The sequence below is a fragment of the Rhodopseudomonas palustris genome (assembly GCF_003591005.1).
In the GTDB taxonomy this organism is placed as follows: domain Bacteria; phylum Pseudomonadota; class Alphaproteobacteria; order Rhizobiales; family Xanthobacteraceae; genus Rhodopseudomonas; species Rhodopseudomonas palustris_K.
Genome location: NZ_QYYD01000013.1, coordinates 1 through 115,343, shown reverse-complemented (window position 1 = coordinate 115,343; position 115,343 = coordinate 1). Strand labels below are relative to the sequence as shown.

100 protein-coding genes (1 of these 100 running past the window's edge) are annotated in these 115,343 nt (G+C 65.9%); 63 read left to right on the top strand and 37 right to left on the bottom strand.

The features are described 5' to 3' along the window. The 3 genes from D4Q52_RS14215 to D4Q52_RS14205 form a co-directional block, all read left to right on the top strand. A protein-coding gene (locus D4Q52_RS14215; protein ID WP_119857265.1) for an SDR family oxidoreductase crosses the window boundary here: on the top strand, window positions 1–436 show its 3' portion. Its footprint begins 425 nt before the window's first position; only the last 436 of its 861 coding nucleotides appear in the window; its start codon lies off the left edge, out of view; its stop codon occupies window positions 434–436. 309 nt (window positions 437–745) lie between these two features. Continuing rightward, window positions 746–1,525, top strand: coding sequence for a Crp/Fnr family transcriptional regulator (locus D4Q52_RS14210; protein WP_182915312.1), 780 nt, complete (start codon window positions 746–748; stop codon window positions 1,523–1,525). Window positions 1,526–1,627: 102 nt separating this feature from the next. Beyond that, window positions 1,628–1,813 carry a hypothetical protein gene (locus tag D4Q52_RS14205; RefSeq protein ID WP_119857222.1) on the top strand — a complete coding sequence of 62 codons (186 nt, stop codon included), beginning with the start codon at window positions 1,628–1,630 and terminating at the stop codon, window positions 1,811–1,813. A gap of 192 nt (window positions 1,814–2,005) precedes the next feature. On the opposite strand, the gene D4Q52_RS14195 is transcribed toward D4Q52_RS14205, so the two are convergent. The 7 genes from D4Q52_RS14195 to D4Q52_RS14165 are packed head-to-tail and all read right to left on the bottom strand — an operon-like array spanning window position 2,006 to window position 10,806. Further along, window positions 2,006–2,998, bottom strand: coding sequence for an FAD:protein FMN transferase (locus D4Q52_RS14195; RefSeq protein ID WP_119857220.1), 993 nt, complete (start codon window positions 2,996–2,998; stop codon window positions 2,006–2,008). Between the two features lie 9 nt (window positions 2,999–3,007). Continuing rightward, complete coding sequence (locus D4Q52_RS14190; protein WP_119857219.1) at window positions 3,008–3,556, bottom strand: nitrous oxide reductase accessory protein NosL; 549 nt, start codon at window positions 3,554–3,556, stop codon at window positions 3,008–3,010. Further along, window positions 3,553–4,380, bottom strand: a complete 828-nt coding sequence (locus D4Q52_RS14185) for an ABC transporter permease subunit (RefSeq protein WP_119857218.1) — start codon at window positions 4,378–4,380, stop codon at window positions 3,553–3,555. Before D4Q52_RS14185 ends, D4Q52_RS14190 begins: the two co-directional genes overlap by 4 nt. Next, window positions 4,377–5,282, bottom strand: coding sequence for an ABC transporter ATP-binding protein (locus D4Q52_RS14180; RefSeq protein WP_119857217.1), 906 nt, complete (start codon window positions 5,280–5,282; stop codon window positions 4,377–4,379). The genes D4Q52_RS14185 and D4Q52_RS14180 overlap by 4 nt, the downstream gene beginning before the upstream one ends. Then, window positions 5,279–6,637, bottom strand: a complete 1,359-nt coding sequence (locus tag D4Q52_RS14175) for a nitrous oxide reductase family maturation protein NosD (protein WP_182915311.1) — start codon at window positions 6,635–6,637, stop codon at window positions 5,279–5,281. Before D4Q52_RS14175 ends, D4Q52_RS14180 begins: the two co-directional genes overlap by 4 nt. An 8-nt stretch (window positions 6,638–6,645) precedes the next feature. Next, window positions 6,646–8,592 carry a TAT-dependent nitrous-oxide reductase gene (gene nosZ, locus D4Q52_RS14170; RefSeq protein WP_119857216.1) on the bottom strand — a complete coding sequence of 649 codons (1,947 nt, stop codon included), beginning with the start codon at window positions 8,590–8,592 and terminating at the stop codon, window positions 6,646–6,648. Window positions 8,593–8,601: 9 nt separating this feature from the next. After that, the gene (locus D4Q52_RS14165; protein WP_119857263.1) at window positions 8,602–10,806 is read right to left on the bottom strand and encodes a NosR/NirI family protein; all 2,205 of its coding nucleotides are present in this window, start codon (window positions 10,804–10,806) and stop codon (window positions 8,602–8,604) included. A 291-nt stretch (window positions 10,807–11,097) separates the two neighbouring features. On the opposite strand from D4Q52_RS14165, the gene D4Q52_RS14160 reads away from it, so the two are divergent. Beyond that, window positions 11,098–11,901, top strand: a complete 804-nt coding sequence (locus D4Q52_RS14160; protein ID WP_234831199.1) for a hypothetical protein — start codon at window positions 11,098–11,100, stop codon at window positions 11,899–11,901. Window positions 11,902–12,148: 247 nt separating this feature from the next. Beyond that, entirely contained in the window at window positions 12,149–12,619 is a 471-nt protein-coding gene (locus tag D4Q52_RS14155; protein WP_119857214.1) for a hypothetical protein, read from the top strand. Between the two features lie 12 nt (window positions 12,620–12,631). Here D4Q52_RS14155 and D4Q52_RS14150 read toward each other — a convergent pair whose 3' ends face one another. Further along, window positions 12,632–14,266: an MFS transporter gene (locus tag D4Q52_RS14150; protein WP_119857213.1), complete on the bottom strand. Its 1,635-nt coding sequence runs from the start codon at window positions 14,264–14,266 to the stop codon at window positions 12,632–12,634. Between the two features lie 245 nt (window positions 14,267–14,511). Between D4Q52_RS14150 and D4Q52_RS14145 the strand changes: the two genes are divergently transcribed. The 6 genes from D4Q52_RS14145 (at window position 14,512) to D4Q52_RS14120 (ending at window position 20,156) form a co-directional block, all read left to right on the top strand. Then, a complete protein-coding gene (locus D4Q52_RS14145; protein ID WP_119857212.1) occupies window positions 14,512–15,162 on the top strand; it encodes a hydrolase in 651 nt (216 codons plus the stop codon). Window positions 15,163–15,186: 24 nt separating this feature from the next. Next, on the top strand, window positions 15,187–15,477 hold the full coding sequence (locus D4Q52_RS14140; RefSeq protein WP_119857211.1) for a XapX domain-containing protein: 291 nt from the start codon (window positions 15,187–15,189) through the stop codon (window positions 15,475–15,477). Then, window positions 15,474–17,354, top strand: a complete 1,881-nt coding sequence (locus tag D4Q52_RS14135) for an amidohydrolase (protein ID WP_119857210.1) — start codon at window positions 15,474–15,476, stop codon at window positions 17,352–17,354. Before D4Q52_RS14140 ends, D4Q52_RS14135 begins: the two co-directional genes overlap by 4 nt. 1 nt (window position 17,355) lies before the next feature. Continuing rightward, window positions 17,356–17,781, top strand: a complete 426-nt coding sequence (locus D4Q52_RS14130) for a DoxX family protein (RefSeq protein ID WP_119857209.1) — start codon at window positions 17,356–17,358, stop codon at window positions 17,779–17,781. 19 nt (window positions 17,782–17,800) lie between these two features. Next, complete coding sequence (locus D4Q52_RS14125; protein WP_119857208.1) at window positions 17,801–18,709, top strand: VOC family protein; 909 nt, start codon at window positions 17,801–17,803, stop codon at window positions 18,707–18,709. A gap of 67 nt (window positions 18,710–18,776) precedes the next feature. Next, the gene (locus tag D4Q52_RS14120; RefSeq protein ID WP_425328487.1) at window positions 18,777–20,156 is read left to right on the top strand and encodes an alginate export family protein; all 1,380 of its coding nucleotides are present in this window, start codon (window positions 18,777–18,779) and stop codon (window positions 20,154–20,156) included. A gap of 196 nt (window positions 20,157–20,352) precedes the next feature. Here D4Q52_RS14120 and D4Q52_RS14115 read toward each other — a convergent pair whose 3' ends face one another. The 6 genes from D4Q52_RS14115 to D4Q52_RS14085 all read right to left on the bottom strand — a co-directional run bounded on the left by D4Q52_RS14115 (window position 20,353) and on the right by D4Q52_RS14085 (window position 31,882). Continuing rightward, window positions 20,353–21,195, bottom strand: a complete 843-nt coding sequence (locus tag D4Q52_RS14115; protein WP_119857206.1) for an alpha/beta fold hydrolase — start codon at window positions 21,193–21,195, stop codon at window positions 20,353–20,355. 44 nt (window positions 21,196–21,239) lie between these two features. Continuing rightward, the gene (locus tag D4Q52_RS14110; RefSeq protein WP_119857205.1) at window positions 21,240–21,950 is read right to left on the bottom strand and encodes an alpha/beta fold hydrolase; all 711 of its coding nucleotides are present in this window, start codon (window positions 21,948–21,950) and stop codon (window positions 21,240–21,242) included. Window positions 21,951–22,059: 109 nt separating this feature from the next. Beyond that, window positions 22,060–27,177: a trifunctional serine/threonine-protein kinase/ATP-binding protein/sensor histidine kinase gene (locus D4Q52_RS14105; RefSeq protein WP_119857204.1), complete on the bottom strand. Its 5,118-nt coding sequence runs from the start codon at window positions 27,175–27,177 to the stop codon at window positions 22,060–22,062. 239 nt (window positions 27,178–27,416) lie between these two features. After that, window positions 27,417–28,070: a response regulator transcription factor gene (locus tag D4Q52_RS14095; RefSeq protein WP_119857262.1), complete on the bottom strand. Its 654-nt coding sequence runs from the start codon at window positions 28,068–28,070 to the stop codon at window positions 27,417–27,419. 184 nt (window positions 28,071–28,254) lie between these two features. Beyond that, window positions 28,255–30,588, bottom strand: a complete 2,334-nt coding sequence (locus D4Q52_RS14090) for a Tex family protein (protein ID WP_119857202.1) — start codon at window positions 30,586–30,588, stop codon at window positions 28,255–28,257. A 157-nt stretch (window positions 30,589–30,745) separates the two neighbouring features. Further along, complete coding sequence (locus D4Q52_RS14085; protein ID WP_119857201.1) at window positions 30,746–31,882, bottom strand: acyltransferase family protein; 1,137 nt, start codon at window positions 31,880–31,882, stop codon at window positions 30,746–30,748. A 359-nt stretch (window positions 31,883–32,241) separates the two neighbouring features. On the opposite strand from D4Q52_RS14085, the gene D4Q52_RS14080 reads away from it, so the two are divergent. The 4 genes from D4Q52_RS14080 to D4Q52_RS14065 all read left to right on the top strand — a co-directional run bounded on the left by D4Q52_RS14080 (window position 32,242) and on the right by D4Q52_RS14065 (window position 36,016). Beyond that, window positions 32,242–33,105, top strand: coding sequence for a transporter (locus tag D4Q52_RS14080; protein WP_234831198.1), 864 nt, complete (start codon window positions 32,242–32,244; stop codon window positions 33,103–33,105). Window positions 33,106–33,228: 123 nt separating this feature from the next. Continuing rightward, complete coding sequence (locus D4Q52_RS14075) at window positions 33,229–34,587, top strand: hypothetical protein (protein ID WP_119857200.1); 1,359 nt, start codon at window positions 33,229–33,231, stop codon at window positions 34,585–34,587. An 8-nt stretch (window positions 34,588–34,595) separates the two neighbouring features. Then, window positions 34,596–35,414 carry a hypothetical protein gene (locus D4Q52_RS14070; RefSeq protein ID WP_119857199.1) on the top strand — a complete coding sequence of 273 codons (819 nt, stop codon included), beginning with the start codon at window positions 34,596–34,598 and terminating at the stop codon, window positions 35,412–35,414. A 161-nt stretch (window positions 35,415–35,575) separates the two neighbouring features. Beyond that, complete coding sequence (locus D4Q52_RS14065; protein ID WP_119857198.1) at window positions 35,576–36,016, top strand: hypothetical protein; 441 nt, start codon at window positions 35,576–35,578, stop codon at window positions 36,014–36,016. Between the two features lie 90 nt (window positions 36,017–36,106). Here the strand turns inward: D4Q52_RS14065 and D4Q52_RS14060 are convergent, their stop codons facing one another. After that, window positions 36,107–38,227 (bottom strand): hybrid sensor histidine kinase/response regulator, encoded by a 2,121-nt coding sequence (locus D4Q52_RS14060; protein WP_119857197.1) that lies wholly within the window; start codon window positions 38,225–38,227, stop codon window positions 36,107–36,109. Between the two features lie 70 nt (window positions 38,228–38,297). Here D4Q52_RS14060 and D4Q52_RS14055 point away from each other — a divergent pair, with 70 nt between their 5' ends. The 11 genes from D4Q52_RS14055 (at window position 38,298) to D4Q52_RS14000 (ending at window position 52,343) form a co-directional block, all read left to right on the top strand. Next, complete coding sequence (locus tag D4Q52_RS14055; RefSeq protein WP_349627411.1) at window positions 38,298–38,726, top strand: cytochrome c; 429 nt, start codon at window positions 38,298–38,300, stop codon at window positions 38,724–38,726. Window positions 38,727–38,825: 99 nt separating this feature from the next. After that, entirely contained in the window at window positions 38,826–39,965 is a 1,140-nt protein-coding gene (locus D4Q52_RS14050; RefSeq protein WP_119857195.1) for an acyl-CoA dehydrogenase family protein, read from the top strand. A gap of 191 nt (window positions 39,966–40,156) precedes the next feature. Next, window positions 40,157–41,311, top strand: a complete 1,155-nt coding sequence (locus D4Q52_RS14045) for an acyl-CoA dehydrogenase family protein (protein WP_119857194.1) — start codon at window positions 40,157–40,159, stop codon at window positions 41,309–41,311. 214 nt (window positions 41,312–41,525) lie between these two features. After that, window positions 41,526–42,176, top strand: a complete 651-nt coding sequence (locus D4Q52_RS14040) for a glutathione S-transferase family protein (RefSeq protein ID WP_119857193.1) — start codon at window positions 41,526–41,528, stop codon at window positions 42,174–42,176. Window positions 42,177–42,307: 131 nt separating this feature from the next. After that, on the top strand, window positions 42,308–43,132 hold the full coding sequence (locus tag D4Q52_RS14035) for a helix-turn-helix domain-containing protein (RefSeq protein WP_119857192.1): 825 nt from the start codon (window positions 42,308–42,310) through the stop codon (window positions 43,130–43,132). A 127-nt stretch (window positions 43,133–43,259) separates the two neighbouring features. Then, window positions 43,260–44,126, top strand: a complete 867-nt coding sequence (locus D4Q52_RS14030; protein ID WP_119857191.1) for a 3-keto-5-aminohexanoate cleavage protein — start codon at window positions 43,260–43,262, stop codon at window positions 44,124–44,126. Window positions 44,127–44,294: 168 nt separating this feature from the next. Continuing rightward, window positions 44,295–45,899 (top strand): AMP-binding protein, encoded by a 1,605-nt coding sequence (locus D4Q52_RS14025; RefSeq protein ID WP_119857190.1) that lies wholly within the window; start codon window positions 44,295–44,297, stop codon window positions 45,897–45,899. Between the two features lie 184 nt (window positions 45,900–46,083). After that, complete coding sequence (locus D4Q52_RS14020; protein ID WP_119857189.1) at window positions 46,084–47,706, top strand: acyl-CoA carboxylase subunit beta; 1,623 nt, start codon at window positions 46,084–46,086, stop codon at window positions 47,704–47,706. An 11-nt stretch (window positions 47,707–47,717) separates the two neighbouring features. Beyond that, entirely contained in the window at window positions 47,718–49,685 is a 1,968-nt protein-coding gene (locus tag D4Q52_RS14015) for an acetyl/propionyl/methylcrotonyl-CoA carboxylase subunit alpha (protein WP_119857260.1), read from the top strand. 124 nt (window positions 49,686–49,809) lie between these two features. Next, complete coding sequence (locus tag D4Q52_RS14005) at window positions 49,810–50,589, top strand: enoyl-CoA hydratase/isomerase family protein (RefSeq protein ID WP_119857188.1); 780 nt, start codon at window positions 49,810–49,812, stop codon at window positions 50,587–50,589. A gap of 212 nt (window positions 50,590–50,801) precedes the next feature. Then, window positions 50,802–52,343 carry an AMP-binding protein gene (locus tag D4Q52_RS14000; RefSeq protein ID WP_119857187.1) on the top strand — a complete coding sequence of 514 codons (1,542 nt, stop codon included), beginning with the start codon at window positions 50,802–50,804 and terminating at the stop codon, window positions 52,341–52,343. Between the two features lie 235 nt (window positions 52,344–52,578). On the opposite strand, the gene D4Q52_RS13995 is transcribed toward D4Q52_RS14000, so the two are convergent. Further along, window positions 52,579–53,841: a serine hydrolase domain-containing protein gene (locus D4Q52_RS13995; protein WP_119857186.1), complete on the bottom strand. Its 1,263-nt coding sequence runs from the start codon at window positions 53,839–53,841 to the stop codon at window positions 52,579–52,581. A gap of 256 nt (window positions 53,842–54,097) precedes the next feature. Here D4Q52_RS13995 and D4Q52_RS13990 point away from each other — a divergent pair, with 256 nt between their 5' ends. The 3 genes from D4Q52_RS13990 to D4Q52_RS13980 all read left to right on the top strand — a co-directional run bounded on the left by D4Q52_RS13990 (window position 54,098) and on the right by D4Q52_RS13980 (window position 56,954). Next, entirely contained in the window at window positions 54,098–55,006 is a 909-nt protein-coding gene (locus D4Q52_RS13990) for an intradiol ring-cleavage dioxygenase (RefSeq protein ID WP_119857185.1), read from the top strand. A gap of 14 nt (window positions 55,007–55,020) precedes the next feature. Beyond that, entirely contained in the window at window positions 55,021–55,866 is an 846-nt protein-coding gene (locus D4Q52_RS13985) for an aldo/keto reductase (protein WP_119857184.1), read from the top strand. A 143-nt stretch (window positions 55,867–56,009) separates the two neighbouring features. Next, window positions 56,010–56,954, top strand: a complete 945-nt coding sequence (locus D4Q52_RS13980; protein ID WP_119857183.1) for a DMT family transporter — start codon at window positions 56,010–56,012, stop codon at window positions 56,952–56,954. A 98-nt stretch (window positions 56,955–57,052) separates the two neighbouring features. Here the strand turns inward: D4Q52_RS13980 and D4Q52_RS13975 are convergent, their stop codons facing one another. Beyond that, on the bottom strand, window positions 57,053–57,514 hold the full coding sequence (locus D4Q52_RS13975) for an Lrp/AsnC family transcriptional regulator (protein ID WP_119857259.1): 462 nt from the start codon (window positions 57,512–57,514) through the stop codon (window positions 57,053–57,055). Window positions 57,515–57,646: 132 nt separating this feature from the next. On the opposite strand from D4Q52_RS13975, the gene D4Q52_RS13970 reads away from it, so the two are divergent. The 3 genes from D4Q52_RS13970 to D4Q52_RS13955 all read left to right on the top strand — a co-directional run bounded on the left by D4Q52_RS13970 (window position 57,647) and on the right by D4Q52_RS13955 (window position 63,600). Continuing rightward, window positions 57,647–60,040 (top strand): transketolase, encoded by a 2,394-nt coding sequence (locus D4Q52_RS13970; RefSeq protein WP_119857258.1) that lies wholly within the window; start codon window positions 57,647–57,649, stop codon window positions 60,038–60,040. Between the two features lie 217 nt (window positions 60,041–60,257). Then, on the top strand, window positions 60,258–61,688 hold the full coding sequence (locus D4Q52_RS13965) for an aldehyde dehydrogenase family protein (RefSeq protein WP_119857182.1): 1,431 nt from the start codon (window positions 60,258–60,260) through the stop codon (window positions 61,686–61,688). Between the two features lie 202 nt (window positions 61,689–61,890). After that, window positions 61,891–63,600, top strand: coding sequence for an IlvD/Edd family dehydratase (locus D4Q52_RS13955; protein WP_119857180.1), 1,710 nt, complete (start codon window positions 61,891–61,893; stop codon window positions 63,598–63,600). A 22-nt stretch (window positions 63,601–63,622) separates the two neighbouring features. Here the strand turns inward: D4Q52_RS13955 and cowN are convergent, their stop codons facing one another. Then, window positions 63,623–63,901: a N(2)-fixation sustaining protein CowN gene (gene cowN, locus D4Q52_RS13950; RefSeq protein WP_119857179.1), complete on the bottom strand. Its 279-nt coding sequence runs from the start codon at window positions 63,899–63,901 to the stop codon at window positions 63,623–63,625. 140 nt (window positions 63,902–64,041) lie between these two features. Here cowN and D4Q52_RS13945 point away from each other — a divergent pair, with 140 nt between their 5' ends. From D4Q52_RS13945 to D4Q52_RS13935, 3 genes are all read left to right on the top strand, one after another. Beyond that, window positions 64,042–64,737: a DUF899 family protein gene (locus D4Q52_RS13945; protein ID WP_119857178.1), complete on the top strand. Its 696-nt coding sequence runs from the start codon at window positions 64,042–64,044 to the stop codon at window positions 64,735–64,737. Between the two features lie 348 nt (window positions 64,738–65,085). Next, entirely contained in the window at window positions 65,086–66,312 is a 1,227-nt protein-coding gene (locus D4Q52_RS13940; RefSeq protein ID WP_119857177.1) for a DUF2778 domain-containing protein, read from the top strand. Window positions 66,313–66,441: 129 nt separating this feature from the next. Further along, on the top strand, window positions 66,442–66,798 hold the full coding sequence (locus D4Q52_RS13935; RefSeq protein WP_119857176.1) for a hypothetical protein: 357 nt from the start codon (window positions 66,442–66,444) through the stop codon (window positions 66,796–66,798). 105 nt (window positions 66,799–66,903) lie between these two features. On the opposite strand, the gene D4Q52_RS13930 is transcribed toward D4Q52_RS13935, so the two are convergent. Then, window positions 66,904–67,155 (bottom strand): hypothetical protein, encoded by a 252-nt coding sequence (locus D4Q52_RS13930; RefSeq protein WP_119857175.1) that lies wholly within the window; start codon window positions 67,153–67,155, stop codon window positions 66,904–66,906. A 578-nt stretch (window positions 67,156–67,733) separates the two neighbouring features. After that, entirely contained in the window at window positions 67,734–68,483 is a 750-nt protein-coding gene (locus D4Q52_RS13925) for an SDR family NAD(P)-dependent oxidoreductase (RefSeq protein WP_119857174.1), read from the bottom strand. Window positions 68,484–68,584: 101 nt separating this feature from the next. Here D4Q52_RS13925 and D4Q52_RS13920 point away from each other — a divergent pair, with 101 nt between their 5' ends. Next, a complete protein-coding gene (locus tag D4Q52_RS13920; protein ID WP_119857173.1) occupies window positions 68,585–68,896 on the top strand; it encodes an ArsR/SmtB family transcription factor in 312 nt (103 codons plus the stop codon). A gap of 207 nt (window positions 68,897–69,103) precedes the next feature. On the opposite strand, the gene D4Q52_RS13910 is transcribed toward D4Q52_RS13920, so the two are convergent. From D4Q52_RS13910 to D4Q52_RS13900, 3 genes are all read right to left on the bottom strand, one after another. Beyond that, window positions 69,104–69,802: a UPF0149 family protein gene (locus tag D4Q52_RS13910; protein ID WP_119857172.1), complete on the bottom strand. Its 699-nt coding sequence runs from the start codon at window positions 69,800–69,802 to the stop codon at window positions 69,104–69,106. Between the two features lie 332 nt (window positions 69,803–70,134). Further along, window positions 70,135–71,775 (bottom strand): chaperonin GroEL, encoded by a 1,641-nt coding sequence (groL, locus tag D4Q52_RS13905; RefSeq protein ID WP_119857171.1) that lies wholly within the window; start codon window positions 71,773–71,775, stop codon window positions 70,135–70,137. Between the two features lie 165 nt (window positions 71,776–71,940). Then, a complete protein-coding gene (locus D4Q52_RS13900) occupies window positions 71,941–72,255 on the bottom strand; it encodes a co-chaperone GroES (protein WP_119857170.1) in 315 nt (104 codons plus the stop codon). A 434-nt stretch (window positions 72,256–72,689) separates the two neighbouring features. Between D4Q52_RS13900 and D4Q52_RS13895 the strand changes: the two genes are divergently transcribed. From D4Q52_RS13895 to D4Q52_RS13885, 3 genes are all read left to right on the top strand, one after another. Continuing rightward, the gene (locus D4Q52_RS13895) at window positions 72,690–72,974 is read left to right on the top strand and encodes an usg protein (protein ID WP_119857169.1); all 285 of its coding nucleotides are present in this window, start codon (window positions 72,690–72,692) and stop codon (window positions 72,972–72,974) included. Between the two features lie 83 nt (window positions 72,975–73,057). Next, window positions 73,058–73,297 (top strand): hypothetical protein, encoded by a 240-nt coding sequence (locus D4Q52_RS13890; protein ID WP_119857168.1) that lies wholly within the window; start codon window positions 73,058–73,060, stop codon window positions 73,295–73,297. Between the two features lie 18 nt (window positions 73,298–73,315). After that, a complete protein-coding gene (locus D4Q52_RS13885; protein WP_234831196.1) occupies window positions 73,316–73,999 on the top strand; it encodes a zeta toxin family protein in 684 nt (227 codons plus the stop codon). A 13-nt stretch (window positions 74,000–74,012) separates the two neighbouring features. Here the strand turns inward: D4Q52_RS13885 and D4Q52_RS13880 are convergent, their stop codons facing one another. After that, the gene (locus tag D4Q52_RS13880; protein ID WP_119857166.1) at window positions 74,013–75,263 is read right to left on the bottom strand and encodes a NupC/NupG family nucleoside CNT transporter; all 1,251 of its coding nucleotides are present in this window, start codon (window positions 75,261–75,263) and stop codon (window positions 74,013–74,015) included. Window positions 75,264–75,478: 215 nt separating this feature from the next. On the opposite strand from D4Q52_RS13880, the gene D4Q52_RS13875 reads away from it, so the two are divergent. The 3 genes from D4Q52_RS13875 (at window position 75,479) to D4Q52_RS13865 (ending at window position 78,496) form a co-directional block, all read left to right on the top strand. Beyond that, a complete protein-coding gene (locus D4Q52_RS13875) occupies window positions 75,479–76,696 on the top strand; it encodes an MFS transporter (RefSeq protein WP_119857165.1) in 1,218 nt (405 codons plus the stop codon). Window positions 76,697–76,908: 212 nt separating this feature from the next. Then, window positions 76,909–78,036, top strand: a complete 1,128-nt coding sequence (locus tag D4Q52_RS13870; protein WP_119857164.1) for a RuBisCO large subunit C-terminal-like domain-containing protein — start codon at window positions 76,909–76,911, stop codon at window positions 78,034–78,036. Then, window positions 78,002–78,496, top strand: coding sequence for a cupin domain-containing protein (locus D4Q52_RS13865; RefSeq protein WP_119857163.1), 495 nt, complete (start codon window positions 78,002–78,004; stop codon window positions 78,494–78,496). Before D4Q52_RS13870 ends, D4Q52_RS13865 begins: the two co-directional genes overlap by 35 nt. 115 nt (window positions 78,497–78,611) lie before the next feature. Here D4Q52_RS13865 and D4Q52_RS13860 read toward each other — a convergent pair whose 3' ends face one another. The 7 genes from D4Q52_RS13860 to D4Q52_RS13830 all read right to left on the bottom strand — a co-directional run bounded on the left by D4Q52_RS13860 (window position 78,612) and on the right by D4Q52_RS13830 (window position 86,033). Then, on the bottom strand, window positions 78,612–79,370 hold the full coding sequence (locus tag D4Q52_RS13860) for an SDR family oxidoreductase (RefSeq protein ID WP_119857162.1): 759 nt from the start codon (window positions 79,368–79,370) through the stop codon (window positions 78,612–78,614). Between the two features lie 111 nt (window positions 79,371–79,481). Beyond that, the gene (locus D4Q52_RS13855; RefSeq protein WP_119857161.1) at window positions 79,482–80,648 is read right to left on the bottom strand and encodes a GNAT family N-acetyltransferase; all 1,167 of its coding nucleotides are present in this window, start codon (window positions 80,646–80,648) and stop codon (window positions 79,482–79,484) included. A 201-nt stretch (window positions 80,649–80,849) separates the two neighbouring features. Next, complete coding sequence (locus D4Q52_RS13850; protein ID WP_234831195.1) at window positions 80,850–81,359, bottom strand: GNAT family N-acetyltransferase; 510 nt, start codon at window positions 81,357–81,359, stop codon at window positions 80,850–80,852. A gap of 242 nt (window positions 81,360–81,601) precedes the next feature. Beyond that, entirely contained in the window at window positions 81,602–82,348 is a 747-nt protein-coding gene (locus D4Q52_RS13845; protein ID WP_119857159.1) for a proteasome-type protease, read from the bottom strand. Between the two features lie 160 nt (window positions 82,349–82,508). Further along, window positions 82,509–83,360 (bottom strand): transglutaminase family protein, encoded by an 852-nt coding sequence (locus D4Q52_RS13840; protein ID WP_119857158.1) that lies wholly within the window; start codon window positions 83,358–83,360, stop codon window positions 82,509–82,511. A gap of 142 nt (window positions 83,361–83,502) precedes the next feature. After that, on the bottom strand, window positions 83,503–84,447 hold the full coding sequence (locus tag D4Q52_RS13835) for an alpha-E domain-containing protein (protein ID WP_119857157.1): 945 nt from the start codon (window positions 84,445–84,447) through the stop codon (window positions 83,503–83,505). A 167-nt stretch (window positions 84,448–84,614) separates the two neighbouring features. Further along, the gene (locus tag D4Q52_RS13830) at window positions 84,615–86,033 is read right to left on the bottom strand and encodes a circularly permuted type 2 ATP-grasp protein (RefSeq protein ID WP_119857156.1); all 1,419 of its coding nucleotides are present in this window, start codon (window positions 86,031–86,033) and stop codon (window positions 84,615–84,617) included. Window positions 86,034–86,244: 211 nt separating this feature from the next. Between D4Q52_RS13830 and D4Q52_RS13825 the strand changes: the two genes are divergently transcribed. From D4Q52_RS13825 to D4Q52_RS13815, 3 genes are all read left to right on the top strand, one after another. Then, window positions 86,245–86,988 carry a competence/damage-inducible protein A gene (locus D4Q52_RS13825; RefSeq protein ID WP_119857155.1) on the top strand — a complete coding sequence of 248 codons (744 nt, stop codon included), beginning with the start codon at window positions 86,245–86,247 and terminating at the stop codon, window positions 86,986–86,988. Window positions 86,989–87,099: 111 nt separating this feature from the next. Further along, window positions 87,100–87,606 carry a xanthine phosphoribosyltransferase gene (gene gpt, locus D4Q52_RS13820; protein ID WP_119857154.1) on the top strand — a complete coding sequence of 169 codons (507 nt, stop codon included), beginning with the start codon at window positions 87,100–87,102 and terminating at the stop codon, window positions 87,604–87,606. Between the two features lie 328 nt (window positions 87,607–87,934). Then, entirely contained in the window at window positions 87,935–88,567 is a 633-nt protein-coding gene (locus D4Q52_RS13815) for a hypothetical protein (RefSeq protein WP_119857153.1), read from the top strand. A 240-nt stretch (window positions 88,568–88,807) separates the two neighbouring features. On the opposite strand, the gene D4Q52_RS13810 is transcribed toward D4Q52_RS13815, so the two are convergent. Continuing rightward, the gene (locus tag D4Q52_RS13810; protein ID WP_119857152.1) at window positions 88,808–89,830 is read right to left on the bottom strand and encodes a methionine synthase; all 1,023 of its coding nucleotides are present in this window, start codon (window positions 89,828–89,830) and stop codon (window positions 88,808–88,810) included. A 138-nt stretch (window positions 89,831–89,968) separates the two neighbouring features. Between D4Q52_RS13810 and D4Q52_RS13805 the strand changes: the two genes are divergently transcribed. From D4Q52_RS13805 to D4Q52_RS13780, 6 genes are all read left to right on the top strand, one after another. Then, window positions 89,969–90,682 (top strand): glutathione S-transferase N-terminal domain-containing protein, encoded by a 714-nt coding sequence (locus tag D4Q52_RS13805; protein WP_119857151.1) that lies wholly within the window; start codon window positions 89,969–89,971, stop codon window positions 90,680–90,682. A gap of 241 nt (window positions 90,683–90,923) precedes the next feature. Continuing rightward, window positions 90,924–91,544, top strand: coding sequence for a 2-hydroxychromene-2-carboxylate isomerase (locus D4Q52_RS13800; protein WP_119857257.1), 621 nt, complete (start codon window positions 90,924–90,926; stop codon window positions 91,542–91,544). Next, a complete protein-coding gene (locus D4Q52_RS13795; protein ID WP_119857150.1) occupies window positions 91,544–92,518 on the top strand; it encodes an NADPH:quinone oxidoreductase family protein in 975 nt (324 codons plus the stop codon). Before D4Q52_RS13800 ends, D4Q52_RS13795 begins: the two co-directional genes overlap by 1 nt. A gap of 89 nt (window positions 92,519–92,607) precedes the next feature. Continuing rightward, a complete protein-coding gene (locus D4Q52_RS13790) occupies window positions 92,608–93,075 on the top strand; it encodes a MaoC family dehydratase (RefSeq protein WP_119857149.1) in 468 nt (155 codons plus the stop codon). A 17-nt stretch (window positions 93,076–93,092) separates the two neighbouring features. Next, window positions 93,093–94,010 carry an SDR family NAD(P)-dependent oxidoreductase gene (locus tag D4Q52_RS13785; RefSeq protein ID WP_119857148.1) on the top strand — a complete coding sequence of 306 codons (918 nt, stop codon included), beginning with the start codon at window positions 93,093–93,095 and terminating at the stop codon, window positions 94,008–94,010. A 228-nt stretch (window positions 94,011–94,238) separates the two neighbouring features. Further along, window positions 94,239–95,471, top strand: coding sequence for an NAD(P)/FAD-dependent oxidoreductase (locus D4Q52_RS13780; RefSeq protein ID WP_119857147.1), 1,233 nt, complete (start codon window positions 94,239–94,241; stop codon window positions 95,469–95,471). A 364-nt stretch (window positions 95,472–95,835) separates the two neighbouring features. Here the strand turns inward: D4Q52_RS13780 and D4Q52_RS13775 are convergent, their stop codons facing one another. The 3 genes from D4Q52_RS13775 to D4Q52_RS13760 form a co-directional block, all read right to left on the bottom strand. Beyond that, window positions 95,836–96,918, bottom strand: coding sequence for an alanine racemase (locus D4Q52_RS13775; protein WP_119857146.1), 1,083 nt, complete (start codon window positions 96,916–96,918; stop codon window positions 95,836–95,838). A gap of 184 nt (window positions 96,919–97,102) precedes the next feature. Then, on the bottom strand, window positions 97,103–98,911 hold the full coding sequence (locus D4Q52_RS13765) for an ABC-F family ATP-binding cassette domain-containing protein (protein WP_119857145.1): 1,809 nt from the start codon (window positions 98,909–98,911) through the stop codon (window positions 97,103–97,105). A 10-nt stretch (window positions 98,912–98,921) separates the two neighbouring features. Further along, on the bottom strand, window positions 98,922–99,398 hold the full coding sequence (locus tag D4Q52_RS13760) for a YaiI/YqxD family protein (RefSeq protein WP_119857144.1): 477 nt from the start codon (window positions 99,396–99,398) through the stop codon (window positions 98,922–98,924). Between the two features lie 105 nt (window positions 99,399–99,503). Between D4Q52_RS13760 and D4Q52_RS13755 the strand changes: the two genes are divergently transcribed. Next, window positions 99,504–100,304 (top strand): hypothetical protein, encoded by an 801-nt coding sequence (locus D4Q52_RS13755; RefSeq protein WP_119857143.1) that lies wholly within the window; start codon window positions 99,504–99,506, stop codon window positions 100,302–100,304. 188 nt (window positions 100,305–100,492) lie between these two features. Next, on the top strand, window positions 100,493–101,710 hold the full coding sequence (locus D4Q52_RS13750; RefSeq protein ID WP_119857142.1) for an ABC transporter substrate-binding protein: 1,218 nt from the start codon (window positions 100,493–100,495) through the stop codon (window positions 101,708–101,710). Window positions 101,711–101,926: 216 nt separating this feature from the next. On the opposite strand, the gene D4Q52_RS13745 is transcribed toward D4Q52_RS13750, so the two are convergent. Then, window positions 101,927–104,302, bottom strand: a complete 2,376-nt coding sequence (locus D4Q52_RS13745; protein ID WP_119857141.1) for a xanthine dehydrogenase family protein molybdopterin-binding subunit — start codon at window positions 104,300–104,302, stop codon at window positions 101,927–101,929. 228 nt (window positions 104,303–104,530) lie between these two features. Between D4Q52_RS13745 and D4Q52_RS13740 the strand changes: the two genes are divergently transcribed. From D4Q52_RS13740 to D4Q52_RS13725, 3 genes are all read left to right on the top strand, one after another. Beyond that, window positions 104,531–105,592, top strand: coding sequence for a Ppx/GppA phosphatase family protein (locus D4Q52_RS13740; RefSeq protein ID WP_119857140.1), 1,062 nt, complete (start codon window positions 104,531–104,533; stop codon window positions 105,590–105,592). 251 nt (window positions 105,593–105,843) lie between these two features. Next, window positions 105,844–106,539 (top strand): RlmE family RNA methyltransferase, encoded by a 696-nt coding sequence (locus D4Q52_RS13730; RefSeq protein ID WP_119857139.1) that lies wholly within the window; start codon window positions 105,844–105,846, stop codon window positions 106,537–106,539. A gap of 375 nt (window positions 106,540–106,914) precedes the next feature. Beyond that, complete coding sequence (locus D4Q52_RS13725) at window positions 106,915–107,094, top strand: hypothetical protein (RefSeq protein WP_119857138.1); 180 nt, start codon at window positions 106,915–106,917, stop codon at window positions 107,092–107,094. Window positions 107,095–107,097: 3 nt separating this feature from the next. Here D4Q52_RS13725 and D4Q52_RS13720 read toward each other — a convergent pair whose 3' ends face one another. Then, entirely contained in the window at window positions 107,098–108,585 is a 1,488-nt protein-coding gene (locus D4Q52_RS13720) for an MFS transporter (protein ID WP_119857137.1), read from the bottom strand. A gap of 149 nt (window positions 108,586–108,734) precedes the next feature. Between D4Q52_RS13720 and D4Q52_RS13715 the strand changes: the two genes are divergently transcribed. The 7 genes from D4Q52_RS13715 (at window position 108,735) to D4Q52_RS13685 (ending at window position 115,113) form a co-directional block, all read left to right on the top strand. Beyond that, entirely contained in the window at window positions 108,735–108,983 is a 249-nt protein-coding gene (locus D4Q52_RS13715) for a hypothetical protein (RefSeq protein WP_119857136.1), read from the top strand. 161 nt (window positions 108,984–109,144) lie between these two features. Beyond that, window positions 109,145–109,360: a hypothetical protein gene (locus tag D4Q52_RS13710; RefSeq protein WP_147407795.1), complete on the top strand. Its 216-nt coding sequence runs from the start codon at window positions 109,145–109,147 to the stop codon at window positions 109,358–109,360. A gap of 7 nt (window positions 109,361–109,367) precedes the next feature. Further along, window positions 109,368–110,009 carry a nucleotidyl transferase AbiEii/AbiGii toxin family protein gene (locus D4Q52_RS13705; RefSeq protein WP_210210140.1) on the top strand — a complete coding sequence of 214 codons (642 nt, stop codon included), beginning with the start codon at window positions 109,368–109,370 and terminating at the stop codon, window positions 110,007–110,009. A gap of 190 nt (window positions 110,010–110,199) precedes the next feature. Then, a complete protein-coding gene (gene guaB / locus D4Q52_RS13700) occupies window positions 110,200–111,696 on the top strand; it encodes an IMP dehydrogenase (protein WP_119857133.1) in 1,497 nt (498 codons plus the stop codon). A gap of 484 nt (window positions 111,697–112,180) precedes the next feature. Then, entirely contained in the window at window positions 112,181–113,206 is a 1,026-nt protein-coding gene (locus D4Q52_RS13695) for an NADP-dependent oxidoreductase (RefSeq protein WP_119857256.1), read from the top strand. Window positions 113,207–113,431: 225 nt separating this feature from the next. Continuing rightward, entirely contained in the window at window positions 113,432–113,788 is a 357-nt protein-coding gene (locus tag D4Q52_RS13690; protein WP_119857132.1) for an MAPEG family protein, read from the top strand. 23 nt (window positions 113,789–113,811) lie between these two features. Then, window positions 113,812–115,113, top strand: a complete 1,302-nt coding sequence (locus tag D4Q52_RS13685) for an RsmB/NOP family class I SAM-dependent RNA methyltransferase (protein ID WP_119857131.1) — start codon at window positions 113,812–113,814, stop codon at window positions 115,111–115,113. The last annotated feature ends 230 nt before the right edge of the window (window positions 115,114–115,343 follow it).

Sequence of the window (115,343 nt, the reverse complement as noted above, 5' to 3'; positions counted from 1 at the left end):
CGACGAGGAGTGGGAACTGACGTTCCGCGTCAACATCCACGCGATGTTCTATCTGACCAAGGCCGCGGTGCCGCACATGAAGCCGGGCAGCGCCATCGTCAACACCGCCTCTGTGAATTCCGATATGCCTAACCCGTCGCTGCTCGCCTATGCGACCACCAAGGGTGCGATCCAGAACTTCACCGCGGGGCTCGCGCAGATGTTGGCCGAGAAGGGCATCCGCGCCAACGCCGTCGCGCCGGGACCGATCTGGACGCCGCTGATCCCGTCCACCATGAAGGAGGACACAGTGTCGAACTTCGGCAAGAACACGCCGATGCAACGCGCCGGCCAGCCCGCCGAACTGGCGACGGCCTATGTCATGCTGGCGGATCCGCTGTCGAGCTACACGTCGGGCACGACGGTGGCGGTCACCGGCGGCCGACCGTTTATCTGAGGCCGCGGCGGCGGCGAATGAGATAGAGGATCGACCGAAGCTTCTCGGGAACCGGCACGCTGGTTTGACGTTTGTCGAGCATTGGGAGGCTTTCACCATGTTGCAGGCCCCGCCATGAACGACCACGCCGGTGAGCCGAGACGCGCCGCACGTGGCGAGAGACAGATGGGACATCATCGGGACGGCGCCGCGAAATCCTCGGCGCCGCAGCATTCGTCGGCCGGCTTCAGATCGACCGGTGCGTTTGGTGCCCCAGTCCACGCCACACAGGATCACCGCGGTCCTCCGCCGCATCGCTTTGCTCCCTTCATGGCCAAAGTGGCCACGCGGCTCGGCCTTGCCGGGACCGATCAGGCTGAGCTGCTCGCGATCGCGCGTGCGCCGCGGCAGTTCGCGAAGGGGGAGTTCATCACCCACGAGGGCAGCATGACGACTGCCTTGGTGTTTCTCTGCTCGGGCACAGCCTATGCGGCACGAACGCTGGAGGACGGCAGTCAGCAAATCGTCGCGGTGTTTCTTCCGGGCGATCTGCTCAACCCGGGCGACCTTGTGCTGCGCAGCGCACGAGCTTCGATCTACGTATCAGCGTCCGCGGTGGTGCTCGAAGTGCCGCATGCCGAGCTGCTGCCGCTGCTCGCGACCCGGCCCGCGATCATCCGTGCCTTATGGTGCGAGACTGCGCTGCACGCCGCGATCCAGCGCGAGTGGCTGATCTGGCTCGGGCGGCGCTCGGCGCAGGCGAGGCTCGCGCACTTCCTTTGCGAGGTCTCGTACCGGATGCAGCACTGGAGCGGATCGTCGCAGGAGACCGTGGCGTTTCCGTTCACTCAGCGCGAACTCGCCGATGCATTGGGACTGTCTTACGTTCACGTCAATCGGGTACTGCAGCATTTACGCAGCACCAAGCTGATCGAGCTGGTGCAGGGGCGGCTCACGATTCGCAGCCGCGAGTTTTATGCGATCGCGGAATTCGACCCCGGCTATCTGCAGACTGCCACTCTGGCTGATCCCTTGCCTGGAATGAGCAGCCGGTTCGCAGGCTCGGACATCCGCACGCCGCACGGACCGGAGGCCGACTTGCGAAATTGAGGCGGCGATCGGCGGTTCCGTCATCGCAGGTTAATGTGGTTGTCCGTCGGCTCAGCGATAGTTGAAACGCGCCGACCGGCGCCGGTGGGGACTGAGGTGACAATGGCGATTGATCGACGCAGCGCATGCCTGCACCAGGCGGCGCTCTGCAAGCAGCGTTCGGCCACCGAGCCGGCACGCCGCAACTACTGGCTCGCGGAAGCTCACAAGTGGTCGCAGCGCGCCGACGAAGAAGTCGGCGAGGTCGTGCTGGTCATCGACCGCAAACGGCCGGTGAAACGCGCGTAAGCGGCCTCATCATTTTCATCTCGCGCGTCGCGGCCTGCTCGAGAGCTGCGGCTACCGTCTGCTCGCACGTGGCGATCCGCAGCGCAGCGCGCCCGATGTTGGCTTCGAGGCCGTCCTGCAGCGCGACCTCGGGCTGCCGGCCAAGCGTCCGCATGGGCGACGTCGCGTCGTGGTGGGCGTCCGTCAATCCATCTACAAACGTGACGTGATTCCGTTGCGATCGACGAGATGAACGTCGACGCCGGTCCTGCTGTCCACGACATCGCGGATCGCGGCGGCCGGCATCAGGCTGAACGCCGTCGACAGCGCATCGGCTTCAGTTGCAGTGGGAGCGACGACGCTGACGCTGCGATATAGCAAGGGGCTGCGTCCGCTAAGTGGATCGAACAGATGCGTGAAGCGACCGTCGGGATCGAAGCGGAAGCCGGTCGCCGCGCTGGTTGCCACCGCGCGATCGACCAGCGGGATGGTCTCGCTGAGCTGTCCGGGTAGCTCGGGGTGTGCAATGCCGACCTGCCAGGGTGTGCCATGCGGGCCCGCACCGAGAGCGCGGATCTCGCCCATGTCGACCAGTGTCGTCGTCACGCCGGCGCGGCGGAACAGCTCGACCACATGGTCGGTCGCATAGCCCTGAGCAATACCGTTCAGCGTGATCGCGGCGCCGCGTCGACGCAACACAATACGATCGGCGCTGACACGCAAACGGGCGTGCCCGACCTTCGTCAGCGCCTCGGCGAGCCGCTCGGCGGAGGGGCCGGCGGGATCGGCGCGGTCGGCCGCGAAGTGCTCCTGATAGAGTCGCCACAGCGGCTGCACGGTCGGATCGAACGCGCCGCCGGTGAGTTCGGCGAACCGCAGCGACGCGCGCAGCAGCGCCACCATGTCGGGATCGGGCGCGACCAGCAGGCCCGCCAGGTTGAGTTCGCAAATGGCGGAAGACGGCTGATACAGGCTGAACAGACCTTCCAGCCGCCTAACCTCGGTGATCGCGCGCTCGATCAGCAGCTCGGCCTCGGCGCGGTCGGGATGAAACATCTCGATCGACACCTGCGCGCCGAGCGCCGAGCCGCGCCAACGCACCGACTCGGATGCGGGTCCGGCGTGCAGTCGTCCGGCAAGCAGCGATCCGGCTGCGGCCGCCGCGATCGTGATCATGCGGCGGCGGGTGAGGCGGTGGCTGTGCATGGTGACCTCTCAGTTCGTCCGCACGCTGGCAGCGTCGTGCTCGTCGGCCGCGGCCGGCGGTTCACCGCCAAGTACGTAGTCGGACGGAATCTCGTCGAAGCTGACGATGCGGCCGCCGTGGCTGGCGACGAACTGATCGGCAACGGCGCGGTCGCCGAACGGCACAGCCTCCGCTGCGCCCATGCCGCCTTGCCTGCGGCTGCCGATCACGAACACAGCCTTGCGCGCCTCGATCCAGTTGGTCTCGCCCGGCGCGTCCCAGCTCGGCGCGCGCGCCATGTCTGACACGTAGATCGCGCGGATATCGCGCGGCTGCTCGGGCATCCGCGTGAACGCCACGGTGTCGCGCACCGACGAGAACCAGAACGGATCGAGCCGGCTTGCGGTGATGATCTGGCCCTTCGGTCCGGGATGCTCCATCAGATTCATGCCGCAGAACACGCCCATAGCATCGGCGTTGAGCGCGACCGCCGGCGGCGGCTCGGCCGTCGCCGAGTTCGGCTTGCACCCGGCGAGCAGAAGGAGGGCGGCACAGGCCGCCAGCAGGCGCAGCATCATAATTCCCTCCGCGCGAATGAGAGCATCGACAGGGCGAGCGGCACCACGATCCACGCGCCGAGGCCGAGGAGCAAGGCGACGAGGCCGGGGTGCGTGCTGCCGGCGAGGCCGGCCATGCCGGAAAACTGGCTGACGTTGAAGCCGCTGAGATTGGTCAGCCGGTACAGATCAGTCGGGTTCAAGAACAATAGCGCGTTCAACGTTGCGCCCGAAATGGTGCGGCCCTGATCGACCACCAGCAGGCCGAGCAGCGCCATGTCGAACACCAGCACCATGATCAGCCAGACGCCGATCGACAGACCTGCCGCAGTGCCGCGGTCTCTTACCAGACTGGAGATCAGATAGCCGATCGCCACGAACACCGCGCCGAGCATGATCGAGGTGCCGAGCATCGCGCCGAATGCGAGCCAGCTCGCTGTGAGAGTTGCGGCGCCGGTCAGACTCAGCGCAACGCCGGCGGCGCCGTAGCCGATCAGCGTGGCGAAGGCGAGGATCAGCACGTGGCCGACGAACTTGCCGAGGATGACCTGACCGCGGCCGACCGGATAGCTCAGCAGCAGGATCATCGTGCCGCGCTCCATCTCGCCCACCACGGCGTCATGTGAGATCAGCAGCGCGATCAGCGGCAGCAGAAAGATCGACAGGCTCGACAGGCTGACGACGACGACGTCGAGCGCGCCGGCGCCGACATTTCCGGTCGGCGCGCTGCCAAGAAAGGTCAGCGACAGCGCCAGCGCGGCGAGCAGCAGCGTGGTCGCCAATACCCAGCGATTGCGCAGGCCTTCTTGGATCTCCTTGGCGGCGATAATGGCGATCGTTCTCATGCTGCGGCCTCCTGGCTTTGCAGGAAGTGTGCGTAGAGATCGTCCAGTGTCGGCGCAGCGATCTCGATGTTGCGCACGCGCGGATCGGCAGCGGCCTCACGCAGCAGCATCATCTTGTCCGCGTCGTTGCGGGCCAGCATCACAACGCCGCGCGTCGTCCGCGCCGCGTCGCCGAGCCATGGCGGCAGCGCGTCGGCGTTCGATGCCATGTCGATCGTGACGCGGATCGGCAGGCGCGAGATGTGACGCAGCTCGTCCATCGTGCCTTGCACGACCAGCAGGCCGCGGTTCATGATCAGCACGTGCTCGGCGCGGTCTTCGAGTTCGGTCAGTGCGTGCGAGGAAATCAGCACGGTGGCGCCGTCGCGGCGAAGTTCGTCGCAGATGTCGTAGAAGGTCTGCCGCAGTGCCGGGTCCAGCCCTGTGGTCGGCTCGTCGAGCAGCAGCACGCGCGGGCGACCGAGCAGCGCCTGCGCCAGTCCGAGCCGCTGCCGCATCCCCTTGGAGTAGGTGCCGACCTTGCGATCGGCCGCGTGGGCGAGGCCGACGCGGTCGAGCAATGGCCATGCGGCGGCCGGCGCGATGTGCTTAAGACGGGCGTAGAACGCCAGCGTCTCGCGGCCGGTGAGGCCGGTGTTGAAGGCCACGTTCTCGGGCAGATAGCCGAGCAGCCGCCGGCCTGCGAATTCGCCGGCGGCGGGATCTTCGCCGAGCACCCGGATGGCGCCGCTGGTGGCGCGGATCAGGCCGAGCATCAGCTTGATCAACGTCGTCTTGCCGGCGCCGTTGTGGCCGACCAGTGCGCTGAGCCGGCCCGGCTGGAGATCGAACGAGACGCCGCGCAACGCGCGGACGGCGCGGTAATGCTTTTCGACGTCGGTGACGGAGATGGTTGCGGTCATTGCACGCTCGTGGATTGGGGCCGCGGCGGCGGCGCGATCAGCGGCCGGCTGTCGATGACGCCGCCGGGATACAGCGCCGGAAACTGGTTCTGCGCCCAGCGCAGCACCTGTACGGCGGGGCTGTTGATCAGCACCTTGGCGGACGGCGCGGTCCACAGCACGCGATCGACCAGGTCGTTCGGCCGATAGGCGGTGTCGGCAACGCCGTCGCCGTCGAGGTCGAACGCCGGGTTGTCGCTCCAGTAATTGCCGCGGCCGCTCTTCGACCAGTCGAGATTGCGCGTGCCGACATACTTGACCTGATTGCGGTTTCCGATGAAGGCGTTGCCGGTGATTTCATTGCCTTCGGAGCCGGCCGTGAAGTGCACGCCGATGCCGCAATGCTCGAACCAGTTGTCGCGGAAGAAGCCCTTGTTGCTGTTGTAGATGAAGACGCACTTCTCCGGGCCGGTGGCGGCGCGAGTCGCGGGGGCCTCCGTCTTCGGCAGCATGGATTTCTCGTCGTCGGCGCCGTCGAAGTCGGCGCTGATGTCCGCCAGCTTGCCGCCGGCAACCAGGTTGCCCTCGATCGTCGCATAGTTGGCGTAGTTGAACAGCAGCCCGAAATCGCGGTCACGGTCAGAGACGTTGCTGCGGATGATCAGGCGCTTGGAATACATGATGGCGTAGCCGCCATGATTGCCGGTGGAGGTGTTGCCGCTGATTTCGCTGTCGTCGGTGTACATATAGTGCACGGCGAAGCGAACCTTCTCGAAGCGATTATTGATGAAGCGGTCCTTGGTGCTGGCGATCGAGAAGATGCCGTCGCGTCCGTAGCGAATGGTGTTGCCGTCGATCACCACATCCGGCGCGTTCCACACCCGCACGCCGTTGCCGGCTTCGTTCAGCCGGATGCCGCGCAGCCCCTCGATGGTGTTGCCGGCGACGCGCGCGCCGCGCGCGCTGTAGACGTTCACGCCGTACAGATTGTCATCGATCAAATTGCCTTCGATCAGGGCTCGCTCGGCCTTCTGGGTGAGAAAGACTCCGGAGTCCATCGCCTGCGGATTGCGGCCCGAGCCACGAATTGTGAGGCCGCGCACCGCGACGTCAGGGGCCGAGACCGTGATCACGCTGCCCTCGCCACGGCCGAGCACGATGACGCCGGGGCGACCAATCAGCTCAAGCTTGCGCTCGATCCTGATCGGGCCGTTGTAGGTGCCCGGCGCGAGCGCGACGATGTCGCCGTCGCTCGCGCCGTTCAGCACCGATTGCAGGTCCGAAGACGGCACAACTTCGAGCTGCGCGGCGAATGCCGCGCCGCAGCCGGCGGCCCCGAGCAGGGCCGCCACCAGTCGCGCAACGTATGCCGTCATCGTCACCGTCAGACGCTCTTCGGCTCGACCAGCATGCGGCCCTTCATCTCCATATGCATGGCGTGACAGAACCACGAGCAGTAGTACCAATAGACGCCGGCCTTGTCGGCTGAGAACGACACCGAGGCGGTGGCCTGCGGCGCGACCTCCATCTGGATGCCGTAGTTCACGATCGAGAAGCCGTGGGTGAGGTCTTCGATCGAGTCGATGTTGGTGACGTAGACGGTGACGTGATCGCCTTGTTTCACCTGAAATTCGCTCAGGCTGAAATTGGGCGCGCTCGAGGTGATGTAGACGCGGACCTTGTCGCCATCACGCACCACCTTGGAGTCGGCTTCGAGGTCGATGCCGTCGGCCTTGGCCTGCTTCACCGCGTCCGCGAACATCGGATCGGCGCGATCCCAGATCGACACTGGGTTGATCTTCGACCGATGCACGATGGTGGCGTCGTGTGGCTCGGCAAAGCTCGGACCGTCGTGCACCACCTTCATTTTGTCGCTGGAGATGTCGATCAGCTGATCGTTCTCCGGCTTGAGCGGTCCGACGTTCAGGAAGCGGTCCTTGGAAAACTTGTTGAGCGAGATCAGCCATTTTCCGTCTGCCTCTTTGGTCTGGCCCATCGAGGTGTGGTTGTGGCCGGGCTGATACTGAACGTCGACCTTGTCGAGGATGGGATTGACCTTGTCGCCCCTGTAGGCGCGACGCGCCAGATCGATGTTCCACTTGCAGACCTGGCTGTCGATGAACAGCGTGGTGTAGGCGTTGCCCTTGCCGTCATAGGCGGTGTGCAGTGGCCCGAGACCCAGCTCCGGCTCGGCAACGATCACATCACGCGGCTTGATCTTGTCGTCGAACAGCTGATCGAACAGCCGAACGTCCATCACCGTCACGGTCGGCGACAACTTGCCGTTGGCGACGATGTGGATGCCATCCGGGGCCGTGTTGATGCCGTGCGGGCTGTTGGCGACCGGCACATAACGGGTGTAGGGCGAGCCCTTGCGGCCGTCGATCACCGGCACACCGTTCGTCTCCTTGAAGTCGCCCTTCTTCACCGCCTCTTCGATGCGCTTCAGGTTGAAGATCACCAGCCAGTCCTGATCGTTGGCGGTCATCTCGGCGGCGGTGACCCCTTCTTCCGAATTGTAGCAGGTCGCGAACGCGTACTTGCCCTGGTAGTCGGCATCGACGTTGTCGAGGTTGCCGTCGACCATCACCTGCCAGGCCACCTTCATAGCGTCGCCGTCCACCGCGGTGAAGATCGCGTGGTAGTCCTTGGTGTTGGTCAGGTTCTTGCCGTCGTTGACCAGCGGCACGCGGTCTTCGCCGTTGCAGAACACGTAGCCGGTGCGGGGATATTTCTGCACGCGCAGGCCGTGCACGGTGTGCTGGTTCGGCAGCTGGATGATCTTGTCGCACTTCATCACGTCGAGCCGGACGCGGGCGACGCGGGTGTTGGCCTTGTCGTTCATGAAGACGTAGCGGCCGTCATAGGTGCCGTCGGTGAACGACAGATGCGGATGGTGAAGGTCGCCGTTCATGTAGGTGCCGCCGCGATTCTTCAGGAACTCGCGCGTTTCAGGGAGCAAACCTTCGGTCAGCACCTTGAGGCTTTCGTTGGTCTGGCCCCAGCCGGTGGCGCTGCAGCGGTTGAACACCGGCACGCGCATCAGCTCGCGCATCGAGGGCAGGCCGACGATACGCAGCTCGCCGGTCTGGCCGCTCGAGAAGAACACGTAGTACTCGTCGAGCTCGCCGGGCGCGACCTCGGCCTTCTGGATCGCGGGGCGCGCGGGCACGGAGGGCGCAGCCTTGGTTTGTGCTTCGGCTGCGGCGATCAGGTGCAGCCCGTCGCTGCCCAGCGAAACGCCGCCGGCGAGGCCGACGCCGGCCGCCGCCGCTGTGGTGCCGAGCAATGCTCGCCGGCTGACGCCTTTGTCCTTGGTGGTGTCGGTCATCGTCGTCTCCTAGGCTTGTGAGGTTGGGGAAGTCGGGTTGAGGCTGGGGATCGGACGCCCGCCGGCGGTGATCAGCGTGTCGGGCCGCTTGCCGCCACGCATTGCGGGAGACGACAGCGCATCGCGCTTCTCGCGCTTTAGCCGCACCTGAATCATGTGCGGGCAGCGCTGGTCGTCGAAGTACAGTTCCTGGCAGTGCATGCAGTAGATGCACTCGTTGACGTTGATGTGCCCTTCGGGATGGATCGCCTGCACCGGGCATTCCTTGGCGCAGCGCTGGCACGGCGAGCCGCATTCCTTCCAGCGACGCAGCCATTCGAACATGCGGAGGCGCCCGGGAATCGCCAGCGCAGCGCCGAGCGGGCAGAGATAGCGGCAGAAGAAGCGCTCGACGAACAGGCCGGCGACGAGCAGCGTCGCGGCGTACAGCACGTAGGGCCATTCGCGGACGAATTTCAGGATGATCGCGGTCTTGAACGGCTCAAGTTCAGCGAGGTGTTCGGCCAGCGCGGTCGAATAAAGCGAGGTGCCAAACAGCACGAGGAAGATGATGTATTTTACCGGCCACAGCCGCTCGTGCAGGCCCCAGGGCAGGCGGAGTTGCGGCACTTTCAGCGCTTGCGCGATGCCGTTGGTCAGCTCCTGCAGCGCGCCGAATGGGCACAGCCAGCCGCAGAACGGGCCGCGGCCCCAGAACAGCAGCCCGGCGGCGACCGATGCCCACAGCAGGAAGATCAACGGCGCCGACAGGAAGTACTCCCAGCTGAAGCCGGAGATCAGCGAGTTGGCGAAGGTGAGGACATTGACGACGGACAGCTGCGCGTTGGCGTACCAGCCCAGCCACACCAGAATGAACAGCAAGCATGCGCGGCGGACCCAGTTGTAGAACCGCGGCCGACGCACCAGCGCGTTCTGGAAAAAGAAGATCACGACCAACGTGCCGAGCGCGGCGACTGTGATGCCGATTTTGATCAGGTCACCCTGCCAGATCCGCATCCACAACGGCTGCTCGTTCGGTTCGACTGCAGGGATCGGGGAAGGCGCTGCGGTTGCTGGACCAGACGTCGTCGCAACTTTGGGCGTCTGCGCTGGCAGCGGCTGCTGCTTTGTCAGCGCATCGGGCAGCCGATAGCCTAGGTCGAACGTGAGCGCGGCCTTCTCCCGGACGTCGATGACGCGTTGCACCAGCAGCTGCAACGTCCATGGTTCGACCGGATCGAAGCCGAAGTCGATCGGGATAGAGAACAGAGCAATTTCCGGCAGCTCCGGAGCACCTGAGGCCACCACGCCGCCGAGCCGCGTATGATCGCGGTCGCGGAAGCGCATGCTGTTGCCGTCCTGGATCAGCTCGATCCGATCGAAGATGCCGCCGCGGACATAGCCGGAGCCCTTGAACGAGTAGCGCCCCGCGCCGGCGACGAGCAGCGCGTGTTGGCCCGGCTTCAGACGTGCCGCGAGACGCTGATAGCCGTCGTCGCCAAGCAGGCTGCGGCCGATGGTCGGCACCGCGACGTCGGCGGCATACAGATCGATGAAGGCGGCGTCGGGCTCGCCGTCCTCCGGATGCTCGGCCGCGGCGGCGTTGCCGGATTTGGCGAACGCCTGATTGATCTCCTCGACCGTCACCAACAGGCGTCGCACGGCGCCGTCGGCGAGCAGGCCCTGCCAGTCGCGGACTTCGCTGTTGTCCATGTCGACGATCTTGCTGACCGGCGCTGATGTCGTGGCCGCGATCGCGGCGCCGCCGAGCCGACCGCTGCGGATCAGCTTGGTGGCGGAACGCACGATGCTGTCGCCGATCACCAGCACAGTGACGGTGGCGCCGCTGACGATGTCGACCTGCGGCGATGCTGCGCCGCCTCGCACAACGTTCGCCATGTCGGTGCCGATCAGCTTGTTGACCGCGTCGAGAATGCGCTGGACCGGAATGCCGACCAGAACGATCGGCTCCTTATGGTCGACAAGTTTGAGGCCTTTGATGACGCCCGCCTGATCGATTCCGACCAGCATCTGAATGGGCTTGCCCGAATAGCCGGTGGCGTTGGCGAATTCCGAGGTGAGATAGGCAAAGCCCTGCAGCGTTTCGTTCTGATAAACCGGTGCGATCGCGGGTGTGCCCTGCAGCGGGCCGAACCGCGTCGCACCTGGTATCAACTCGCTCGGGGCTGCTTTGCCGATGTAGTCTGCAAGCGTCGCGGCGACGCTGCGTTGCATGCCGCCCAGCAGCAGCAACGCGGCGACGACGACGCATAGGAAGACAGAAGTGACTTGAATTGTGCGCAAGATCGTTCAACGTTCCGTCTGAGGTTCAGGGAAGGACGGAGGTCCATCCAAGATCGAGACATCGAGGTCTCGTAGCGGGCGGACGGCGTTGTCGCGCGTGCTGAATGTCTCGAATGGCGTAGGTAGTAAGTCAATCTCCGTAGGAATCCCGATGTGACCCGTCATCCGATTCTCACAATGGTTCCACCCGCTCCGGTGACGTCGCTGATCGCGCTGTATGCGGTGGCATTCGGCGTCGCACGCCACGCTCGTCAGCGTTACCAAGCCGCCGCGGCGCAGCTGGGCGATGATGCGTGGCCGCTGCGCTGCGTGTTCGAGACGTTGTCGGCCATCGAGGCGCGCCGCCTCGATCAGCTCGCGGCTGCCTGTTTGCAGTCGTTCGGCCGCCAGCCAGTCGCCGCCGACGTGCCTTGGCCGTTGCCGGAGCTGGTACCCGATCGGGAAGTTGCTGAGGTTCGGCATTCGGAGCTGGCGACGCCTTTCACCGCGTGGGCGATGGCGGTGGAGCATCGGCGGCGCGCCTTCGTGTTCTGGAGCTACGTGATCGCGGTGGCAACCGACGCTGCCGTGCAAGCTGCGGCCGAAGGCTTCGCGCATGATGCGTTGCGCGACGGCAATCTGCTGCGGCAGGAGCGCCGGCTGGCGTGGCGTGCGCTGCGCGACGCGGGGCGACCGCAATCCAGTGCGCCCGCCGAGCCGCAATCTGCCGCCTTGCTGGAGAGCCTGCTGCAGCAGGACGTGATGCTGTGGTCGCAGCTCGCGCCGCGTGACCGAGAATTGTTGCTGCGGGTCGGGGGGAGAGTGCCGGACGTTGCGCCCGGCGAAGCAATGCTTGAGCCGGCGCCGCTCGACACTGTCAAGCGCAGGGCCTTGCGGCGCGCCGAGCAGCTGTCGGAACTCTATCTTGACGATGCAGACCGCGCGACGGATCAGGTCAGCCTGGAATTCGCGCAGCAGCAAGCGGCGCAATCGATCACGCGCCTGGCGAGCTTGCGGCAGGCTGCCGCGTCGGCCGCTCTGGGCTGACGCGCATTGTTGCGGGTGGTGCGAGTGGTGGCGCATTGCCCGAACAGCTGTAGCGGCGCTGGCCGCCGCGAGTTTGCGCCCGCGCAAACTCTTCGCAGGTTCCGTGTCTATAGTTGGTGCGTCGACGTACCCGCCTGATTGAGCGGGCTACCCCGACCGCACGGCGCAGCAAGGCCGCGGATCTCTCCAGCAACAGGAACGATGACGATCGTCTGCGGAGGCTGCAGCGACGTCGACGTCGGAGCAAATGATCGATTGGCCCGCACTTGCCCGCGCAGTTCACGTCCTGTCGGTCGTTCACTGGATCGGCGGCCTTGCGTTCGTGACCTTCGTGATCCTGCCGAGCCTGCGCGAATTCGAGGCCGAGCGGCGGCTTGCGGTGTTCGATGCGCTGGAGCGGCGCTTCGCCTGGCAGGCGCGGATCTCGGTGTTGCTGGCGGGAATATCCGGCCTCTATTTGTTCGACGTGTTGGGCCACTGGGAGCGCATCGCCGATCCGGGCTTCTGGTGGCTGCACGCCATGATTGCGTTGTGGACGATCTTTGTGGTGATGCTGTTTGTCGCCGAGCCGCTGTTTCTGCACGCCTGGTTCGAAAGCCGGGCGCGCCAAGACCCCGATTGCGCGTTTCGCATCGCGCTGCGCGGCCACCGCGTGCTGAGCGCGCTGGCGCTGATCACCGTCGCCGGTGCCGTGGGCGGAGCCCACGGGCTGTTCTGAGGGCGCCTCCGGTCAGGAACGCGGCTTGGCGTTGCCTGGAAACGATGCCGCGATCAGATGCGTGACCTTGGGCTCGGCCGCGGCGTGAAAGCGCCGTACCGACTCCTGCACGATGCGGTCGGCATTGGTGACGCGTTGATGCTGACGCAGATGTTCGAGCCAGGACGCGACCTGAAATACTTCGAGGAAGCGGCCCTTGTCGGCGACATCCTCGAACACGTCCCAGGCATAGGCGCCGTCGCGCCGGCGCTGGTGGCTGAGCGTGTGTAGCGCGCGCAGGAAGTCGTCGCGCTCCTCCGCCGTGATCCGATACTCGATGGTGATCAGCACCGGGCCCTGATCCGGCTCGGCGTCTATCGCCAGCACCGGGGCCGGCCAGTGCATCGACGGTGCGAGGTCGCGCGTGGCGCCGCCGCGCAGCTTCCAGCGCCATGTCAGCACCACGCCGAGCACCGCGCCGGCCGCCGCCAGAAAATGCGCGATTGGCAGGCCGTAGGACGATGCGACCTGGCCCCACAGCGCGCTGCCGGCGGTCATCGCGCCGAAGAACACGGTGACGAACATGGCGAGGCCGCGGCCGCGCACCCAGTCGGGCAGCGACACCTGCACCGAGACGTTGAGATTGGCCAGCACCGCGATCCACGAGACGCCGGCCAGCATACAGGCGACGAAGCCGGGCTCGACGCGGGTGACACTGCCGAGCAGCACCAGGCTGATCGCGGTGCCGATGGTGCCGGCGGCAACCATCCGGTCCGGGCCGAGACGCTGCTTCAGCGAGGGCAGCAGGAAGGCGCCGAAGATGGCGCCGAGCCCGATCGCGCCGAGCAGGATGCCGTACAGCGCCGGGCCGCCAGCGATCTGTTTGCGCGCTACCAGCGGCAGCAGCGCCCAATAGGCGCTGGCGAAGAAAAAGAACGCCACGGCGCGGACCAGCGTCGCGCGCAGATCCGGATTGTAGCGCGCGTGACGAAAGCCGATCACGATCGCGCTCATCAGCCGCTCGGCCGGCAGATTGGCGGTGCGGGTCGACACCGGACGCCACCACATCAGCGCGCCGATCACCGCGAAATTGCTCAGCGCGTTGATCCAGAACGGCGCCGCCATGCCCATCACACCAATGACCACGCCGCCGAGCGCGGGACCGATGGCGCGGCTGATATTGATGCCGACGCCGTTGCTGGCGACCGCCGACGCGAGCGCCGGTTTCGGCACCAGGTCCGGCACGATCGCCTGCCAGGCCGGTGCGGCGAACGCCGCGCCGGCGCCGAGCAGGAAGGTGAACAGTAGCAGCAGCGTCGGGTTCATCAGCCCGAACCACACCAGCAGCGCGCTGGCGACGGCGAAGACGGTGAGCACGATTTCGATCAGGATCAGGAAGCGCCGCTTGTCGATGATGTCCGACAGCGCGCCGGCCGGGATCGCGAATAGAAACATCGGCAGGCTGGAGGCGACCTGTACCAGCGAGACGGTGAGGGGATCGGCCTCGAGGCTGGTCATCAACCATCCGGACGCGGCGTTGTACATCCAGGTGCCGACATTGGCGACGACGGTCGCAGTCCATACCACGGTGAACGCGGTGTGGCGAAATGCCACCCACGCCGAGCTACTCGCTTCCACGGAGGCGGGGCGTTCGCCGGCATGCTGCATGTCGTCCTCGCTCGGCCAAAGCCGCGGTTTGCGGCCGGGTCAGCCACATTGTCCAGCAGCGTAGCCGCGGCGCCCAGCGCGGACTTGCAGGCTTGTGCTGCGGTTTGAACGTTTGGGTGATCCACGCCCCATCGCGCGTTCGTGCAATCGGTGACGGGTTCGTCCAAGCCCTTGCCGGCGATCTCGCGCAAGCTGGTGCACGAACCTGACGCAGCCGCGTCGCTCATCCCACTCGGAGACCCGCAATGTCGAAACTGGAAATGCTGACGCCCGACAACAGCGCGATCGCGCTGATCGATTATCAGCCGGCGATGTATCAGGGCGTGCAGTCCCATGATCGTCTGGGCGTGTTCAACAACATCCAGATCCTCGCCAAGGCGGCCAAGCTGTTCAAGATCCCGACCGTGATCAGCACGGTGGCGAAGGATTCGTTCTCGGGCCCGTTCATGCCGGAGGTCACCGACCTGTTTCCGAACCACGACATCATCGATCGCACCTCGATGAATTCGTGGCTCGACCCCAATTTCCGCAAGGCGGTGGCCGCGACCGGCCGCAAGAAGTTCGTCATCACCGGCCTGTGGACCGAGGCCTGCGTGATGTTTCCGACGCTCGACATGCTGAAGGAAGGCTACGAGATCTACATCCCGGCCGACGCCTGCGGCGACCTGTCGATCGAAGCGCACAACCGCGCGATGGAGCGGGCGATCCAGGCCGGCGCCGTGCCGATCACCTCGTGCCAATACGCCTTCGAGCTGCAGCAGGACTGGGCGCGGTCGGAAACCTACGACGGCATGATGGACATCCTGCGCGCGCATTCGCCCTACGGCATCCAGGTTCGCTTCTCGAAATGGGCGCTCGGCGAGCACGCCTCCGAAGGCGGCACCAAGGCGGCCTGACGCCCACGACGGCGGGAGCGCGCGATGAAAGTGTACCTGCTGTCCCTCGGCGCCGGCCTGTTGGTCGGCGTCATCTACAGCCTGATCAACGTGCGCTCGCCGGCGCCGCCGCTGGTGGCGCTGGTCGGGCTGCTCGGCATCCTGCTCGGCGAGCAGATCGTCCCGGTCGCCCGCCATCTGATCGATGGCCACAGCCTCGCGGCGGCGTGGCGGCAGGCGAAATGCGCGCCGCACATGTTCGGCATGTTGCCCGGCCGAACTGCGCCGGCGCCCGACCAGGCCGCGCATCCCCATCCACCGGAGACAACTTCATGACCGACGCGCCCGATCTCATCCTGCATCGCGGGCTGTTTACGACGCTCGACCGCTCGAACCCGACCGCCAGCGCGGTGGCGATCAGCGGCGGCCGCTTCGTCGCGGTCGGGCACGATCGCGAGGTGCTGCCGCTGGCCGGGCCGTCGACCAAAGTGATCGACCTCAAGGGCCGGCGGGTACTGCCGGGGCTGATCGACAATCACCTCCACATCATCCGCGGCGGGCTGAACTTCAACATGGAACTGCGCTGGGACGGCGTGCGTTCGCTGGCCGACGCGATGAACATGCTGAAGCGCCAGGTCGCGATCACGCCGCCGCCGCAATGGGTGCGCGTGGTCGGCGGCTTCACCGAGCATCAGTTCGCCGAGAAACGCCTGCCGACGATCGACGAACTCAACGCGGTGGCGCCGGACACGCCGGTGTTCCTGCTGCATCTCTACGACCGCGCGCTGCTCAACGGCGCCGCGCTGCGCGCCGTCGGCTACACCAAGGATACACCCGAGCCGCCCGGCGGCGAGATCATGCGCGACGCCAACGGCAATCCGACCGGGCTGCTACTCGCCAAGCCGAACGCCGCCATCCTCTACGCGACGCTGGCCAAGGGGCCGAAGCTGCCGTTCGACTACCAGGTCAACTCGACCCGGCATTTCATGCGCGAGCTCAACCGGCTCGGCGTTACCGGTGCGATCGACGCCGGCGGAGGCTTCCAGAATTATCCCGACGACTATGCGGTGATCCAGAAGCTCGACGAGGATGGCCAACTGACGATCCGGCTTGCCTACAATCTGTTCACGCAGAAGCCGAAGGGCGAGAAAGACGACTTCCTGAACTGGACCAAGACGTCGAAATACAAGCAGGGCAACGACTACTTCCGCCACAACGGCGCCGGCGAGATGCTGGTGTTCTCGGCGGCCGATTTCGAGGATTTCCGCGTGCCGCGCCCGGACATGCCGCCGGAGATGGAGGGCGAGCTCGAGGAGGTAGTGCGCGTCCTGGTGCAGAACAAATGGCCGTGGCGGCTGCACGCGACCTATGACGAGACCATCTCGCGCGCGCTCGACGTGTTCGAGAAGGTCAATCAGGAGATGCCGCTGGACGGGCTGCACTGGTTCTTCGATCACGCCGAGACGATCTCGGATCAGTCGATCGACCGCATCGCCGCGCTCGGCGGCGGCATCGCCGTGCAGCATCGTATGGCGTATCAGGGCGAGTATTTTGTCGAGCGCTACGGCCTCGGCGCGGCGGAGGCGACGCCGCCGGTGAAGAAGATTCTCGATAAGGGCGTCAAGGTCTCGGCCGGCACCGACGCGACCCGGGTGGCGTCGTACAATCCGTGGGTGTCGCTGTCGTGGCTGGTGACCGGCCGCACCGTCGGCGGCCTGCGCATCACGCCGCAGCGCAACTGCCTCGATCGCGAGACCGCGCTGCGGATGTGGACCGAGAACGTCACCTGGTTCTCCAACGAGGAGGGCAACAAAGGCCGTATCGCTGTCGGACAGCTTGCCGATGTCGTGGTGCCGGACCGCGATTACTTTTCCTGCAGCGAGGCAGAGATCGCCGAAACTACATCGCTTCTGACCATGGTCGGCGGCAAGGTGGTGTACGGCGTCGGTGACTTCGCCAAGTTGGATGACGCGGCGCCGCCGCCGGCGATGCCCGACTGGTCGCCGGTGCGGCGGTTCGGCGGCTACGCGGCCTGGGCGGATGAGCCCCAAGCTGCCGATGTGGTGGCGCGGCAGGCGATCGCGTCCTGCGGCTGCGCCTGCTCCTGCGGCGTTCACGGCCACGATCACGCCACGGCGTGGTCGAGCAAGCTGCCGATAGCCGACCTCAAGAGCTTCTGGGGCGCGCTGGGTTGCGCCTGCTGGGCGGTGTGAGATGAGACCGGCGGGCGAGCCGCGATGGGTGGCGACGATGCTGTCGTCGCCGCTGCTGTGGCACGCCGCTAGGCTGGCATTGGTGTCGGCCTATCTGCTCGGCGGCGTCGTCAAGCTCGCCGATTTCGCCGGCGCCGTTGCCGAGCAGGAGGCGTTCGGGCTGCATCCCGGCTGGCTGTGGGCGACGCTTGCGATCGCCGTCGAGCTCGGCGGCTCGGCGCTGGTGATCGCCGATCGGCTGGTCTGGCTCGGCGCCGGCGCGCTTGGCGTGTTGACCTTCGTGGCGATGCTGACCGCGAATGCGTTCTGGGCAGCGCCGGCTGCCAGCCGCTGGATGCTGACCAACGCCTTCTTCGAGCATCTCGGACTGATCGCCGGCCTCGTATTGGTGGCGATCCTGTCGCCCCGAATGCGCCTGACTTCATGATTGCGATGAGGAGACTTCAATGAGCCGGCTCTCGAAACCGATTTTGCTGCTGGCAATCGCCACAGCGCTGAGTTCGCCGGTGGCGGCAAAGCCAGCCAGGCCGGCCGTCGCCGTCGCGCCGCAATACGACACCACGCATGTCTATGTGGCGCCCGATGACGTCGACAAGTTCGCCGCGAGCTTTCTCGCCACCTTCGGCGGCAAGAGCACCAAGCAGGTCGTCGCGACCGTAACGCCGACCCCGAGCAGCACCACGTCGCAACTGTTGCAGACCCCGGTCGGCACGGTGTCGCTGTTCGGCTTCAAGACGCCGATCCCGTATCCGTTCGGCGCCGAGCGCAACGGCTATCTGGTCAGCGACATCGACGTCGCGGTCAAGCAGGCGCGCGCGGCCGGCGCCTCGGTGCTGGTCTCGACCTTCCCGGATCCGATCGGGCGCGACGTCGTGGTGCAGTGGCCCGGCGGCGTCAACATGCAACTCTACTGGCACACGACCAAACCGAACTACGCGGCGTTCGAAACCGTTCCGGAAAACCGCGTCTATGTGCCGGCTGATCGAGCGGACGCCTTCGTGCGCAGCTTTGTGAGCTTCTCGCACGGCAGGATCGTTTCGGAGACCGACAAGGCGGCGGGCGCCGAGGTCGGCAAGCCGGGCGCGACGATCAAGCGTGTGCGGATCGAATCCGCATTCGGCAAGATGGCGGTGCTCGTTACCGACGGTTATCTGCCGTATCCCTATGGCCACGAGACCACCGGCTACGAAGTCGCCGACCTCGACGCGACGCTGAGCAAAGCCAAGGCGGCCGGCGTGACTGTTCTGGTCGAACCGACTAAGTTCGAGGACCGCACCGCCGCGATCGTGCAGTTTCCCGGCGGCTATGTGGCAGAGATCCATGCGGTGACGGCAAAGCACGCCGCCAACAAGTGACGACACAGCAAATGCTCAACACGAGGCCGCGGTGAGGGGATGGCCCCAGCTCAAGGCTGCGACCGCGTTGCCGCTGCTTGCCGCGCTGGCGGTGGCCGCGCCGGCGCGCGCTGACGACGCGGACGCCGCGCCGGCCAAGCGGCCCGCGATCCAGTCCAATCGCTGGGCCGAGGACTGGTCGGTGCTGGCCGATCCCAAGCTGCGCACCGAGCCGCTCGACGCGCTGAAATACATCCCGCTGTGGGCCAGCGATCCGAAGAGCTACGTCTCGCTCGGCGCGACTTTCCGGCAGCGCTTCGAGACCAATGACGCGGCCGGCTTCGGCACGGCGGGGACGCGCTCGGACAGCTACTTCATCCAGCGTCTGCAGGTCCACGCCGACGTGCATTTCGACGCGAACTGGCGCGCCTTCGTGCAACTCGAGGACGACCGCGCCTTCGACAAGCTGGTCGTTACCTCGGCCGATCAGGATCGCGCCGACCTCCGGCTCGCCTTCCTGGAATACACGCGGACGTTCGCCGATGGCACCTTGAAGGCACGGGTCGGCCGCCAGGACTTTTTGTTCGATCTGCAGCGCTTCGTCTCCTCGCGCGACGGCCCCAACGTGCGGCAATCGTTCGATGCGATCTGGGCGAATTGGGAAACCGGCGTCTGGCGTTTCATCGGCTTCGTCAGCCGGCCGGTGCAATATTTCGACGTGCGGCCGTTCGACGACCGCTCTGACGATCGCTTCCGTTTCAGCACGGTTCGCATCGAGCGCAAGGTGCTCGGCGACAATGAGCTGTCGGGCTACTACTCGCTGTATGAGCGGGCGGACGCCAAATATCTCACCGCCTTCGGCGACGAGCGGCGCCACGTGTTCGACATCCGCTTTGCCGGCAAGGCGCAGCAGATCGACTGGGACCTCGAGGCGATGGGGCAGCTCGGCGAGGTCGGCGCCAGCACCGCGCGGGCCTGGGCGGTCGGCGCCCGCGCCGGCTACACGCTGAACGCGACCTGGCAGCCGCGGCTCGGCATCCAGTTCGACGCGGCATCCGGCGACGACCGGCCGGGCGACGGCGTGCTCGGCACGTTCAATCCGCTGTTCCCGAACGGCTACTACTTCACGCTGGCCGGTTACACCGGCTATGCCAACCTGGTGCACCTCAAGCCGTCGATCACGGTCAGCCCGGCGGCGAGGCTCAAGCTGATGGCCGCGGCCGGCTTGCAGTGGCGAGCGACGACGGCCGATGCGGTCTACGTCCAGCCGAGCAATCCGGTGCCGGGCACGGCCGGCACCGGCAGCACGTGGACCGGCGCCTACGGCCAGCTCCGCGTCGACTACGCGTTCGACGCGCACCTCACCGGCGCGATCGAGGCCGTGCATTTCGAGATCGGCGACACCCTGCGCAACGCCGGCGGCCGCAGCAGCAGCTATCTCGGTGCGCAGCTGCAGTATGGATGGTGACGTCGCGGACGCGCGAATTGCGTGTCCAGACCTCACCACGCGTCATGCCCGGCCTTGTGCCGGGCATGACGCCGTGCTGAAGGAGATGCAGCAAAGGCGTGGATGGCCGGGACGAGCCCGGCCATGACGAAGCGGTGAGCGATGGGCGAAAGAAGGACAAGCCGGAGTGGGCGCTCCTGCTCCGGCGCTGAGTTGCTTATTCTTTGACGAACGCCAGCAGGTCGGCGTTGAGGACGTCGGCGTGGGTGGTCAGCATGCCGTGGGGGTAGCCCGGGTAGGTCTTGAGCTTGCCGTTCTTCAGCAGCTTGACCGAAAGGCGGCCGGCATTGTCGATCGGCACGATCTGATCGTCCTCGCCGTGCAGCACCAGCGTCGGCACGCTGATCGCCTTGAGGTCGTCGGTCTGGTCGGTCTCGGAGAATGCCTTGATGCCGTCGTAGTGCGCGTTCGCCGCGCCCATCATGCCCTGTCGCCACCAGTTGTCGACGACGCCGGGCAGGGTCTTCGCGTCGGGGCGGTTGAAGCCGTAGAACGGGCCGGCCGGCAAATCGACAAAAAACTGCGCGCGGTTATCCGCGAGCGCCTTGCGGAGGCCATCGAACACCTCGATCGGCAGACCGCCAGGGTTGTTAGCGGTCTTGAGCATCAGCGGCGGCACTGCGGAGACCAGCACGGCCTTGGCGACGCGGCCCGCCGGCTCGCCAAACTTCGCGACGTAACGCGCGACCTCGCCACCGCCGGTCGAGTGACCGATATGCACGGCATTCTTCAGATCGAGATGCTCGGCGACCGCGAAGGCATCGGCCGCGTAGTGGTCCATGTCGTGGCCGGTGCCGACCTGCGACGAGCGGCCGTGGCCGCGGCGATCATGGGCGACGACGCGGTTGCCATGGGCCAGGAAGAACAGCATCTGCGCGTCCCAATCGTCGGACGACAGCGGCCAGCCATGATGAAACATGATCGGCTGCGCCGATTTGGGGCCCCAATCCTTGTAGTAGATGTCGACGCCGTCCTTGGTCTTGACATAGCCGCTGGTCATCGGGTGGTCTCCTGAATTGGGTGAACGGATGGGCGGGAGCCGGCCTACTGTGCCGACTTCGCAGCAGTGACGGCCGAGATGATAACATCGGCAACCGCCTGCGGCTGTGACAGAATGGAGAGATGGCTCGCTTTCAGCTCGCTGGTGGTCGCTTTCAGGCGTGACGCCAGCTCCCGCTGCAGGTCGACGCTGACGACACGGTCGTCGACCGAAACGATGTACCAGTTCGGCCGCGTCGCCCAGGCCGCCTCGGTGATCTTGTCGCCGAAGGTCGATTCCGGCAACGGCGGTTGGACCACGGCCAGCACGCGTGCATCCGCTTCCGGCAGATCCTGTGCGACGTCGTTGATCCAGCCCTCGGGGCTGAGCTTCAGCAGGCCAGGGCCGGCCTTGACAATCTGGCCGAGGCCGGGCGGCGGCGGGTGCGAACCGATCAAGTCGCCGACCGACTCGCCGGCCTTCGGCGGCAACGCCGCGACGAACACCAGCGCCTTGACCTTGGGATCGTTGCCGGCCTGCGCGATCACCGCGCCGCCCCAGCTGTGCCCGACCAGCACGATGGGACCTTCGATGGCGTCGAGCACGAGCTTGGTAGCCTCGACGTCGGCGGCGAGCGATGTCGTCGGGTTCTGCACTGCGACGACGGCGATTCCCTGCTGCATCAGATAGGGAACGACGAGCCGCCAGCTCGATCCGTCGGCCCAGGCGCCGTGAACCAGCACGACTGTGGGCAAGGTCGGTGAGGGGGTGGCCATGCGGACTGACTCCTGTTGGGCTTTTCGATCCCACCGTATCTAGGCCGAACGTGTCGCGGCCTCTTGTCTGTTCGCATGGCGCCTTGAAGATTCGCGCTTTCGCGGCCGGTCACGAATGCAGCAGTGGCAGCGAGAAATGAAACGCCGCGCCGCGCGGTTTGACCGAGGTCGCCCACAGCCGGCCGCCATGCGCCTCGACGATCGACTTGCTGATCGACAGCCCCATGCCCATGCCGTGTGGCTTGGTCGTTACCAGAGCATCGAAGAGCTGGTCGATGCGGTCCTCGTCGAAGCCGAGCCCGTTGTCGGTGACGCTGACCACAAGCGTATCATTGGCCGCGATGTCGGTGGCGACGTGCAACATCCGGCGGCCTTCGATGGCGGCGACGGACTCGATCGCATTCATCGTCAGATTGAGCAGAACCTGCTGCAGCTGCACCTTGTTGCCCAGAATCACGCTGGGCTGGTCCGTGAAGTGGGTTTCGAGGTGGACGGCGTGCTGGCGTAGCTCGCTCTGAATGATCGACAGCATCTCCGTCGCGACGCCGTTGACGTCGACCGGAGACATCTTCGGCGGAGACTTGACCGCCAAGCCGCGGATCGTCTGAACAACGTCCGCTGCGCGCCGGCCGTTTTCGATCACACGACGAGCCGCGCTCCTGGCCTCATCGGTCGAGGGTTTCTCGGTGTTGAGCCAGCGCACGCAAACTTCGGCGTTGGTGATGATGGCGGTCAGTGGTTGGTTGATCTCGTGCGCGATCGACACCACCAGCTCGCCGATCGCGGTCAGCCGCGACATGTGCATCAGCTCCGACTGCGACTTCTGCAGTGCTTCGACCAGCGCGTCCTTCTCCTCGAGCAGCGCGTTCTTCAACGACATCGCCGCCTGGGAGGCGAGTAGTTTGAGGATCGACAGCTTCGCCGGAGTGAAGATGCCGGCGGCCAGATTGTTCTCGAGAAAGATGATGCCGACAAGCTTGGTGCGCTTCACCAGTGGCAGACACAGGATCGATCGGCATTGTGCGGCGGCGACGTAGGCGTCGGCCACGAACGGACCTTCGACCCGCGCATCGTCGAGCACGACGGCGTCACCGCTCCCGGCCACGACGTCGATGATCGTCACCGGCAGTTCCAGCGGCGAAACGCCGTCGTTCCGCAGCGCGACGTGAACGCCTTCCTGACCGGTGCGGGCCTCCGCCCGCACCGTCAATTCGTCGCCGTCCGGGATGATCAACAGGCCGCGCTGCGCGCCGGCGTGTTCGATCACCAGCGTCATCAGCCTTTCCATCAGCCGGGACACGCCGGGCTCGTTGGCGACCGCTTCGTAACTTCTGACCACGGTGGCGAGATCGAAACTGTCGGCGAGCTCCGGCGGCACATGCGGCGCGGCCAGCATGCCCAGTCCGAGACCGGGGTGCAATCGTTCGATCTGGTTCACCTTTCCGACGGCTCCCCAGCGGTGATAGCAATTCCGCGCCCCGGCCAGATGTGTCTCGTATGCGGTTTGCAGGCCCTGCTGTTGATACAGGCGCGCGGCAGTCTCGTGCGCGATCGCTTCGACATGGACGAAACGGTGCCGGCGTGCGGAGCTGATCGCCTGTTCGTATTGCTGCAACGCCTCAAACGGCCGATTTTGGAGCCGGGCGATCTCAGCGGCCAGCAACGCCGCGCGGCACTGGTAGTTCTCGTGGCAATGCGCCTCCCAGATCGACATTTGCCGGTGCGCGTCGATCAACCCCTTCATCAATGTCTCGCGCAGCTCGCTCGGCGCCGAGTCGTAATAGGCAGCCTGAACGAGACCGCCGTAGAAATTGTAGACGACCAATTCGTAATGGCCGAATGTCGTCCACAGCATCGGCGTTGCCGCTTCCAGTGCCCGATAGGCGTCGGCATAGCAGCCGGCAAAGAAGCGGGCCTGCATTTTTCGGATCTGAAACCAACAGGCCGCGATGTCGAGGCTGCGATTGGACGCGAGTTGCTGTTCGAAGGCGGCCTCATCAAAGCCGCTATCGTTCAAGGAGCCGATCCCCACGGTCCGCCCCTGCAGCATGCGGACGAGCTGGCGCTGGGTGGTGATGATGTGGACGATCAGACCGAACTGGGCGCGCTGCATCAGTTGCAGGCGAGCGTCGGCCTCGGGCTCGATCTCGTCGAGCGGGTCGCCGGTGTCCAGCCGATTGGTGATCAGCGTGCAGGACGAAAAGCCCTGATAGGTGAGGTCGCCAGTCTCGCTCGCTTCATCGAAGGCGCGGCGCAGATAGGTTTGCGCCTCGGCCAGTGGCCGCGCCCACGGCAGCACGTGCGCGCCATAGGTCAAGTGCACGCGGGCCTCATATTTGTCGAGCCCGTGCGTTTCGACGAGCTGAAGCCCGAGATCGCCGAAGCTGAGGGCGGCGCGATAGTCGCCGAACGTCGGTCCGGCCACCATGCCGAGATAAGCGTAAGCCAGCGCGGAGGCGTCGCTGTTGCCGTGTTGCAGGCTCAAATTCGCCATCCGACACAGGATCAGGCAGACGAGGTTGAGGTCGGTGAAGAAGGCGGGCGCCAGCGACGCCGTCATCACGCCGAGCGCGGCGCAATGTCTGGGATCGTCGGCGTGCGGAAAGTTCAGGAGCGCTCCGAGCGATATGCCGTCGAGCCGCCGCGCCAATCGCCGATATTCGGTGCGCGCGTCGTCCTCGGTCGGCTTGATTGGCCACACGATACCGACCTCGGCCAGATAATCGAGGCAGCTCTGAACGGCATCGCAGCTGCGATCCATCGCGGTGTAGAGCGTGATCTGCAACGCCACCACCGCGGCCTTGTCGACCTCGTTCGCTACATCGGCCCGCAGCTGCATCAGCCGCGCCTCGGCCGCGGGCAGATGACCGGTCAAGAATTCGCATTCTGAGAGTTGATATTCGATCTGGAAGGCGAGGTCGCGGTGGCTCCGCCATTCCGGCGTGGTCAAGCGGGAACGCGCTGCAGTCAGGTAGATCAAGGCGGACTGGTGAGCGACGGCCTTGCGCGCCGCGCGGCCGGCTTCGAAGTTGTATTTCGCCATCGTCAGTCGTTCGGCGAGCGAGGAAACCAGTCCCGCGCCGGAGTTGTAGTGATTGACGATCTGGAACAGGACATCCGACGGCGGCGCAGGGCCGCCGGAGGCTGCGAGGTGGCGGGCGATGAACAGATGCTGAGACGCCAACTCGGCTGCCGGGATCAGACGGTACGCGGCCTCACGGACCCGGTCGTGCACGAAGCGATAATCCGAGCCGGTGCGAAGCAACAGTTCGGAAGACACCAGGTCCTGCAGGCCGGCGTGTACATCGGCCTCGGACAGCTCGCTCAGCCCACTGAGCGTCGCCGCGCTGGCGTACATGCCAAGACACGAGAACACCTTGACGATCTTCAGCGTGATCTTGGGCAACTGGTCCAGCCGCCGGGCCATCAGGTCGACGACGTTGTCGGTGAAGCCTTTGGCCTCGATCAGTTCGACGTCCCAAGTCCATTGATGCTGCGAGGCGTCGAAAGCCAGCAACTGTTCGTGCACCAAAGATGAAAAGAACTGAATGGCGAAGAACGGGTTGCCGCCGGTCTTGTGATGAATCAGAGCGGCCAGCGGCGCAATGCGCTCGAAGGGACTGCGCAGCACATTGGCGACCAGGCTCGTGACGTCGTCGAGCGAGAGCGGTTGCAGCCGAATTTCTTCGAGGTGAAGCGCCGAATTGCGGATCTCGGCGAGCACCTGCGTCAGCGGATGCGATCCGTCGACCTCGTTGTCGCGATAGGCGCAGATCATCAGCAGACAGCCGATGTCGGCTTCGCGGGCGAGCCGAAGCAGAAATTCAGACGTGGCGGTGTCGAACCATTGCAGGTCGTCGAGAAACAGCACGAGCGGGTGATCCGCCTGCGCAACTGCTGCCAGGAAGCGGCTGAGCACCGCTTGAAATCGGCCGCGGCTTTGCTGCGGCGGCAGATCCGAAACCGGCGGCTGAGGTCCGATCAGCAGCTTGAGCTCGGGGACCAGATTGACCACCAATTCGCCATGCGGGCCGAGCGCGTCGCACAGTCTCTCCCGCCACCGCGCCAACTCGGCATCGGTCTGTCCGAGGATCTGCCGCACCAGCGATTGAAACGCCTGGGCCAGCGTCGCGAATGGAATGTCGCGGTTGTACTGATCGAACTTGCCGGAGATGAACCAGCCGTTGGTCGGCGTCAGCGTCCTGCGCAGCTCGTTGACGACGGACGACTTTCCCGCGCCCGAATAGCCGGAGATGAAAACCCACTCGGCCGTCGCGGTCGACGCCACCCGGTGATAGGCCGAGAGCAGCTGATTGATTTCGGAATCGCGGCCGTACAGCTTCTCGCTCATCCGGATCACGCCGCAAGCATCCCGCGCGGTGATCCGGACCCCGGCGGTGCTGCCGTGCGTTTCCCAGGCCTCCAGGCACGAGCGCAGGTCACGCTCCACGCTGGCCGCGGTGGAATAACGATCGTCCGCCGATTTCGACAGCAGCCTAAAGATCAGTTGTTCAATTCCCGCCGTCTCGGGCCGCGTCCAGGGCAGCGGATTGGGCGTGCGGGCGATGTGATAGTGGATCCATTGCGTCGGGCTGGTCGCGAGGAACGGCAGGGCTCCCGAGGCGATCATCTGATACAGGATAATGCCGAGGACGTAGAGATCGCTCCGCGCATCGACCGAGCGGTTAACGCGGCCGGTCTGTTCCGGCGACATATAGATCGGCGAACCGAGCAGGGAGTCGTGACCCCCGAGATCCGGGTGCTCGCGATAAAATCGCGACGCGCCGGCGAGCCCGGTCAGCCGGGCATGGTCGGCATTGTCGATCCAGATGGTGTCCGGGCGCAAATTGCGATGGATTAGTCCGTGGACATGGACGTAGCTGAGAGCGTGCGCGATACCGATCGCGCGGCGCAGAAGGCGGACGACATCGACGGGCTCGTCCAGCAATTCGGATAGCGGCCGCGCACCGAGGTCGTCCGCGAGGAGTGCGGCACGTCCCTGCACGGAGACCAGCTCGCGCGGCCGCACGACCAACTCCGGGTCGAGGTCGCGAGTCGCGGCAAATTCCAGCTCGGCGCTTCGCGCGACTGATGGGCTGTCCGGTTCGGCCATCAGCAGCAGCGCGGCCGGGTTTGCGGAGTCCTGTACGCGATAGACCGAGTAGTCGCCGCTTCTGAACAGGAAGTGCCGTGGCGCCGATCCGTCCGTGCCGAAGGGCGGATGCATCAATCCTCCCCACGAAATGCCGCGAGGGTCCGATCGAGGCCGGTTGCGGGTGTCTGCGTGGGTCGCGGATCGGTCGCGGATCGGGCGCCCCACGCATCGCCGCATGTCCCGACGGGCATCCGGCCGTTCGCGGCGTCATCGATCGCTGCTATGATCTTGCCGATGGTCAAGGCTGCCATCCTCAAGGGGCGATCCAGTACGATCCGACAATCCGGAATCCTGAGGCAGCGCTGGCGGCCTTATAAGTCATACGATGGTTTTACGTCCGTTCCGCCTGCGCCCGGGCCGATCAGTTCGGCCATGCGCACCAGATCCGCCAACGAGCGTGCCTCCATCTTCCTCATCACGCGGCCACGGTGGATCTTGACGGTGATCTCACTGAGGCCGAGGTCGGCGGCGACGTTCTTGTTCATCGCACCAGACGCGACCATTTCGAAGATCTGCTTTTCGCGCGGAGTCAGTGCGCGGTGACGCTGCAGGATTTCGTCACGCCGGCCATCGGCCTCGCGGCGCTTGTGGTCCAGTTCGATCGCCGCAGCGACGGCGTCGAGCATCTCCTGATCCCGAAAGGGCTTGGTCAGGAAATCGACTGCTCCGGCCTTCATGCCGCGCACTGTCATCGGCACGTCCCCATAGCCGGTCATGAAGATGATCGGAATCCGGACGTTGAGGCGGGACAGAATATCCTGAAGGTCGAGCCCGCTGGTGCCCGGCAGGCGCACGTCGAGGACCATGCAGTTGGCGTCGGCGGGCACGCCGCTGGTCAGCAACTGCTGAGCGGAGGCGAACAGCGCAACGCGGATCCCCAAAGACAGGAATAAGCCGGCCAGAGCTTCTCTGATGTCGGCATCGTCATCGACAATGACGACGAGGGGGCCCAGCGCTGAAGACATGAATCCCGCTGCTAATCGAATTTCGCCCGGACTGTAGCGAAAGTCGCGGCGCAGCGCCAGTTCGCGTCGTATCGCGCCGCCGGCGCGGCCCATTCGGCAATTGCAACACTTATCAGGCAGCGTGACCTGAGGGGACTGGTCGGGCCGGCCTCACTTTTCGAGACCGGCCGTTGTCCTGCACGGGCTATTTCGACTTGTGCTTGCTGTTCTCGGCCGCCTTTGCCAGCGCCGCGGCAAAAGCCCCACCGCCGCCGCTGGTTTCAGCACGCGGCCGGTGGCGGTCGATCAGCTTGGCGCTCGCGCCAGCACCGCCCGACTGGCGTCGCTCGCCCGGTTTCGGGATGGGATCCGACATCCGTAGCGTCAGGCCGATGCGATTGCGCGGCACGTCGACTTCGAGCACCTTGACCTTGACGACCTGACCCGGCTTCACGACTTCGCGCGGATCGTTGATCCGCCGCTCCGACATCGCCGAGATGTGAATCAGGCCGTCCTGGTGCACGCCGATGTCGGCGAAGGCGCCGAACGCCGCGACGTTGGTGATGGTCGCTTCGAGGATCATGCCGGGCTTGAGGTCGGTGATCTTCTCGACGCCCTCCTGGAAGGTCGCGGTCTTGAACTCTGGACGGGGATCGCGGCCAGGCTTGTCGAGCTCCTTGATGATGTCGGTGACGGTCGGGATGCCGAACTTGTCGTCGGCGAATTCTGCCGGCCGCAGCGTCTGCAGCGTCTTGGTCTGGCCGATCAGCGCCTTGATGTCGCTCTTGGTCGCCGCCAGGATCTTCTTGACGATCGGATAGGCTTCCGGATGCACGCCGGAGGCGTCGAGCGGGTTCTCACCGTCGCGGATACGCAGGAAGCCGGCGCATTGCTCGAACGCCTTCGGGCCGAGCCGCGGCACTTCCTTGAGCTTGGCGCGGCTGGGGAACGGGCCGTTGGCGTCGCGATGCGCGACGATGTTCTGCGCCAGCGTTTCGCCGATGCCCGACACGCGCGCCAGCAGCGGCGCCGAAGCGGTGTTGAGATCGACGCCGACCGCGTTCACGCAGTCTTCGACGGTGGCATCGAGCGCCCGCGACAACGTGTACTGATTCAGGTCGTGCTGGTACTGGCCGACGCCGATCGACTGCGGCGGCACCTTCACCAGTTCGCCGAGCGGATCCTGCAGCCGCCGCGCGATCGACACCGCGCCGCGGATCGAGACGTCGAGAGCGGGGAACTCCTTCGAGGCGAACTCGGAGGCGGAGTACACCGACGCGCCGGCCTCGGAGACGATCGCCTTGGTGAGCTTGAGATCGGGCTTGGCCTTCATCAGGTCCGCGACCAGCTTCTCGGTCTCGCGCGACGCAGTGCCGTTGCCGATCGCCACCAGCTCGATCTTGTGTTTGACGCAGAGCTGCGCCAGTTCGAGCATGCTCTCGTTCCACTTCCGCGCCGGCTCGTGCGGATAGATCGTGGTGTGGTCGACGAACTTGCCGGTGCGGTCGATCACCGCGACCTTGACGCCGGTGCGGAAGCCGGGGTCGAGCCCGAGCGTGGCGCGGCCGCCGGCGGGGGCGGCGAGTAGTAAGTCGCGCAGATTGGCGGCAAACACCCGCACCGCTTCCTTCTCGGCCTGCTGCCACAGCCGCATCCGCACATCGAGCGCAAGCCCGGTCTTGATCCGAGTGCGCCACGCCCAGCGCACGCAGTCGGACAGGAAGCCGTCCGCCGGTCGGCCTTTGCGGGAGATGCCGAAAGTCGCGGCGATGCGGTTCTCGTACTGGGTCGGCTCCTTGGACGCGGAATCTTCGCCGTCGCCGAATTCGAGCGACAGAATCTCTTCCTTCTCGCCGCGCAGCAGCGCCAGAATGCGATGCGACGGCAGCTTCTCGTAGGGCTCCGAGAAATCGAAGTAATCGGCGAACTTGGCTCCCTCGGTCTTCTTGCCGTCGCGCACGCTGGCCTTGATCTGGCCGCGGCTCCACATGGCCTCGCGCAGGCTGCCGGTGAGGTCGGCGTGCTCCGAAAAGCGTTCGACCAGGATTGCGCGTGCGCCTTCCAGCGCGGCCTTTACGTCGGCGACCGGATGATCGCCCTCGGTCTTCACATAGGCCGCGGCTTCGGCCTGCGGGTCCTTGTCTGGGTTCTGCAGCAACAAATCGGCGAGCGGCTCCAGGCCTGACTCCCGGGCGATCTGCGCCTTGGTGCGGCGCTTTTCCTTGAACGGCAGATAGATGTCTTCGAGCCGTGCCTTGGTGTCGGCGGCGAGCAGCGCCTTCTCGATTTCGGGCGTCAGCTTGCCCTGTTCCTTGATGCTGTCGATGATGGCGATGCGCCGCGCGTCCATCTCGCGCAGATAAGTCAGACGTTCTTCCAGCGTGCGCAGCTGTGCGTCGTCGAGCATCCCCGTCGCTTCCTTGCGATAGCGCGCGATGAAGGGGACGGTCGAGCCGCCGTCGAGCAGGTCGATGGCAGCCTGGACCTGCTCTTCACGGACGGCGAGTTCGGTGGCGATGACGGACGCGATTTTCGGCACTGGGGTCTCTCGTAACGATGGCAAGGACGTTGATGCTTCGCCGCAAGGCGAGGCGAATCGAGGGCAACCTACGACATCCCGCCAGGGAGGGGGACGCCTCCGGGCGGGCGGCCCACAGCCTGATCGGAATTTTCCGCGACCGTTTGACGACCGCCGGTCAACCTGCCTCGGCGCTGCGGATTCGTGGCGCGAACAGGGCGCGGACCTGCCGGCCGAGCCGGATGCCGGGGAGTTCCACCCAAGTATAGGACACGTAAGCTAGCACCAGCGTCGCCGCGGTGCTGGCCACCAGGATCACGGCCGCGATCAGCAGACGCGGCACCCCGGCGGTGTCGACCAGCCAGACCACCACCTCCGGATGGCTCCATACCGGAAGGATCGTCAGAAAGTGAAACAGGTAGAAACTGAACGACAGTTTGCCGAGCCAGTGTGCGGCCGGATGGTCGAGCACGTTGAGCAGCGTCGCACGCGGCCCGTAAGATAAGAGATAGATCAGCAGCCACGCGCTCAGTCCGTTGACCACGAAGCGCCACGGTGATGCCGGGCCGAGCAGTGGACGCGCGGTAAAGAACAGCAGGATCGCGATCGCGGCGACGATATTGACCTGGGTCGGCGACAGCCGGGATGCCCAGCGCCCCGACGCAGCTGCGCAGAAACAACCGAAGGTGAAAGCGTAGTAGAGCTGCAGCGAAGGATGGCCGCCCAGGATCTTGTGGATCGATGGATCGAACGACATCACCACCAGCGCCAGGCAGATCACGATAGCCGCCGCGGTGGTCGCGGCGGTCCGGCGAAGTAGCAATAGATACATGATGTAGATTAGCGGAATCGCCATCAGTTCAAGCTGTAGCGACCACATTACGCCGTTCATGGACGTGTCGATCAGCGCCATGTTTTCGAGCATGGTCCGGGGCACAGGCGGCGCGCCAAACATGGTTCTGGCGAGCGCAAAAACGGCGACCGCGAAGATGACGGCAGGATAGAGGCGAAACAGCCGGGCGATCACGAAATCCGTCGCTTGCATCGCCGAGGGGCGCGGGTCCGCGAGCAGCGACCGGGTCAGCACGAAGCCGCTGAGGACGAAGAAGAAGATCACCGCCTGCAAGCCGTCCACCATGTGTACCACTGCGGCGTACAGCAGCCGGACGCCGTCATTGAGCCCAGCGCCCGGGTGCGTCAGCAGCCCGGTGTCCGGGCCGGTCGGGGACTGCACGATGTGCGACGCCGCAACAATCAGGGCGGCAATGCCGCGCATGGATTCGAGGCGCGGGATGAAAGCGGGTGTTCGGCTCATGGGCGCTACTGTGGTGGCATGGTCGTCGCTCGTTGGACGATAATTCGGTCAAAAGCCAGCGTCATCGACCCTTGATCGCTTTGCTTAAACCGTGCCGACGGGAGAGCGATTGCCACACAGCGCCTTTTAATGCTAATAATTCGCATGTGCATCTAGCCGGTGCTCGGGTGTGGGTTTAGCGAGCGGGGAGGACGAGCGTGGAACGAGCTGGGGGCGGGATTGCCGGTCAAAGAGGTCTATCGGCGCAGGCTGCGGCGTTCTGCCTCAGTCAAACCGTAAGGCCCCTGGTATCGGCAGCGCTTCTGTCCCTTGGCCTGCTGGGCGACCTTGCGCCGGCCTTTGCCGGTGACGAGCGTAAGTTGGGCGGAAAGCCGCAGAGCGGGCCAGCGGAGCGCACTGCGGCGCCGGGCCCCGGGGGCAGTCATCACGCAGAAGGCGCCGACACCGAGCACATCTTCGGCTTCACGATGGGCTCGGACATCGGTCAGGCAGGCGAGATCGAACTGGAAATGGAGAACGTCGCCGCCTTCGGCAAACGCGACGGCCGGTACAACACCTTGGCGACGCTCAATCAGGTCAAATACACCCTGTCCGATCGTTTCAGGATCGCGCCCGGCTTCGCGCTCGGAGCGCAGCGGATCGATGGGGTCGCGGGTTTCGACGATCGTCACCACGTCAGCTTTAACGGCGCGACGCTGGAGTTCCGCGCCAAGCTGATCGATCGCGCGTCGGCGCCATTCGGACTGACGTTGCACGCGCAGCCGGGGTGGAACCGCGTGGACGACGGCAGCGGCCTGCGCGTCGAGCAATACGGCGCCGAGTTCGCGGCGTTGTTCGATCGTGAGTTGGTCAAGGATCGCTGGTTCGCCGCTTTCAATATCTGGTACGGCACCGGCATGACTCGCGCGCATGCGACTGGGCTTACAGCACACGATTCCGAGTTCGCCCTGCACGGCGCACTGACCTATCAGGTGAAGCCGGGGCTGCTGATCGGCGTCGGCACGCGCTATCTGCGTAGCTATGATGGCGGCGGCCTCGATCGCCTATCGGGCGAGGCGGTGTATGTCGGACCGACGTTCTCCTACAGCCTCACCAGCACACTCGGCATCTCCGGCACCTGGCAATTTCAGGTCGCAGGCCATGCCGTTGGTGACGGCCGCCGGCTCGATCTCGACAATCACGAGCGCCAGCAAGCGATGCTGCGGATCAACGCTCACTTTTAGCGGAGCGGATGTCAGGGATGTGGCACCGACATATTCTGGTCCGAATCCTCAACTAATCGTTGCAACGCACGAGCCTGCGGGGGCGTCGGTCGTGCGTTAGTTGTCGCATCACTCGGATTTGCCATGCCCCCTGCCGTCGAGCCGGCCGCCGCTTCGTCCGTCCCCAATCTCCCCACCACCACGATTCCGGTTGCATTGCTGCTGTCCCGCGGCGTCGACAAGCTCGAGGTGATGCTGAAGCTCACCACCGCCATCCTTGCGTTGGGCGCCGGCGTCTACACCTATCTCGGCGTGCGCGAACTGCTCAACGGCAGCCCGACCACGGTGTTCTTCGCGGCGCTGATCTATTCCGTCGCGGTGTCGGTCGGCATCTACGCATTCTGGGTCTTCCTGATGCAGTTCATGCCGCACGTGGTCGATCGCACCGGCCGCGTGTTGATGTTCGGCTGCATGATTTTCGGCTCGTTGATGATCGTCGCGATGTCGTCCTGGTTGAACGCGTCGGCGCTGGCCGGCGCTGCCGCGATCCGGCAGCATCTCGCCATCACGGTGCAGGACTACACGCGCGACCTCGACGCGGCGAACAGCAACGCGATCGCCGCACAGGGCCTGTTGCCGGACATTCAGATCGCGGCGTCGCGCTTCGCCAAGCTCGCAGACGCCGAACGCGCCGGTTCGCTGACCGGTACCTCGGGATCCGGTACGGTGGTGCAGCTTCTCACGCAGATGTCCGGTCAGCTCGACAGCCTCGGCAAGGAAGTCGAAGCCTCCGGCAAACGCGTCGCCACGCTGTTTGAGGAGGGCGGCAAGCACCTCGCCAAGATGCGCGAACTGGTGTCGGATCGCGGCCCGATCAGCGAGCGCAGCGACGGCTTTGCCACCGAATCGCTGGCGCTGATGGGCGTGATCGCCAATCTGCAGCAGACCTCCGTCGCGCCCGCAGTGAAGCGTGCCGCGGCCTCATTGTCTTCGACCTTCATCGCACCCTCGGCCGGAGGTCGCAGCGTCGATCTCGCCGAACGCCAGACGGCGGTGGTCGGCAAGGTCGAAAGCGCGATTGCCGCGCAGGCGGCGTCGCTCGCCGGCGCGGCTGACAAGATTCTCGACATGCCGCGGATCGAACCGGCCCGGTTCCAGGCGATGTCGCCCGCCGAGGCCGTGCTGCGTTACGCCGGTGATTTCATTCCAAGTTGGGCGGGCGCGATCTCGATCGACCTGATGCCAGCGGTGCTGGTGCTGATCCTGTGCGTGGTCCACGCCGCGATCCGCCGGGAAGGTTTGCCGGTGGCGAGCGCTTCTTCCATGACGGCGGCCGAGATGATGGCCGCGTTGAAGATGGCGCGCGAGGTCGAGCAAGCCAGCCGTGCCGTGCACGAGACGTCAGAACCGCAGCGCGAAGTGGCCGAGCCGGTGAATGAGCCTGGGGGCGCTGCGACAGACGAGAACGTCACCGCCCTGTCCTCGGCGCGGCACGTCAAGTAAGCACGGTCATGAGCAACCTGATACAGCGCTTCCATCGCTGGCTGGCGGGAAATCCTGACGACGCCGTGCTCCGCTTGGTGTTTCGTGGGCTGGTGGCGGCGTCGATCGGAGCGCTTGCCTTTGACCTCGCCAGCTCCAATGGCTGGATCCCGCCGGAAGAGGGGGCTGCTTCTCCCGCTGTGCAGCGCGAAACAGTCCCCGGCGGCCTGCCTTCGCTGCCGGACATCCTGTCGCCTTGGCTGCCGGGACGCGATCGGCTCGCCCCGGTGCCGCAATCGGACGGTGCGCTCGGCAAGCCGATGACCTTCGATCTGGTGAGCGGCAACCGGCTGATGGCAGTCGGCACCATCACGCCCGGGACCGCGCAAACCTTCGCGGCTGCGATCGAACGCCACGGCGAATACATCAAGACAGTGGTGCTGAACTCGCCGGGTGGGTCAGTCAGCGATGCGTTGACGATGGGCCGTCTGATCCGGGAGCGGAAACTCGCAACGTCGGTGGAGGCCGGCAAATACTGTGCGTCATCATGTCCGCTGGTGTTCTTCGGCGGGTTGGAACGCCGCGCCGGCGATAAAGCAGCGATTGGCGTGCATCAGGTGTTCGCGGCCAAATCGGCGGAGGTTACCCCTGTTCCGCGCGACCAGATGAGCGATGCGCAGCGCATCTCCGCGCGCTGCCAGCGGTATCTGGCCGATATGGGCATCGATCTGCAGGTGTGGATCCACGCGATGGAAACTCCGAAGGATCGGCTGTTCGTGTTCAAGCCGGACGAGTTGACCAAGCTCAATATTGTGACCGCTCAACCTCCGGCCAGCTCGAAAACCTGAGCCACGCCTCCAACTCGATGCCGCTGTGCTCTCAGCCTCCGGCTTCGCGCGGCGCCGTACGCGAAAAACCGAGGCTTTCTGAAGTGTGAACGAGCGGTTCCGGCAACTTTTCAAATCAAACGCGGTTATGGACAAACTGCAACGTTGCAAAGGAATTCGACATGAAGAAGACAGCTCTGGTTCTCGGTGCAGCCGCGACCCTTGCGGTGGTCACCGCGGCAGCTCCGGCGCAGGCACAGCGCGGCTTTGCTCCGGCTCTCATCGGCGGTATCGCGGCAGGCGCGCTGATTGCGGGCGCTGCTTCCGGTGGCTACGGTTGGGGCCCGGGTTACGGGTACGGCGGCTATTATGGCGGTGGCCCGTACTACGGCTACGGTCCGAGCTACGTCGGGTACTACGGTGGCCCCGCTTATTATGGCGGCGGCTGGGGCTACGGCGGCCCGCGCTACTACGCCCGCCCGCGCGCGGTGTACTACGGCGGGGGCTATCGGCCGTATGGCGGCTATCGGTCCTCCTACGGCTATTATGGCCGCGGTCCTGTGATCCGCGCCGGCTATATCGGCGGGCCGCGCTACGGCTATCGCCACCACCGCCACTGGTAAGGCGACGCCTTCACGGTCCACTCAACGGGCTCCAACGGCAAGGCGGCAGCGCTCAGCGTTGCCGCCTTTCGCTTAGGGCGCGTAGCCGCGCTATTCTGCTGCCGATGACCGAGCTGTTTGGATCGCCTGCGCCAGCGCTTTGCGCAACGTATTCAGCGTGTACGGCTTCTGCAGCAAGGTGAAGCCTTCGGCCAGCGCGGAGGCGCTGCGATCGCTATAGCCCGAAGCCAGGACAACCGGCATTTCCGGATGATGATCGCGGATCAGCCGGGCCAGCTCGATGCCACTCATCCCCGGCATCACGATATCGCTGAACACCATGTCGATGTCCTTCCGGCGATTCAAAAGGTCGAGCGCAATTTCCGCAGACGCGGCCTTCACCACGGTGAAACCGCATTGCTCGGCGTAGTCGGCTGCCACCGCGGCGACGTCGGGATGGTCTTCGACCAGCAACAGCGTGTGCTTGCCGGTCAGCGCAGGCATTGCATCGGCGTCCTCGGCCTCTTCCACCGCGACGTCGGTCGAGCGGGGGAAGAACAGATCGAACCGGGTGCCGCGCCCGATCTCGCTCTCGAGCGTGATTGCGCCGTTGGATTGCTGGACGAAGCCGTAAATCTGGCTCAGCCCCAGCCCAGTGCCCCGGTCGACCGGCTTGGTGGTAAAGAAAGGCTCGAAGATCCGATCGCGGATCTCCATCGGGATGCCAACGCCGGTGTCGGCGAATCCTAGGATCGCGTACTCCCCGGTGAGCCGCCGCGGGCCGAAATTCTTCAACGTCTCGGTGCGGATCGAGACGGTGATCCGGCCGCCCTCCGGCATCGCGTCGCGTGCATTGAGCGCGAGGTTGAGCAGCGCGATCTCGAATTCGTTCGGGTCGATCTGCACCACGACCGGCTCAGGTGGCGGCTCGATCACGATCGTGGTGTCGCTGCGCACCGACTGGCGAAGCACGTCGGCAAACTTCGACACGGCGTCGCCGAGGTCGACGAGCTTGGCCGCAACGTTGTGGCGCCGCGAGAAGGACAGCAGTTGACGGGTCAACCCGGCGCCTTTCGCAACTGCCGAATCGATCATGTCGAACGTACGTCGATCCTGCAGATCGGTGTGACGTCGCCGCAGCTTTTGCACCGAGCCGCCGACCACCATCAGCAGATTGTTGAAGTCGTGCGCGACGCCGCCGGTTAGGCGTCCGAGCGATTCGAGCCGTTGCGATTGCTTCAGCGCCTTCTCGGCGACGGCACGGCGGCCAGCTTCCTCGTAGAGCCGGCGGGTCCTTGCGAGTGCCAGCACCACGATCGCGATCAGCGCGGCGGTGGCGGGCAGGCCGACCAGCAGATAGGCGCCGAGCTGCGACAGCCACATGTTGCGAATTGCGCGTGTCTCCAGGCCTGCATAGACGTACACCGGGAGCTTCGGCAGTTTTCGGTAGGCGACGCGTCGCTCGATGCCGTCCAGCGCCGACACGACGGTGACGGTGCCTTCTACGCTGCCAGCGGTCATCGCCCGGCCAATCAGGCCATCGGTCTTCACGGTGAGGTCGTTGCTATCGATTGCTGGATACCGCGCCAGAATAGCGCCGTCTTCGCGGACCAGCGCTGCGTAGCTGCCGCTGTCACGGCCGACCTTGGCGTAGAAGCCCTCGAAGTAATCTGGCAGCACCGAGGCATTGATGACGCCGACGAAGCTGCCGTCCGGGGCCGGGCGCCGCATGCTGACGCTGAAAAACGGTGCGCCGCCGAACGGCGGCCGCGGCTGCAGCGTGCGACCGACGAATACACCGACGTCGTGCTCCATCGGCCCCTTGAAGTAGTCGCGGTCGGCGAAACTTCCCGGCGGCGACGGGTACAGAATGCTGTTGACCAGGGCCTGCCCGTCCTTGTCGAAAATCCACATCGACTTGATCTGCTCGGACCCGTCGGACAGCCGCTTCAGGCGGTCGTGCAGCACCGACTGCTCGGCGCGGATCTGGTCGTCCGACATGCCGCGGATGATTTCCGCCGTCTCTGCGATCGACCGTTCAACCGATTCGAAGATTTTCAGCGCATGCTCGGTGACGATGTCGCGGGTCTTGTCGATCTGCCGCTCGGCACTGTCCTCGTTGGACCGATAAGCGAGCCAGGCCGCGTAGCTGAACAGGGCTGCAGGCAGGATCACCGAGGCAAGCAGGATCGCGCGCAGCAGTCGGAGCGAGTCGCGCTGGGCCGTCAGCATCGGCGTGAAAGGTCAGAGGTAGTCGCCATCGAGTAGCAATTAAGCATCTTTTCTCTTCGCGGGAAACATTTTGAGCGCTGTGGGCAGCGAGCGGTATCCTGAACAATTGGCCAGCTATCGTTTGTGGAACCGGTGCGCTAAACAGCGACGGGGCGGGCAAAAACGAGCCGCCCTGCACGAGAGGATCGAGATGCGCGCACTGTTCCTGACTTTGACGCTGCTCGCCGGCGCCCACGGTCCATCTTTGGCAGCCGACGCGGTCAACGGCGAGACGCTGGCGAAGCGTTGGTGCTCGAGCTGCCGTCTGGTCTCGGAGGATCAACGGAAGGGCACCGACCTGGTGCCGTCGTTTGCGTCGATTGCGGCGCGGCCGGGCTTCGACGAGGACAAGATCGCAACGTTCCTGCTCGACCCGCATCCGAAGATGGAGACGATGGCACTCAGCCGAATCGAGGCTCGAAATATTGCGGCATACATCGCCGAGCAGAGGCGGCGGTAATTCACCCCGGCCGAGCTGCGGCACCGTCAGCGTCTCGACGCAAGTGAGGCCGACGCTTTCCCGGCATCCTCGCCCCACGCGAGCTGCCCGGGTGCCGTTTTGACCGATTCCCTGTTCTACACCGCCGATCACATGGCCTTTCGCGACGTGGTGCGTCGCTTCGTCCAGAAGGAAATCGAGCCTTTCGCCACCGAATGGGACGAGGCGGGCGGCTTCCCTCGCGAACTGTATGAGAAGGCGGCTGCAATCGGGCTGCTTGGGCTCGGTTTTCCCGAGGAGTACGGCGGCACGCCGACTGACCAATTCATGTGGATCGTGGCGACGCAGGAACTGGCCCGGGCCGGCGCCGGCGGCGTCAGTGCCAGCCTCAACAGTCATTCGATCGGCGCACCGCCGATCGCGCGGGCCGGGTCGCCCGAGCTCAAGGCGCGTGTGCTGCCGGAAATTTTGTCCGGCAAGAAGATCTCGGCGCTCGCGATCACCGAACCGTCCGGCGGTTCGGACGTCGCCAATCTGCGTACCCGCGCGGTACGCGAGGGCGACCACTACCTGGTGACTGGCGAGAAGACGTTCATCACCTCCGGTATGCGGGCCGACCACATCACCACCGCGGTGCGCACCGGCGGCGACGGGCCGGGCGGTGTCAGCCTGCTACTGATCCCGGGCGACACGCCGGGCCTGACGCGGACGCCGCTGAAAAAGATGGGCTGGTGGGCGTCCGATACCGCAACGCTGCATTTCGACAATTGCCGCGTGCCGGCCGGCAACCTGCTGGGGCAGGAAGGCGCCGGCTTCATGATCATCATGCAGAACTTCAACAGCGAGCGCCTGACGATGGCGGCCGGCTGCATCGCGGCGTCGCGAGTCTGCCTGGACGAGGCGGTCGCCTACGCCAAGGAGCGCGTCACCTTCGGCAAGCCGCTGTCCAAGCACCAGGTGATCCGCCACAAGCTGGTCGACATGGCGCAGAAGATCGCCGCGTCGCAGGCGATGCTGGAGCTGCTCGCCTGGCGCGTCCAGCAGGGCGAAAGCCCGATCGCGGAAATCTGCATGCTGAAGAACCAGGCGACCCAGACCATGGCGTTCTGCGCCTCGGAAGCGGTGCAGATCTTCGGCGGCGCCGGCTACATGCGCGGCGTGAAGGTGGAGCGCATCTACCGCGACGTCAAGGTCAACGCCATCGGCGGCGGCACCGAGGAGATCATGAAGGACCTCGCCAGCCGGCAGATGGGATTGTGAACGTGATTTCCAAGTTCGTCATTCCGGATTGCGACCGAAGGGAGCAAGTCCGGAATCCATAACCACCGTCGGTGATTATGGATTCCGGGCTCGCGCTACGCGCGCCCCGGAATGACGACCGATAATAACAAACGAGATTCCGGGTTCGTCCGCCTGCGGCGGGCGCCCCGGAATGACGAGGGAAGAGACCAATGCTATTCAGCCAAGAACACGAAGAACCGCGCCGCGTCCTGCAGAAGTTCATCGCCAGCGACATCAATCCGCATGTCGAGGAGTGGGAGCGGGACGGCATCTTTCCGGCGCACGAGCTGTTCAAGAAGCTCGGCGACCTCGGCTTTCTCGGGCTCAACAAGCCGGTCGAATACGGCGGGCAGGGGCTCGACTACTCCTACGCGCTGATGATGGCCGAGGAGCTCGGCGCCATCAATTGCGGCGGCGTGCCGATGGCGATCGGCGTGCAGACCGACATGGCGACACCGGCCTTGGCGAAGTTCGGCTCCGACGAACTGCGCAAGGAATTCCTCGCTCCCTCCATCGCCGGCGACTACGTCGCCTGCATCGGCGTGTCCGAACCCAGCGCCGGCTCCGACGTCGCCGCGATCAAGACCACGGCGCGCTCGGATGGTGACGACTACGTCATCTCCGGCGGCAAGATGTGGATCACCAACGGCACGCAGGCCGACTGGATTTGCCTCTTGTGCAACACCGGCGACGGCCCGATCCATCGTAACAAATCGCTGATCTGCGTGCCGATGAAGACCAAGGGCGTGACCATCGCGCGTAAGCTCGACAAGATGGGGATGCGCTCGTCCGACACCGCGCAGATCCATTTCGACGAGGTCCGCGTGCCGAAGCGCAACCGCATCGGCGAAGAGGGCAAGGGCTTCGTCTACCAGATGGTGCAGTTCCAGGAGGAGCGGCTGTGGGGCGCGGCCGCCTGCATCAAGTCGCACGAAAAGACCATTCAGGACACTATCGACTACACCCGCAGCCGCAAGGCATTCGGCAAACCGCTGCTGGACAATCAGGTGATTCACTTCCGTCTTGCCGAGCTGCAGACCGAGGTCGAGCTGCTGCGCTCGCTGATCTACCGCGCTGCCGAACAGCTGGTGGCGGGCGAGGACGTCACCCAGCTCGCCACCATGGCCAAGCTGAAGGCGGGGCGGCTCGGCCGCGAACTGCCGGACGCCTGCCTGCAGTTCTGGGGCGGCATGGGCTTCATGAACGAGACGCTGGTGACGCGCTCCTATCGCGACAGCCGCCTGACCTCGATTGGCGGCGGCGCCGACGAGGTGATGCTCGGCATCCTCTGCAAGGCGATGGGCACGCTGCCCGCTCGGCAGTAAGGTCGCGCCGCGGATTCACCTCTCCCCGCGCGCGGGGAGAGGTCGGATTGCGCAGCAATCCGGGTGAGGGGGCGTCTCCGCACGGCCGAGAGTCAGTGCTCGCGTCGCCCCTCACCCCAACCCTCTCCCCGCAACGGCGGGGCGAGGGAGCGCACTTCGTCTGCGGCAGGCGACTTGCTCATAAGAAAATTGATGCCGAGAGGGAGGGAAATCGATGATCACTCTGTATCACTGCCACGGCGCACGGTCGTTTCGGCCGTTGTGGATGCTCGAGGAGATGGGGCTCGACTACGAGCTCAAGATGTTGCCGTTTCCGCCGCGGGCGCTTGCCAAGGAGTATCTGGCGATCAATCCGCTCGGCACCATTCCGTTCATGATCGACGGCGACACCAAGATGACGGAGTCGTCCGGCATCTGCCACTATCTCGGCACCAAGCACGGGCCGACGCCGCTGGTGGTCGACGTCAGCGAGAGTGACTACGGCGGCTATCTGAACTGGATGTTCTTCAGCGACGCGACGCTGACGTTTCCGCAGACGCTCGTGCTGCGCTACGGCACACTGGAGCCGAACGAACGGCGGCAGCCACAGGTGGTCGAGGACTACGCCAAATGGTTTCTCGGCCGGCTGCGGGCCGTCGAGGCCGCCACGGGGCAGACCGAATGGCTGTCGCAGAACCGCTTCACCGCCGCCGACGTGGTGATCGGCTACGCGTTGCGGCTGGCGGACAATCTCGGCCTGTCCAAGCAGTTCGGGCCGAACGTTGCTGCCTATTGGCAGCGCGTGCAGCAGCGCGACGGCTATCGCCGGGCAGTCGAGGCGGAAACCCGGGCCGGCGACGAGCATAAGGTGCCGCGTCGCGCCTGAGTTGAGCCGGGGGCTCGATTTCCGCGGCAATCACGCCCGGTGACAACGCCCCGCGATGCTGTATTCTGCGCCCGCCCCGCAAGAGGGCGCCGCACCTTGTGCGGAAACGGGTGCAGATCCCGGGAGGACCCATGAGTGACGAGGCATGTCCAGCGTCCGGACGCCTGATGCTGATCAGCCCTGAACGGGTGTTCTACGCCGGTCTGCTCGGCCGACCGCGCCGCCGCACCAGCGGCGCCTTCTCGATTTACGTTTCGCTGCACGGCGAGTTGCGGGTGACGATCGAGGACGGGCAGGCGCAAACCGGTGCCACGGCTTTCGTCCCGCCCTATGTCCCCCATAATGTCGAATCCGATAGCCGCAGCGTGATCTGTCTGGTGATCGAGCCAGAGACGGTGCTGCCTGCGCCGATGGCCGCGCTTGGCGCGCGGATCGTCGGCGCTAGCGACGGCGCGCTGGCTGAGCGGGTGCGGCAGGCGTATCGCTCGCTGGTGGCAACCGGACGGCGCGAAGGCTTCACCACGTCGGAATTTGACCGACTCTTCTTCGGCGAAGCGTTGCCGACGCGCCGGATCGATCGCCGCATCGCGGGCGCGCTTGCCCGGCTCAATGATATCTCAGGTGCGGCGGTGACAGCGGAAGATTGCGCGGTCGCGGCGAGTCTGTCGCAGTCGCGCTTCTTGCATCTGTTCAAGGATGAGACTGGCGTCTCGTTTCGCGCGCTGCGCGCCTGGAAGCGGGCGCGGCATCTGCTGCACTTCGTCAATGCCGAGATCAACCTCGCGCATCTGGCGCAGGATATCGGCTACCCGGATTCGACCCACTTCAGCCATTCGATCCGGCGCTTCTACGGGCTGCAGCCGCGTGCGATCTTTTCCGGCTCGCGCGATCTGGCGATCTGGCGCAGCGATCCGCACGGCGCCGGCATTGCGGAATTTCGCCAGGGACGCCCGTGAGCGAGGCCCCCGGCGCGTAGCAGCGCGTGCACGCAAGATGCACAACCGCGGCTTCCGCATCATCCTCGTCGACTGGTTTGCGCCCGCGTGTTCGCGCGCGCAGCATCACCGAAAGGGTCGATGAGGAATGAGCGACAAGGCCGTAATCACCTGCTCGCTGAACGGCGTGCTGACTGATCCGAAACAGCACCACGTGCCGGTGACGCCGGAGGAGATGGCGCGCGAGGCCAAGGCAGCGTTCAACGCCGGCGCCTCGATCATGCACATCCATCTGCGCGATCAGCGCCCCGACAAGGGCCATCTGCCGACTTGGGATATCGCGGTGTCGCGCGAGATCCAGCAGGCGATCCGTGAAGCCTGTCCCGGCGTTATCATCAATCACACCTCCGGCACGTCGGGCCCGCACTACGAAGGGCCGCTCGCCTGCATTCGCGAGACGAGGCCCGAGATCGCCGCCTGCAACGCCGGCTCGCTGAACTATCTCAAGGTCAAGGCCGATAACAGCTGGGCCTGGCCGCCGATGATGTTCGACAACTCGGTCGAGAAGATCCAGGATTTCCTTGGCGCCATGAAGGACGCCGGCACGATTCCGGAATTCGAATGCTTCGACGTCGGCATCGTCCGCTGCGTCGGCATGTATGTGCAGAACGGCATGTATGACGGGCCGCTCGAATACAACTTCGTGATGGGCGTCGCCTCCGGCATGCCGGCCGATCCCGATCTGCTGCCGATCATCCTGAAGCTGAAGCGCCCCGACGCGCATTGGCAGGTCACCGCGATCGGCCGCGCCGAGATCTGGCCGCTGCATCAGGCCTGCGCCGACCACGGCGGCCATCTGCGCACCGGGCTCGAGGATACGTTCTATCTCGCCAACGGCGAGAAAGTGACGTCGAATGGCCAACTGATCGAAGAAATCGCCGGCTGCGCCCGCCGCGCCGGCCGCGAGATCGCCAGCCCGGACGAGGCGCGGAAGATTTACGGCATCCTGCACTGAGGCGGCGTCATTCCGGGGCGCGCCGCGCAGCGGCGTGAACCCGGAATCCCGAGATGTTCTGCTCGTCCGAGGTTCCGGGTTCGCGCTACGCGCGCCCCGGAACGACAAACAAAAAAGCATCACCAACCCAAGCAGCCGCAAGAGCTGCCTCACATCCGAGGGAGTATCATGACCAATCTCGAAGCGACCGGCGGCGTGCCGGGGCCGGGGCGGATCGGCCGGGTGGCGATCGGCGACATCTTGCGCAAATCGGCGATCCGCTTCGCCAATCGGATCGCGCTGACCGATGGCGCGCGCCAGGTCAGCTACAAGGAGCTCGAACGTGACGCCAACCGCTTCGCCAACTATCTGGTCGCCCGTGGTCTGAAGCCAGGCGACAAGATCTCGACGATCTGCAACAACTCGGTCGAGTTCGTTAAAGCGCTGTTCGGCATTCACCGCGCCGGCCTGGTCTGGGTGCCGATCAACACCATGCTCGGCCCCGGCGACATGAGTTACATCCTCGACCATGCTGAAGTGAAATTCGCGCTGATTGACGACAATCTGCATGCCCAGCCCGAGCGCCGCACCGCGCTCGAGCAGCGCGGCATCGCGCTGATCGCGGTCGATCTCACCGGCAAGGCCGCAGACGCCGGGCTGCAGAGCTTTGGCGACCTGATCGAAGGCCAGTCCGACATCGAGCCGGAGATCGCATTCGACGATCGCGATCTGGCGATGATCATCTACACCTCCGGCACCACGTCGCGGCCGAAGGGCGCGATGCACTGCCATCTCGCGGTGGTGATGGCGGTGATGAGCAACGCGATCGAAATGCAGCTGTCGCGGAGCGACGGCATCACCGGACAGTTTCCGCTGTTCCACTGCGCCGCGCATGTCGTGCTGCTGTCCTATCTCGCGGTCGGCGGCAAGATGGCGTTGATGCGCGGCTTCGATCCGGTCGCTTGCATGGAGGCGATCCAGCGCGACAAGCTCACCGTGTTCATTGGCCTGCCGTTGATGTACCAGGTGATCCTCGACCATCCGCGGCGCGGCGAATTCGACCTGTCAACGCTGCGCTGCTGCATCACCACCATGGCGCCGATGCCGCGGCCGCTGCTGGAGCGCGCCATTGCCGAGCTGTGCCCGACCTTCGTGCAGCCGTCGGGCCAGACCGAGATGTATCCGGCGACGACGATGTCGCAGCCGGACCGCCAGCTCGCCCGCTTCGGCAATTACTGGGGCGAGTCGACCATGGTCAACGAGACCGCGATCATGGACGACAACGGCAATCTGCTGCCGGTCGGCGAGGTCGGTGAGATCGTGCACCGCGGGCCCAACGTGATGCTCGGCTACTACAAGGACCCCGAGGCCACCGAAGCGGCCCGAAAATTCGGCTGGCATCACACCGGCGATCTGGCGCTGATCGACGAGCACGGCGAGGTGCTGTTCCTCGACCGCAAGAAAGACATGATCAAGTCCGGCGGCGAGAACGTCGCCTCGGTCAAGATCGAGGAGACGCTGCTGGCGCATCCGGCGGTGATGAACGCTGCGGTGGTCGGCCTGCCGCATCCGCAATGGGGCGAAGCGGTGTCGGGCTTCGTCAAGCTCAAGCCGGGCGCGGCCGCGACGGACGCGGAGTTGATCGAGCATTGCCGCAAGACGCTCGGCGGCTTCCAGGTGCCAAAGCTGGTACAGATCGTCGACGACATGCCGATGACCGCGACCGGCAAGCTGCGCAAGGTCGAACTGCGCAACCAGCACGCCGATTACTTCATGCTGGGGCAGACAGCGTAAGGCAAAACAATGGAGTGTGTCATTCCGGGATGCGCCGCGCAGCGGCGCAGGCCCGGAATCCATACCCTGCAGTGATTATGGATTCCGGGCTCGCGCTTCGCGCGCCCCGGAATGACAAAAGAGAGCGGAGAGATTCCGGAGAGGTCTACGTTTCGAGGCGTTCGGAATAACAAGGACAAGCTGAATGGCAATTATCGAATCCACCGTCGCGCCGGGCAGTGAAGGGTTTCGCGCCAATCGCGACGGCATGCTGGCGCTGATCGAGCGGATGCGGATGCTGGAAGCGCGGGCGCGCACCGCCTCGGCGGCCTCCGCCGAGCGCTTCCACAAGCGCGGCCAGCTGCTGCCGCGCGAGCGGGTCGCGCTGGTGCTGGATCCGGGCACGCCGTTTCTCGAATTGTCGACGCTCGCCGGCTACATGTTCGACACCAACAACGCCGACAAGAGCACGCCGGGCGGCGGCGTGATCGGCGGCATCGGCTATGTCGCCGGGATTCGCTGCATGATCAGCGCCAATGATTCCGGCATCGACGCCGGTGCGCTGCAGCCTTTCGGGCTCGACAAGACGCTGCGTATCCAGGAGCTGGCGCTGGAGAACAAGTTGCCATTCGTGCAACTGGTCGAAAGCGCCGGCGCCAATCTGCTGCGCTACCGGGTCGAGGACTTTGTCCGCGGCGGCAACATCTTTCGGAATCTGGCCCGGATGTCGGCGGCGGGGCTGCCGGTCGTCACCGTAACGCACGGCTCGTCGACCGCCGGCGGCGCGTATCAGACCGGGCTGTCGGACTACATCGTGATGGTGCGCGGCCGGACGCGGGCGTTTCTCGCCGGGCCGCCGCTGCTGAAGGCGGCGACGGGGGAAATCGCCACCGAGGAAGAACTCGGCGGTGCCGAGATGCACACTTCGATTTCCGGGCTCGGCGATTACTTGGCCGAAGACGACCGCGACGCGCTGCGGATCGCGCGCGACATCATGGCCGGACTGCCGTGGGATCGCTCGGGGCCGGGGCCGGACCCTGCGGACTATCACCCGCCGCTGTACGACGCCGAAGAACTGCTCGGCATCATGCCGAGCGACCACAAGCGGCCGGTCGACATGCGCCAGGTGATCGCCCGCATCGTCGATGGCTCCGACTTCACCGAGATGGCGCCGAACTACGGCTCCGCCACGGTGTGTGGCCATGCCAAGATCGTCGGCCAGCCGATCGGCATCATCACCAATAACGGCCCGCTTGATCCCGCGGGCGCCAACAAGGCGACGCATTTCATCCAGGCGTGCTGCCAGTCGCGCACGCCGATCCTGTATCTCAACAACACCACCGGCTACATCGTCGGCAAGGCCTACGAAGAGGCCGGCATGATCAAGCACGGCTCGAAGATGATCCAGGCGGTGACCTCGGCCTCAGTGCCGCAGATCACGATCTATTGCGGCGCCTCGTTCGGCGCCGGAAATTACGGCATGTGCGGCCGCGGCTTCCATCCGCGGTTCTGCTTCTCCTGGCCGAACGCCAGGACCGCGGTGATGGGCGGTGAGCAGGCCGCCGAGACCATGGCGATCGTCGCCGAAGCGGGCGCGGCGCGCAAAGGCGTGCCGGTCGACCGCGACAAGCTCGATCAGATGAAGGCGGGGATCACCGCGGTGTTCAACGGCCAGATGGACGTGTTCGCGACGTCGGCGCGGATGCTCGACGACGGTGTAATCGATCCGCGCGATACCCGCGCGGTGCTCGCCGAGGTTTTGGCGATCTGCCGCGAGAGCGAGACCCGAAGCCCGCAACAGATGCAATTCGCGGTGTCGCGAGCATGACGATGGCACAGATGCTGAAACTCACGCCTTTCACCAAGATCCTGATCGCTAACCGTGGCGAGATCGCGCTGCGCGTCATGCGCACCGCGCGCCGCATGGGCTATGGCGTCGTCGCCGTGTATTCGACGGCCGACGCCGACTCCGCGCATGTCCGCGAGGCTGACGAGGCGGTGGCGATCGGCGGCGCGCAGCCGTCCGAGTCCTATCTCAACATTCCGGCCTTGATCGAAGCCGCAAAGATCGCCGGCGTCGACGCGGTGCATCCCGGCTACGGCTTTCTCGCCGAGAATGAGGACTTTGCCGCGGCGTGTCGCGACGCCGGGCTGGTGTTCATCGGGCCGTCGGCGGAACAGATCGCCGCGATGGGCAACAAGGCCGGCGCCAAGGAGATCATGCTGAAGGCAGGCGTGCCCTGCGTGCCCGGCTATCAGGGCGCCGACCAGAGCGACACGGCGATGATCGCCGAGGCCGGCAAGATAGGCTTCCCGGTGATGATCAAGGCGGTGGCCGGCGGCGGTGGCCGCGGCATGCGGCTGGTGCAGGACGCCGCGACGCTGCCGGACGCGCTGCGCAGCGCGCGGTCCGAGGCGCAGAGCGCGTTCGGTGATCCGACGGTGATCCTCGAGCGCGCGATCATCGAGCCGCGGCATATCGAAATTCAGGTGTTTGGCGATCGCTATGGCCACGCCATCCATCTCGGCGAGCGCGACTGTTCGGTGCAGCGCCGACATCAGAAGCTGATCGAGGAAGCGCCGTCGCCGGCGGTCTCTGAAGCGCTGCGCGAAGAGATGGGCGTAGTCGCGGTCAATGCGGTGAAGGCGATCGGCTACGAGGGCGCCGGCACGCTGGAGTTTCTGCTCGACGCGCAGGGCCAGTTCTACTTCATGGAGATGAACACGCGGCTGCAGGTCGAGCATCCGGTCACCGAGGCGATTACCGAGCTCGATCTGGTCGAATTGCAGCTCCGTATCGCAGCCGGTGAGCCACTGCCGCTGCGCCAGGATGACGTCAGCTTCAACGGCCACGCCATCGAAGTGCGGCTCTGTTCGGAAGATCCCGACAAGGACTTCATGCCGCAATCCGGCCGGATGGCGGTGTGGTGGATGCCTGCTGAGCTCCGCGTCGAACACGCGCTGCAGTCCGGCTCGGAAATCTCCCCCTATTACGACTCGATGATCGCCAAGATCATCGCGGTCGGCGCCAGCCGGGAGGAGGCGCGGCGCAAGCTGATCCACGGCCTCGACAACACGTTCGCGTTCGGCGTCACCATCAACCGCGGCTTCCTGGCGGCGTGCTTGCGCCACGAGGTATTCGCGCGCGGCGAGGCGACGACGGCGTTCATCGCGCAGAACCGCGAGGCGCTGACGCGCGCGATGCCGGAGGACGCGGTGCCGGCATGGGCGGTGGCGTCGCTGCTGCTCTATGTCAGCGACCCGCACGCCCAACCCCACCGCGCCGGTCGATCATTGGCGGCGACGTTCCCGACACTGCTGCGGTTCGAACTCGACGGCATCACGTATAGCAGCGAAGTGGTGCGCGAGCGTGATGGCGTTTACGTCGCGGTTCACGATGGCAGGCGGATCGGCTTCACGATCGAGGCGCTGAGCGCGAGCAGCGTTCGCTTCCAGGCCGAGAATTTCAGCGAGTCCGCGGTGTATCACCGGGACGGCGATCGGCTGTTTGTGCAGCGGCTCGGCGTCGCCAGCACCATCGTCGATCTGACCCGCGCAGCGCCGCAGCGCGCCGCGGCAGGCGGCGGCGACGGCAAGCTGCGCGCGGCGCTCAACGGCCGCGTCGTCGCGCTGCTGGTGAAAGCCGGCGACCGCGTCGAAGTTGGTCAGCCGGTGTTGACCCTGGAGGCGATGAAGATGGAGCACGTGCATCTCGCCCCAACCGCGGGCATCGTGGCGATCGACGTCGCCGAAGGCGAACAAGTCACCACCGGCCGCATCGTCGCGCAGATCGAAGCGGCGGCTTAGAGGTGTGGAGCACTGACTATTCCCGTCATTGCGAGCGAAGCGAAGCAATCCAGAGCCCCGTGCACTGAACTGGATTGCTTCGTCGCTTCGCTCCTCGCAATGACGGAGAGGGAGGAGGATTGACATGACCAACGGCGCCGTGATCATCGAACAGCGCGAGCAGGCGCTGTGGATCACCATCAACCGTCCCGACAAGCGCAACGCCATCAATGCCGGCGTGGTCGAGGGCATCACGCGCGGCTGGAAGCAGGCGCATGACGATCCGTCGGTGCGCGTGATCGTGCTGACCGGTGCCGGCGACAAGGCGTTCTGCGCCGGGGCCGATCTGCAGTCGACCGGCGCGGCGTTCGCGTTCGACTTCTCCAAGCCCAATGTCGACTACGCCGATCTGCTGCGGCTGGCGCAGAATGCCACCAAGCCGTCGATCGCCCGCGTCAACGGCACCTGCATGGCCGGCGGCATGGGCCTGTTGTGCATGACCGACATGGCGGTCGCCGCCGACAACGTCGTGTTCGGTCTGCCGGAAGTGAAGGTCGGCGTGTTCCCAATGCAGGTGATGAGCCTGCTGCAGGACATCGCGCCGCGTCGGCTGATCGCCGAATGGGCGCTGACCGGCGAGCCGTTCGATGCGCAGACGGCGCGCGAGGCTGGCCTGCTGAACTACGCGGTGCCGGCCGCCGAGCTCGACGCCAAGGTCGACTGGCTGGTGAAGCGCCTGACCGACAAATCGCCGACCGCGATCCGCCGCGGCAAATACGCAATGCGGGCGATCGCCGCGATGTCGTTCGACGAGAGCATCGCCTACACCGAAAGCCAGATCGCGCTGCTCGCGATGACCGAAGACGCCAAGGAAGGCCTCAAGGCGTTCGCCGAGAAACGCAAGCCGGTGTGGCCGGGGAAGTGAGAGCGCACGGCCTCTCCCTGAGAGACACGGCCTCTTCCCGAGTCATTCCGGGGCGGCCGCCGCAGGCGGACGAACCCGGAATCCCGGCCGTGCCCTGAACATCGGGATTCCGGGTTCGCGCTGCGCGCGCCCCGGAATGACTCGTGGAGAGATTGTCGCATAACAGCCATGCCGCTCAAGCGGCGGGCGGAAGACGAAAGGGAGGAACGGTGATGCTGGCATCCGAGATGATCAGGCGCGGGGCGGTGTATCACGGGCCGAAGACGGCGGTGATGTTCGGTGAGCAGCGCATGACCTTCACCGAGGTCGACCTGTTGTCGAACCGCATCGCCAACGTCTTCATCGAGACGTTCAAGCTCGAGGTCGGTCGCCGCGTCGGGATGCTCCTGAACAATTCGATTCACACGCTTCCGCTCGATTTCGGATTCGTCAAATCGCGGCTGTCGCGTGTGCCGCTGAACTCGCGGCTGTCGCTGGTCGAGCAGCAGCAGATGCTCGACGGCGCCGGCGTCGATACGCTGATCCACGGCACAGATCTGACCGACCGCGCCCGCGAGCTCGCAAGCGCGATGCAGGGCCTCAAACTGATCAGCATCGGCAACGCGGCCGATCCGAACGATCTCTTACAGCTCGCGCAGGCTGGCTCGGATGCGCCGCCGTCGCGGCGGCCCGAGCCGGACGACGTCGTGATCACTATCTTCACCTCGGGCACCACAGGCAAGCTCAAGGCGGTCGAGCACACCCAGGCGAGCTGGGGCGCGATGGCCACCAACGTGCTGATCAACATGGAGGTCGGCGAGGGCGACGTGATGCTGCACGCCGCGTCGATGATCCACGCCTCGGGCTGCTTCATCGTGCCGTATTGGCTGCGCGGCGGCGTCGCCGCGGTGCTGCCGGGATTCACGCCGGCGAGCTATCTCGACGCGGTGGAGCGCTGGAAGCCGACCGCGCTTAATCTGGTGCCGACCATGATCGGCATGTTGCTGGATCATCCCGGCATCGCGCAGGCGGATTTTTCCTCGGTGAAAAGCATCATCTACGGCGCTTCGCCGATGCCGCGCCCGGTGATGCTGCGCGCGCTGCAAGTGTGGGGGCCGCGTTTCGCGCAGTACTACGGCCAGTCGGAGGCGCCGATCTTCATCACCCATCTGACGCAGGCCGATCACGTCGGGCCGCATGCCGAGCAGCGGCTGGCGTCCTGCGGCCGGCCGTCGATCGATTGCGAGATCAAGCTGGTGAACGAAGACGGCGACGAGGTCGCGCCCGGCGAGGCCGGCGAGATCGCGCTGCGCACGCCGTTCGCGATGAAGGGCTACTACAACGCGCCCGAGCTCAATGCGCAGATGTTCCTGCCGGACGGCTGGCTGCGCACGCGTGACGTCGGTCGGTTCGACAACGATGGCTATTTGTATCTGGTCGACCGTACCTCCGACATGATCGTGTCGGGTGGCTACAACGTTTATCCGCGCGAGGTCGAAGACGCGCTGGCCGCGCATCCGGCGGTGCGCGAGGTCGTGGTGGTCGGCTTGCCGGACGACAAATGGGGCGAAAGCGTCGCGGCCTTCGTGGCGCTGCGCAAGGATACGTCGGCCGAGGAGGCCGAACTGATCGCCTTCGCGCGCGAACGGGTGGCGAGCTACAAGGTGCCCAAGCAGGTGCGGTTCATCGACGAGGTGCCGAAGAGCCCGGTCGGCAAACTGCTCCGCCGCGCGGTGCGCGATCCGTTCTGGCAGGGGCGCGAGCGGAAGATTTGACGAGACCAGCGGGCCTCGTTCAGCCTCTCTTTTGTCATTCCGGGGCGCGCTCTTGCGCGAACCCGGAATCCATACTCGCTGTGTCCAGCTGTGAGGCACTGCGTTCGCTGCGGCCGTGCTTCACACGATCACGGTTGCGTTCGCTGCGGCCGTGCTTCACACGATCACGGTGGTTATGGATTCCGGGCTCGCGCTGCGCGCGCCCCGGAATGACGAACGTTGGGCCGCCGTCTCATCAGACATTGCTCTCCGTCATCGCGCCGTACACCAGCGTGCGCAGTTCGCGGCGGATCGGGTAGGCGCTGGAGGGCAGGAGCTGGGTCATGAAGATGGTGATCAGCTCTTCGGCCGGGTCGATCCAGAACGCCGTCGAGGCAGCGCCGCCCCAGTAATATTCGCCGACGCTGCCGGGCAATAGCGTCTGGGCCGGGTTCATGTTGACCGCGAAGCCAAGGCCGAAGCCGATGCCGGCGTTGGTGGCTTCGCTGAACATCGAACGCGACAGCTCGGTGAGGTCGCGATTGCCGGGCAGATGATTGGTGGTCATCAACTTCAGCGTCTTCGGGCCGAGCAGGCGGACGCCGTTCAGCTCGCCGCCATTGAGCAGCGCCCGGCAGAAGGTGAGGTAATCGTCGGTGGTCGACACCAGGCCGCCGCCGCCGGAGATCAGATCAGGCGGCGCCAGGAAGCTCGAGGTCGCCGGATCGTCCGACAGCTGCATGCCGCCTTTGCCGTCGGCCGAGTAGCAGGCGGCGAGGCGATGCGCCTTTGCGGGCGGGACATGGAAGTCGGTGTCGACCATGCCGAGCGGATCGAGGATGCGCTGCTTGACGAACTGCTCGAACGGCATGCCGCTGATCTTCTGCACCAGGTAGCCGACCACGTCGGTGGAGACCGAGTAATTCCAGGCTTCGCCGGGCGAGAACTCAAGCGGAATGCGGGCAAGGTCGGCGATCCAGGACTCCAGCGTGCCGGCCTTCTCGAAAGCGCCGATGCCCTTGTCGCGGTAGGCGGCGTCGACATTGGTGCGATTCTGGAAGCCGTATGTCAGCCCCGAGGTGTGCCGCAGCAGGTCGACCACCTGCATCGGCCGCGTCGGCGGCCTGGTCAGGAACAGCGGCGCGATGCCGGCCTGAAACACGCCGAGATTGGCCCACTCCGGAATGTACTTGGCCACCGGGTCGTCGAGCTGAACGCGGCCTTCCTCGAACAGCATCATCAGCGCCACCGAGGTGATCGGCTTGGTCATCGAATAGATGCGGAAGATGGTGTCGTCCTTGATCGGGACGTTGCGTTCGCGGTCTGCATGGCCGAGCGAGGAGCGATACGCGATCCGGCCGCGGCGATAGACCAGCGTCTGTGTCCCAGCGAGTTTGCCCGGACCGAGATAGGCCCGCTGCAGGTGATCGTCGATCCGCCGAAGCGCGGTTTCGGAGAAGCCGGTGTCGGCGGCTGGCCCGGCGGCGGCAGGGCGGGAAAACTGGGGTTGGACCGGCATGGGGCACTCCGTGCTGACGACAGGCGAGGGGACTCTCGACGGTGGATGTTATTCGCCGGTTCCACAACTCTGGATAAGTCGAAACGCGCCATTCTCCTGTTATCTGTCATGGCGCAACATTGGATCTGTACGATTTTGAGCACATGGACGGCGTGGCCCGCAAGCAGCCCGCGCGCAGACCGGCCTGCAAGTCACGCGCTTATCACACAGCGAGGCTTGGTGTAGCGTCCGCCCATTGCCAAACCGGGAATGGAAGATGCCGCAATTCGACGAGACCGAGCTGACCGAGGCGGTCGTCGCAAGCTTCGACGAGACGCCGGATCCGAGATTGAAGCATTTGATGCGCGAACTCGTCCGATCGCTTCACGACTACGTCCGCCGCACCGGGCTGACCTTCGAGGAATGGCAGAAGGCGATCGATTTCCTCACCCGCACCGGGCAGAAATGCACGCCGAGCCGCCAGGAGTTCATCCTGTTGTCGGACGTGCTCGGCGTCTCGATGCTGGTCGATGCAGTCAATCACCGTGAGCGCGACGGCGCCACGCAGACGACGGTGCTCGGCCCGTTTTATGTCGGCGAGCACAAGCCGATGCCGAACGGCACCGACATTTCCGAAGGCGTCGAAGGCGAGCGGATGTATGTGCAGTGCCGCGTCGTCGATCTCGGCGGCCAGCCGCTCGCCGGCGTGCCCGTCGACGTGTGGCATGCCGACGACGACGGCTTCTACGATTCGCAGAAGCCGTCCTACGCCGAAGCCGGCCCCTCGCTGCGCGCGCAGTTCGTCACCGATGCGGAGGGCCGGTTCGCATTCCGCACGATCTTGCCGTGCAGTTACCCGATCCCGATCGATGGTCCGGTGGGTGAACTGATCCTCGCGGCGCAGCGGCATCCGATGCGGCCGGCGCACGTGCATTTTCTGGTGAACGCTCCCGGCTACGAGCCGTTGATCACCCACGTCTTCATCGAAGGCGACAAATATCTCGAAAGCGACGTCGTCTTCGGCGTCAAGGACGACCTGATATCCAGCATCGAGCTGCGTAACGACGCCGTGATGCCCGATGGTCGCGCGGCGCCGGGGGCGTGGCATTTGATGTCCTACGAATTCCGGCTGAAGCCGGGCAGAGGCGCCGCGCCGCGGCCAATGATGGCGGCCGCCGCGGAGTAACAACGGAGTTCAGCGTGCACGGGAACCTGCGCCCATTCGGCCCCACTGGCGTGCAATTGGCGCCGATCGGCCAAGGCACCTGGTACATCGACCGCAGCAACCGCGCAGCGGCGATCGCCGCGCTGCGCCGCGGCCTCGACCTCGGCATGACCCACATCGACACGGCGGAGATGTACGGCGACGCCGAACCGCTGGTCGCGGAGGCGATCGCGGGCCGACGCGACGAGGTGTTCCTGGTCTCCAAGGTGTTGCCGAGCAACGCGTCGAGGAGCGGCACAATCGTGGCGTGCGACCGTTCGCTGCAGCGGCTCAAGACCGACCGGCTGGATTGCTATCTGTTGCACTGGCGCGGCCAATACCGGCTGGCCGACACCGTCGCAGCGTTCGAACAGCTGGTCGCCGCCGGCAAGATTCTGTCCTGGGGCGTCAGCAATTTCGACGCGGGTGACCTGCGCGAGCTGCTCAAGGTCGCCGGCCCGGGCAAGATCGCCTGCAATCAGGTGCTGTATCATCTGCGCGAACGCGCGATCGAACATGCTGTGATTCCGTGGTGTGAGGCGCATGGCGTCGCCGTCACTGCCTATTCACCATTCGGCCACGACGAATTTCCCGCGCCGCGGAGTGCGGAGGGGCGGGTGTTGCAAAGCATCGCCGACCGTCACGGCGCGACGCCGCGTCAGGTCGCACTGGCGTTCTTGACGCGGCGGCCGTCGGTTTTCGCAATTCCCAAGGCGGCTGATCCGGTCCATGCGGCGGAAAATGCGGCGGCCGGCTCTTTGCGCCTCTCGGCTGATGATCTGGAGGCGATCGATCAGGCGTTCCCGCGCGGGCCGGAGCCGGCCAGTTTGCCTATGCTGTGACCGCCGGCCGCCGCGGCGCATAGCGCAATCCCGCTATCCGGGCTTGTGCGAGGGCTGCGAACATCGTTCTGTCGCCGTCTGAGTTGAAGGGCGCCGCTCGCGGCTTGGCCCGTCCCATCTGTTTTCATTGCACTGCCGGATACGTGACCGCCACCTCGCCCAACGCGCCCGATGCGGGCCGCCGCCTGACGCATCGCCACGCCGATCAGCCGCTGCGCGGCATCGCGCTGATCGTGCTGTCGACCGTGTTTCTCGCCTGCTCCGACACGCTGGCGAAATATCTCGGCCGAACCGTGCCGCCGATCGAGATCGGCTGGATCCGGTTCTTGGTGTTCGTGCTGATCATGATGCCTGTCGCGCTGATGTCGTCGGCGTCTTCGCTACGTTCGGCGCGGCCGAAACTGCAGGTGCTGCGCGGGCTGGCGCTGGTTGCCTCGTCGACGCTGTTCATCAGCGGCCTGCAGTTCCTGCCGATCGCGGAGGCCTCGGCGACTTCGTTCGTCGCGCCGCTGTTCGTCACCGCGCTGTCGATCGTCATGCTCGGCGAGAGCATCGGGATCCGCCGTTGGGCTGCCAGCGTGGTCGGCCTGATCGGCGTGCTGATCGTGATCCGGCCGGGATCGGCGGCATTCAATCCGGCGGTGATCTTTCCCATTCTGTCGGCGCTGACCTGGGCTGTGACGCTGATACTGACGCGGATGATCAGCGGCGCCGACCGTGCCATCGTCACCATGACGTTCTCGGCACTGGTCGGCTTCGTCGCGCTGAGTGTCATCGTGCCGTTCGTGTGGGTGACGCCGAGTTGGGAAGGCATCATGCTCGGCGTGCTGGTCGGGCTCGCATCGACCATGGGGCAATGGATCGTGGTGCTGGCCTATCGCTACGCCGACGCCTCGGTGCTGGCGCCGTTCACCTACAGCCAGCTCGTCTGGGTGACGTTCCTTGGCTTCGGTCTGTTCGGCGAAGTCCCGGATGTCTGGACCTTCGTCGGCGCCGCGGTGATCATCGCCAGCGGCCTTTACACCGCTCACCGCGAGCGCCTCCGCCGCAAACAGCCGGTGGCGGCGGAGCCTTATCCGAGTCCGTAAGCCGCGATCTCCGTCATTGCGGGCGCAGCGAAGCAATCCAGGACCAGTGCTCGGCGCTGGATTGCTTCGTCGCTCCGCTCCTCGCAATGACAGGGGCCTCACACCGGCAGCGCAATCGAATATTTCACCTGGCTGAGCGCGAAACTCGATTCGATCGAGGCGATGCCGTCGAGCCGGGTCAGCTTGGTCTTCAGGAAGGTTTCGTAGGCGGCGAGGTCGGCGGCGACCACGCGCAGCAGATAGTCGCGGTTCCCGGTCATCAGATAGCACTCCAGAACTTCGTTCCATTTCGAGATCGCCTTGGCGAAGCGCGCGAGGTCTTCCTCCTTCTGCCGCGTCAGCTTGATCGAGATGAAGACGCTGACGTGCAAGCCGATCGCCTTCTGATCGACCTGGGCGGTGTAGCGGCTGATCACGCCGCGGCTCTCCAGCAGCTTGACGCGCCGATGGCACGGCGACACCGACAGGCCGACCTGGTCGGCGAGCTCCTGCATCGTGATCCGGCCATCGGCCTGCAGCGCGGCCAAAATCTTGCGGTCGATCGCGTCGAGGTCAGCCATTGGAATAAACCGCTTGTTGAACTTCAGGAACGGCAAATTTATCCCACCTTTGAGGTCACTGTCGCCCAAAATTGAGAAGTCCTGAGGCCGCGTTCGTCGTAAAATGGCACGATCGCAGCACAGGTGATCGCCATGCCACAGTCCCCCGACCGTCTCGACCTGCTGAATGCGCTGACGCGCAAGGCGCTGTGGCTGTCGACCTGGATGATCCACCACGCTAATCACATCCGCCCGAACGCCGACGGCCTCAAAGTCGGCGGCCATCAGGCCTCGTCGGCGTCGCTCGCTACCATCATGTCGGCGTTGTATTTCTCGGTGCTGCGGCCGGAGGACCGCGTCGCGGTCAAGCCGCATGCCAGCCCGATCTTCCATGCCATCCAATATCTGTTCGGCCGGCAGAGCCGCGAGCGTCTGGAAAATTTCCGCGGCTTCAAGGGCGCGCAATCCTATCCGTCCCGCACCAAGGACGCCGACGACGTCGATTTCTCGACCGGCTCGGTCGGGCTCGGCGTCGCGCAGACGCTGTTCTCGTCGCTGGTGCAGGACTACGTCACCGCGCATGGCTGGATGAAGAACCGCCGCGAAGGCCGGATGATCGCGCTGGTCGGCGACGCCGAGATGGACGAGGGCAACATCTTCGAGGCGCTGCTCGAAGGCTGGAAGCACGGCCTCCGCAACACCTGGTGGGTGGTCGACTACAACCGCCAGAGCCTCGATGCGGTGGTGCGCGAGGGATTGTGGGAGAAGTTCGAGTCGATGTTCCGCAACTTCGGCTGGGACGTCGTCATCGTCAAATACGGCCGCCTGATGCAGCAGGCGTTTGCCGAGCCTGGCGGCGAAGCGCTACGGCGCTGGATCGACAATTGCCCGAACCAGATGTACGCGGCGCTGTGCTTCCAGGGCGGCGCGGCGTTCCGCAAGCGGCTCGAGGACGAAATCGGCGATCAGGGCGAGGTGTCGCGACTAATCGATGCGCGCAGCGACGACGAACTGCTGGCGCTGATGTCAAATCTTGGCGGTCACGACATGGCGAGCCTGCTGGAGGCGTTCGAGTCGATCGATCACGACCGGCCGGTGTGCTTCATCGCCTACACCATCAAGGGCGTCGGCCTGCCGTTTCAGGGCCATAAGGACAATCACGCCGGGTTGATGACGCCGGCGCAGATCGAAGCCTATCGTGCCGCTCAGAAGATTCGCCCCGGCCACGAATGGGATCGCTTCGAGGGACTGACGCAGGATGCAGCTGCGCTGGAGGCGGTGCTACGCAGTGCGCCGATCAACAGCGGTGGCGAGCGCCGGCTGCGCGCGCCGGTGATCGAAGTGCCCGAGCGTCTGGCGCTCAAGCCGGCAGCCGAGATGTCGACGCAGCAGGGGTTCGGCCTGATCCTCAACGAATTGGCGCGCGGCGACAGCGAGCTGGCGTCGCGTATCGTCACGGCGTCGCCGGACGTCACGGTGTCGACCAATCTTGGCGCCTTCGTCAATCGCCGCGGCCTGTTCGCGCGCGCCGAGAAGGCCGATCTGTTCCGCAGCGAGAAGATCCCGACCACCTTCAATTGGGAGTTCTCGCCGAAGGGCCAGCATATCGAGCTCGGCATCGCCGAGATGAATCTGTTCATTCTGATGTCGGCGCTCGGCCTGTCGCACAGCATCAACGGCGAGCGGCTGCTGCCGATCGCGACGCTATACGACCCCTTCATCCAGCGCGGCCTCGATGCACTGAACTACGCCTGCTATCAGGACGCGCGCTTCATGGTGGTGGCGACGCCGTCCGGCATCACGCTGGCGCCGGAAGGCGGCGCGCATCAGTCGATCGCGACGCCGCTGATCGGGATCGCGCAGGATGGGCTGGCGTCGTTCGAGCCGGCGTTCGTCGATGAACTCGCGGTGATGATGCGCTGGGGCTTTGCGCATATGCAGCGCGACGATGTCGACGGCGGCGCTGAGGATGGCATGCGCTCCGGCGGGTCGGTGTATCTGCGACTGTCGACGCGGACCATCGAGCAGCCGCAGCGCATGATGACGCCGGCGTTGCAGAAGGCGATCGTCGACGGCGCCTATTGGCTGCGCGAACCCGGGCCGAATTGCGAGCTGGTGATCGCCACCACCGGCGCGGTGGCGCCGGAAGCGATCGCTGCGGTCGGCCTGCTCGGCGACAGCCGCCGCGACGTCGGGCTCCTTGCGATCACCTCGGCCGATCGCCTGCACGCCGGCTGGACCGCGGCGCGCCGGCTGCGCCGCGCGCATCGCGGCTCGCGCCACACCAGCCACATCGAGAACCTTCTGGCGCTGCTGCCGCGCAGCTGCGGTATCGTCACCGTGCTCGACGGCCATCCGGCCACGCTGGATTGGATTGGCGCGGTCTGCGGCCATCGCATGGAAGCGCTCGGCGTAGAACATTTCGGCCAGACCGGCAGCATCGCCGATCTGTACCGGCACTACGGCATCGATACCAACGCGATCATCGATGCGGCGGAGAGTCTGGTCGGCGGTGCACCCGTGCTGCACCGCAAAATGGCGGTGTGACAGCTTCCACGTCGCGGAATGCGGGTCGAAGAAGCCGGCGTTCACACGCGCAATTGTGCGCGTGAGCCTTGCTCAGCACCCGTGTGTGTTTTTATATGCCGCTCCCGCAAATGGCGGATCGATCTTCGGCCCGCGGTGCAGGCGAGGATGCTCGCCACGCCGCCCGCACCCTGTTTTCACGCACACCGCGTCCCGCGACCAACATAAGAGGTTCACGATGGTCAACCGCATGCAATTTTACATCGACGGCGCCTGGGTCGATCCGGTCACGCCGAAGTCGACCCCGGTGGTCAACCCGGCCACCGAGGAGGCGATGTACGAAGTTGCGCTCGGCTCCAAGGCCGATGTCGACAAGGCGGTGGCGGCAGCCAAGCGGGCGTTCGAGACTTTCTCGCAGACCAGCCGTGAAGAGCGCATCGCGCTGCTCGAGAAGATCGTCGCGATCTACAAGGGCCGCATGAAGGAGATCGGCGGCGCCGTCTCCGACGAGATGGGCGCGCCGCTGCCGATGGCCGAGAAGATGCAGGCCGGCGCCGGCCTCGGCCACATCATGTCGACCCTCGACGTGCTGAAGAATTATCACTTCGAGGAGCCGATGGGCTCGGCGATGATCGTGCGCGAGCCGATCGGCGTCGTCGGCATGATCACGCCGTGGAACTGGCCGCTCAACCAGATCGCCTGCAAGGTCGCGCCTGCGCTCGCCGCAGGCTGCACCATGATCCTCAAGCCGAGCGAATTCACCCCGACCTCGGCGCTGATCTTCGCCGAGATCCTGCATGAAGCCGGCGTGCCGAAGGGCGTGTTCAACCTCATCAACGGCCTCGGCCCGGAGGTTGGTGCGGCGATGAGCGAGCATCCGGATATCGACATGATCTCGTTCACCGGGTCGACCCGCGCCGGCATCGACGTCGCCAAGCGCGCGGCGCCGACGGTGAAACGCGTCAGCCAGGAACTCGGCGGCAAGTCGCCGAACGTGATCCTGGAAGACGCCGACCTCACCAAGGCGGTGACCGGCGGCGTGATGCATATGTTCAACAACTCCGGCCAGTCGTGCAACGCGCCGAGCCGGATGATCGTGCCGCTGTCGAAGATGGCCGAGGTCGCCGCGATCGCCAAGGGCGTCGCCGAGAAGACCAAGGCTGGCGATCCGCGCGGCGACGGCACCACGATCGGTCCGGTGGTCAATCGCGGCCAGTGGGACAAGATCCAGGCGCTGATCAACAAGGGCATCGAGGAAGGCGCGACGCTGGTCGCCGGCGGCCCCGGTCTGCCGGAAGGCGTCAACAAGGGGTTCTACGTCCGTCCGACCGTGTTCGCCGACGTCACCGAGAACATGACCATCGCGCGCGAAGAAATCTTCGGCCCGGTGCTGGTGATCATGGGCGCCAAGGACGAGGACGAAGCGGTGCGGCTCGCCAACGACACGCCGTATGGCCTCGCCGGCTACGTCTCGGCCGGTTCGGTCGAGCGCGCCCGCAAGGTCGGCCGGCAGATCCGCGCCGGCAACGTCAACCTGCAGGGCGTGCCCAATGAACGCACCGCGCCGTTCGGCGGCTACAAGCAGTCCGGCAACGGCCGCGAGTGGGGCAAGTTCGGCGTCGAAGAATATCTCGAGGTCAAGGCGATCGCCGGCTTCAACGCGGCGTAGCTCGCGTCGGACACGCCCTTGCCGTCATTGCGAGGAGCGAAGCGACGAAGCAATCCAGCTCCGCATACGGAGCTTCTGGATTGCTTCGCTTCGCTCGCAATGACGGGGGTTCTCGTCGCGGCGCGAGATCGCTCGGGCGTGACGCTGGTTTTATGTGTTAGCGCCTCCTAACTGATGCGCAAACGTCCACAGGACGGCAACGATGACCGACGGCTTGCGCAAGGGACTGACGTCTTACGGCGACGCCGGCTTCTCGCTGTTCCTGCGCAAGGCGTTCATCAAGGCGATGGGCTATTCGGACGACGCGCTGGACCGGCCGATCGTCGGCATCACCAATACGCATAGCGACTACAATCCTTGCCACGGCAATGCGCCGCAGATCATCGAGGCGGTGAAGCGCGGCGTGATGCTGGCGGGCGCGCTGCCGATGGTGTTTCCGACCATCTCGATCGGCGAGAGCTTTGCGCATCCGACCTCGATGTATTTGCGCAATCTGATGGCGATGGACACCGAGGAGATGATCCGGGCCCAGCCGATGGATGCGGTGGTGGTGATCGGCGGCTGCGACAAGACGCTGCCGGCGCAGATCATGGCGGCGGTGTCGGCCGATCTGCCGACGGTGGTGATCCCGGTCGGGCCGATGGTGGTCGGCCATCACAAGGGTGAAGTGCTGGGAGCCTGCACCGACTGCCGGCGGCTGTGGGGCAAGCATCGCGCCGGCGAGATGGATGAAGCCGAGATCGAAGCCGTCAACGGCCGGCTGGCGCCGTCGGTCGGCACCTGCATGGTGATGGGCACCGCCTCGACGATGGCGTGTATCACCGAGGCGATGGGGCTGTCGCTGCCGATGAGTGCGACGATCCCGGCACCGCATGCCGAGCGGTTTTGCTCGGCCGAGGCGAGCGGCCGCGTCGCCGCGGCGATGGCCAAGGCAAAAGGGCCGAAGCCGAGCGAATTGCTGACACCAGCGGCTTTTCGCAACGCGCAAATCGTGCTGCAGGCGATCGGCGGCTCGACCAACGGGCTGATCCATCTCACTGCGATCGCCGGCCGCGTGCCGCTCGCCATCGATCTCGACGGCTTCGACGCACTCGGCCGCGACGTTCCGGTGCTGGTCGATCTCAAGCCGTCCGGCGCGCACTACATGGAGCATTTCCATCACGCCGGCGGCGTGCCGAAGCTGATGGCGCAGCTCGGCGAGCTGATCGATCTCGACGCCAGGACGATCACCGGCGCGGCGCTGCGCGACGTCGTGGCGAAGGCCGAGCACGTGCCGGGGCAGGACGTGATCCGCTCGCGCGACAATCCGATCCGCCGCGAAGGCGGCATCGCCTGTCTCACCGGCAATCTCGCGCCGCGCGGCGCGGTGATCAAGCACGCCGCCGCATCGCCCACGCTGATGCAGCACACCGGCCGCGCCGTGGTGTTCGACTCGGTCGAGGACATGACGCGGCGGATCGACGATCCCGAGCTCGACGTCACCGCCGACGACGTGCTGGTGCTGCGCAATGCCGGGCCGAAGGGCGCGCCGGGGATGCCGGAGGCCGGCTATCTGCCGATCCCGCTGAAGCTGGCGCGGGCAGGGGTCAAGGACATGGTGCGGATCTCGGACGCGCGGATGAGCGGCACGGCATTCGGCACCATCGTGCTGCACATCACCCCGGAGAGCGCCGACGGCGGGCCGCTGGCGCTGGTCCGATCCGGCGACCGTATCAAGCTTGACGTCGCGGCGCGCCGGATCGATCTGCTGGTGGAAGAGGGCGAACTCGCACGCCGCCGCGCCGCTCTGCCGCCGTCAGCCTCGGTGCGGCCGCAGCGTGGCTATGCGCAGCTGTTCCACGATACGATCCTGCAAGCGGATGAGGGTTGCGACTTCGATTTTCTCACCGCGTCCGGGCGCAGCGCGCGCTGAGCGGCCCAGGCTCTGCAAGGCGCTACATCAGGTGCATCTCGAGTTCTTCCAGCATCGCCAGCGTCTCGAGGTCGCCGTTGTCCTCGAGCAGTTCACGCAGAGTCGGCAGATAGTTGTGGAGCACGCGCAGATCGTCGAGCCCCTGCTTGTCGCGCAGTTCGACGCGCTTTTGCGCGAAGTAAGCCCAGAAGGGATTCTCCGCGGCGTCGATGTGAGTCTGCAATCGCGCCATCACGCGCTCCGATCGAACCTCCCAGTTGCAGTTCTTGAAGCTGACATAGCGATCGAACGAATCCGACATTCCTAACCCCAAACAGCGATATCGCCGCCGCAAAGCAAGCGACATGCCATCGGGTGGCATGTGCGGGGACTCCGACATCTGTCGGATCGCCGCCGTCTCGTTCGTCCTCGGCAAATGTTCACCCGTGCCGGAGGATCGTCATGACGCTGAAGCCCGCCACTGAACTCGCTCGCCTCGCCGAAGCCCGCTTTCCCAATGAAAGCGCGGAGTATCGCCGCGCACGCATCGATCTGCTCGCAGAGGAGATCGAATTGCGCCGTCATATCGAGCGCGTCGCCGAGCAGCGCCGGCGATTGCCGCCGGGTGGCGAAGTCACCGGCACCTACGCTTTCGAAGGGGAGGGCGGCCGGACCGGCTTCGCGGGTCTGTTTGGCGACAAGCCGACATTGGTGGTCTACAGCTACATGTACGGCCCACAGCGTGCCGAGCCGTGCCCGATGTGCACCTCGCTGCTCAGCGCCTGGGATGGTGAGGTGCCGGACCTCACGCAACGAGTCGCACTGGCGATCGTCGCCCGTTCGCCGCTGCCGCGGTTGCTCGCCTTCAAGCGGCAACGAGGCTGGCAGCATCTGCCTCTGTTCGCCGATCTCACCGGAGCCTACAGCCGCGACTATGGCGGCGTCTTGCCGGACGGCGGCGACGACGCGGCATTCAACGTGTTCAGCCGCCGCGATGGCACGATCCGGCATTTCTGGGCCGGCGAGATGTTCGCGACCAGCGCCGACCCCGACCAGGACCCGGGTGGCGCCCCCGACCTGATGCCGCTGTGGACGATTCTCGACTGCACCCCGGAGGGACGGGGTCAGGATTGGTATCCGAAGCTTCGCTACGGCTAGGCAGGGCACTTTCGGGAGCGAAGCTGAAAATATTTTCATCCTCCGGTAGGCAGCCCGCCCGTCCGCCGAGTGGGCTTGACCAGGCTCGCGGCGGTGCCCTGGTGCCGTCGAGACCCTCCCGTGCGGCTCAGTTTGAACGTTAAGCCTTTGTTTTCACGAAAAGACTGACGGGGTGCTGAGGCTTTACAAGCCGTTAACCACTGCGGCGCATGGTCCGCCCGGTCCGCGCTTAAGCGGCATTTAACTAAAACACGCCTTAATCGCGTTCCTCTGTTCTGCCACATCTGCGTGCGGTAAGATCGTTCCGAAGCATCGCAGAGCCTGTGGGGATGTCTGGGTGCTTGGCGTATGACTGTCGGTTCAAGGGCGCGTTCGCTGCCCAACCAACGTGGGGCCCGCTTGATGGGTTTTCGTAAATCGCTCGGCGCGATCGCTGTCGCGCTGCCGGTGATCGGCTGTGTCTGGACCGTGTATGCCAACACGGTCGGCGCCAGCGTCTATCCGTCGATTGGCGCATGGGGGGACGAGCCCGTCACCCGCACCGCGCGGTCGGACTTCGCTTCACGTTTCGAGCCGCTCGCCGCCGCGGCCGCCGCTGCGCCGAGCCTGATGGCGCATCTGGCCTACAAGAACGCGGTCGCCAAGCAGGGCGCCGGCGTTCAGGTCGCTTCCGCCGATCCCGGCGACGTCCCAGTCACCTCGAGCGTGCAGGCCGCCAACGCCGCACCGCCGCAGAGCAAATCGGGCCATCGCTATTACGCGCTGCTCGATGCCAATTATTCGTTCGGTTTCGAGCCGGACAGGTTCAAGCCCACCCAAAATAATTCGGCGGCTCCCGCCGATGCCGAAGCGGCGATTGCCGAGGCGATCAAGCCCGACGCCGGCAGGCGCGCCGTTGGTCTCGTCCCGGCGCCGCCGCCAGTGAAGCTGGCAATGGCGGTGCCGACGCCGCCGGAGCGCAAGGCCAACGGCCGCGTCGCCCCCGGACCCACCCGCAATCCGTTCAGCCAGGAAGCCCTCGTCGCCCGCGCCAAGGCGGTGCTGATGGCGCAGAAGTCGGAGAGCAAGTCGAGCTTCTTCGACAAGCTGTTCGGCAAGCCCGACGCCCCGGCGCTGGCCTATGCCTCGGCCGAAGCCGGCGTCACCTCGACCGGCGAAGCCAAGGACCCAGCCTTCAGCCCGTCCGACGACGATCGCTACACCGCGGTCTACGACATCACCGCCAAGACCGTGTACATGCCGGACGGTACCAAGCTCGAGGCGCATTCCGGGCTCGGTCCCAAGATGGACGATCCGCGCCACGTCAACGTCCGGATGCACGGCGCCACCCCGCCGCACATCTACGACATGAAGATGCGCGAAGCGCTGTTCCACGGCGTCGCCGCGATCCGCCTCACGCCGGTCGGCGGCGAGGACATGATCCACGGCCGCACCGGCCTGCTCGCCCACACCTACATGCTCGGACCCCGTGGCGATTCCAACGGCTGCGTGTCGTTCAAGGACTACAACGCCTTCCTGCAGGCGTTCAAACGCGGCGAGGTCAAGCGCCTGGTGGTCGTCGCCAGCATGACCTGACGCGGCTGCAGCCGTGTCTGCTACGCGGCGCGCGACGGCTCGCGCGTTTCGTTGTTACGATGTGTGACGTTTGAAGCCGGAACCATTCCCGGATTCCAGCGATTGGTCGATCTCATTGGAGGATCGACCATGGCGTCACGAGTTCTCGTCGGCATCATCACCTGCACCACGCTGCTCGGCGGCGGCGTCGCGTTCGCTCAGGAGCGCGGCACTCAAGCGCAGCGCGAAGCTTGCATGCCCGACGCGTTCCGGCTGTGCGGGCAGTTCATTCCGGACTCGGGTCGAATCGAGAGTTGTCTGCGCGCCGCGGGGCCGCGGCTTAGTCCGGCGTGCTATGTCGTCTTCAATCCGCCGCAGGAGAGGGTGCAGCCATCGCAGCGAACTGCGCGGCGCCAGGGGCAGTCTCCGCAGCAACAGCAGCCTGCGGCTGCCCAGTCCGAAGTTGATGACGAAGGTTGGGGGCGCCGCAGCTTCGAACGTTGGTAGACGATCGCTGCGTATCTTCGTTTAGAACGCAAAAGAGCGGACCCCGTGGGATCCGCTCCGAAGTCATCGCCGCGCCGCAGATCGGAGCGCGGAACGGTCGAACGATCAGCGGCAGACCCGCGACGTGCGAACGATGCGCTTGCCGTAAGGGCCGCGGGTCACGACCTTGCGCACCGTGCAGTGCGGGCCACGGCGGATGACGCGACGACGCTCGACGTAACGCTGCGCCGAAACGTCGGTCAGCGGCTGCGCGATGCTGCTCTTCGCCGGCGAAGCAGGCGCCGCCGACGCCGCGCCGCTGAACGCGCCGAGGCCGAGCACAAGGGCGGCGGCCACTCCCAAAGCAATCTTCTTCACAAGCGTTCTCCTCAAACTGATGCTGATCATGGTCGAACGACCTTCTCGACCTTGGCCAGCGAGGAATGAATTGCTGGTGAAGGAACCATGGCGGGAAAGCGGCAATGGCCTCGCGTGACGATATATTGGGTACGCTCGCGGACGCGCGCTGCCGACGGCGCTGCTAATCGTATCGCCAGCTCTCCGCGATCCCCTGAGCCGGACGCTGTACGCGGTGGATTATCTGGTGATCCAGGTGAGGGCATTCCGCTCCGCGCGTGCTGAGTCAGTGCCTGGGGCTCCCTCACCCCAACCCTCTCCCGCAAGCGGGAGAGGGAGCGCACTGCGATGCGGGGTGATGAATCGAGCCGCACTGTCCGCGGCGTCAGCGAACGAATGAACGGCAGCGCCGCGATGCCGAGCGCGACCTCTCCCGCTTGCGGGAGAGGTCGACGCGCGCAGCGCGGCGGGTGAGGGCACTCCGCTCCGCGCATGCTGACTCAGCGCCTGGAGTTCCTCACCTCAGTCCTCTCTCGCAAGTGGCAGAGGGAAGCACGCTGCAGCGCGGGTTGTCGCTTTGCAGACTTCGAGCAATCCGCCTACTTCAGCCCGCCCGTCACATGCAGCGTTTCACCGGTGACGTAGGAGGTGCCGTCGGACGCCAGAAAGGCGACGACGTCGGCGATCTCACTCGCTTCGCCGACGCGGCCGAGTGGGGTGATGGCTTCGATCTGGCCGCGCATCTCGCCGCTGTCGTAGCCGGCGGCCTTGACGCCTTCGGTGACGACCATGCCGGGATTGACGGAATTGACGCGGATCTTGCGCGGCGCCAGTTCCTTGGCGAGCACGCCGGTGATCAGGTCGACCGCCGCCTTGGTGGCGCCGTACACCGCGGAGGTGGGCATCGCCAGCGTCGAGGCGCCGGACGAGATGTTGACGACGCTGCCGCCGTCGTTGAACGACCGCGCCGCCGCCTGGGTCACCAGCAGCAGGCCGAGCACGTTGACGTTGAACTGGCGATGGAAGTGCTCCGGCGTGATCGCGTCGAGCGGCCGCATCTCGTAGACGCCGGCATTGTTGACCAGCACGTCGATGTTGCCGAGCGCCTTCACGGTTTCGTCGACGAGTTTCGTCGCATCGCCGGGCTCGGCGAGGTTGCCGTGCACGGCGACCGCCTTGCCGCCGGCGGCGGTGATCTTCGCCACCACGGCGTCGGCGCCGTCCTTGCCGGAGGCGTAATTCACCGCCACCGCGGCGCCTTCGGCCGCCAGCTTCAGCGCGATCGCCGCGCCGATGCCCTTCGACGCGCCGGTCACCAGCGCCACCTTGCCTTGCAGAGTCTTGGTCATGGTCAAAATCCCCTGATGTCGATCCGCGATCGTTCGCTGGATCGGTAGTTCGGAAATATGGGACTATTGAACCAGCGCAAGGGGGCGCCTATATCTTTTGCATGGTTCAGTTCGTGCATCCGGCCCGTCAGGACATCACGCTCGCCGGCGTGCTCGCCGCGCTGGCCGATCCGGTGCGGCTGCAGATCATCCAGGGCCTGCTGACCGAACCCGCCTGCATGTCGTGCACGGCGGCGTCGCCGTGCGACATCCCCAAATCGACGCTCTCCAACCATTTCCGCGTGCTGCGCGAAGCCGGCCTGATCCACACCACCAAAAAGGGCGTCGAGCATCGCAACGTGGTGCGCGAGGCGGATATCAACGCGCGGTTTCCGGGGCTGCTCAAGGCGATTTTGAAGCACGCCGGGGAGTAGGGGAACGCTCGCCGCGCGGCCGAGCGCACCTCTCCCGCTTGCGGGAGAGGTCGACGCGCGTAGTGCGGCGGGTGAGGGCCCTCCGCTCCGCGAAAAATCAGCTCAATGCCTGCGTCGCCCTCACCCCAACCCTCTCCCGCAAGCGGGAGAGGGAGCGCGCTGCGATGCGGGGGTGATTAGTCGGGCTACAGCCGAGCAAGAAGCCTTTCACTCCATCCCGCAACACCGCTTGTACTTCTTCCCCGATCCGCACGGGCAGGGTTCGTTGCGGCCGATCTTGGTGCGCTTCGCTGCAGCTGGCAGCGGCTGCGGCGGTGGGGGGCCCCATTCGATGGTGCGGGACGCGGGATCGTGGGCGGTCCGCCATGCGTTCAGTGTGACAACCCAGCCGGCGACTTTGGCATCGGCCGTCTTGTTCAGGGCTTCGCGTTCTGCGTCGTCGATGTCCGCCATCATGGCGGAAATGTCGACCAATCGCGACAGACCGTGGAACGCCGCGCGAGTCGCCTCGTCGGCGTCCTGCAGACGCTCCCAATGCTCCGGCCACATGTCCAAGGCCGCTCCGAAGCCGTCGATCCAGGTCTCCCAGACGACGTCTCCTGTGCCGATGCCGAGCATCAGCGGTTGGTAGCGCTCGGGATGGTCGGCCAGCGTCGTGGCGACGTCGTTGTAGTGCCGCATGATCAGCGCGAACACTGCGTTGGCGTGATCGAGATCGGTGAACGGCGCCGGCTCGTCCGCATCGCCGCCCCACAGCGCCGGCAGCCAGTCGCCGGGCGCGATCATCTCCGGGCACACCAGCAGCGCGGCGATGAAGCCGTCGAGCTCTTCGAGCTGCAGCGCCTCGGCGCCGATGTCGGCGAGTTCGGTTTCGAGTTGGGCGAGGTGGGGCGGGAGGTCGGTCATGGGCTTGTCCGGTCTTGCGGAGGGCGACCTCCGAAATTTGCTCTCGATAGCCGATCGTAGGATGGGTTGAGCGCAGCGATACCCATGCGGCCGCTGGCATGGTCGATGACGGGTTTCGCGAAGAGCTCAACCCATCCTACGATGACTGAGCGAGGTTATAGCATGCCTCTCCCCGTCATTTCGGGCTCGCGCGGAGCCTGTCAGCGGGCCGGCCGGAGGCCGGACCCGGTGGCGCGCCCCGGAATGACGAACGAGAGAGTGTGCTTGCTGGCTACAACAAAAAGCCCGGCGTTTCCGCCGGGCTTCGTTGTCTCTGCGACTGTTCGGCCGGATCAGAAGTCCATGCCGCCCATGCCGCCGCCCGGGGGCATCGCGGGGCCGCCGGCGTTCTTCTTCGGCAGTTCGGCGATCATCGCTTCGGTTGTGATCAAGAGGGCTGCGACCGACGCGGCGTTCTGGATCGCGGTGCGGACCACCTTGGTCGGGTCGATGATGCCCTTCTTCACCAGGTCTCCGTACTCGCCGCTCTGCGAGTCGAAGCCCCAAGTGTACTGCTCCTTCTCGAGCACCTTGCCGACGATCACCGAGCCGTCTTCGCCGGCGTTGATGGCGATCTGGCGGGCCGGCGCGGAGAGGGCGCGGCGCACGATCTCGACGCCGGTTTTCTGGTCGTCGTTCTTGGTGCGCAGACCCTTGAGCTGCTCGGAAGCGCGCAGCAGCGCGACGCCGCCGCCCGGGACGATGCCTTCTTCGACCGCGGCGCGGGTGGCGTGCATCGCGTCATCAACGCGATCCTTGCGCTCCTTGACCTCGACCTCGGTCGCGCCGCCGACGCGGATGACCGCGACGCCGCCGGCGAGCTTGGCCAGACGCTCCTGCAGCTTCTCACGGTCGTAGTCCGAAGTGGTCTCTTCGATCTGCGCCTTGATCTGGGCCACGCGGGCTTCGATGTCCGGCTTCTTGCCGGCGCCGTTGACGATCGTGGTGTTTTCCTTGTCGATCATCACCTTCTTGGCGCGACCCAGCATCTGCAGGGTGACGTTTTCGAGCTTGATGCCGAGGTCTTCCGAGATCGCCTGCCCGCCGGTCAGGATCGCGATGTCCTGCAGCATGGCCTTGCGGCGATCGCCGAAGCCCGGAGCCTTGACGGCCGCGACCTTGAGGCCGCCGCGCAGACGGTTGACGACGAGGGTGGCCAGCGCTTCGCCTTCGACGTCTTCGGCGACGATCAGCAGCGGCTTGCCGGTCTGCACGACGGCTTCGAGCAGCGGCAGAAGCTCGTTCAGGCTCGACAGCTTCTTCTCGTTGATCAGGATGTAGGCGTCATCCATTTCAACGCGCATCTTGTCGGCGTTGGTGACGAAGTAGGGCGAGATGTAGCCGCGGTCGAACTGCATGCCCTCGACAACGTCGAGTTCGGTCTCGAGCGACTTGGCTTCCTCGACGGTGATGACACCCTCGTTGCCGACCTTCTTCATCGCGTCGGCGAGGAACTTGCCGATCTCCGCGTCGCCATTGGCCGAGATGGTGCCGACCTGGGCTATCTCGTCGTTCGAGGTGACCTTCTTGGAGTTCTTGACGAGGTCAGCGACGACGGCTTCCACCGCCAGGTCGATGCCACGCTTCAGATCCATCGGGTTCATGCCGGCGGCGACGGCCTTGGCGCCTTCGCGCACGATCGCCTGGGCCAGCACGGTCGCGGTGGTGGTGCCGTCACCCGCGGCGTCGGCCGACTTCGAGGCGACTTCGCGCACCATCTGGGCGCCCATGTTCTCGAACTTGTCGTCGAGCTCGATGTCCTTGGCGACGGTGACGCCGTCCTTGGTGATGCGCGGCGCGCCGAACGACTTGTCGAGCACGACGTTGCGGCCCTTCGGGCCGAGCGTGACCTTCACGGCATTGGCGAGAATGTCCACGCCGCGCAGCATGCGGTCGCGGGCGTCGACGCCGAATTTGACTTCTTTAGCGGACATAAGAGGTTTCCCTTGGGTTGGATCGTTGTGTCCTCATCCCGAGGAGCCGACCGGACCCGAGGGGTGAGGGCGGCATCTCGAAGGGCGAGGCGATGAACGTGGACGATGCTCACCCTTCGAGATGCCGGCTGCGCCGGCGCCTCAGGGTGAGGGCGAGGCGAAGCCTTAGGCCGCCTTCTTCTTGGCGCCGACGTCAGTGATGACGCCCATAATGTCGCTTTCCTTCATGATCAGCAGCTCTTTGCCGTCGATCTTGACTTCGGTGCCCGACCATTTGCCGAACAGCACCCGGTCGCCGACCTTGAGGTCGATCGGGATCAGCTTGCCGGCTTCATCGCGGCCACCAGGGCCGACGGCGACGATCTCGCCCTGCGAGGGCTTTTCCTTGGCCGAGTCAGGAATGATGATACCGCCAGCGGTCTTCTCTTCGGCGTCGATGCGCTTGACCACGACGCGGTCGTGAAGCGGACGGAAATTCATGCAGATCCTCCTAAGTTTCTGAAAAGATTTCAGAATTTCTGGAATTAGCAGTCGCACCCGACGAGTGCCAGCGCGACACAGAGGAGATAATCCAGAGCTTTCGGAGTGACAAGGGTGGCTAGCAGAAAAATTGGCACTCGGGTGAAACTTCTGCCAGTTCCACGAACCAGGATTAACGGCCGGGGCTCGCCCGGTCCCGGTCAGGCTTCGCGCGGCGTGTTAGCACTTGAACTAAGTCGCTGCTAACGCTTGCGTTTTCAACATAACGTTAATTTTTTGAGCTTGTGATGATGAGCATCGTCGCGGCAGATTTAAACGCGGCCCGGCCGGGAAGTGGACCCCCGGACCCGGTCAGGCCGGAAGGACAGCTGTAGGGCACATCGACACGCAACCGGACCCACTTTTGCTGAATGCGCTCTACCCAGGAGGTTGGCATGGACGGAAAAGGTGCAGTTTCTGAAGACTTCAGGAAACAGGTGCTCGGCTACGGTCTGACCACGGCGGAGATTCTTTATCGCCGGCCCGATCGGCACTGGCTGCTGCAGAGCTACACCTGGCAGGACTACGACCTGTTCCCGCACTTTCCCGCTCTGAAAGACTTCCTGGCGTTCTGGGAAAAGGAGCTCGAAGGCCCGTTGTTCTCGGTAACGGTCGCGCACTCCAAGCTGATCAAACCGGCCGAACTGCGCGCCGTCGACGGCGTGTTCAGGCTGCATTGAGGCGGTGGCGCTGACCTCGCTTTCCAGGGTGAAGTGTCTTATCTTGAGATGGCCTGAACGCTTTGGATACAGGAGGCGCGGCGATGCGCAAGCGTGCCGGTGATTTGTCGCTGCAAGAACTTTCCGAACTCGGCGCTGCCGCCGCGCGCCAAGCGGTATCGGAAACGTTGGCGGCGGGCCTGACGGTGACCGGAATGGTCGATGTCTCTGAGGGCGGTCGCACTCTCCCCAAGCTGGCGGAGCTTCACCCCTCCGGGGAGATCGTGCTGCTGGATCCACCCCGCCCGGAGCGCGCGAAAGGCAAGGTTCGCGGAATCGGGTGATTGAGGGTCGCGCCATTCATGGTCGTGATCGCTGGACCGAATGGGTCCGGCAAGAGCACGTTGACTGACGCTTTGATCGAGGCGGGTATCGATCTCGGCATCTACATCAACGCTGATGCGATCGCGACGACGCTATCTCTCGGTGAGCCGGAGCGATCCGCTCAGGCGCAAGCGATGGCGGATCGCGAGCGGGAGCGGCGTCTTGCGAGCCGGATTGATTTCAGTTTCGAAACTGTGATGTCGCATCCCAGCAAAGTCGAGTTGATGGCACGCGCCGTCGCCGCCGGCTATGAGGTGATTTTGTATTTCGTTTGCACGTCGCGCCCGGAGATCAATGTCGCGCGCGTGGCTAATCGAGTCGCCAAGGGAGGGCATGACGTGCCCGTCGACCGCATCGTGGCACGCTACACCCGCACATTGAGTCTTTTGGCAAGAGCCGCTTCGATCGCCGCACGCACTGTGCTGTTCGACAACAGCGCCTTGTTCGAGGTCGCTAAAACTTCCACGACCTCGACGAAAACGTCGATCAAGCGGTCCGGCCTCAGCCCGGTCGGCGAAGTGAGACGCTCCGGAAACAGCTACGACGTGACCCTGACATCTGTAACCCCGGATTGGATGAGCACGTACCTGTTGTCGCCACTCGCCGATTTGGCCCGCGAAGCAAACGGTTCGCTCAGGGTGATCGGGCCGCTGCGCGTCTGATTTCACGCGCCCACTACGTCATCACCCCCACCACCGCCCCCATCAGACACGTCGTCAGCGTCCCCGACACGATCGAGCGCAGCCCCAGCGAGGCGATTTCTTCGCGGCGCTCCGGGGCCATCGCGGTGAGGCCGCCGAGCATAATGCCAAGGCTGCCGAAATTGGCGAAGCCGCACATCGCGTACAGCATGATCAACCGCGATCGTGCGTCGAGCGCATCTGCCGGCATTTTGGAGAGTTCGACATAGGCGATCAGTTCGTTGAGCACGGTCTTGATGCCCATCAGCGAACCGGCAGTCACGGCCTGTTGCCAGGGCAGGCCGAGCAGCCAGCACACCGGCGCCATCACCAAGCCGAGCAGCCGTTGTAGCGAAATCGCTTCGCCGCCGAGCTGCGGCAGCACGCCAAGCAGCGCATTGGCGAGATACACCAGCGCCACCAGCACAATCAGCATGGCGACGATGTTGAGCAGCAGTTCGAGGCCGGCGGCAGTGCCCTTGACGATGGCGTCCATTGTGCTGACCGCGATGCCTTGCGGATCGCCGAGGGCGCCACCCGTCCGTCGCGGCTCGGTCTCCGGCAGCATGATCAGGCTGACCAGGATCGCGGCCGGCGCGCCGAGCACCGAGGCGATGACGAAATGCGCCGCGGCGTCGGGCAGGATCGGCGCCAGCAGCGTGGCGTACAGCACCAGCACGGTGCCGGCGATGCCGGCCATGCCGCCGGTCATCACCAGGAACAATTCGCTGCGGGTGAGCTGCGCCAGATACGGCCGGATGAACAGCGGCGCCTCCACCATGCCGAGAAATACATTGGCGGCGGTCGACAGCCCGACCGCGCCGCCGACGCCGAGCGTGCGTTCCAGGAGCCACGCCATGCCGCGCACGACCGGCGGCAGGATTTTCCAGTAGAACAATAGCGTGGTCAGCACGCTCATCACCAGCACCACCGGCAGCGCTTGGAACGCCAGGATGAAATCGGCGCCGGGCGCCTTGATGTCGAACGGCGCCTGCGCGCCGCCGAGATAGCCGAAGGCGAAGGAAGTGCCGGCGCGCGTCGCCGCGCCGATCACCCCGACCGCCTCGTTGATCGCGCCGAAGGCGTGCGCGGCGCCGGGCAGCTTCAGCATCAGCGCGGCGGTGGCCAGCGTCACGGCGAGACCGATGGCGGTCTGGCGCAGCGAGACGCGGTCGCGATGTTCGCCGAACGCCCAGGCGAGCATCAGCAGTGCGAAAATTCCAAATCCGGATTGCAGTTGCAGCATCAGTCCCCCGCGCCATTATGCCGATGCGGCGCGGCGAGGCCAGCCTCGATGCGGCGCACCGCGCACCGACTTTGTGCGCAGGTGGCAGCAGCCGTCGCGATCCGCAACCGGTGCGGGGCAGGCGTGCCGGAGCGCCGCTTGACGCTGCGGGCGGGGCGCTGCATGGCATGGGAAATGACCCATTCTCGGCCCCGCGCAGCCGGTCGCGCGATTCCATGACGACGCTCACCGCTTCGGATTCGCTGCTGCGGCATCGCCCGCTGATGCTGTATCTCGGCGCGCGCACGTTCTCGCGCTTCGCCAGCCAGATCGCCGCTGTCGCGGTCGGCTGGCAGATCTACGACATGACCTCGAGCGCGTTCGCGCTCGGCATGATCGGTCTGGTGCAGTTCATCCCGACGGCGGTGCTGGTGTTCGTCGCCGGCCATGCGGTCGATCATTACGACCGCAAGCGCGTGGTGCAGATCTGCCAGATCGCGCAGGGGCTGACGGCGCTGTTTCTGGCGCTCGGTACGTTCGGCGGCTGGCTGAGCGTGACGCAGATTTTCGTGGCGATGACGGTGGTCGGCATTGCCACCTCGTTCGAGAGCCCGGCGGTGGCAGCGCTGCTGCCCTCGGTGGTGCCGGACGGGACGCTGCAGCGCGCGACCGCGACATCGACCGGCGTCGCGCAGCTGGCGATGATCACCGGCCCGGCGATCGGCGGCTTCGCTTATGCGGTGTCGCCGACGCTGCCTTACGCCATCATGGCGGCGTTCTGGATCGTCGGCAGCCTGCTGATCCCGCTGGTCGCGGTGACGCGCGCCGCACCGACGGAAGTCTCGACGGAAGTCGACGATCTCTATTCCGGGCTGCGCTTCGTCCGCTCCAATCCGGCGATCCTCGGCACGATCTCGCTCGATCTGTTCGCGGTGCTGCTCGGCGGCGCCACGGCGCTCTTGCCGATCTATGCGCGCGACATCCTGCACACCGGGCCGTGGGGCCTCGGCGTGCTGCGCGCCGCGCCGGCGATCGGCGCGCTGGCGATGACCATCGTGCTCGCCCGATATTCGATCACCAGCCGGGTCGGGCTGCGGATGTTTCAGGCCGTCATCGTGTTCGGCGTCGCCACCATCGTGTTCGCGCTGTCGTGGTGGCTGTGGCTGTCGGTGCTGGCGCTGGTGGTGATGGGCGCGGCCGACACCGTCAGCGTGGTGATCCGGTTCTCACTGGTGCAACTCGCCACCCCGGACAACATGCGCGGCCGCGTCGGCGCGGTGAACTTTTTGTTTATCAACGCCTCCAACCAGCTCGGCCAATTCGAGAGCGGCGTCACCGCGGCGCTATTCGGCGCGATGCCGGCCGCGGTGCTGGGCGGCGTCGGTACCGTGGCGATTGCACTGTTGTGGATGAAGCTGTTCCCGACGCTGCGGAAGATCGAGCGGCTGGAATAGAGGCCATCCCCGCAGACGCCGTCATTGCGAGGAGCGTAGCGACGAAGCAATCCAGCGCCGTGCACGGGGCCCTGGATTGCTTCGCGGAGCCTGTCATCGGGCGGCGATTCGCGCCGACCCGTTGGCTCGCAATGACGGGGAGAGGCTGAGGCGCTTGCTTGCAGTTCGAGGCGCGCTTTAAGGTCGATGACGCCAAAGCTGGAGCTTCGCTGATGACCGACCAGCACATCATCGCGACCTATCATCTCAGCAGCGACGCGGCGCGGATCTCCGAACGCGCGATGTATCTTGCGATCGAGCAGAGCGTCGAGTGTCCGCTCGAGGCGATCGGTGATCCGTGGGTGCGCGATGCGATTCTCGGCCGGGTGACGCGGATCGAACAGATCGCCGAGGGGCGCTACGCGGTGCGCATCGCGCTTGCCGCCGTCACCGCGCCGCCCGAGCCGGGGCAGCTGCTCAACATGCTGTTCGGCAACGCTTCGATGCAGCCGGATGTCGAGCTGGTCGATGTCGAGCTGCCGCGCGCTTATGCCGACGCGTTCGGCGGGCCGCGCCAGGGCATCGAGGGAATCCGCGCCCGCACCGGCGCGCAGGGCCGCGCCCTGACCGCGTCGGCGCTGAAGCCGCAGGGGCTGTCGCCGAAGGCGCTGGCGGGCATCGCTGGCCGGCTGGCGCGCGGCGGCGTCGATCTGATCAAGGACGATCACGGCATCGCTGATCAGAGCTACAGCCCGTTCGCCGAGCGCGTTCGCGTCGTCGGCCGCGCGGTGCGCGACGCCAATGATCAGTCCGGCAGGCGGACGTTGTACGCGCCGCATGTCTCCGGTTCGCTCGAAACCATGCGGCGGCAACTCGATCTGATCCGTGCCGAAGGCATCGAGGCGCTGATGCTGATCCCGATGATCGTCGGACTGTCCAACTTCCATGCGCTGGTGTGCGAAGCGGAGGGCCTGGTGGTGCTGGCGCATCCGGCGATGTCCGGCGCCGCGCGGATCGCGCCGCCGCTGCTGCTCGGCAAGCTGTTCCGATTGCTCGGCGCCGACGCCACGGTGTTTCCGCACGCCGGCGGCCGGTTCGCCTCGACCGCCGAGGGCTGCCGCGCGCTGGCAGAGGCGGCGCGCGGCGATTGCGAGGGGATGCGGCCGTGCCTGCCGGTGCCGGCCGGCGGCATCGCGATCGACCGCGTCGCAGACCTGTTATCGTTCTATGGTGAAGACGTGATGCTGCTGATCGGCGGCAGCCTGCTCGCCGCCGGCGAGCGGCTGGCCGAGCAGGCGGCGTCGTTCACATCGGAGGTGGCGCGGCATGGCCAATCACAGCACGACATCGTCACCAGCTGAAACGCCTGCGGGCGAGAGGCCCGGGGTTCGCGCCCAGACGGCACCCGGGCGCTGGGACGGCGTCGCCGTCATGCCCTACAAGCAATCTGCTGAGGCGCCGTTTCGCGACGTGACGCGGCAATTGCTGTTCGCCGACCCGAAGCTGGCCTGCGAATGGCGTTACTTCGAAGTCGAGGAAGGCGGCTGGTCGACGCTGGAGCGCCACGCGCATGTCCATGCGGTGATGATCCATCGCGGCCAGGGGCAGTGCCTGGTCGGTAGCGTGATCAGCGACGTCGCGGCCGGCGATCTCGTCTTCATTCCGCCGCTGACCTGGCATCAGTTCCGCGCCAATCGCAACGACTGCCTCGGCTTCCTCTGCGTCGTCAACGCCGCGCGTGATAGGCCGCAATTACCAGGTGGCGATGATCTCGCCGAACTGCGCCGCAATTCGGCGGTGGCGGAGTTTATCCGGGGGTAGGCCCGGAAGTTCGCATAGCTGAGTTAGGTCCTCAGATCTCTCCCTTCATGCCCGGGACAAGCCCGGCCATGAAGGAGGTGTTGCGCAAATCAAGTGATAAGAGTCCGCGGACGCTTCACCCCCGCCCGACAAACGGCATCTTGGTGGCCATCACGGTCATGAACAGCACGTTGGCGTCGAGCGGCAGGCCGGCCATGTAGGCGACGGCGTCGCCGACAGCCTTGGCGTCCATGCGCGGCTCGTGGCGGGTCGAGCCGTCGGGCTGCAGCACGCCGGGGCCGTCGACCATGCGGTCGGTCATCGGCGTGGCGGCGTTGCCGATGTCGATCTGGCCAACCGCGATGTCATAGGCGCGACCGTCGAGATTCGACGATTTGGTGAGCCCGGTGATGGCGTGCTTGGTCGTGGTGTAGGCGGACGAGAACGGCCGCGGCGCGTGCGCCGAGATCGAGCCGTTATTGATGATGCGGCCGCCGCGCGGGGTCTGCTGCTTCATGATGCGGAAGGCGTGCTGGGTGCACAGGAATGGCGCGGTGAGGTTGGTGTCGACCACGGTCTGCCACTGCTGCAGTGACAGATCCTCGAACGGCACTGGTGGCGCGCCCATGCCGGCGTTGTTGAAGAGAAGGTCGAGCCGGCCATAGGTGGCCACGGTCTTGTCGAATAGCGCGGCGATCGCGGCGGGATCGGCCATGTCGGCCTGCACCGGCAGGCTTTGCCCGATGCCTTCGCCGAGCTTCTGCGTCTCCTCAAGCAGCGCCAACCTTCGACCCGCCAGCACCACGGTGAAGCCGGCCTGCATCAGCGCCAGCGAAGCGGCGCGGCCGACGCCGGTGCCGGCACCGGTGACGAGTGCGATCTTGGTTGCGGACATGGTTTCTCCCCGATGTTTCTGTGTCGTTATGATCCGGTGCCGATCGTAGAGGCTGCATGGCCGCGCAACAAGCGGAGCCGTGCGTTGTCACGCCGTCGGCCGATCAGCCGCTCAGGCGGACGCGCGTTTGTCTTCGGTCGGGGCGGGGGTCTTCGCGGGGGCTTGCTGGGACCGCGCGCGATATTGCTGGACGGCGTGCCAGACGCGGTCGGATTGCAGCGCCGCCTTGCCGAGCAGCGTGCGGCCGCCGACGAAGGAGGGCAGCGTCACCTGCTCATTGGCGAAGCGATATTTGTAGTCCTCGTCGCCGCACAGGAAATCGATCGTGGTGGCACCGTGGTCGACTGCCCATTTGATGTAGTCGAACAGCAGGATGTAGCCGGGCGAGCTGCGCTCGAAGGTGGCGTCGTAGGTGGTGACATAGGCCATCATCGTGTCGTGCTGCACGAAGTTGATGGTCATGGCGACGATCACGCCGTCGCGCTCCAGCGTGAAGATGCGTAGCACGCCCTTGTCGGCCATCACCTGTGCCAGCGCCGGCAGCATTGACGAGCCTTCGTCGAACAGCGGCGCGACCAGGCCGTTGCGTGCGCACCAGGCGCGCTTCAGTTCGGCGCAGCGCTGTAGCGCCGGGCCGAGCGGCTCGCCCTCCGGCAGCCTGCGAAATCTGACCTCGGCGCCCTCGTTGAGCAGCTTCAGCGAGCGCCGATAGTTGCGCCTTGCGTTGCCGGATTGCTGGCCGAACCAGGCCTGGCCGCTATCCCAGGGGCCGACGACGCGCAGGCTGGTGGCCTGGCGGTGGTGCGGACGCAGCGCAAGCTTGCTGCCGGTCTGGCGGGTCAGCGACATCGCCGCGGCGGTCGGCAACAGATGCCCCAGATAGGCGGCATCGAAGCCGCGCTCGGCGGTGGCATGGGCCCACAGCCGCTGCACCAGCGCCGGATCGGCGCCGGGCTGCAGCAGCACATCGCAATAATCGGTGTAGTCCTTGGCGGCCCATTCCAGCACGCGGACGCCGTGCAGCCGGCTGATCGCCAGCGGCAGCACGGCGATCAGTTCGTCGCCGCGCCAGGCCAGCACGATGAACAGCTCGCGCCGCTCGGGGTCGGGCAGCGCACCCCACCACGCCGACACCCAGGCGTGGCTTTGAAACACCAAAGCATCGGCGCGCTGCCACAGGCTTTCCCAGGCGTCGCCGATCTGTTGCAGGCGGTCGGCGGTGCGCACGATGTCGAAACGTATGTCGTCCGCTCGCGCTGCGCCGGGCATGCTCGTCATCGTCCAAGTCCTTCCTCTCCGGCGTTTTCGCAAGCGCCGCGAGCCGTACACCACAACCGACAATCTAGCATTGAGGCTCCGACGTTTTGACCGTCGCAGCCGGGGGAACAGCAAACAGAGTTAATCGGCTGGTGTTGCGGCAGAACGCGAGCGCCGGCATGCGGATGGCATTGGGTTGAGATGCTCCCCGCCTGCGACGCTTTAGCGCGGCGCTGCTAACGGTGCGCCGGCGAGGGCGCGCGACATGTAGCAGGCGTCGCCGCCATAGCTGGCGAGTTTGGCGTCCAGCGCCGGATGGGCACGACGCGCAAATCCCTGCGCGGCCCAGAACGGCGACGTTCCGCCCACGGCGACCAGCGAGATGTTGTCGGCGATGGTCGCGGCGTGCCGGATCAGCAGCGCCACAATGGCAGCTGCCGCACCGCTCCTGCGCGCGGCCGGCAGCAGCGCGATGTCGTGGATGTAATAGGTGGTGGCCGGCGAGGGCAGCGCGCCGAGCATCGTGTTGAGCGCGGGCGGCTGGGCGAAGGTCCAGGGATGGCTGATGAGATAGCCGGCGATGCGCGCGCCGGCGCCATCCTCCTCAGCCAGCACGTAGCAGCCCTGCGGATACAGCGCGAGACGCTCGGCAAACACCGCGGCGTCTTCGGGATAGTCGACATGCACCGCAGCGGCGATGGCGCTGACCGCGGGGAGGTCAACGGTGGTCATCGTACGCCAGCGCTGGCGTTGCCCCCTCATGGAGATGCAGTGCCTTGACGTTCGTCATTCCGGGATGCGCCCGCAGGGCGCAGGCCCGGAATCCATAACCACGGACGGGCGTGGGTGTGCACGGCGGGAGAGGCCGTCGGCCTGTTGAGAGGCCAGGGGCTATGGATTCCGGGTTCGCGCTGCGCGCGCCCCGGAATGACGGGGAGAGGTGGGAGCGGAACGATAGGCGCCATTGCGGCGAACTACTTCGCGTCCTTGTACGGCGGCCTTGGGATGTTTTTGTGGGCGGCGCGGAGCGCGGCGGACCAGCGCGAGCGCAGGTCGTGGAAATACGGCTCGCCGGCTTCGATGCGGTGGTTGAGGTCGGCGTCGCAGACGTCGGTGCGGACGACGAGAACGTCGATCGGCAGGCCGACGCCGAGATTGGAGCGCATCGTCGAATCCATGGAGATCAGGCTGGTCTTCAGCGCCTCGTACAGTTCGACGTCGTAAGTAATCGCGCGGTCGAGCACCGGCTTGCCGTATTTGTGCTCGCCGATCTGCAGGTACGGCGTATCGATGGTGCATTCGATGAAATTGCCGGCCGGATAGATCATGAACAGGCGCATGCGCTCGCCCTTGATCTGGCCGCCGAACAGGAACGACACTTCGTAGTTGATGTCTTCGGCTTTGAGCGCCTGCGCCTCGGTGGCGTTGACGTGGCGGATGGCGCGGCCGATCAGCTGCGCCGCCTGGAACATCGTCGGCGCCTCGATCAGCGTCTCGCGCGTGCCGGTCTCGGGGTCTTCGAGGCCTTCGGTCAGCGTCGACAGCACCGATTGGCTGATCGACAGATTGCCGGCGCTGGCGATCGCCATGATGCGGTCGCCCGGCTTGTTGAAGACGTGCAGCTTGCGGAAGGTCGAGATGTTGTCGAGCCCGGCATTGGTCCGCGTGTCGGCGATCATCACGAGGCCGTCCTGGACCAGCACTCCGCAGCAATAAGTCATCTCGTCCTCGGCACGTCCGTCGATCAGGGGAAACCGGCGCGGCTGTGCGCTCGGCGACGCGCAGACTAGAGCATTTCGCCGCGCAGGGGAAACCGCCCGGCACTCGGCAATTGTGCGCAACTTGCAGCGCAAGCGCGGCCGCGCTGTCGGCGCGATGTCCCTATTGCGACTGGGATTGGGACTGCGACTGCGATGGCGACTGCCGGCCGCCGGCCTGGTCGACCTTGACGGCGACCGTCAGGGTCTCGAGCCCGCCGCCATAGCGCGTGCCGCGCACCGGCGCGGCGCCGAGATAGTCGAGCCCGATGGCGACCCGGGCATGGGCGTCGGTGGAGCAGATGCCGTTGGCCGGATCGAACCCGACCCAACCCAGCGCCGGCACATAGGCCTCGGCCCAGGCGTGGCCGGCCTGCTGATGCACCTGGCCGTCGGCGCGCAGGAAGTGCCCCGACACGAAGCGCGCCGGCACGCCGCCGGAGCGGGCGCAGGCGATGAACACATGCGCGTAGTCCTGGCAGACGCCGCGGCGCAGCGTGAACGCCTCGGCCGCGGTCGTGCCGGAATGCGTCGGATCGTCGTCGAACGTCATGTGCTCGTTGAGCCGCAACATCAGCGCATGCAGGAAGCTGATCGCGTCGCCCTCGGCGCCGCCGATCTCGCGGGTGAAGGCGGCGATCGCCGGAGTCGGCTCGGTGAGATCGGTGGAGCGCAGGAACAGCTGCGGCGGAAACCGCTCGTCGGTGCCGCGCATCACGCCGCCGGTGTCGTTGGTCTCGATCAGGCCTTCGGCCGTGATGGTGAGATCCTCGGTGGCGCCGAGCGTCAGCACGTGGGTGATATTGCCGAAGGCGTCGTAGTGCATGTCGAGCTTGGCATCGGACGAGATATCGATCTGCCAGTCGGCAACGTATTGGCCGTCATGGCTGCCGGGCGTCATCCGCAGCACCTGGATCAGACCGGTGGCGGCGGGCTCGTAGCGATAGGTGGTGGTGTGGGAAATTCGCAGGCGCATGTCGGCATTCCGGATCGTCGCGGCGCGGGGCGCGCGGACTATATCAGCTATAAGAGCGGGGGCTTTGCTGGAATCGCCGGCGTGCCCGCATTTTTCGAAGGCGCGTGATCCCGGCGGCGCGACACGCGCCCGGGAAATTGCGTCAGATCAGATATTGCTTGGCGATGATCTCGCCGAGCCGGCTGTTGTCGGCCAGGAACTCCTGGATGAATTCGTGCAGCCCGCGCTGGAAGATGTCTTCCATGTCGGAATGTTCGAGCCGGTTGCGCATGCCGCGGGCGTGGCGCTGCGCCGGGCCCTGCCGGCCATAGGCGACGCCGATCTGGTCGAGATTGCGGACGAGGTCGCCGTAGCACGAGGCCAGCGAGCGCGGCAGGCTGTCGTTGAGGATCAACAGGTCGGCGATCAGCCACGGCTTCAGCGTCTGCCGATACACCCAATGATAGGCGGTCTGCGCCGACACCGAGCGCAGGATCGACGACCACTGATAGTAATCGAGCGGGCCGCCGACGTGCTCTTCCTCGGGCAGCAGCAGATGATATTTGACGTCGAGGATGCGCGCGGTGTTGTCGGCGCGCTCCAGATGCACGCCGAGCCGCGAGAACCAGTAAGCGTCGTTGCGCAGCATGGTGCGATAGGCCGAGCCGTCGAACCGCAGCGAAGCTTCCTGGACGAAACGCAGGAAGCCGTCGAGCTGTTCGCGGGTCTTGGCGCCCTTGCTCCATCGCTCCTGCAATTCGATCCAGGTGCTGTTGATGGTCGCCCACATCTCGCCGGTCAGCGCGGTGCGCACCGAGCGCGCGTTGAGCCGCGCCGCCTCGATGCAATTGCGGATCGACGACGGGTTGGTCGAAGCGAACGCCAGGAATTCGACGACGTTGGGCTCGTTGGCTTCCTCATAGTGCGTGTAGAAGCTCGCGGCGACGCCGGCCGTCAGCAGCGCCGAGTCCCACTCGTTGCCCTGGCCCGAATAGGTGTTGGGCAAAGCGGTGACGCGCAGCGTCGCCTCGATCGTCCGCGCCAGATACTCTGCGCGTTCGACATAGCGGGCGAGCCAGAACAGATTTTCAGCGGTGCGGGAGAGCATGGAGCGAACTCGGCGACAGCGTTCTCGCTCCCCCCTTGCGGGGGAGGGGCGGGGTGGGGGGTGACGCGAGGTGAGGCTCCCGTTGTGGACCCCCACCCCCGACCCCTCCCCGCAAGGGGGAGGGGAGCAGGCAGCGGTTGCGACGGCGCTGACCGTTCTGGGCGAAGCTACTCATCCAAAATCCACGTGTCCTTGGTCCCGCCGCCCTGGCTGGAGTTGACGACCAGCGAGCCTTCTTTCAGCGCGACGCGGGTCAGGCCGCCGGGGACGATGGTGACGTGGTCGCGGCCGGTGAGCACGAACGGACGCAGGTCGACGTGGCGCGGGGCGAGGCCGGCATCGGTGCAGGTCGGGCAGGTCGACAGCGCCAGCGTCGGTTGGGCGATGAAGCCTTCCGGCTCGCGCTTGAGCTTGTCGCGGAACGCCTCGATCGTCGCCTTGGTGGCGGCGGGGCCGATCAGCATGCCGTAGCCGCCGGAGCCGTGCACCTCCTTGACGACGAGTTCGCCCAAGTGATCGAGCACGTAAGCGAGGTCCGCCGGCTCACGGCAGCGCCAGGTCGGGACGTTCTTCAGGATCGGCTCCTCGCCGAGGTAGAACTTCACGATCTCCGGCATGTAGCTGTAAACCGCCTTGTCGTCGGCGATGCCGGTGCCGACCGCATTCGCGAGCGTGACATTGCCGGCGCGGTACGCCGACATCAGGCCGGGCACGCCGAGCGCCGAATCCGGACGGAAGGTGAGCGGATCGATGAAATCGTCGTCGACCCGGCGATAGATCACGTCGACGCGCTTCAGCCCCTCGGTGGTGCGCATGAACACCTCGTCGTTCTTGACGATGAGGTCGCGGCCCTCGACCAGCTCGATGCCGAGCTTGTCGGCGAGGAACGAGTGCTCGTAATACGCGGAGTTGTAGACGCCGGGCGTCATCAGCGCGACGGTCGGCTCCGAGGACGAATGCGCCGGCGCCACCGAGCGCAGCGCGGTCAGGAGTTCGTCCGGATAGCGCTCGACCGGCGCAATGCGGTGGCGGGCGAACAGGTCCGGAAACAGCCGCATCATCACTTCGCGGTTTTCCAGCATGTAGGACACGCCGGACGGCGTCCGCGCGTTGTCCTCCAAGACGTAGAAATCCTCGTCGTCGACCCGGACGAGATCGATCCCGGCGATGTGGACGTAGACGTCGTGCGGCACGGCCTGGCCGTTCATCTCCGGGCGGAACACCGGGTTCTGAAAGATCAGATCGTGCGGGATGATATTGGCGCGCAGGATGTCGCGGCCGTGATAGATGTCGCGCAGAAACAGATTGAGCGCGCGCACCCGCTGCTTCAGCCCGAGTTCCATCCGGGCCCATTCGCGGCCGGACAGGATGCGCGGGATGACGTCGAACGGGATCAGCCGCTCCTGGGCTTCGGCGTCGCCGTAGACCGCAAAGGTGATGCCGATCCGCCGGAACAGCATCTCCGCTTCCTCGCGCCGGTGGGCGAGCGCCTCGGACGGGGTGTCGGCAAGCCAGCGGGACAATTCCTGGTAGGCCTGGCGGGGCTCGCCGCCGGGGCCGTTCATCTCATCAAACGCAACTGCCATGTCGCCAAATTGATTCCAAAGCTGTTTGCACCAGAGTGCAGCACGGAACACGGTGGTAGCAAGCGCCGGGCCAGCAAGATATGGATGGACCCGAGCGATTTCTGCGAGCGCGGCGCAAGGTTGCCCGAAAAACGGGCGACGGCCCGCTCAAATAAGTGCCAAAGTGCAAGTTGAGACGGCTGGACCCCAGCCGGGAGGGACAAGGGACGTCATGAGCGACATCGTCACGGCGGGTATTCTGGTGATCGGCGACGAGATCCTGTCCGGCCGCACCAAGGACAAGAACATCGGCTTCATCGCCGAATACCTCACAAACATCGCTATCGATCTGCGCGAGGTGCGCGTCGTTGCCGACGACGAGGACGCGATCATCGAGGCGCTCGACGCGCTGCGCCATCGCTACACCTACGTCTTCACCACCGGCGGCATCGGCCCGACCCACGACGACATCACCGCCGATTGTGTCGCCAAGGCGTTCGGCGTGGCGATCGGCTATCACCCCGAGGTGGTGGCGCGGTTCCGCGAGCGGTTTTCCGAGGCCGAACTCAACGAGGCGCGGCTGCGGATGGCGCGGATCCCGGAGGGCGCCGAGTTGATCCAGAGCGCCACCATCATCGCGCCCGGCTTCAAGATCGGCAATGTCATCGTGATGGCCGGCGTGCCGTCGATCATGCAGGCGATGATGGACATCGTCGCGCCGAAGCTGAAGTCCGGCGTGAAGATGCTGTCGGAGACCGTCAAGGCCGACGCCCGCGAGGGCGACATCGGCGGACCGCTGCGGGCAATCGCCGCGGCGCATCCGGATACGATGATCGGCAGCTACCCGTTCCTCGACGAGGAGCGCAAGCCGAACACCAACCTCGTGGTGCGCTCGCGCGACCCGGAGAAGCTGCAGGCGGCGATGACCGCGGTGAAGCAGATGCTGGCGGAGCTGCAGGGCGCGCGGACTGGTTGAGGCACCTCGCTTCCGTCATTGCGAGCGAAGCGAAGCAATCCAGCTCCGTGCACGGTGCTGGATTGCTTCGTCGCTTCGCTCCTCGCAATGACGGAGAAACTGGAGTTGTGAATGGAAAACGAGCAGCGCGCCGGCCGGCCGTTTCCGGTGTCGTGGGATCAGTTTCACCGCGACTGCCGGGCGCTGACCTGGCGGCTCAACGAGGTCGGCCCGTTTCACGCGGTGATCGCCATCACCCGCGGCGGGCTGGTGCCGGCCGCGATCGTGGCGCGCGAACTCGGGCTGCGGGTGATCGACACCATCTGCATCGCCAGCTACGCGCACGACAAGCAGGGCGAATTGCAGGTGCTGAAAGGCGTCTCCGAGCAGACCGCCGCGCTCGGAGGCGGCACCGGCAAGGGCCTGTTGATTGTCGACGATCTGGTCGACACCGGCAAAACCGGCCGCATGGTCCGCGACCTGTTGCCCGACGCGCATTTCGCCACCGTCTACGCCAAGCCGCAAGGCAAGCCGCTGGTCGACACCTTCATCACCGAAGTCTCGCAGGACACCTGGATCTTCTTCCCGTGGGACACCGGCCTCAGCTTCCAGCCGCCGCTGAAGGATGGGGCGGCGTAGCATCCGTCATTGCGAGCGAAGCGAAGCAATCCAGCCCCGAGCACGAAGCTGGATTGCTTCGTCGCTTCGCTCCTCGCAATGACGCGGAGAGCGCGTCGCAGCCTAACCTCTCCCCGCGCGCGGGGAGAGGTCGGATTGCGCAGCAATCCGGGTGAGGGGGCGCCTCCGCGGGCCTGAGCTTTTCGGGCGGCTCGTGTGAGTGCGGATGAATACATCGCAGGCGCTCGGCCGCGCGGGAACGCCCCCTCATCCCAGCCTTCTCCCCGCGCGCGGGGAGAAGGAGCGCGCCGTGCGCGGGGAGAAGCCGTGCGCGAGATCAGGAGTTCTCATGCCGCTGCAAAACCGCGTGACGCCGTTCGGGGACATCCTGGCGGTGGCGGCGCGCGGACTATTCACCGGCAATCGCGGCATCATCCATGATCCGGCGACGCGGACGCTGCTGAGCCGGCGCTGGTCGAACCCGGCGTGGCTCATTTGCGTCTGCGACTTCCGCGGCCGCCGCCGCGCCGTGATGGCGACGCGGAGCTGGACCGAGCTGTTCTTCCTCGACGAGGCCACCGCGCTCGCGGCGGGGCATCGCCCCTGTTACTTCTGCCGCCGCGACGACGCGAGCCGCTTCGCCGCGGCCTGGGCGCAAGGCAACGGCCTTGCACGGGTGAGCGCGAAGGAGATCGATGCGGTGCTGCATCGCGAGCGGCTCGACGGCAAGGCCAAGCGGCTGCATCCGCTGCCGTGCGCGATCAGCGCGTTGCCGGATGGGGCGATGGTGGCAGCGGACGACGAATGTTATCTGATCGCGCAAGGGACGCCGCTGCGCTGGTCCTTCGACGGCTATTATCCAATCGACCGCAGCACGCTAAATCGCCAACCGACGCCAGTCTTACTCACACCGCCATCGACGTTGCGGACGCTTCGTGCAGGCTATCAGCCAGCGCTGCATCCGAGCGCAGGCACCACCTAACCCCGTCATTCCGGGGCGCGCCTCTTGGCGCGAGCCCGGAATCCATAGCCCCCGTGCGTGCGATGAGCACCGGGGCTAGGACTCGCTCTAACAATTAAGGTCAGGGGCTATGGATTCCGGGCTCGCCGCTACGCGGCGCCCCGGAATGACGGGGAGAGGGCGGTGGCGAACGCGAGGCCGGCGATGCAACGGCGCTGGCGTCCAATTACTTGAACCGTCCGCTCGCCAGCACTGCCCCGCTTACTTGAACCGCTCCCGCGCCAGCTCCGCGCCGGCGCCCAGCGCCGCCAGCTTGGCTTCGGCGATATCGCGGCGCATCGGGGCCATGCCGCAATTGGTGGTGGCGACGATGTTGCTTTTCGGCACGTAGCGCATCACCGCCTCGATGGTGGCGCAGACGTCTTCGGCGGTCTCGACCTCGTCGCTGGCGACGTCGATGACGCCGGCCTGGACGATCTTGCCCTTCAGCAGCGACAACAGCTCGAGCGGCACCTTGGAGTTGCGGCACTCGACCGCGACCTGCTGGATCGAGCTGGCATCGATCGCCGGGAAGATGTCCTCGTATTGCCGCCACTGATCGCCCAGCGTCTCTTTCCAGTCGGTGTTGGCCTTGATGCCGTAGCCGTAGCAGATGTGCACGGCGGTGGCGCAACTGAGGCCCTGCGCGGCGCGCTCCAGCGCCTTGACGCCCCAGTCGGCGGCGTCGCTCATGTAGACGTTGAACGCCGGCTCGTCGAACTGGATCATGTCGATGCCGTCGGCTTCCAGCGCCTTGGCTTCCTCGTTCAAGAGCTCGGCGAAGGCGAACGCCATCTTGACGCGGTCGCCGTAGAAGCGATCCGCGATGGTGTCGATGATCGTCATCGGGCCGGGCAGGGTGAACTTGATCTTGTGCGTGGTATGCGCCCGCGCGATCTGGCCCTCGAAGCCATGCACGCGGCCCTTCAGCCGCAGCGGCGCAACGACCTGCGGCACCATTGCTTTGTAACGATCATTTCGGATGCCCATCTCGACCTTGTGGGCGAAGTCGATGCCTTCGACCGCCTCGAGAAAGCCGTGGACGAAATGCTGTCGCGCCTGCTCGCCCTCGGTGACGATGTCGACGCCGTAATCTTCCTGCAGCTTCAGCGCCAGGATGGTGGCGTCGCGCTTGGCGCGGGCGAGTTCCTCGCCGCTGGATTGCCACGGCGCCCACAGCTTGTTGGGCTCGGCGAGCCATTCGGGCTTCGGCAACGAGCCGGCGATCGTGGTCGGAAACAGCATCGGTCACTCCGCAGGTTGGGGGCGATCTCTCTGCCATGTCTCGGCCCCGTCGTACAGCCGGCCGCGACGAAGGTGACAAGTCCGCGGCAGCCGGGCTAGGATCGGCCCAAGCCCGTCGACAAGAAGCAGGGAGCCCGCATGATCGAGCTGTTTTACGCGCCGACCCCGAACGGCTGGAAGATTTCGATCATGCTGGAAGAATGCGGCCTGCCGTACAAGCTGGTGCCGATGCAGCTCGGCCGCGGCGACCAGCACAAGCCGGACTATCTCAAGCTGTCGCCGAACGGCCGGATGCCGGCGATCGTCGACCACGCCCCGGCCGATGGCGGCGCGCCGCTCAGCGTGTTCGAGAGCGGCGCCATCCTGATTTATCTGGCGGAGAAGACCGGCAAGTTCATGCCGGCCGCCACCCGGCCGCGGTTCGAGGTGATGCAGTGGGTGATGTGGCAGATGGCTGGGCTCGGGCCGATGCTCGGCCAGAACGGCCATTTCCTGCTCTACGCGCCGGAGAAGATCCCATATGCGATTGATCGCTACACCCGCGAGGCGAAGCGGCTGTACGGCGTGCTCAATACGCAATTGGATGGCCGCGACTACATCGCCGCCGACTACTCGATCGCCGACATGGCGTGCTTTCCCTGGATCATGACCCACAAGGCGCAGGGCATTTCGCTAGACGAATTCCCCAATGTGCAACGCTGGTACGCACGCCTGCGCGAACGCCCCAAGCTGCAGGCCGGCCTCGCGCTCGGCAAGGAAGACCGCAAACCGATGGACGAACAGGCCCGCAAACTGCTGTTCGGCGTCGACAAACCGGCGCATGCGGATGCGCAAAGCGCGCAGCAGCAGTGAGGGATGCGGACGCCCACATTTGCGTTTCGTCATTCCGGGGCGCGCAGCGAAGCTGCGCGAACCCGGAATCCATACGCCGCAGTGTGGGTGGTGGAGCACGGCGGGCGCTGCGCTGTGCTTAGCCGAGAGCATAGGGGTTATGGATTCCGGGTTCGCGCTGCGCGCGCCCCGGAATGACGAACGAGAGTTTGATGAAAACGAACAACCAACAACCAACAACAACCAAGAAAAGGAAACGCCGATGCTTGAAGTGTTTTTCGATTGCTCCAGTCCGTGGACGTACCTCGCCTTTCACAACATCCAGCCGCTGGCGAAGGAGATGGGAGAGGAGATTGTCTGGAAGCCGATCCTGGTCGGGGGCATCTTCAATTCGGTCAATCCGAGCGTGTATGAATCGCGCAAGACGCCGGTGCCGCTGAAGGCGCGCTACATGAAGAAGGACCTGGCGGACTGGGCGCGCTCGTCGGGGCTCGAGATCAAGATGCCGCCGCGGGTGTTTCCGGTGAACAGCGTCAAGGCGATGCGCGGCTGCCTGTGGCTGCTGCGCGACGATGCCGACAAGATGGTGCCGTTCGCGACCGCGGTGTTTGAAGCCTATTGGGGCCGCGACCTCGACATCTCGATGGACGCGGTGCTGCACGAGATCTGCCAGAGCGTCGGGCTCGATCCGGACGCGTTCTTCGCCGCGATCGCCGAGCCGGCGATCAAGGAGCAGCTGAAAGAGAACACCGACGAAGTGATCGCGCGCGGTGGCTTTGGCTCGCCGACGATCTTCGTGGACAAGACCGACATGTATTTCGGCAACGATCGCTTGCCGCTGGTTCGTGAAGCGCTGGCGCGGCGCAAGGCGAGCGCCGCCTGATGCCGAAAATTGTGATCTGCCGCGAACTCGGGCCTCCCGAGGCGTTGCGGCTGGAAGACAGTGAGCGCAAGGCGTTACAGCCCGGCGAGGTGCGGATCGCGATCCGCGCCGCCGGCATCAACTTCCCCGACATCCTGATGTGCGCCGGCGAGTACCAGCTCAAGCCGGAGCTGCCGTTCATTCCCGGCATGGAAGCCGCCGGCGACGTGATCGAGCTCGGAAGCGCCGTGAGTGCCGTCAAGCTCGGCGACCGCGTCATCGTCAAGCTGCGGTTCGGCGCCTATGCGGAGGAAGTCGTCGCGGCCGCGTCGCAGCTGACGCCGGCGCCGTCGACCTTCGACTACGCGGAGGCCGCAACGTATCTCGCCGGCCACGGCACGGCGTGGCACGGCCTGGTCGAGCGCGGCCACCTGAAAAAGGGCGAGGTGCTGCTGGTGCATGGCGCCGGCGGCGGCGTCGGGCTCGCGGCGGTCGAGGTCGGCAAATATCTCGGCGCCACGGTGATCGCGGCGGCGTCGAGCGAGGAGAAGCTGGTGATCGCGCGAGCGCGCGGCGCCGATCACGGCGTGCTGTATGGCGCCGAGCCGTTCCGCGACGCGGTGAAGCGCATCACCGGTGGCCGCGGCGCCGACGTGGTGTTCGATCCGGTCGGCGGCGAGATCTTCGAGGACAGCGTGCGCTGTATCAACTGGGGCGCGCGGCTGCTCGTGGTCGGCTTCACCGGCGGCATCGGGCTGGCGCGTACCAATCTGATCCTGATGAAGGGCGCCAGCGTGGTCGGCGTGCGTGCCGGCGAAGCGGTGCGGCGCGATCCCGCGCTCGGTGAGCAGCGCATCGCCAAGCTGCTCGAACTCGCCGAACAGGGCGTGCTGCGGCCGCATATCTCGCACCGCGTGCCGCTCACCGAATGGGCGCGCGGCATGCGGCTGTTGATCGACCGCAAGGCGATCGGCCGGGTCGCGCTCATCCCGTAACACGGAACTTTGCGGCCCGCGCCGGCGAAGATTTCGCTTGGCGCGGGTTCGTCAAATGTGGAATGTGCGGCGCAAACAACGAGGATCGAATGGGCGCTGAAGTCGAACGCGACGCGTATCTCAAGATGGTCGGCAGTGAAATCGGCGTGTCGGAATGGCACGTGCTGGATCAGAAGCGGATCGACACTTTCGCCGACTGCACCGAAGACTGGCAGTTCATCCATGTCGATCCGGAGCGCGCCGCGCGCGAGACGCCGTTCGGCTCGACCATCGCCCACGGCTTCCTGACGCTGTCGATGCTCAGCGTGTTCAGCTACGAGGCGATGCCGAAGATCAAGGGCGTCACCATGGGCGTCAATTACGGCTTCGACCGGCTGCGCTTCATCTCGCCGGTGAAGGCCGGCATGCGCGTGCGCGGCCGGTTCATGCTGGCGGAAGCCAGCTGGCGCAAACCGGGCGAATTGCTGTCGCGCACCAGCGTCAATGTCGAGATCGAAGGCGAGAAGCGCTCGGCGCTGGTCGCCGACTGGCTCGGCCTGATCTACTTCGAACAATAAATCGGGGAAGTACACACATGGCTATCAGGTTCGACGGACGCGTCGCTATCGTCACCGGCGCGGGCAATGGTCTCGGACGCGCGCATGCGCTCGGCCTTGCGGCGCTCGGCGCCAAGGTGGTGGTCAATGATTTCGGCGGCGCGCGCGACGGCACCGGCGGCTCGATGACCGCGGCCGAGACAGTGGTCGAGGAAATCAAGAAGGCCGGCGGCACTGCGATGGCGGACGGCGCCGACGTCTCGAACTACGAGCAGGTCCAGGCGATGGTCGCCAAGGCGACGAAGGAGTGGGGCAGCGTCGATCTCTTGGTCGCCAATGCCGGCATCCTGCGCGACAAGTCGTTCGGCAAGATGGAGCTCAGCGATTTCCAGAAGGTGATCGACGTGCATCTGGCCGGCACGTTCTACTGCTGCAAGGCGGTGTGGGACGGCATGAAGGAGCGCAACTACGGCCGCATCGTGCTGACAACGTCGTCGTCCGGCATGTTCGGCAATTTCGGTCAGGCCAATTACGGCGCGGCGAAAGCCGGCATCGTCGGGCTGATGAACGTGCTGGCGCAGGAAGGCCGCAAGACCGACATCCGCGTCAACACCATCTCGCCGACCGCCGCGACCCGCATGACCGAAGAGCTGCTGCCGCCGCAGGCGCTGCAGCTGATGAAGCCGGAGGCGATCACGCCCGCGGTGCTGTTCCTGCTCAGCGACAACGCCCCCACCCGCACCACGCTCGGCGCCGGCGCCGGCTCGTTCGCGCAGATCAAGATCATCGAGACCGAAGGCGTCAACCTGCCGGAAAACGAGTGGACCCCCGACGGCGTCGCGGCGCATTTCGCCGAGATCACCGACGACTCCAAGGCCCAGGCACTCGAAGGCGCCTTCCAGCAGACGCAGAAATACGTCGCGCAGGCGGCGGCGCGGCTTGGGATCAAGCTGTAAGCTTGGGTCATTCCGGGGCGCCCGCACTTGCGGGCGAACCCGGAATCTCTGAGTCGCAGAACTCCTCGAAGTTCCGGGTTCGCTCGCGAGTGCGAGCGCCCCGGAACGACGTGCTTGGGGCGAAGCCTCTCCCCGAGTCATTCCGGGGCGCCCGTAGGGCGAACCCGGAATCTCTGCGCTGGCCCCGCGTGGTGTATAAGCGCCGGATGATTTGCAGCGCAGGCCATCGTGGCTGACATCCTCGACATCGACGCCGCCGTGATCGGGGCCGGGCCGGCCGGCCTGATGGCGGCTGAGCAGCTGGCGCGCGCGGGCGCGCGGGTCGTCGTGTTCGACGGCATGGCGGCGCCGGCGCGCAAGTTTCTTCTCGCCGGACGCGGCGGGCTCAATCTGACGCATAGCGAGGCGCTGTCGGACTTTCTCGCGCGCTACGGCGCCGCGCAATCGCGGCTCGCGCCGGCGATCGAGGCGTTCTCGCCGGACGCGCTGCGGCGCTGGGCGGACGAGCTTGGCCAGCCGACCTTCGTAGGCTCAAGCGGCCGGCTGTTTCCGACCGCGATGAAGGCTTCGCCGCTGCTGCGCGCCTGGCTGCGCCGGCTCGATGCGCAAGGCGTGCAGCTGCGGCTGCGGCATCGCTGGACCGGCTGGGACGAGCAGGGCCGGCTGCGTTTCGACACCGCGACCGGCGCCGCGACCGTCGCGGCGCGCACGACCGTGCTGGCGCTCGGCGGCGCCAGCTGGCCGCGGCTCGGCTCGGACGGCGGCTGGGTGCCGCTGCTCGCCGGCAAGGGCGTCGCGATCGCGACGCTACGGCCGGCGAATTGCGGCTTCATCACCGCGTGGTCGGCGCCATTCGCGGGCAAGTATCAGGGCGCGCCACTGAAGAATGTCGCGCTGTCGTTCGGCGACCGCACCCTGCGCGGCGAGGCGGTGATCACGCGGGACGGCATCGAAGGCGGCACGATCTACGCGCTGTCGGCGCCGCTGCGCGATGCGGTGCTGGCGCGCGGCGAGGCGCGGCTGCTGATCGCATTGCGGCCTGACCTCGGCCCGGATCAGCTCGCGGCGCGGCTGGCCAAGCCGAAGGGAAAGCAATCGCTGTCGACGTATTTGCGTAAAGCGGTGGGACTGACGCCGGTGGGCATCGGGCTGTTGCACGAAGCCGCGCAGGCGTCCGGCCGCGCGCTGGCGACGCTGTCCGCGCCCGAACTCGCCGCCCTGATCAACGCCGTGCCGCTACGCCTCACCGGCGTCGCACCGATCGCGCGGGCGATCTCGACAGCGGGCGGCATCGTGCTTGACGAGATCGACGACAGCTACATGCTGCACAAGCTGCCCAGCGTATTCGCCGCGGGCGAGATGCTGGATTGGGAAGCGCCGACTGGCGGCTATCTGCTGACCGCATGTTTCGCTACAGGTGTCGCGGCGGGACGGGGAGCGGCGAAGTATCTGGGGCGATGATGCCACCAGCGGTGCGGTTGCTCGAAGTCGAGTAGTTCGTTTCGTCATTGCGAGGAGCGAAGCGACGAAGCAATCCAGCGTCGTGCGCTGCGCTGGATTGCTTCGCTTCGCTCGCAATGACGGACGATGGGCCGGGATCCTCTCCACGAGTCATTCCGGGGCGCGCGAAGCGCGAGCCCGGAATCCATACCCCCTGTGTTTGCGGCGTCGCCCAGGCTTCGGGCCATCTTTGTCCGCCGCGAGTCTAGGGGATATGGATTCCGGGTTCGCTCGCTGCGCGAGCGCCCCGGAATGACGAACGAGAGGGTGTCATGGGCGATTGCATATACGCCGCGCAAGAACTACACGCGCGTGTACCTCGTGATTACTTCAGCTTGCCCCGCGCCGCGACCGGCAAGAGCCCCAAAATCTCCTCGCCGCGCACCATCACCACGTCGTCGACCATATTGACGACCACGCAGACGTGGTTCGGCACGATCCGCACGACGTCGCCGATGGCGGGGCGGGAGTTGCTGCGGGAGAGGTCGAGGAAGCCGTGTTCTTCGGCGAATCTGGCGATGCGGGCTTCGGGGTGGTCGAGGATCAGGCCGTAGCCGTCGAGGCCGCCGCCGGGGTCGGAGGTCAGCGTCTTGGAGCCGGCGTCGAGGATGCCGCGTTCCGGGCCGGCGCGGCTGACGACGGTGGAGTACACGGTCAGTGCGCAGTCGTCCCAGCCCGCGACGCCGGCGGCGACCTGCATGCGGTCGTTGTAGATGTAGGTGCCGGGGCGATGTTCGGTCGCGCCGCTGAGCTGGCCGAGATTCTTAAGGTTCGGTGAGCCGCCGGTCGAGACCATCGCGGCGTCGAGGCCGTGGGCGCGGATGCCGGCGAGCGCCTCGTCGAAGAAGCGCTGCGCGCGCGGCCAGCCGTCTTCGGTCGGGTATAGCATGAAGCCCTTGAAGATGAGGCCGTCGGACGCGGCAATCATCCGCGCCAGTGCGATCGCTTCGGCCGGCGTTTCGACGCCGGCGCGCTGGCGGCCGGTGTCGCATTCGACCACGACGCCGAGCGGGCGTCCGGCGCGCGCGGCGGCCGCGGGCAGGCCGGCGATCACCACCTCGTTGTCGGCGGCCACCGTCATCGTCGCGTGTTCATGCAGCGCGCCGAGCCGGGCCATCTTCTCGTCGCCGAGCAAATTGTAGCTGATCAGGATATCGTCGATGCCGGCCTCGGCCATGACTTCGGCCTCGCCGAGCTTCTGGCAGGTGATGCCGCGCGCGCCGGCGTCGATCTGCATCTTCGCCAGCAGCGGCGACTTGTGGGTCTTGATATGCGGCCGGTTGGCGACGCCCACCGCGTCACACATCGCCTGCACCCGCGCGATGTTGCGCTCGACCCGCTCCATGTCGATCACCAGCGCCGGTGTGCCGACCTCACGCGCGATCTTGGCGGCGAGGGATGTGGTCATCGGGGGCTCCGTGAGCTGCGTCATTGCGAGGAGCACCCGGATCGGCGCTTCGCGCCGTCCGAGTACAGGCTCCGCGACGAAGCAATCCAGCGCACCGTGCACGGAGCTTCTGGATTGCTTCGCTTCGCTCGCAATGACGGGGAGAGGCTTTGATTATTTTGCTGGTGCATTGTTCGAGGCAGACTTACGCGCTCTCGATCTCTTCGCGCAGCATTTCGAGTTCGAGCCAGCGATGTTCGGCTGCTTGATGCTCGTCGTGGGCTTTGGCGAGGGCGGCGGAGAGTTTGTCGAATTTGGCGCGGTCCTTGGCGTAGAGCTGCGGGTCGTCGAGTTCGGCCTGCAGCTTGGCGATCTCGGCTTCGAGCTTGGCGATGGTCTTGGGCAAGGTCTCCAGCGCGTGCTTGTCGTTGAAGCTCATCTTGCGCTTCGACGCTGACGGCGGGGCGGCGGGCTTTGCCGTGCCCGGCTCGCTCGCGGCCTTGGCGGCCGGCGCGCGGCTGAGATCGGCGCCGCGTTGCGCCAGCATGTCGGAATAGCCGCCGGCATATTCGATCCACTTGCCGTCGCCCTCAGGCGCGATCACCGAGGTGACGACGCGGTCTAGGAAGTCGCGGTCGTGGCTGATCAGGATCACCGTGCCCTCATAGTCGCCGAGCATCTCCTCGAGCACGTCGAGGGTTTCGAGGTCGAGATCGTTGGTCGGCTCGTCGAGCACCAGCAGGTTCGACGGCTTGGCCAGCGCGCGGGCCAGCATCAGCCGGCCGCGCTCGCCGCCGGACAGTGCCTCGAGCGGGGTGCGGGCCTGCTCCTGTTTGAACAGAAAGTCCTTCATGTAGCCGATGACGTGGCGCGGCTTGCCGCCGACCATCACCTGATCGCCGCGGCCACCGGTCAGCGCTTCGGCCAGCGAGGTTTTGGCGTCGAGGCTGTCGCGATGCTGATCGAGCGTGGCGACTTCGAGATGGGTGCCGAGCCGGATGCTGCCGGAGTCGGGCGGCTCGGCGCCGGTCAGCAGGCTGATCAGCGTGGTCTTGCCGGCGCCGTTGGGGCCGACGATGCCGATGCGGTCGCCGCGATTGATGCGGATCGAGAAATTGTCGACGATGGTGCGCTCGCCCCAGGCCTTGCTGATGCCCTTGGCTTCGATCACCAGCTTGCCGGATTTGTCGGCTTCGGCGGCGGCGAGGTTGGCGCTGCCGGTGGGGCCGCGATAATCGCGGCGCTGCGCGCGCAGATCGTGCAGGCCGGCGAGGCGCTTGACGTTGCGCTTGCGGCGGCCGGAGACGCCGTAGCGCAGCCAGTGCTCTTCCATCACGATCTTGCGGTCGAGCTTGTGCTGGTCGCGCTCTTCCTCGGCCAGCACCTCGTCGCGCCAGGCTTCGAATTGCGAGAAGCCGCGGTCGATCTGGCGGATCACGCCGCGGTCGAGCCAGGCGGTGCCGCGCGACAGATTGCCGAGGAAGCGGCGGTCGTGGCTGATCATCACGATTGCGCTCTTGCGCTGCGCGAGATCGCTTTCCAGCCATTCGATGGTGGTGAGGTCGAGATGGTTGGTCGGCTCGTCGATCAGCAGGATGTCCGGATCGGGCGCCAGGATGCGCGCCAGCGCGGCGCGGCGGGCTTCACCGCCGGAGAGATTTTGCGGATCCTCGTCGCCGTGCAGGCCGAGCTGTTCAAGCAGATACGCGGCCTGATAGTGCTCGTCGCCGGGCGCGAGGCCGGCTTCGACATAGGCCAGCGTGGTCTTGAAGCCGTCGAAGTCCGGCTCCTGCGGCAGATAGCGGATGGTGGCGCCGGGCTGCACGAAGCGGCTGCCGCGGTCGGGCTCGATCAGTCCGGCGACGATCTTCAAGAGCGTCGATTTGCCGGAGCCGTTGCGGCCGATCAGGCACAGCCGATCGCCGGCCGAGACGCTGAGTTCGACGCCGTCGAACAGCGGCGCGCCGCCGAAGGTTAGCGCGATGTCTTTGAGTTGGATCAGCGGCGGCGCCATATCGGGTCCATCAAGTCGAAGCGCGGCGACGCGCGATCCGGCGGATCGCGCTGTCGAGCGCCGAAAGAAAGGTCGAGCGGTCGCGCGGGGTGAAGCCGCGCGGGCCGCCGGTGATTTCGCCGGACGAGCGCAGATCGGTCATCAGATTGCGCACCGCCAGCGTCATGCCGATCGATTCCTCGGTGAACGGCTTGCCATTCGGGGCGATCACCGCGGCGCCGGCTTTGACACAGCGGCTGGCCAGCGGAATATCGGCGGTGATCACGATATCGCCCGGCTGGACCCGCTCCGCGATCCAGTCGTCGGCCGCATCCATGCCGGAACCCGCCGCGATCCGCTCGATCAGAGGATGCTGCGGCACGCGGATGAAGCCTCCGGCAACGACGCTGACCGGCAGGCCGTGGCGCTCCGCGACCTTGTAGATCTCATCCTTCACCGGGCAGGCGTCGGCGTCGACATAGATGCGGGTGGGCGCGGGTTCGGTCATTCGCTCTCGGTGCAAGGGGTGGCGAGGCGCTTTACGCCCGCCGCGGCGCTGGCGTAGCATCGCCGGACACGATCGCCAACAAGATCGAACAAACCGGGAGAATCCATGGCCGCTCCGTTCGAGCCCTGGCGCGTCCGCGCCTTCAACACCGCCACCCAGTCGGAAAACAAGATGCACGACGACACCGTGGCCCGGCGCTACGGCTTCACCGGCGGTCTCGTCCCCGGCGTCGAGGTGATGGCCTACATGATGCACCTGCCGGTGACGCGCTGGGGCCGTGATTTCCTGGAGCGCGGGCTGATCGAGGCGCGGTTCGTCAAGCCGGTGTATGACGGCGAAATCGCCACGGTGACCGGCGAGAAGCAGGGCGACGGCGTCGCGCTGCAGGTCGAAAGCCAAAATCAGCTATGCGCCACCGGCCAGGCGTCGCTGCCTGAGCGGGCGCCAGCGGTCGATCTCGCCGCCTATCCGGACACGCCGGTGGTGGCGACGCGGCCTCCGGTCAGCCCCGAGGCGTTTCCGGAAGGTCACTGGTTCGGCACCGCGCCGGTGAGCTGGGGCGGCGACAGACTGCGCGAGTATCTGGGCGAGATCCGCGAGACCGACCCGATCTATCGTGAGCACAATCTGGTGCATCCCGGCACGCTGCAGCGGATCATGAACCGGGTCTGTGTCGACAATGTCGTGCTGCAGCCGTGGATCCATGTCGGCTCAAAGATGCAACTGCTGGCCGCCGCCAGCGGCGACGACGTGCTGACCGCCCGCGCCAAGGTGACGGCGAACTACGACAAAAAGGGCCACCGCTTCGCCGAGTTCGACGCGCTGATCGTCGCCAACGGCACGACGCCGGTGGCGCATTGTCACCACGTCGCGATCTTCCTGCCGCGGCAGCAGGCCGCCGCGTAGTTCGCGCTTATTCCGCGGCGCGGATAGGAGGATCGCGGCCTGCGACGTTCTGCCACTCGCGCGTCGTGCGCAAGCGCGCAGAATGGCGTCTGGAAACAAGCGGCACACGGGGGAAAAGCACAGCACGCATGCGCGAGGCCGGCGACAAGGCCGACACAAACACATCAAAAAAGACTTCCGGAGGAAACATGCACTTCATTCAACGTGCGGCGGCAGCGGTGACGCTGGCCGCGCCGCTGCTACTCGGAGGATCTGCGTTCGCGCAGCAACCGGGTCCGCTGAAGATCGGTCTGCTCGGCGACTTCCAGTCGGTGTATTCGGACATCGGCGGCGCAGGCAACGTCGAAGCGGCCAAGATGGCAATCGAGGAGATGGGCGGCACGATGTTCGGCCAGCCGATCGAATTCATCTCGGCCGACGTCCAGAACAAGCCCGACATTGCCGCGTCGCTGGCACGTAAATGGTACGAGAACGAGGGCGTCGACATGATCGTCGACCTGCCGACCTCGGCCACCGCGCTCGCCGCGATGGAGATGAGTAAGCGTTTCGAGAAGATCATGATCGTCACCGACGCGGCGTCGTCGGACATCACCGGCAAATCGTGCTCGCCCTACACGGCGCACTGGACCTACGACACGTACTCCAACGCCCACACCGTCGGCTCGGCAATCGTCAAGAACGGCGGCGACACCTGGTTCTTCATCACCGCGGATTATCTGTTCGGTCATTCGATCGAGCGCGACACCGGCGAGGTGGTGAAGGCCAATGGCGGCAAGATCGTCGGCAGCGCGCGGCATCCGCTGAACAATGCAGACTTCTCGTCGTTCCTGCTGCAGGCGCAGTCGTCCAAGGCCAAGATCATCGGTATGGCCAATGGCGGCGGCGACACCATCAACACGATCAAGCAGGCTGCCGAATTCGGCATCGTCGCCGGCGGCCAGAAGCTCGCCGGCATCGTGATGTTCATCTCGGACATCCACAGCCTCGGGCTGAAGATGGCCAACGGGCTGATCATCACCGAGGCGTATTACTGGGACCTCAACGACCGCACCCGCGCGTTCGGCAAGAAATACTTCGAACGTATGAAGCGAATGCCGACGATGAACCAGGCTGCGACCTACAGCGCGACGCTGCATTATCTAAAGGCCGTCAAGGCAGCGAACAGCAAGGACACCAAGACGGTGCTGGCGAAGATGCGCGAAATGCCGGTGCGCGACGCCTTCACCGACAACGGCTTCCTGCGCGAGGACGGCCGCATGGTGCATTCGATGTTCCTGTTCGAGGTGAAGAAGCCGGAAGAATCGAAGGCGCCGTGGGATTACTACAAGGTTCTGGCGGAGGTGCCCGGCGATCAGGCGTTTCGCCCGCTGAAAGACGGTGGCTGCCCGCTAGTGAAGGCGCAGTAGCGATCGCTGCGCGCGTCGTGAACCGACGCGTCGCGTCAACAACAAACGTCATCGCCGGGCTTGACCCGGCGATCCATCGCTCTTCGTAAAGTGTCAAGTTGGCGCGCTCCGCGCGCGATGGATGCGCGGGTCAAGCCCGCGCATGACCATTTTAATCGAGGATGCGCGGTGCGCATAAGTTGGCGCACGCAAGCGTCAATAAACAAAAGCCGGCGGTCACGCCGCCGCGCTTCCCTTCGCCTCCTTGATCGCCCGCCAGACCTTCTCCGAGGTCAGCGGCATGTCGAGCGACTTGACGCCGACGTCTTTCAGCGCGTCGAGCACGGCGTTGACGACGCTGGCGAGCGAGCCGGCGCAGCCGGCTTCACCGCAGCCTTTGGTACCGAGCGGATTGGTGAGGGTCGGCACCGGGTGGTCGGCGACGCTCATCACCGGGATGTCTTCGGCGCGCGGCAGCGCGTAGTCCTGCAGCGAGCCGGTCAGCGGCTGGCCGCTGGCGTCGTAGCTCATCTTCTCCATCATCGCCTGGCCAATGCCCTGGGCGACCCCGCCATGCAGCTGGCCGGCGACGATCATCGGGTTGATCACCGTGCCGAAATCATTGACCGCAGTGTAGCGCACCACCTGCGTGACGCCGGTGTCGGGATCGATCTCGACTTCGGCGACGTGGCAGCCGTTAGGGAAAGCGGATGGCGGCCCCTGCGTGGTGTGGTCGACGTCGAGCGACGCCGGCACGCCGTCCGGCAGCTTGGCGCCGCGCAGCCGCTGCGCCAGCTCCATGATGCCGATGCTGCGGTCGGTGCCGGCGACGGTGAAACGGCCGGCTTCGAATTCGATATCGGCTTCGGCGGTCTCGAGCAGATGCGACGCCGCGACCTTGCCCTTGGCGATCACCTGCTGCGAGGCTTCGACGATCGCCTGGCCGCTGGCGGTGATCGAGCGCGAGCCGCCGGTGCCGTTGCCGGCGTGGACGATGTCGCTGTCGCTCTGTTCAAGCCGCACGGCTTCGAACGGCACGCCGAGCTGCGCGCTCAGCACCTGCGCGAACGGCGTGGCGTGGCCCTGGCCGTAATCGAGCGTGCCGGTGATCAGCCGCACCGTGCCACCGTCTTCAAACACGATCTTGCCGAGTTCGGCGCTCGGCGGCGCGGTGACTTCCAGATAGGAGCCGACCGCGATGCCGCGCAGCTTGCCGCGCTTGCGGCTGTCCTTCTTGCGCTGGGCGAAGCCGGCATAGTCGGCGCGCTCCAAAGCGTCGGCGAACACGCCGCCGAAGTCGCCGGAGTCGTAAGTGACGCCCGAGCAGGCGGTGAACGGCAGCTGCGCCGGCTTGATGAAGTTGCGCTTGCGCAGCGTCAGCCGGTCGATTCCCATTTCGTCGGCGGCGCGGTCGATCAGCCGCTCGAGGAAGTAATTGCCTTCCGGCCGCCCGGCGCCGCGATAGGCACCCATCAGCGTCACGTTGGTGACGACGCATTTGATGTCGACGCCGAGCAACGGCGTGCGATAGACGCTGCCGATGTTCTTGCCGGTGTTGAGCGACAGCGGCAGCGGCGCCACGCCGGTGATGTAGGCGCCGAGATTGCCGGTGCCGCTGAGCCGGATGGCGAGGAAATGGCCAGCGGCATCGAGCGCCAGCTCGGCGCGGATCTGCTGGCCGCGGCCGTGGCTGTCGCTCAGGAATGCGCTGGAGCGATCGTCGGTCCATTTCACCGGCCGTCCGAGTGCCTTCGCGGCGTGCAGGATGCAGATGTACTCCGGATACGAACTGTTCTTCATGCCGAACGAGCCGCCGACCTGATAGGTCAGCACGCGGACCTTGTCGTTCGGCACGCCTAGCAGCTTCGCCAGCGTGTTGCGGTTGCCGGTGACGCCCTGGGTCGGCAGCTGGATGGTGTAGCGCTCGGTCTTGGCATCGTAAGAGGCAAGGCCGACGCGCGGCTCCATCGGCACGGCGGCGACGCGGGTGTTCTCGATGTCGAGCGTGGTGACGTGCGCGGCCGACGCAAACGCGGCGTTCACGGCGTCGGTGTCGCCGAAGTGATAATCGAGCGCGATGTTGTTCGGGATGTGGTCGTAGAGCTGCGGCGCGCCCGGCTGCATCGCGGCCTCCGCGTCGGTGACGGCGTCGAGCGGCTCGATGTCGAGTTCGACGGCCTCGGCGGCGTCGCGCGCCTGCGCCAGCGTGTCGGCGACCACGAACGCCACCGGATCGCCGACGAAGCGAACCTTGTCGGTGGCGAGCGGTAGGCGGTTGGTCTGCAGCAGCGGCGTGCCGTCGCGGTTCTTCAGCGGCAGGCCGGAGGCGAACGGGGCATAGTTGGCGGCGGCGAGGTCCGCGCCGATGTAGACGCCGCGGACGCCGGGCATGCCGCGCGCCGCATCGGTCCCGATGCCGCGGATGACGCCGTGGGCATGCGGGCTGCGGACCATTACGGCATAGAGCTGCCCGGGCAGGCTGCAATCGTCGGTGTAGCGGCCTTTGCCGCGCAGCAGCGTGTCGTCCTCCTTGCGCCGCACCGGCTGGCCGACGCCGTATTTTTGCAGCGCGATGGCGGTGTCGAGCGACGCGTTCGAGGTGTGGTCCTGCATCCGGTTCTTTTCCAGCACGTGAGAGGCGCAGACCGCCGCTGGCGCGCAGGGTCCGCAAGGGCTTGGCGGGGAGGGCAATCATCTCCAAATAGGACGGCGCGCCCGGCGCGACAACGCACGATCCGGAATGCTGGCCGTGCGGTGGGTTGCGCCGCAGCGCGGCGCTGCTAAACTTTCCGTGAAAACCTGAACACGACGTCGGCCGGACGGCCACGAAAGACCGAATTGATGGACGAGCAGACGCCGCTCCGCGCCGCTCCTGCGCTGGGCCATGCCCCGCAGGCGCATTTCGCGGCGGCCGAGGATGAGCATGACACGATGGCGGCACACGGCGCCGTCTATGCGGCGCTCGATCTCGGCACGAACAATTGTCGCCTGCTGATCGCGCGGCCGGCCGGCGACAGCTTCCGAGTCGTCGACTCGTTCTCCCGGATCATCCGGCTGGGCGAGGGCGTCTCCGCGTCCGGACGGATCAGCGACGCTGCGATCACCCGGGCGGTTTCGGCACTGGCGGTGTGCCGTGACAAGCTCAAACAGCGTCACGTCAACCGGCAGCGGCTGATCGCGACCGAGGCGTGCCGGGCTGCGGTCAACGCCGACGAGTTTTGTGACAAGGTGGCGCGGGCGACCGGAATCCAGCTCGAAATCATCGACCGGGAAACCGAGGCGCGCTTGGCTGCCACCGGCTGCTCGCCGCTGGTCGACACTGCCGGCCGCGGCGCGATCCTGTTTGACATCGGCGGCGGCTCCAGCGAACTGGTGCGGCTGGCGCGCGATCCGGCACGGCCGGACCAGCCGCCGGAAATCCGCGCCTGGATGTCGATCCCGCTCGGCGTCGTCACGCTTGCCGAGCATTTCGGCGGCAAAGTGGTGACGCCCGGCAGCTATACGGCGATGGTGGCGGAAGTGGCCAAACACGTCGCGCCGTTCGCCGCGGCGCATGGCGATGATCTGGACGGCCTGCATCTGCTCGGCACCTCCGGCACGGTGACGACGCTGGCCGGGCTGCATCTCGATCTGATCCGCTATGACCGCCGCCGGGTCGACGGCATTTGGATGGATGACGCGGAGCTGACCACGACGATCGACCGGCTGCGCGGCATGACCTATCACGACCGCGCCCAGAACCATTGCATCGGTAGCGAGCGCGCCGATCTGGTGCTGGCCGGCTGCGCCATCCTCGACGCCGTCCGCGCCGCATTCCCGCTGCCCCGCCTGCGCGTCGCCGACCGCGGCCTGCGCGAGGGCATGCTGGTCGAGATGATGCAGGCGGACGGCGCGCTGGGCTGAGCCGTAATTGGGGTACAGCCTCTCCTCGTCATTGCGAGCGAAGCGAAGCAATCCAGAGCGCGGTGCACGGGGCTGGATTGCTTCGTCGCGGAGCCTGTACTCGGACGGCGCAAAGCGCCGATCCGGGTGCTCCTCGCAATGACGGGGAGAGGTGGTCAATCGGGCCGCAATCTCAGCAGACAGCGGTTCCGCGCTGTCTTTTCCCCGCTCATCTGCTAAGCAACGCGGGTTCACCACGCACAGACAGGGCCATGGCCAAAGACACCACCGGACGGATGCGCGTCACCGTCAAGAGCGCCGGCAGGATGAAGCTGTCGTCGAAGCTCTGGCTCGAGCGCCAGCTCAATGATCCGTATGTGGCGCAGGCCAAGCGCGACGGCTATCGCTCGCGCGCCGCCTACAAGCTGCTGGAGATCGACGACAAGTATCATCTGCTCAAGCCGGGCCTCGCGGTGGTCGATCTCGGCGCGGCGCCGGGCGGCTGGAGCCAGATCGCCGCCAGGCGGACCCGCGCGTCCGAAGGCCGCGGCAAGGTGGTGGCGATCGACTTGCTGGAGATGGGCGAGATCCCGGGCGTGACATTCGCGCAGCTCGATTTTCTCGACAATGACGCACCGGACAAGCTCCGCGAGATGCTCGGCGGCGGCGCCGACGTGGTGATGAGCGACATGGCGGCCAACACCACCGGCCATCGCAAGACCGATCAGCTCCGCATCGTCGGACTGGTCGAAAGCGCCGCGCAGTTCGCCAGCGAGGTGCTGAAGCCCGGCGGCACGTTCGTCGCCAAGGTGTTTCAGAGCGGCGCCGACGCGACGCTGATGGCCCAGCTCAAGCAGGATTTCGCCACCGTCAAGCACGTCAAACCGGCCGCGAGCCGCAAGGACTCGTCGGAGCGCTACGTGCTGGCAATGGGGTTTCGTGGCACGCCCGCTGTCACGGCGGACTAACTGCGCGGCGTTTGCTTCCAGACCAGCCTAACTAGAAACGCGTCCTCTCAGATCAGACACTTTACTCTCCACGCGTCACGGAAAAGCACAAAAGGCGTGGATGGCCGGGCCTTCGCCGCGCCGAAGCGGCTTCGGCCGCGCAGGCGGGACAAGCCCGGCCATGACGGAACATTTGAGCAAACCGACCGACTGCAAACATGGCTGCAACTCCGCCTCAGTTTTGATGCGGGCTCTCAGGAGCCCAGCTGCGAGCTACTTGCATAAATTTCGGCCGAATAACGCGCGATTTATTACATTAGGTATGAATTTACAAAGGCGAATCCGCAGTTTCTCCTACGCTTGTCCACGGGGCTGAAATCAAGCAAGGGGCGGGCGATGGATATTCTAACCCCGATGTGTCGGGCATGCGGCGTCGACCGCGAACTCGTCGAGGTCGAACACGCCAATGCAAGTTTCGACGTGCCGCATTATCGCTGCCCGATCTGCGCCGACGTCCTGCGCCTGGCGGTTCGGCACGACGAAGGCGGCGAGGGCGAGCAAGAGGCGCTGAGATAGCGCTCAACCCAGCCGCTGATCGCGCGCATCCTGGGTCTCTTCCACGGCCTTTTTGGTCGCAGTCTTTGTGACCGCGCTGACTTCGCCCTTGCGGCTGGAGATGTCGATGGCCTTGCGGCCGGAGATCTCGCTGCCGGCGTCGTCCGGCATCCGCCAGAACGAAAATGCCGACAGCGCCGACAGCACCGCGACAACCAGGAAGGCCGGGGCGAAATCGTCGGCGGTGAGCGTTGTCGAATGGCGCAGCGCCATGGTGGCTTCGACCGAGAATGCGCCGACCGCAACGCCCGCCGAGATTGCCAGCTGCTGACCGACGCTGACCAGCGTCGTGGCGCGGCTCATCTGCGGCGTCTCCACCTCCGCATAGGCCACGGTATTCATCGCGGTGAATTGCAGCGAACGGAAGAAACCGCCGACCAGCAGGATGATCATGATCAGCAGCAGCGGCGTGCCCGGCGTGAACAGCGCGCAGGCGGCCAGGAAGGCCGCGCTGACCAGCGCGTTGATGGTCATGATGCGGCGGAAGCCGAAGGCGCGGATGATCCGCGCCGCCAGCACCTTCATGCCCATCGCGCCGGCGGAGGAAGCGAAGGTGACGAGGCCGGACTGAAACGGCGACAGGCCGAAGCCGATCTGCATCAACAGCGGCAGCAAAAACGGCAGCGCGCCGATGCCGAGCCGGAACAGAAAGCCTCCGGTCAGAGATACGCGCAGCGTCGTCAGCCGCATCAGCGAAAAATCGAGCACCGGCGAGGCGGTACGGCGGGCGTGGCGCAGATACAGCAGCATCGAGCCGCAGCCGACCACGATCAGCCCGGTGACGACCGGCCATGGCAGCAGGCCGAGCCCGGCGACCGACAGGCCGAACGCGATGCCGGCGACGCCGATGCCGGCCAGCACCAAGCCGGTGACGTCGAGAGGCTCGGGATTTTCGCTGCGGATCGGGTCGATGTAGCGCTGCGCGAAGAAGATGCCGGCGAGCCCGATCGGAATGTTGATCAGGAAGATCCAGTGCCACGAGAAATAGGTGGTGATAAAGCCGCCGAGCGGCGGCCCGATCACTGGGCCGATCAGCGCCGGCACCGTCATCCACGCCATCGCGCCGACCAGCGCCGCCTTGTCGATCGAGCGCAGCAGCACCAGCCGCCCGACCGGCGTCATCATCGCCCCGCCGAGGCCCTGCAGGATGCGGGCGGCGACGAAGTCGTTGATCGAATGCGCCAGCGCGCAGCCGATCGAGCCGACCATGAACACCGCGATTGCCGCGGAAAAGACGGTGCGGGCGCCGAACCGGTCGGCGGCCCAGCCCGACGCCGGGATGAAGACGGCCAGCGACAGCAGATACGAGGTGATCGCCAGCTTCAGCGTCAGCGGCGAAGTGCCGATATCAGCCGCGATCGCCGGCAGCGAGGTCGCGATCACAGTGGCGTCCATGTTTTCCATGAACAGCGCGGAAGCCACGATCAGCGGGATCAGTCGTTCTTTTTGCATGCCGGATGGGGTCGGAGGAGGGGTGGGCGGCGTGTAGCACCTGCGCCGAGCGGTCGCTATTGCGGAAGCGGGCTCGCTACCTAAATCCTGCGTGACCGGCGCGTTCCCTTGCGCATCTGCCGGGGCTCGTTGGGCTGGGAGTTTCGCCGATGATCTATCTGCTTGCTGCCTTCCTGCCGCCGCTCGGTCTCTTGTTCAACGGCCAGCCGCTATCGGCGGTGTTCAACCTGGCGCTGCTGGTGGTCTGCCTGCTGCTCGGACTGATCTTCCACCCGTTGCTGGTGATCCCCTCGCTGCACGCGCTGATTGCGGTGCGGATGCAGCGCGAGAAGAGGATGCACCGCGAAGTGGTCGAGGCGATCCGGCAATACGGCCCGCCGCAGGGCTATCGGCGCTGACGCTCCGCGCGGCGGCCGGCGTCGCCGCGCTGGGGGATTTGTGATAGTCTGCCACCATGAACCTCGCGCCTTCGCTACCTGCCGATTTCCTAGCCGAGCTCGAGCGGAAGCATTTCTGGTGGGAGCCGATCGGTGACGCGCCGCGGTCCGCGAGCCGGATCGTGGCTCAGGCCATGAGCTTTGCGAATTTCGCCGAGATCCGCCAGCTGGAGACCGTGCTCGGCCCGGAAGCACTGACCGACGTGATGCTGGCGGCGCAGCCGGGCTGGATCGACCCGCGATCCTGGGAGCTGTGGCGCGGCCGCCTGCAACGCGCGACCGGCCGGCCGATCCCGGAGGAGCCGCCGCAAAGGACGTTCGATGCGGACGACCTTTGAGCCTCGCTTGGACATCCTGCCCGAAGCGCAGCGGCAAGTCTGGCCCCTGCTGGGGTTCACCCCGGCGCTTGATTTCGTTCTCTACGGCGGAACGGCTGTCGCGCTGCATCTTGGCCACCGCGTGTCGGTGGATTTCGACTTTTTCCGCTCGGAGCCCTTGGACAAACCTCAGCTCGACACGGCTTTGAGCGGTCTTACCGACTACGAGGCTGTTCAGGACGAAAAGAATACGCTGGTCATCCGCGCGCATTCGCCCGCCGGGGCTGTGAAAATTTCTTTCTTCGGCGGCCTGGGCTTTCCCAGGATCAATCCACCGCTGTTGACGATCGACCGCGTCTCGCTCGTTGCTTCTCGAGAAGACCTGCTCGCGACCAAGTTGAAGGCCGTCTTGGATCGCGCTGAAGCCAAGGACTATCGCGACATCGCAGCGCTGCTGGAAGCCGGTGTGTCGCTCGGAAGGGGGCTAGCCGGCTTTTCGCAGATCTTTGGCCGCGATCCTGCTTTGCCCTTGCGCGCGCTCGGTTATTTCAAGGATGGGGATCTCCAGACGTTGCCTGATAGGGACCGAAACGTGCTCCAGACAGCGCGGGATGCGGTGACCGAAATCCCTGATCTGGCAGTGCTTTCGGGGTCGCTCGCGGCACCGTGAAGCCGCCGCGGCGGAGGCGGGTGCGGCCGAGGACGCTTCCCCCTATGATTCGTCATATCGCCATGATATCGACCACCGCCAACCCTACCGACGGGCTCGATTCGACGGCGCCGCCTCTCGCGGCGCCGAATGTGTCTCCCGTCCCCGCAAGATCGAGCGCGGCCGTCGTTGCCGCCGAACGGAGTTGGCCATGGCGTCAGTGAACGGATCCCCGCATTTTCAGGAAGCCTACACGTTCGACGACGTGCTGCTGAAGCCTGGCCTGTCGGATGTGCTGCCGTCCGAAGTCGATATCCGCTCGCGCATCACCCGTTCGGTTTCGCTTAACGTGCCGATCATCGCCTCGGCGATGGACACGGTGACCGAGGCGCGGATGGCGATCGCGATGGCGCAGGCCGGCGGCATCGGCGTGATCCACCGCAATTTCGATCCGGAAGGGCAGGCCGCCCAGGTCCGCCAGGTCAAGAAGTTCGAATCCGGCATGGTGGTCAATCCGCTGACCATCAGCCCCGATGCCAAGCTGGCCGACGCGCTGGCGCTGATGAACCAGTACGGCTTCTCCGGCATTCCGGTGGTGACCGGCGCGCAGGGCCACGGCCCTGGCAAGCTGGTCGGCATTCTGACGAACCGCGACGTCCGCTTTGCCACCGATCCGTCGCAGAAGGTGTCGGAGCTGATGACGCATCAGAACCTCGTCACCGTGCGCGAGGGCGTCAGCCAGGACGAAGCCAAGAAGCTGCTGCATCAGCACCGCATCGAGAAGCTGCTGGTGGTCGACGATCAGTATCGCTGCGTCGGCCTGATCACCGTCAAGGACATGGAGAAGGCGGTCGCGCATCCGCTGGCGTCGAAGGATGCCCAGGGACGTCTTCGCGTCGCCGCCGCCACAACGGTCGGCGAGGGCGGCTTCGAGCGCACCGAGCGGCTGATCGAGGCCGGCGTCGATCTCGTCGTGGTCGACACCGCGCATGGCCATTCGCAGCGCGTGCTCGAAGCGGTGACGCGGATCAAGCGCATCTCCAATGCCGTGCAGGTGATCGCCGGCAACATCGCCACCCGCGAAGGCGCGCAGGCACTGATCGATTCCGGCGCCGACGCCATCAAGGTCGGCATCGGCCCGGGCTCGATCTGCACCACCCGTATGGTTGCTGGCGTCGGCGTGCCGCAGCTAACTGCGATCATGGATGCGGTCGAGGCGTGCAAGGTGGCCGACGTGCCGGTGATCGCCGATGGCGGCATCAAGTACTCCGGCGATCTCGCCAAGGCGCTGGCGGCCGGCGCCGACATCGCGATGGTCGGCTCGCTGCTCGCCGGCACCGACGAGACGCCGGGCGAAGTATTCCTGTGGCAGGGCCGCTCCTACAAGGCGTATCGTGGCATGGGTTCGGTCGGCGCGATGGCGCGCGGCTCGGCGGATCGTTACTTCCAGCAGGACATCAAGGATACGCTCAAGCTGGTGCCGGAAGGCGTCGAAGGCCAGGTGCCGTACAAGGGCCCGGTCGGCAACGTGGTGCATCAGCTCGCCGGCGGCCTGCGCGCCGCGATGGGCTATGTCGGCGCCAAGACGCTCGGTGAATTCCACGACAAGGCGCAGTTCGTCCGCATCACCGGCGCCGGCCTGCGCGAAAGCCACGTCCACGACGTCACCATCACCCGCGAAAGCCCGAACTACCCGGGCGGGGTGTGAGGCCGCGCTAACTACACCACGTTCGTCATTCCGGGGCGCGCGCCCTTTTGCGCGCGAACCCGAAATCCCGACGAACTGGGGCACATCCGTGCCCGTCGCAGATTCCGGGTTCGCTCGCTTGCGCGAGCGCCCCGGAATGACGGCGCTGCGGCATATGGCAGGCCGTCGATCGGCGGTCGTCATACGGCTGATTGCCGAAACGTTAGTTCTGCTCACCACCTCACGTTCGTCATTCCGGGGCGCGAGCGCAGCTCGCGAGCCCGGAATCCATAACCACCGAGCTGCGTTGTGACGCACGGTGGTGCGGCTCCGTGTCTTGTCGAGAGTTCAGAGACTATGGATTCCGGGCTCGCGCCAAGAGGCGCGACCCGGAATGACAAAAGAGAGAATTTTGATGCTGCCCGCCACGGTTGGCGAATTGGATGCAATCGCATACAATCCGGCCTCCAAGTCCGCTTCCAACAAGCATCAAAAAGGAAACGCAATGTCCAAGGCCAAGCGTATCGTTCTTGCCTCGCGTCCGGTCGGTGAGCCGACCGCGGCGAATTTCCGTCTCGAGGAAGTCGACATGCCGACGCCGGGCGAGGGGCAGGTGCTGCTGCGGACGATCTGGCTGTCGCTCGATCCGTATATGCGTGGCCGCATGAGCGACGGGCCGTCCTACGCGCAGCCGGTGCCGGTCGGCGGCGTGATGGAAGGCGGCACGGTTTGCGAAGTGATCGACAGCAAGAGTCCGGGCTTTGCCAAGGGCGACATCGTGCTGGCGCATAGCGGCTGGGCGACTCATGCAGTGGCCGACGCCAAGCCGCTGCGCAAGATCGACACCTCGCTGGGGCCGATCTCGACCGCAATCGGCGTGCTCGGTATGCCCGGCATGACGGCCTACACCGGCCTGCTAGACATCGGCCAGCCGAAGGAAGGCGAGACCGTGGTGGTCGCCGCCGCCTCCGGCGCGGTCGGCTCGGCGGTCGGGCAGATCGCCAAGATCAAGGGCGCCCGCGCGGTCGGCATCGCCGGCGGCAAGGAGAAGTGCGACTACGTCAAGAACGAGCTCGGCTTCGACGACTGCCTCGATCACCGCGATCCGGACCTCGCCGCCAAGCTGAAGGCGGCATGCCCGAACGGCATCGACGTGTACTTCGAGAATGTCGGCGGCGAAGTGTTCGAGGCGGTGTTTCCGCTGCTCAACGCTTTCGCCCGCATCCCGGTGTGCGGCCTGATCGCGCAGTACAATGCGTTCGAAACGCCGCCGACGCCGAAATGGGCGACGGCGCTGATGCGCCATGTGCTGACCAAGCGGCTCACCATCCGCGGCTTCATCGTCAGCGACTTCGCCGGCCGCCGGCAGGAGTTTCTTCGCGACATGTCGCAATGGGTGCGCGACGGCAAGGTGAAGTACAAGGAGTTCGTTACCGAGGGCGTCGAGAGCGCGCCGGAGGCATTCATCGGCCTCTTGAAGGGCGCCAATTTCGGCAAGCAGCTGGTCCGCATCGGCGCCGACAAGGCTTAGCGTTTCGTCACAGCATCGCGGAGGGCGTGGTGTCCGGGTAGGTTCGGTCCTGCCCGTGACATCTCGCGCTCGCCCAAAACACCGGGCCGGGACCACGGGCCCGGCCGTCCTGGACCTCGCCAGGCGAGGGGCCGGGCTGCGTCCGCGCCGGTTCCAGCCGGGGGACCAATTTGTCATAGTCCAGCGGCGCGGCTATGAGGGCCCGAACGATCGAGGGAGCTTTCGATGTCGGTCCAGATGGTGCTGCTGCCGGTATTCGCGCTGGTCGGGCTGGCGTTCGCGCTGATGCTGTTGCGGATGCGGTCCACTGGTGCGGACCGGCCGACGGCCGACGGCCCGCGTGAGCCGTTCGACCTGCCGGTGCTGTTCTATGCGCTGGTGGCGATCGCGCTGCCGCTGCGCAAGATGGACCTGGTGCTGGTGCTGCTCTCCTGGGTGTTCGTGGTGGCGCGCTTCGCGCATGCCGGCGTGTTCATGACGGCTGGCGACGATCGCCGCAGCGGCACGGTGTGGCTGGCCGGTGCACTGGTGCTGCTGGCGATGTGGCTGTACTTCGCGCTGCGTATCCTGCTGCTGATCTGATTTGTTGTGACTGAAAGTCTGCTATGACCCCCGCTGCCCGGCTGTCCGCAGCCATCGACCTGATCGCCGCCGTCGAGGCGCAGCGGATCCCGGCCGCCAAGGCCCTCAAGGAATGGGGCACCGCGCATCGCTACGCCGGCTCCGGTGACCGTGCAGCGATTGCCGGGCTGGTGTGGGACGTGCTGCGCCGCCGCGCCTCCAGCGCGTATCTGATGGACGCCGACACGCCGCGCGCCCGCGTGCTCGGCATGCTGAAGCTGGAGCGTGGGCTGGATGTCGAGGCAATCGCGGCGCTGTGCGACGGCGGTCGGTTCGCGCCCGAGCCGCTGACCGAGGCCGAGCGCGCCGCGCTGACGACGCGGTCTCTCGATGGCGCGCCGCCGCCGATCGCCGGCGACTATCCGGACTGGCTCGATGAGCAGCTCGCTAGCCTGTTCGGCGACCAGCGCGTCGCCGAGGCCGCCGCGATGGCCAGCCGCGCGCCGCTCGATCTGCGCGTCAACACGCTGAAGAGCAAGCGCGACAAGGCGCTGGCGTCGCTGAAGCATCTCGGCGCAACGGAGACGCCGTGGTCGCCGCTGGGGCTGCGCATCGCGCTTGGCGCCGACGCCCGTAACCCCGGCATCCAGGCCGAGCAGGATTTCATCAAGGGCGCCGTCGAGGTGCAGGACGAGGGCTCGCAACTCGCGGCGCTGCTGTCCGGCGCCAAACCCGGCGAGCAGGTGATCGATCTGTGCGCCGGCGCCGGCGGCAAGACGCTGGCGCTGGCGGCGATGATGCAGGGCAAGGGCCGGCTGATCGCGACCGATTCGGACAAGCGCCAGCTCGCCCCGATCCACGAGCGGCTGTCGCGCGCCGGCGTGCACAATGCCGAGGTGCGCGCGCCCAAGGGCGACGCCGATCCGCTCGCCGACATCAAGGGCAGCGCCGATCTGGTGCTGGTCGACGCGCCATGCACCGGCACCGGCACCTGGCGCCGCAATCCCGACGCCAAATGGCGGATGCGCCCCGGCGCGCTGGAGATCCGGCGGAAGGACCAGGCCGAGGTGCTGGCCCGCGCCGCCAGGCTGGTAAAGCCCGGCGGCCGCATCGCCTATGTGACCTGCTCGGTGCTGCCGGCCGAAAACATCGATCAGGTGAGGGTGTTCATCGCCGCGCACCCAGACTTCACCCCGACCCCGCCCGCCGAACTCGCCGCCGCGCTGTGGGACAAGGCCGATGCCTTCCTGTCCACCGTCCACACCTCGCCGGAAGGGCTGCTGATGACGCCGCTGCGGACCGGCACGGACGGATTTTTCGTCAGCGTATTGAAGCGCAAAGCCTAACCCAGGCACTGCGCGCTCCCTCTCCCGCGTGGGGGAGAGGGCTGGGGTGAGGGCGACGCAGGCACAGTGCCCGGGGAGGGGGGGCCCCCCCCCCCCCCCCCCCCCCGCCCGGGGGGGGGGGGGGGGGGGGGGGGCCGCCCCACGCAGGCATTCAACTCACGACTCGCGGAGCGGAGTGCCCTCACCCGCCGCGCTTCGCGCCGACCTCTCCCGCAAGCGGGAGAGGGCTG

Coding starts and splice junctions, on each gene's coding strand:
- D4Q52_RS14210 (WP_182915312.1), top strand. CDS start 746: ATGGCCAAAGTGGCCACGCGGCTCGGCCTTGCCGGGACCGATCAGGCT.
- D4Q52_RS14205 (WP_119857222.1), top strand. CDS start 1,628: ATGGCGATTGATCGACGCAGCGCATGCCTGCACCAGGCGGCGCTCTGC.
- D4Q52_RS14195 (WP_119857220.1), bottom strand. CDS start 2,998: ATGCACAGCCACCGCCTCACCCGCCGCCGCATGATCACGATCGCGGCG.
- D4Q52_RS14190 (WP_119857219.1), bottom strand. CDS start 3,556: ATGATGCTGCGCCTGCTGGCGGCCTGTGCCGCCCTCCTTCTGCTCGCC.
- D4Q52_RS14185 (WP_119857218.1), bottom strand. CDS start 4,380: ATGAGAACGATCGCCATTATCGCCGCCAAGGAGATCCAAGAAGGCCTG.
- D4Q52_RS14180 (WP_119857217.1), bottom strand. CDS start 5,282: ATGACCGCAACCATCTCCGTCACCGACGTCGAAAAGCATTACCGCGCC.
- D4Q52_RS14175 (WP_182915311.1), bottom strand. CDS start 6,637: ATGACGGCATACGTTGCGCGACTGGTGGCGGCCCTGCTCGGGGCCGCC.
- nosZ (WP_119857216.1), bottom strand. CDS start 8,592: ATGACCGACACCACCAAGGACAAAGGCGTCAGCCGGCGAGCATTGCTC.
- D4Q52_RS14165 (WP_119857263.1), bottom strand. CDS start 10,806: ATGCAACGCAGCGTCGCCGCGACGCTTGCAGACTACATCGGCAAAGCA.
- D4Q52_RS14155 (WP_119857214.1), top strand. CDS start 12,149: ATGATCGATTGGCCCGCACTTGCCCGCGCAGTTCACGTCCTGTCGGTC.
- D4Q52_RS14150 (WP_119857213.1), bottom strand. CDS start 14,266: ATGCAGCATGCCGGCGAACGCCCCGCCTCCGTGGAAGCGAGTAGCTCG.
- D4Q52_RS14145 (WP_119857212.1), top strand. CDS start 14,512: ATGTCGAAACTGGAAATGCTGACGCCCGACAACAGCGCGATCGCGCTG.
- D4Q52_RS14140 (WP_119857211.1), top strand. CDS start 15,187: ATGAAAGTGTACCTGCTGTCCCTCGGCGCCGGCCTGTTGGTCGGCGTC.
- D4Q52_RS14135 (WP_119857210.1), top strand. CDS start 15,474: ATGACCGACGCGCCCGATCTCATCCTGCATCGCGGGCTGTTTACGACG.
- D4Q52_RS14130 (WP_119857209.1), top strand. CDS start 17,356: ATGAGACCGGCGGGCGAGCCGCGATGGGTGGCGACGATGCTGTCGTCG.
- D4Q52_RS14125 (WP_119857208.1), top strand. CDS start 17,801: ATGAGCCGGCTCTCGAAACCGATTTTGCTGCTGGCAATCGCCACAGCG.
- D4Q52_RS14115 (WP_119857206.1), bottom strand. CDS start 21,195: ATGACCAGCGGCTATGTCAAGACCAAGGACGGCGTCGACATCTACTAC.
- D4Q52_RS14110 (WP_119857205.1), bottom strand. CDS start 21,950: ATGGCCACCCCCTCACCGACCTTGCCCACAGTCGTGCTGGTTCACGGC.
- D4Q52_RS14105 (WP_119857204.1), bottom strand. CDS start 27,177: ATGCATCCGCCCTTCGGCACGGACGGATCGGCGCCACGGCACTTCCTG.
- D4Q52_RS14095 (WP_119857262.1), bottom strand. CDS start 28,070: ATGTCTTCAGCGCTGGGCCCCCTCGTCGTCATTGTCGATGACGATGCC.
- D4Q52_RS14085 (WP_119857201.1), bottom strand. CDS start 31,882: ATGAGCCGAACACCCGCTTTCATCCCGCGCCTCGAATCCATGCGCGGC.
- D4Q52_RS14075 (WP_119857200.1), top strand. CDS start 33,229: ATGCCCCCTGCCGTCGAGCCGGCCGCCGCTTCGTCCGTCCCCAATCTC.
- D4Q52_RS14070 (WP_119857199.1), top strand. CDS start 34,596: ATGAGCAACCTGATACAGCGCTTCCATCGCTGGCTGGCGGGAAATCCT.
- D4Q52_RS14065 (WP_119857198.1), top strand. CDS start 35,576: ATGAAGAAGACAGCTCTGGTTCTCGGTGCAGCCGCGACCCTTGCGGTG.
- D4Q52_RS14060 (WP_119857197.1), bottom strand. CDS start 38,227: ATGCTGACGGCCCAGCGCGACTCGCTCCGACTGCTGCGCGCGATCCTG.
- D4Q52_RS14045 (WP_119857194.1), top strand. CDS start 40,157: ATGCTATTCAGCCAAGAACACGAAGAACCGCGCCGCGTCCTGCAGAAG.
- D4Q52_RS14040 (WP_119857193.1), top strand. CDS start 41,526: ATGATCACTCTGTATCACTGCCACGGCGCACGGTCGTTTCGGCCGTTG.
- D4Q52_RS14035 (WP_119857192.1), top strand. CDS start 42,308: ATGAGTGACGAGGCATGTCCAGCGTCCGGACGCCTGATGCTGATCAGC.
- D4Q52_RS14030 (WP_119857191.1), top strand. CDS start 43,260: ATGAGCGACAAGGCCGTAATCACCTGCTCGCTGAACGGCGTGCTGACT.
- D4Q52_RS14025 (WP_119857190.1), top strand. CDS start 44,295: ATGACCAATCTCGAAGCGACCGGCGGCGTGCCGGGGCCGGGGCGGATC.
- D4Q52_RS14020 (WP_119857189.1), top strand. CDS start 46,084: ATGGCAATTATCGAATCCACCGTCGCGCCGGGCAGTGAAGGGTTTCGC.
- D4Q52_RS14015 (WP_119857260.1), top strand. CDS start 47,718: ATGCTGAAACTCACGCCTTTCACCAAGATCCTGATCGCTAACCGTGGC.
- D4Q52_RS14005 (WP_119857188.1), top strand. CDS start 49,810: ATGACCAACGGCGCCGTGATCATCGAACAGCGCGAGCAGGCGCTGTGG.
- D4Q52_RS14000 (WP_119857187.1), top strand. CDS start 50,802: ATGCTGGCATCCGAGATGATCAGGCGCGGGGCGGTGTATCACGGGCCG.
- D4Q52_RS13995 (WP_119857186.1), bottom strand. CDS start 53,841: ATGCCGGTCCAACCCCAGTTTTCCCGCCCTGCCGCCGCCGGGCCAGCC.
- D4Q52_RS13990 (WP_119857185.1), top strand. CDS start 54,098: ATGCCGCAATTCGACGAGACCGAGCTGACCGAGGCGGTCGTCGCAAGC.
- D4Q52_RS13975 (WP_119857259.1), bottom strand. CDS start 57,514: ATGGCTGACCTCGACGCGATCGACCGCAAGATTTTGGCCGCGCTGCAG.
- D4Q52_RS13970 (WP_119857258.1), top strand. CDS start 57,647: ATGCCACAGTCCCCCGACCGTCTCGACCTGCTGAATGCGCTGACGCGC.
- D4Q52_RS13965 (WP_119857182.1), top strand. CDS start 60,258: ATGGTCAACCGCATGCAATTTTACATCGACGGCGCCTGGGTCGATCCG.
- D4Q52_RS13955 (WP_119857180.1), top strand. CDS start 61,891: ATGACCGACGGCTTGCGCAAGGGACTGACGTCTTACGGCGACGCCGGC.
- cowN (WP_119857179.1), bottom strand. CDS start 63,901: ATGTCGGATTCGTTCGATCGCTATGTCAGCTTCAAGAACTGCAACTGG.
- D4Q52_RS13945 (WP_119857178.1), top strand. CDS start 64,042: ATGACGCTGAAGCCCGCCACTGAACTCGCTCGCCTCGCCGAAGCCCGC.
- D4Q52_RS13940 (WP_119857177.1), top strand. CDS start 65,086: ATGACTGTCGGTTCAAGGGCGCGTTCGCTGCCCAACCAACGTGGGGCC.
- D4Q52_RS13935 (WP_119857176.1), top strand. CDS start 66,442: ATGGCGTCACGAGTTCTCGTCGGCATCATCACCTGCACCACGCTGCTC.
- D4Q52_RS13925 (WP_119857174.1), bottom strand. CDS start 68,483: ATGACCAAGACTCTGCAAGGCAAGGTGGCGCTGGTGACCGGCGCGTCG.
- D4Q52_RS13920 (WP_119857173.1), top strand. CDS start 68,585: ATGGTTCAGTTCGTGCATCCGGCCCGTCAGGACATCACGCTCGCCGGC.
- D4Q52_RS13910 (WP_119857172.1), bottom strand. CDS start 69,802: ATGACCGACCTCCCGCCCCACCTCGCCCAACTCGAAACCGAACTCGCC.
- groL (WP_119857171.1), bottom strand. CDS start 71,775: ATGTCCGCTAAAGAAGTCAAATTCGGCGTCGACGCCCGCGACCGCATG.
- D4Q52_RS13900 (WP_119857170.1), bottom strand. CDS start 72,255: ATGAATTTCCGTCCGCTTCACGACCGCGTCGTGGTCAAGCGCATCGAC.
- D4Q52_RS13895 (WP_119857169.1), top strand. CDS start 72,690: ATGGACGGAAAAGGTGCAGTTTCTGAAGACTTCAGGAAACAGGTGCTC.
- D4Q52_RS13890 (WP_119857168.1), top strand. CDS start 73,058: ATGCGCAAGCGTGCCGGTGATTTGTCGCTGCAAGAACTTTCCGAACTC.
- D4Q52_RS13885 (WP_234831196.1), top strand. CDS start 73,316: ATGGTCGTGATCGCTGGACCGAATGGGTCCGGCAAGAGCACGTTGACT.
- D4Q52_RS13880 (WP_119857166.1), bottom strand. CDS start 75,263: ATGCTGCAACTGCAATCCGGATTTGGAATTTTCGCACTGCTGATGCTC.
- D4Q52_RS13875 (WP_119857165.1), top strand. CDS start 75,479: ATGACGACGCTCACCGCTTCGGATTCGCTGCTGCGGCATCGCCCGCTG.
- D4Q52_RS13870 (WP_119857164.1), top strand. CDS start 76,909: ATGACCGACCAGCACATCATCGCGACCTATCATCTCAGCAGCGACGCG.
- D4Q52_RS13865 (WP_119857163.1), top strand. CDS start 78,002: ATGGCCAATCACAGCACGACATCGTCACCAGCTGAAACGCCTGCGGGC.
- D4Q52_RS13860 (WP_119857162.1), bottom strand. CDS start 79,370: ATGTCCGCAACCAAGATCGCACTCGTCACCGGTGCCGGCACCGGCGTC.
- D4Q52_RS13855 (WP_119857161.1), bottom strand. CDS start 80,648: ATGACGAGCATGCCCGGCGCAGCGCGAGCGGACGACATACGTTTCGAC.
- D4Q52_RS13850 (WP_234831195.1), bottom strand. CDS start 81,359: ATGACCACCGTTGACCTCCCCGCGGTCAGCGCCATCGCCGCTGCGGTG.
- D4Q52_RS13845 (WP_119857159.1), bottom strand. CDS start 82,348: ATGACTTATTGCTGCGGAGTGCTGGTCCAGGACGGCCTCGTGATGATC.
- D4Q52_RS13840 (WP_119857158.1), bottom strand. CDS start 83,360: ATGCGCCTGCGAATTTCCCACACCACCACCTATCGCTACGAGCCCGCC.
- D4Q52_RS13835 (WP_119857157.1), bottom strand. CDS start 84,447: ATGCTCTCCCGCACCGCTGAAAATCTGTTCTGGCTCGCCCGCTATGTC.
- D4Q52_RS13830 (WP_119857156.1), bottom strand. CDS start 86,033: ATGGCAGTTGCGTTTGATGAGATGAACGGCCCCGGCGGCGAGCCCCGC.
- D4Q52_RS13825 (WP_119857155.1), top strand. CDS start 86,245: ATGAGCGACATCGTCACGGCGGGTATTCTGGTGATCGGCGACGAGATC.
- gpt (WP_119857154.1), top strand. CDS start 87,100: ATGGAAAACGAGCAGCGCGCCGGCCGGCCGTTTCCGGTGTCGTGGGAT.
- D4Q52_RS13815 (WP_119857153.1), top strand. CDS start 87,935: ATGCCGCTGCAAAACCGCGTGACGCCGTTCGGGGACATCCTGGCGGTG.
- D4Q52_RS13810 (WP_119857152.1), bottom strand. CDS start 89,830: ATGCTGTTTCCGACCACGATCGCCGGCTCGTTGCCGAAGCCCGAATGG.
- D4Q52_RS13805 (WP_119857151.1), top strand. CDS start 89,969: ATGATCGAGCTGTTTTACGCGCCGACCCCGAACGGCTGGAAGATTTCG.
- D4Q52_RS13800 (WP_119857257.1), top strand. CDS start 90,924: ATGCTTGAAGTGTTTTTCGATTGCTCCAGTCCGTGGACGTACCTCGCC.
- D4Q52_RS13795 (WP_119857150.1), top strand. CDS start 91,544: ATGCCGAAAATTGTGATCTGCCGCGAACTCGGGCCTCCCGAGGCGTTG.
- D4Q52_RS13790 (WP_119857149.1), top strand. CDS start 92,608: ATGGGCGCTGAAGTCGAACGCGACGCGTATCTCAAGATGGTCGGCAGT.
- D4Q52_RS13785 (WP_119857148.1), top strand. CDS start 93,093: ATGGCTATCAGGTTCGACGGACGCGTCGCTATCGTCACCGGCGCGGGC.
- D4Q52_RS13775 (WP_119857146.1), bottom strand. CDS start 96,918: ATGACCACATCCCTCGCCGCCAAGATCGCGCGTGAGGTCGGCACACCG.
- D4Q52_RS13765 (WP_119857145.1), bottom strand. CDS start 98,911: ATGGCGCCGCCGCTGATCCAACTCAAAGACATCGCGCTAACCTTCGGC.
- D4Q52_RS13760 (WP_119857144.1), bottom strand. CDS start 99,398: ATGACCGAACCCGCGCCCACCCGCATCTATGTCGACGCCGACGCCTGC.
- D4Q52_RS13755 (WP_119857143.1), top strand. CDS start 99,504: ATGGCCGCTCCGTTCGAGCCCTGGCGCGTCCGCGCCTTCAACACCGCC.
- D4Q52_RS13750 (WP_119857142.1), top strand. CDS start 100,493: ATGCACTTCATTCAACGTGCGGCGGCAGCGGTGACGCTGGCCGCGCCG.
- D4Q52_RS13745 (WP_119857141.1), bottom strand. CDS start 104,302: ATGCAGGACCACACCTCGAACGCGTCGCTCGACACCGCCATCGCGCTG.
- D4Q52_RS13740 (WP_119857140.1), top strand. CDS start 104,531: ATGGACGAGCAGACGCCGCTCCGCGCCGCTCCTGCGCTGGGCCATGCC.
- D4Q52_RS13730 (WP_119857139.1), top strand. CDS start 105,844: ATGGCCAAAGACACCACCGGACGGATGCGCGTCACCGTCAAGAGCGCC.
- D4Q52_RS13725 (WP_119857138.1), top strand. CDS start 106,915: ATGGATATTCTAACCCCGATGTGTCGGGCATGCGGCGTCGACCGCGAA.
- D4Q52_RS13720 (WP_119857137.1), bottom strand. CDS start 108,585: ATGCAAAAAGAACGACTGATCCCGCTGATCGTGGCTTCCGCGCTGTTC.
- D4Q52_RS13715 (WP_119857136.1), top strand. CDS start 108,735: ATGATCTATCTGCTTGCTGCCTTCCTGCCGCCGCTCGGTCTCTTGTTC.
- guaB (WP_119857133.1), top strand. CDS start 110,200: ATGGCGTCAGTGAACGGATCCCCGCATTTTCAGGAAGCCTACACGTTC.
- D4Q52_RS13695 (WP_119857256.1), top strand. CDS start 112,181: ATGTCCAAGGCCAAGCGTATCGTTCTTGCCTCGCGTCCGGTCGGTGAG.
- D4Q52_RS13690 (WP_119857132.1), top strand. CDS start 113,432: ATGTCGGTCCAGATGGTGCTGCTGCCGGTATTCGCGCTGGTCGGGCTG.
- D4Q52_RS13685 (WP_119857131.1), top strand. CDS start 113,812: ATGACCCCCGCTGCCCGGCTGTCCGCAGCCATCGACCTGATCGCCGCC.